This is a genomic window from Paracoccus marinaquae (genome assembly GCF_018860165.1).
Lineage (GTDB): Bacteria > Pseudomonadota > Alphaproteobacteria > Rhodobacterales > Rhodobacteraceae > Paracoccus > Paracoccus marinaquae.
Map to the genome: position 1 here is coordinate 1 of NZ_JAHKNG010000009.1, position 112,951 is coordinate 112,951.

At 67.0% G+C, this 112,951-nt stretch carries 101 protein-coding genes, 3 tRNA genes and 1 pseudogene (1 of these 105 cut by a window edge); 55 read left to right on the top strand and 50 right to left on the bottom strand.

Annotated elements, in window-relative coordinates; all coding sequences use genetic code 11:
* Together KNW02_RS07085 and KNW02_RS07090 are read right to left on the bottom strand one after the other, a co-directional pair.
* Positions 1-121 (bottom strand): annotated as a pseudogene (locus KNW02_RS07085) (IS5/IS1182 family transposase); the annotation flags it as partial.
* A gap of 139 nt (positions 122-260) precedes the next feature.
* Positions 261-335, bottom strand: a tRNA-Thr gene (locus KNW02_RS07090).
* Between the two features lie 134 nt (positions 336-469).
* On the opposite strand from KNW02_RS07090, the gene KNW02_RS07095 reads away from it, so the two are divergent.
* From KNW02_RS07095 to KNW02_RS07120, 6 genes are all read left to right on the top strand, one after another.
* Positions 470-640 (top strand): hypothetical protein, encoded by a 171-nt coding sequence (locus KNW02_RS07095; RefSeq protein WP_216032569.1) that lies wholly within the window; start codon positions 470-472, stop codon positions 638-640.
* Positions 641-1,912, top strand: coding sequence for a UDP-N-acetylglucosamine 1-carboxyvinyltransferase (gene murA / locus KNW02_RS07100; protein ID WP_216032570.1), 1,272 nt, complete (start codon positions 641-643; stop codon positions 1,910-1,912).
* A gap of 3 nt (positions 1,913-1,915) precedes the next feature.
* The gene (locus tag KNW02_RS07105) at positions 1,916-2,392 is read left to right on the top strand and encodes a DUF2948 family protein (protein WP_216032571.1); all 477 of its coding nucleotides are present in this window, start codon (positions 1,916-1,918) and stop codon (positions 2,390-2,392) included.
* 128 nt (positions 2,393-2,520) lie between these two features.
* Positions 2,521-3,834: a histidinol dehydrogenase gene (gene hisD / locus KNW02_RS07110; protein WP_216032572.1), complete on the top strand. Its 1,314-nt coding sequence runs from the start codon at positions 2,521-2,523 to the stop codon at positions 3,832-3,834.
* Complete coding sequence (locus tag KNW02_RS07115; RefSeq protein WP_216032573.1) at positions 3,831-4,310, top strand: UPF0262 family protein; 480 nt, start codon at positions 3,831-3,833, stop codon at positions 4,308-4,310. The genes hisD and KNW02_RS07115 overlap by 4 nt, the downstream gene beginning before the upstream one ends.
* A gap of 4 nt (positions 4,311-4,314) precedes the next feature.
* Positions 4,315-4,782 (top strand): arsenate-mycothiol transferase ArsC, encoded by a 468-nt coding sequence (locus tag KNW02_RS07120; RefSeq protein WP_216032574.1) that lies wholly within the window; start codon positions 4,315-4,317, stop codon positions 4,780-4,782.
* Positions 4,783-4,828: 46 nt separating this feature from the next.
* On the opposite strand, the gene KNW02_RS07125 is transcribed toward KNW02_RS07120, so the two are convergent.
* Positions 4,829-5,059: a DUF1127 domain-containing protein gene (locus tag KNW02_RS07125; protein ID WP_216032575.1), complete on the bottom strand. Its 231-nt coding sequence runs from the start codon at positions 5,057-5,059 to the stop codon at positions 4,829-4,831.
* 137 nt (positions 5,060-5,196) lie between these two features.
* Here KNW02_RS07125 and KNW02_RS07130 point away from each other — a divergent pair, with 137 nt between their 5' ends.
* Positions 5,197-6,066, top strand: coding sequence for a LysR family transcriptional regulator (locus KNW02_RS07130; protein WP_216032576.1), 870 nt, complete (start codon positions 5,197-5,199; stop codon positions 6,064-6,066).
* Here KNW02_RS07130 and edd read toward each other — a convergent pair whose 3' ends face one another.
* Positions 6,067-7,869 carry a phosphogluconate dehydratase gene (gene edd / locus KNW02_RS07135; protein ID WP_216032577.1) on the bottom strand — a complete coding sequence of 601 codons (1,803 nt, stop codon included), beginning with the start codon at positions 7,867-7,869 and terminating at the stop codon, positions 6,067-6,069.
* Between the two features lie 228 nt (positions 7,870-8,097).
* Between edd and KNW02_RS07140 the strand changes: the two genes are divergently transcribed.
* The 5 genes from KNW02_RS07140 to pgi are packed head-to-tail and all read left to right on the top strand — an operon-like array spanning position 8,098 to position 13,641.
* Positions 8,098-9,294 (top strand): RSP_2647 family RNA methyltransferase, encoded by a 1,197-nt coding sequence (locus tag KNW02_RS07140; protein WP_216032578.1) that lies wholly within the window; start codon positions 8,098-8,100, stop codon positions 9,292-9,294.
* Positions 9,291-9,830 (top strand): RSP_2648 family PIN domain-containing protein, encoded by a 540-nt coding sequence (locus tag KNW02_RS07145; protein ID WP_216032579.1) that lies wholly within the window; start codon positions 9,291-9,293, stop codon positions 9,828-9,830. The genes KNW02_RS07140 and KNW02_RS07145 overlap by 4 nt, the downstream gene beginning before the upstream one ends.
* Before the next feature lie 60 nt (positions 9,831-9,890).
* Positions 9,891-11,342 carry a glucose-6-phosphate dehydrogenase gene (zwf, locus tag KNW02_RS07150; RefSeq protein WP_216032580.1) on the top strand — a complete coding sequence of 484 codons (1,452 nt, stop codon included), beginning with the start codon at positions 9,891-9,893 and terminating at the stop codon, positions 11,340-11,342.
* A gap of 2 nt (positions 11,343-11,344) precedes the next feature.
* Positions 11,345-12,016, top strand: a complete 672-nt coding sequence (gene pgl, locus KNW02_RS07155) for a 6-phosphogluconolactonase (protein ID WP_216032664.1) — start codon at positions 11,345-11,347, stop codon at positions 12,014-12,016.
* Positions 12,017-12,030: 14 nt separating this feature from the next.
* The gene (gene pgi, locus KNW02_RS07160) at positions 12,031-13,641 is read left to right on the top strand and encodes a glucose-6-phosphate isomerase (RefSeq protein WP_216032581.1); all 1,611 of its coding nucleotides are present in this window, start codon (positions 12,031-12,033) and stop codon (positions 13,639-13,641) included.
* A 37-nt stretch (positions 13,642-13,678) separates the two neighbouring features.
* Here the strand turns inward: pgi and tsaA are convergent, their stop codons facing one another.
* Both tsaA and KNW02_RS07170 read right to left on the bottom strand, forming a co-directional pair.
* A complete protein-coding gene (gene tsaA, locus KNW02_RS07165; RefSeq protein ID WP_216032582.1) occupies positions 13,679-14,134 on the bottom strand; it encodes a tRNA (N6-threonylcarbamoyladenosine(37)-N6)-methyltransferase TrmO in 456 nt (151 codons plus the stop codon).
* Positions 14,127-14,336 carry a TOBE domain-containing protein gene (locus KNW02_RS07170; RefSeq protein WP_216032583.1) on the bottom strand — a complete coding sequence of 70 codons (210 nt, stop codon included), beginning with the start codon at positions 14,334-14,336 and terminating at the stop codon, positions 14,127-14,129. The genes tsaA and KNW02_RS07170 overlap by 8 nt, the downstream gene beginning before the upstream one ends.
* 262 nt (positions 14,337-14,598) lie before the next feature.
* Here KNW02_RS07170 and KNW02_RS07175 point away from each other — a divergent pair, with 262 nt between their 5' ends.
* The gene (locus KNW02_RS07175; RefSeq protein WP_216032584.1) at positions 14,599-16,500 is read left to right on the top strand and encodes an AfsR/SARP family transcriptional regulator; all 1,902 of its coding nucleotides are present in this window, start codon (positions 14,599-14,601) and stop codon (positions 16,498-16,500) included.
* Here KNW02_RS07175 and KNW02_RS07180 read toward each other — a convergent pair.
* The 5 genes from KNW02_RS07180 to phaC all read right to left on the bottom strand — a co-directional run bounded on the left by KNW02_RS07180 (position 16,497) and on the right by phaC (position 22,207).
* Positions 16,497-17,219, bottom strand: coding sequence for a hypothetical protein (locus tag KNW02_RS07180; protein ID WP_216032585.1), 723 nt, complete (start codon positions 17,217-17,219; stop codon positions 16,497-16,499). The two genes, KNW02_RS07175 and KNW02_RS07180, sit on opposite strands and share 4 nt — an antisense overlap.
* 4 nt (positions 17,220-17,223) lie before the next feature.
* Positions 17,224-18,654: a peroxidase family protein gene (locus tag KNW02_RS07185; RefSeq protein ID WP_216032586.1), complete on the bottom strand. Its 1,431-nt coding sequence runs from the start codon at positions 18,652-18,654 to the stop codon at positions 17,224-17,226.
* 20 nt (positions 18,655-18,674) lie between these two features.
* A complete protein-coding gene (locus KNW02_RS07190; protein ID WP_216032587.1) occupies positions 18,675-19,568 on the bottom strand; it encodes a YcaO-like family protein in 894 nt (297 codons plus the stop codon).
* A 97-nt stretch (positions 19,569-19,665) separates the two neighbouring features.
* Positions 19,666-20,211 carry a GNAT family N-acetyltransferase gene (locus KNW02_RS07195; protein ID WP_216032588.1) on the bottom strand — a complete coding sequence of 182 codons (546 nt, stop codon included), beginning with the start codon at positions 20,209-20,211 and terminating at the stop codon, positions 19,666-19,668.
* A gap of 244 nt (positions 20,212-20,455) precedes the next feature.
* Positions 20,456-22,207, bottom strand: coding sequence for a class I poly(R)-hydroxyalkanoic acid synthase (phaC, locus tag KNW02_RS07200; protein WP_216032589.1), 1,752 nt, complete (start codon positions 22,205-22,207; stop codon positions 20,456-20,458).
* A gap of 342 nt (positions 22,208-22,549) precedes the next feature.
* Between phaC and bluB the strand changes: the two genes are divergently transcribed.
* Positions 22,550-23,173 carry a 5,6-dimethylbenzimidazole synthase gene (bluB, locus tag KNW02_RS07205; RefSeq protein ID WP_216032590.1) on the top strand — a complete coding sequence of 208 codons (624 nt, stop codon included), beginning with the start codon at positions 22,550-22,552 and terminating at the stop codon, positions 23,171-23,173.
* 4 nt (positions 23,174-23,177) lie between these two features.
* On the opposite strand, the gene nadC is transcribed toward bluB, so the two are convergent.
* The 11 genes from nadC to KNW02_RS07260 form a co-directional block, all read right to left on the bottom strand.
* Complete coding sequence (gene nadC / locus KNW02_RS07210) at positions 23,178-24,029, bottom strand: carboxylating nicotinate-nucleotide diphosphorylase (protein WP_216032591.1); 852 nt, start codon at positions 24,027-24,029, stop codon at positions 23,178-23,180.
* A complete protein-coding gene (locus KNW02_RS07215) occupies positions 24,026-25,585 on the bottom strand; it encodes an L-aspartate oxidase (RefSeq protein WP_216032592.1) in 1,560 nt (519 codons plus the stop codon). The genes nadC and KNW02_RS07215 overlap by 4 nt, the downstream gene beginning before the upstream one ends.
* A 13-nt stretch (positions 25,586-25,598) precedes the next feature.
* A complete protein-coding gene (nadA, locus tag KNW02_RS07220; protein ID WP_216032593.1) occupies positions 25,599-26,651 on the bottom strand; it encodes a quinolinate synthase NadA in 1,053 nt (350 codons plus the stop codon).
* Between the two features lie 150 nt (positions 26,652-26,801).
* Complete coding sequence (gene opgC, locus KNW02_RS07225; protein WP_216032594.1) at positions 26,802-27,926, bottom strand: OpgC domain-containing protein; 1,125 nt, start codon at positions 27,924-27,926, stop codon at positions 26,802-26,804.
* Between the two features lie 30 nt (positions 27,927-27,956).
* Complete coding sequence (gene mdoH, locus KNW02_RS07230; RefSeq protein ID WP_216032595.1) at positions 27,957-30,047, bottom strand: glucans biosynthesis glucosyltransferase MdoH; 2,091 nt, start codon at positions 30,045-30,047, stop codon at positions 27,957-27,959.
* Positions 30,044-31,612, bottom strand: a complete 1,569-nt coding sequence (locus tag KNW02_RS07235; RefSeq protein WP_216032596.1) for an OpgD/OpgG family glucan biosynthesis protein — start codon at positions 31,610-31,612, stop codon at positions 30,044-30,046. Before KNW02_RS07235 ends, mdoH begins: the two co-directional genes overlap by 4 nt.
* Before the next feature lie 144 nt (positions 31,613-31,756).
* The gene (ptsP, locus tag KNW02_RS07240; RefSeq protein WP_216032597.1) at positions 31,757-34,003 is read right to left on the bottom strand and encodes a phosphoenolpyruvate--protein phosphotransferase; all 2,247 of its coding nucleotides are present in this window, start codon (positions 34,001-34,003) and stop codon (positions 31,757-31,759) included.
* A 71-nt stretch (positions 34,004-34,074) separates the two neighbouring features.
* Positions 34,075-35,331 carry an aspartate kinase gene (locus KNW02_RS07245; protein WP_216032598.1) on the bottom strand — a complete coding sequence of 419 codons (1,257 nt, stop codon included), beginning with the start codon at positions 35,329-35,331 and terminating at the stop codon, positions 34,075-34,077.
* Between the two features lie 159 nt (positions 35,332-35,490).
* On the bottom strand, positions 35,491-35,919 hold the full coding sequence (locus tag KNW02_RS07250) for a DUF1178 family protein (RefSeq protein ID WP_216032599.1): 429 nt from the start codon (positions 35,917-35,919) through the stop codon (positions 35,491-35,493).
* Positions 35,916-37,148 (bottom strand): 3-deoxy-D-manno-octulosonic acid transferase, encoded by a 1,233-nt coding sequence (locus KNW02_RS07255; RefSeq protein ID WP_216032600.1) that lies wholly within the window; start codon positions 37,146-37,148, stop codon positions 35,916-35,918. Before KNW02_RS07255 ends, KNW02_RS07250 begins: the two co-directional genes overlap by 4 nt.
* A 175-nt stretch (positions 37,149-37,323) precedes the next feature.
* Entirely contained in the window at positions 37,324-37,707 is a 384-nt protein-coding gene (locus KNW02_RS07260; RefSeq protein ID WP_216032601.1) for a hypothetical protein, read from the bottom strand.
* 195 nt (positions 37,708-37,902) lie between these two features.
* On the opposite strand from KNW02_RS07260, the gene KNW02_RS07265 reads away from it, so the two are divergent.
* Positions 37,903-38,091 carry a hypothetical protein gene (locus KNW02_RS07265; protein WP_216032602.1) on the top strand — a complete coding sequence of 63 codons (189 nt, stop codon included), beginning with the start codon at positions 37,903-37,905 and terminating at the stop codon, positions 38,089-38,091.
* Positions 38,092-38,126: 35 nt separating this feature from the next.
* Here KNW02_RS07265 and KNW02_RS07270 read toward each other — a convergent pair whose 3' ends face one another.
* The 4 genes from KNW02_RS07270 to KNW02_RS07285 form a co-directional block, all read right to left on the bottom strand.
* Positions 38,127-39,305, bottom strand: coding sequence for a dipeptidase (locus tag KNW02_RS07270; protein ID WP_216032603.1), 1,179 nt, complete (start codon positions 39,303-39,305; stop codon positions 38,127-38,129).
* 118 nt (positions 39,306-39,423) lie between these two features.
* Positions 39,424-41,238, bottom strand: coding sequence for a M3 family oligoendopeptidase (locus tag KNW02_RS07275; RefSeq protein WP_216032604.1), 1,815 nt, complete (start codon positions 41,236-41,238; stop codon positions 39,424-39,426).
* 117 nt (positions 41,239-41,355) lie between these two features.
* Entirely contained in the window at positions 41,356-42,162 is an 807-nt protein-coding gene (locus tag KNW02_RS07280; protein ID WP_216032605.1) for a GNAT family N-acetyltransferase, read from the bottom strand.
* A gap of 16 nt (positions 42,163-42,178) precedes the next feature.
* Entirely contained in the window at positions 42,179-42,907 is a 729-nt protein-coding gene (locus tag KNW02_RS07285) for a DUF72 domain-containing protein (RefSeq protein ID WP_216032606.1), read from the bottom strand.
* Positions 42,908-43,074: 167 nt separating this feature from the next.
* Between KNW02_RS07285 and KNW02_RS07290 the strand changes: the two genes are divergently transcribed.
* Positions 43,075-43,149, top strand: a tRNA-Thr gene (locus tag KNW02_RS07290).
* 193 nt (positions 43,150-43,342) lie between these two features.
* Here the strand turns inward: KNW02_RS07290 and KNW02_RS07295 are convergent.
* A tRNA-Cys gene (locus KNW02_RS07295) sits at positions 43,343-43,416 on the bottom strand.
* Positions 43,417-43,542: 126 nt separating this feature from the next.
* On the opposite strand from KNW02_RS07295, the gene KNW02_RS07300 reads away from it, so the two are divergent.
* The 3 genes from KNW02_RS07300 to KNW02_RS07310 are packed head-to-tail and all read left to right on the top strand — an operon-like array spanning position 43,543 to position 46,918.
* Positions 43,543-44,196: a protein-L-isoaspartate O-methyltransferase family protein gene (locus KNW02_RS07300; RefSeq protein ID WP_216032607.1), complete on the top strand. Its 654-nt coding sequence runs from the start codon at positions 43,543-43,545 to the stop codon at positions 44,194-44,196.
* An 11-nt stretch (positions 44,197-44,207) separates the two neighbouring features.
* The gene (locus KNW02_RS07305; RefSeq protein ID WP_252733532.1) at positions 44,208-45,581 is read left to right on the top strand and encodes a TolC family outer membrane protein; all 1,374 of its coding nucleotides are present in this window, start codon (positions 44,208-44,210) and stop codon (positions 45,579-45,581) included.
* A 23-nt stretch (positions 45,582-45,604) separates the two neighbouring features.
* Positions 45,605-46,918, top strand: coding sequence for a hypothetical protein (locus KNW02_RS07310; protein WP_216032609.1), 1,314 nt, complete (start codon positions 45,605-45,607; stop codon positions 46,916-46,918).
* Positions 46,919-47,001: 83 nt separating this feature from the next.
* Here the strand turns inward: KNW02_RS07310 and KNW02_RS07315 are convergent, their stop codons facing one another.
* From KNW02_RS07315 to surE, 3 genes are read right to left on the bottom strand one after another with little or no spacing between them, the layout of a single operon-like run.
* A complete protein-coding gene (locus KNW02_RS07315; protein WP_216032610.1) occupies positions 47,002-48,156 on the bottom strand; it encodes a M23 family metallopeptidase in 1,155 nt (384 codons plus the stop codon).
* Positions 48,157-48,192: 36 nt separating this feature from the next.
* Positions 48,193-48,855 carry a protein-L-isoaspartate(D-aspartate) O-methyltransferase gene (locus KNW02_RS07320; RefSeq protein ID WP_216032611.1) on the bottom strand — a complete coding sequence of 221 codons (663 nt, stop codon included), beginning with the start codon at positions 48,853-48,855 and terminating at the stop codon, positions 48,193-48,195.
* Positions 48,855-49,688 (bottom strand): 5'/3'-nucleotidase SurE, encoded by an 834-nt coding sequence (surE, locus tag KNW02_RS07325; protein ID WP_216032612.1) that lies wholly within the window; start codon positions 49,686-49,688, stop codon positions 48,855-48,857. The genes KNW02_RS07320 and surE overlap by 1 nt, the downstream gene beginning before the upstream one ends.
* A gap of 172 nt (positions 49,689-49,860) precedes the next feature.
* Here surE and KNW02_RS07330 point away from each other — a divergent pair, with 172 nt between their 5' ends.
* Both KNW02_RS07330 and KNW02_RS07335 read left to right on the top strand, forming a co-directional pair.
* Positions 49,861-50,775 (top strand): sulfite exporter TauE/SafE family protein, encoded by a 915-nt coding sequence (locus KNW02_RS07330; RefSeq protein ID WP_216032613.1) that lies wholly within the window; start codon positions 49,861-49,863, stop codon positions 50,773-50,775.
* Positions 50,775-51,653: a TIGR02186 family protein gene (locus KNW02_RS07335; protein WP_252733534.1), complete on the top strand. Its 879-nt coding sequence runs from the start codon at positions 50,775-50,777 to the stop codon at positions 51,651-51,653. The genes KNW02_RS07330 and KNW02_RS07335 overlap by 1 nt, the downstream gene beginning before the upstream one ends.
* A gap of 91 nt (positions 51,654-51,744) precedes the next feature.
* Here KNW02_RS07335 and iscR read toward each other — a convergent pair whose 3' ends face one another.
* Positions 51,745-52,203, bottom strand: coding sequence for a Fe-S cluster assembly transcriptional regulator IscR (iscR, locus tag KNW02_RS07340; RefSeq protein WP_216032614.1), 459 nt, complete (start codon positions 52,201-52,203; stop codon positions 51,745-51,747).
* 165 nt (positions 52,204-52,368) lie between these two features.
* On the opposite strand from iscR, the gene KNW02_RS07345 reads away from it, so the two are divergent.
* Positions 52,369-53,031: an alpha/beta hydrolase gene (locus KNW02_RS07345; RefSeq protein WP_216032615.1), complete on the top strand. Its 663-nt coding sequence runs from the start codon at positions 52,369-52,371 to the stop codon at positions 53,029-53,031.
* Positions 53,032-53,035: 4 nt separating this feature from the next.
* Positions 53,036-54,166, top strand: coding sequence for an HD domain-containing protein (locus KNW02_RS07350; RefSeq protein WP_216032616.1), 1,131 nt, complete (start codon positions 53,036-53,038; stop codon positions 54,164-54,166).
* Between the two features lie 18 nt (positions 54,167-54,184).
* Here KNW02_RS07350 and KNW02_RS21205 read toward each other — a convergent pair whose 3' ends face one another.
* A complete protein-coding gene (locus KNW02_RS21205) occupies positions 54,185-55,351 on the bottom strand; it encodes a Hint domain-containing protein (RefSeq protein ID WP_348524694.1) in 1,167 nt (388 codons plus the stop codon).
* A gap of 208 nt (positions 55,352-55,559) precedes the next feature.
* Between KNW02_RS21205 and KNW02_RS07360 the strand changes: the two genes are divergently transcribed.
* From KNW02_RS07360 to KNW02_RS07375, 4 genes are all read left to right on the top strand, one after another.
* Entirely contained in the window at positions 55,560-56,771 is a 1,212-nt protein-coding gene (locus KNW02_RS07360; RefSeq protein ID WP_216032617.1) for an NADP-dependent isocitrate dehydrogenase, read from the top strand.
* Between the two features lie 146 nt (positions 56,772-56,917).
* A complete protein-coding gene (purQ, locus tag KNW02_RS07365; protein WP_216032618.1) occupies positions 56,918-57,586 on the top strand; it encodes a phosphoribosylformylglycinamidine synthase subunit PurQ in 669 nt (222 codons plus the stop codon).
* Between the two features lie 182 nt (positions 57,587-57,768).
* Complete coding sequence (locus tag KNW02_RS07370; protein ID WP_216032667.1) at positions 57,769-59,445, top strand: sensor histidine kinase; 1,677 nt, start codon at positions 57,769-57,771, stop codon at positions 59,443-59,445.
* 19 nt (positions 59,446-59,464) lie between these two features.
* Positions 59,465-60,790 carry a sigma-54-dependent transcriptional regulator gene (locus tag KNW02_RS07375; RefSeq protein WP_216032619.1) on the top strand — a complete coding sequence of 442 codons (1,326 nt, stop codon included), beginning with the start codon at positions 59,465-59,467 and terminating at the stop codon, positions 60,788-60,790.
* A gap of 103 nt (positions 60,791-60,893) precedes the next feature.
* Here the strand turns inward: KNW02_RS07375 and KNW02_RS07380 are convergent, their stop codons facing one another.
* The 15 genes from KNW02_RS07380 to mdh form a co-directional block, all read right to left on the bottom strand.
* The gene (locus KNW02_RS07380) at positions 60,894-61,289 is read right to left on the bottom strand and encodes a transglycosylase SLT domain-containing protein (protein ID WP_489146121.1); all 396 of its coding nucleotides are present in this window, start codon (positions 61,287-61,289) and stop codon (positions 60,894-60,896) included.
* A 124-nt stretch (positions 61,290-61,413) separates the two neighbouring features.
* On the bottom strand, positions 61,414-62,808 hold the full coding sequence (lpdA, locus tag KNW02_RS07385; RefSeq protein ID WP_216032620.1) for a dihydrolipoyl dehydrogenase: 1,395 nt from the start codon (positions 62,806-62,808) through the stop codon (positions 61,414-61,416).
* 64 nt (positions 62,809-62,872) lie between these two features.
* Positions 62,873-63,262: an MAPEG family protein gene (locus KNW02_RS07390; RefSeq protein ID WP_216032669.1), complete on the bottom strand. Its 390-nt coding sequence runs from the start codon at positions 63,260-63,262 to the stop codon at positions 62,873-62,875.
* A 2-nt stretch (positions 63,263-63,264) separates the two neighbouring features.
* Entirely contained in the window at positions 63,265-63,519 is a 255-nt protein-coding gene (locus tag KNW02_RS07395; protein WP_216032621.1) for a hypothetical protein, read from the bottom strand.
* 529 nt (positions 63,520-64,048) lie between these two features.
* Complete coding sequence (gene odhB, locus KNW02_RS07400) at positions 64,049-65,596, bottom strand: 2-oxoglutarate dehydrogenase complex dihydrolipoyllysine-residue succinyltransferase (RefSeq protein ID WP_216032622.1); 1,548 nt, start codon at positions 65,594-65,596, stop codon at positions 64,049-64,051.
* Between the two features lie 4 nt (positions 65,597-65,600).
* A complete protein-coding gene (locus KNW02_RS07405; protein ID WP_216032623.1) occupies positions 65,601-68,567 on the bottom strand; it encodes a 2-oxoglutarate dehydrogenase E1 component in 2,967 nt (988 codons plus the stop codon).
* A 49-nt stretch (positions 68,568-68,616) separates the two neighbouring features.
* Positions 68,617-69,093, bottom strand: coding sequence for a hypothetical protein (locus tag KNW02_RS07410; RefSeq protein WP_216032624.1), 477 nt, complete (start codon positions 69,091-69,093; stop codon positions 68,617-68,619).
* A 61-nt stretch (positions 69,094-69,154) separates the two neighbouring features.
* Entirely contained in the window at positions 69,155-69,556 is a 402-nt protein-coding gene (locus KNW02_RS07415) for a hypothetical protein (protein ID WP_216032625.1), read from the bottom strand.
* A gap of 75 nt (positions 69,557-69,631) precedes the next feature.
* Positions 69,632-69,973, bottom strand: coding sequence for a hypothetical protein (locus KNW02_RS07420; protein WP_216032626.1), 342 nt, complete (start codon positions 69,971-69,973; stop codon positions 69,632-69,634).
* A gap of 65 nt (positions 69,974-70,038) precedes the next feature.
* Entirely contained in the window at positions 70,039-70,923 is an 885-nt protein-coding gene (sucD, locus tag KNW02_RS07425) for a succinate--CoA ligase subunit alpha (protein WP_216032627.1), read from the bottom strand.
* 15 nt (positions 70,924-70,938) lie between these two features.
* Entirely contained in the window at positions 70,939-71,403 is a 465-nt protein-coding gene (locus tag KNW02_RS07430) for a hypothetical protein (protein ID WP_216032628.1), read from the bottom strand.
* A 63-nt stretch (positions 71,404-71,466) separates the two neighbouring features.
* Positions 71,467-71,970, bottom strand: a complete 504-nt coding sequence (locus KNW02_RS07435) for a hypothetical protein (protein ID WP_216032629.1) — start codon at positions 71,968-71,970, stop codon at positions 71,467-71,469.
* 93 nt (positions 71,971-72,063) lie between these two features.
* A complete protein-coding gene (locus tag KNW02_RS07440) occupies positions 72,064-72,633 on the bottom strand; it encodes a hypothetical protein (protein ID WP_216032630.1) in 570 nt (189 codons plus the stop codon).
* Between the two features lie 4 nt (positions 72,634-72,637).
* Entirely contained in the window at positions 72,638-73,831 is a 1,194-nt protein-coding gene (sucC, locus tag KNW02_RS07445; RefSeq protein ID WP_216032631.1) for an ADP-forming succinate--CoA ligase subunit beta, read from the bottom strand.
* 372 nt (positions 73,832-74,203) lie between these two features.
* The gene (mdh, locus tag KNW02_RS07450; RefSeq protein WP_216032632.1) at positions 74,204-75,166 is read right to left on the bottom strand and encodes a malate dehydrogenase; all 963 of its coding nucleotides are present in this window, start codon (positions 75,164-75,166) and stop codon (positions 74,204-74,206) included.
* Positions 75,167-75,318: 152 nt separating this feature from the next.
* Between mdh and KNW02_RS07455 the strand changes: the two genes are divergently transcribed.
* From KNW02_RS07455 to KNW02_RS07560, 22 genes are all read left to right on the top strand, one after another.
* Positions 75,319-76,071, top strand: coding sequence for a sulfite exporter TauE/SafE family protein (locus tag KNW02_RS07455; protein WP_252733536.1), 753 nt, complete (start codon positions 75,319-75,321; stop codon positions 76,069-76,071).
* An 80-nt stretch (positions 76,072-76,151) separates the two neighbouring features.
* Positions 76,152-77,003 (top strand): HpcH/HpaI aldolase/citrate lyase family protein, encoded by an 852-nt coding sequence (locus KNW02_RS07460; RefSeq protein ID WP_216032633.1) that lies wholly within the window; start codon positions 76,152-76,154, stop codon positions 77,001-77,003.
* A gap of 42 nt (positions 77,004-77,045) precedes the next feature.
* A complete protein-coding gene (locus tag KNW02_RS07465; protein WP_216032634.1) occupies positions 77,046-77,594 on the top strand; it encodes an NnrU family protein in 549 nt (182 codons plus the stop codon).
* Position 77,595: 1 nt separating this feature from the next.
* Positions 77,596-77,802, top strand: a complete 207-nt coding sequence (locus KNW02_RS07470; RefSeq protein ID WP_216032635.1) for a DUF1737 domain-containing protein — start codon at positions 77,596-77,598, stop codon at positions 77,800-77,802.
* The gene (locus tag KNW02_RS07475; RefSeq protein WP_216032636.1) at positions 77,799-78,833 is read left to right on the top strand and encodes a MaoC family dehydratase; all 1,035 of its coding nucleotides are present in this window, start codon (positions 77,799-77,801) and stop codon (positions 78,831-78,833) included. Before KNW02_RS07470 ends, KNW02_RS07475 begins: the two co-directional genes overlap by 4 nt.
* 141 nt (positions 78,834-78,974) lie before the next feature.
* Positions 78,975-79,391: a VOC family protein gene (locus tag KNW02_RS07480; protein WP_216032637.1), complete on the top strand. Its 417-nt coding sequence runs from the start codon at positions 78,975-78,977 to the stop codon at positions 79,389-79,391.
* Positions 79,392-79,687: 296 nt separating this feature from the next.
* Positions 79,688-80,080: a succinate dehydrogenase, cytochrome b556 subunit gene (sdhC, locus tag KNW02_RS07485; RefSeq protein WP_216032638.1), complete on the top strand. Its 393-nt coding sequence runs from the start codon at positions 79,688-79,690 to the stop codon at positions 80,078-80,080.
* Between the two features lie 14 nt (positions 80,081-80,094).
* On the top strand, positions 80,095-80,481 hold the full coding sequence (locus KNW02_RS07490) for a succinate dehydrogenase, hydrophobic membrane anchor protein (RefSeq protein ID WP_216032639.1): 387 nt from the start codon (positions 80,095-80,097) through the stop codon (positions 80,479-80,481).
* 7 nt (positions 80,482-80,488) lie between these two features.
* The gene (gene sdhA / locus KNW02_RS07495; RefSeq protein ID WP_216032640.1) at positions 80,489-82,291 is read left to right on the top strand and encodes a succinate dehydrogenase flavoprotein subunit; all 1,803 of its coding nucleotides are present in this window, start codon (positions 80,489-80,491) and stop codon (positions 82,289-82,291) included.
* Positions 82,291-82,653, top strand: a complete 363-nt coding sequence (locus KNW02_RS07500) for a hypothetical protein (protein WP_252733537.1) — start codon at positions 82,291-82,293, stop codon at positions 82,651-82,653. Before sdhA ends, KNW02_RS07500 begins: the two co-directional genes overlap by 1 nt.
* Before the next feature lie 4 nt (positions 82,654-82,657).
* Positions 82,658-82,978: a hypothetical protein gene (locus KNW02_RS07505; protein ID WP_216032641.1), complete on the top strand. Its 321-nt coding sequence runs from the start codon at positions 82,658-82,660 to the stop codon at positions 82,976-82,978.
* A 3-nt stretch (positions 82,979-82,981) separates the two neighbouring features.
* Positions 82,982-83,824, top strand: a complete 843-nt coding sequence (locus tag KNW02_RS07510; protein ID WP_216032642.1) for a hypothetical protein — start codon at positions 82,982-82,984, stop codon at positions 83,822-83,824.
* 12 nt (positions 83,825-83,836) lie between these two features.
* Positions 83,837-84,616: a succinate dehydrogenase iron-sulfur subunit gene (locus KNW02_RS07515; RefSeq protein WP_216032643.1), complete on the top strand. Its 780-nt coding sequence runs from the start codon at positions 83,837-83,839 to the stop codon at positions 84,614-84,616.
* Between the two features lie 440 nt (positions 84,617-85,056).
* Positions 85,057-91,461 (top strand): type I polyketide synthase, encoded by a 6,405-nt coding sequence (locus KNW02_RS07520; protein ID WP_216032644.1) that lies wholly within the window; start codon positions 85,057-85,059, stop codon positions 91,459-91,461.
* 3 nt (positions 91,462-91,464) lie between these two features.
* Entirely contained in the window at positions 91,465-92,472 is a 1,008-nt protein-coding gene (locus KNW02_RS07525) for a glycosyltransferase family 2 protein (RefSeq protein ID WP_216032645.1), read from the top strand.
* A complete protein-coding gene (locus KNW02_RS07530) occupies positions 92,469-97,031 on the top strand; it encodes a MupA/Atu3671 family FMN-dependent luciferase-like monooxygenase (RefSeq protein WP_216032646.1) in 4,563 nt (1,520 codons plus the stop codon). Before KNW02_RS07525 ends, KNW02_RS07530 begins: the two co-directional genes overlap by 4 nt.
* A gap of 3 nt (positions 97,032-97,034) precedes the next feature.
* Positions 97,035-97,694, top strand: a complete 660-nt coding sequence (locus KNW02_RS07535; protein ID WP_216032647.1) for a 4'-phosphopantetheinyl transferase family protein — start codon at positions 97,035-97,037, stop codon at positions 97,692-97,694.
* Positions 97,695-97,718: 24 nt separating this feature from the next.
* Positions 97,719-98,690, top strand: a complete 972-nt coding sequence (locus KNW02_RS07540; protein ID WP_252733538.1) for a hypothetical protein — start codon at positions 97,719-97,721, stop codon at positions 98,688-98,690.
* Complete coding sequence (locus KNW02_RS07545; RefSeq protein WP_216032648.1) at positions 98,687-101,209, top strand: hypothetical protein; 2,523 nt, start codon at positions 98,687-98,689, stop codon at positions 101,207-101,209. The genes KNW02_RS07540 and KNW02_RS07545 overlap by 4 nt, the downstream gene beginning before the upstream one ends.
* The gene (locus tag KNW02_RS07550; RefSeq protein WP_216032649.1) at positions 101,206-102,051 is read left to right on the top strand and encodes a glycosyltransferase family 2 protein; all 846 of its coding nucleotides are present in this window, start codon (positions 101,206-101,208) and stop codon (positions 102,049-102,051) included. Before KNW02_RS07545 ends, KNW02_RS07550 begins: the two co-directional genes overlap by 4 nt.
* Before the next feature lie 96 nt (positions 102,052-102,147).
* A complete protein-coding gene (locus KNW02_RS07555) occupies positions 102,148-103,368 on the top strand; it encodes a glycosyltransferase family 4 protein (protein ID WP_216032650.1) in 1,221 nt (406 codons plus the stop codon).
* Complete coding sequence (locus KNW02_RS07560) at positions 103,365-104,705, top strand: oligosaccharide flippase family protein (protein WP_216032651.1); 1,341 nt, start codon at positions 103,365-103,367, stop codon at positions 104,703-104,705. Before KNW02_RS07555 ends, KNW02_RS07560 begins: the two co-directional genes overlap by 4 nt.
* 15 nt (positions 104,706-104,720) lie before the next feature.
* Here KNW02_RS07560 and KNW02_RS07565 read toward each other — a convergent pair whose 3' ends face one another.
* Positions 104,721-105,047 (bottom strand): DUF1330 domain-containing protein, encoded by a 327-nt coding sequence (locus tag KNW02_RS07565; RefSeq protein ID WP_216032652.1) that lies wholly within the window; start codon positions 105,045-105,047, stop codon positions 104,721-104,723.
* A gap of 135 nt (positions 105,048-105,182) precedes the next feature.
* On the opposite strand from KNW02_RS07565, the gene KNW02_RS07570 reads away from it, so the two are divergent.
* From KNW02_RS07570 to KNW02_RS07590, 5 genes are all read left to right on the top strand, one after another.
* Positions 105,183-105,704: a hypothetical protein gene (locus tag KNW02_RS07570; RefSeq protein ID WP_216032653.1), complete on the top strand. Its 522-nt coding sequence runs from the start codon at positions 105,183-105,185 to the stop codon at positions 105,702-105,704.
* 3 nt (positions 105,705-105,707) lie between these two features.
* Positions 105,708-106,151 carry a methyltransferase family protein gene (locus KNW02_RS07575; protein ID WP_216032654.1) on the top strand — a complete coding sequence of 148 codons (444 nt, stop codon included), beginning with the start codon at positions 105,708-105,710 and terminating at the stop codon, positions 106,149-106,151.
* Positions 106,152-106,238: 87 nt separating this feature from the next.
* Positions 106,239-107,528, top strand: a complete 1,290-nt coding sequence (locus tag KNW02_RS07580) for a homoserine dehydrogenase (protein ID WP_216032655.1) — start codon at positions 106,239-106,241, stop codon at positions 107,526-107,528.
* Between the two features lie 188 nt (positions 107,529-107,716).
* The gene (locus KNW02_RS07585) at positions 107,717-108,838 is read left to right on the top strand and encodes a glycosyltransferase (RefSeq protein WP_216032656.1); all 1,122 of its coding nucleotides are present in this window, start codon (positions 107,717-107,719) and stop codon (positions 108,836-108,838) included.
* A complete protein-coding gene (locus KNW02_RS07590; protein ID WP_216032657.1) occupies positions 108,835-110,376 on the top strand; it encodes a glycosyltransferase family protein in 1,542 nt (513 codons plus the stop codon). Before KNW02_RS07585 ends, KNW02_RS07590 begins: the two co-directional genes overlap by 4 nt.
* A gap of 45 nt (positions 110,377-110,421) precedes the next feature.
* Here KNW02_RS07590 and KNW02_RS07595 read toward each other — a convergent pair whose 3' ends face one another.
* Together KNW02_RS07595 and KNW02_RS07600 are read right to left on the bottom strand one after the other, a co-directional pair.
* The gene (locus tag KNW02_RS07595; protein WP_216032658.1) at positions 110,422-110,967 is read right to left on the bottom strand and encodes a DUF924 family protein; all 546 of its coding nucleotides are present in this window, start codon (positions 110,965-110,967) and stop codon (positions 110,422-110,424) included.
* Positions 110,968-110,980: 13 nt separating this feature from the next.
* Complete coding sequence (locus KNW02_RS07600) at positions 110,981-111,913, bottom strand: pirin family protein (protein WP_216032659.1); 933 nt, start codon at positions 111,911-111,913, stop codon at positions 110,981-110,983.
* A 158-nt stretch (positions 111,914-112,071) separates the two neighbouring features.
* Between KNW02_RS07600 and KNW02_RS07605 the strand changes: the two genes are divergently transcribed.
* A protein-coding gene (locus tag KNW02_RS07605; RefSeq protein ID WP_216032660.1) for a VOC family protein crosses the window boundary here: on the top strand, positions 112,072-112,951 show its 5' portion. 647 nt of this gene lie beyond the right edge of the window; the window shows 880 of its 1,527 coding nt (coding positions 1-880); it begins with the start codon at positions 112,072-112,074; the stop codon falls past the right edge of the window.

Below are 112,951 nucleotides of genomic sequence, written 5' to 3' on the forward strand. Positions count from 1 at the left end.
TGGGGGCGAGCCACACCATATCCTTGTCGAGCCAGATCAGCAGCGACCCGCGCCGTTTCAGCGCTTCGTTGTAGGATTTCCAGTTCGTCGTGCGGTAACGGGCGGGCTCGGGCTTGCTCATGTCGAGATTCTTAACCTACCGGATTCGCAGTGTGAATCCTTCCAGCGCCGAGCTCTGCAACAACGCCCATGCCCTGTATCAATGGGGCAGGTCACAGCCCTGAGAAATCAGGAAGTTCATGCAAATCAACCATGAGGGATGGTGCTGCGAGAGAGGATTGAACTCTCGACCTCTCCCTTACCAAGGGAGTGCTCTACCACTGAGCTACCGCAGCGCCGTGTGAGGGGCGTTTAGACAATGGCGGCGGCTCACGCAAGGGGGAAGGGGTGAAATTTCCGTCGGGTCGATGACCGGGGGCGAAGGCCCGGCATGCTGGACTGTCGCCTCTCGCGGCGGTAACAGGTCGGGATGGACGATCGCCAGCAGGACAAGCCGGGGCAAGGGGAAACGCGCGAGGACAGGCTGCGGGCCGCCCTGCGCGCGAATCTGCAGCGTCGCAAGGCACAGGCGCGGGTGCGTGCCGGGCGGTCGGATCAGGAAAACGAGACGGGCAGCGAAACAGGCGGAGACGACAGCTAGATGGATCAGATCATCGTTCAGGGGAACGGAACGCTGAAGGGCGAGATACCGATCGCGGGCGCGAAGAACGCCTGTCTGACCCTGATGCCGGCCACGCTGCTGACCGACCAGCCGCTGACCCTGACCAATGCGCCGCGGCTCTCGGATATCCGCACCATGACCGCGCTTCTGCAAAGCCTGGGCGCCGAGGTGGCCAGCCTGCAGGACGGGCAGGTTCTGGCCCTGTCGAGCCATGATCTGACCAGTCACCGCGCCGATTACGAGATCGTGCGCAGGATGCGTGCCTCGATCCTCGTTCTGGGGCCGATGCTGGCGCGGGACGGCCGGGCCGAGGTCTCGCTGCCCGGCGGCTGCGCCATCGGCGCGCGGCCGGTGGACCTGCATCTGAAGGCTTTCGAGGCGATGGGGGCCGAACTGGACCTGCGCGACGGCTATGTCCATGCCAGGGCGCCGGCCGGCGGGTTGAAGGGGGCGGTGGTCGATTTCCCGCTGGTCTCGGTCGGGGCGACCGAGAATGCGCTGATGGCGGCGACGCTGGCGCGCGGAACGACGGTCCTGAAGAATGCCGCGCGCGAGCCCGAGATCGTCGATCTGGCCCGCTGCCTGCGGGCGATGGGCGCGCAGATCGAGGGCGAGGGCACCGGCACGATCACCGTCCAGGGCGTCGACAGCCTGCACGGCGCGACCCATCCGGTCGTCACCGACCGGATCGAGCTGGGCACCTATATGCTGGCGCCGGCGATGTGCGGCGGCGAGGTCGAGTGCCTCGGCGGCAGGATCGAGCTGCTGTCCGCCTTCTGCGAAAAGCTGGACGAGGCCGGGATCAGCGTCGAGGAAACCCCGCGCGGGCTGAAGGTGGCGCGAAAGAACGGCCGGGTGCGGGCGGTGAACGTCACCACCGAGCCTTTCCCCGGATTCCCGACCGATCTACAGGCCCAGTTCATGGCGCTGATGTGCCTGGCCGAGGGCACCAGCGTGCTGGAAGAGACCATCTTCGAGAACCGCTTCATGCACGCGCCCGAACTGGCGCGGATGGGCGCCCATATCGAGGTGCATGGCGGCCACGCCACCGTCACCGGGGTCGAGCAGTTGCGCGGCGCGCCGGTCATGGCGACCGACCTGCGGGCCTCGGTCAGCCTGATCCTGGCCGGCATGGCGGCCGAGGGGCAGACCACGGTCAGCCGGGTCTATCACCTCGATCGCGGATACGAGCATGTCGTGCGCAAGTTGCGCGGCGTCGGTGCGCATATCGAGCGCGTGAAGGAGGGGTAAGCCATGGCCGAGGACGCCCGTTTCTCTGACGCCGATCCCGGCCCGCTGTCGCTGCGGGCCGAGGATGAGGGCGATCTGCGGATCGTCTCGACACTGGTGCAGGATGCGATCCTGCCCGCCTCGGAGATCAGCTATGACGCGAAGGGGCGGCGTCTGGCGCTGTTGCTCAACCGGTTCCGCTGGGAGGATGCGGAACGGGCGCGCGCCGAGGGCCGCGAATACGAGCGGGTGCGGGCGCTGCTGGTCGTGAACGACGTGATGGCGCTGCATGGCGACGGGATCGACCGCGACGCGGACACCGTGCTGGAACTGCTGGCCCTGGCATGGCAGCCGGGCGCTGACGGGACCGGCCGGCTGTCGCTGGATTTCGCGGGCGACGGGACGCTGACGGCCGATGTCGAATGCATCAATCTGGACCTGCGCGACGTGACGCGGCCCTATCGCGCCGTCTCGGGCAAGGCACCGAGCCATCCCGATTAGGGGCAGGGGCGCGCTTGCCCCTGCGGGCGGGCGCGGCCTTCCGGTCCTGCCACCTCTTGCCCTCTGGACGCGCCGGCTTGAGGCAGGCCGGGCTTGCGGCTAACAAGGCGCAACTGCAGGGGAAGAACATGCCGGTCACGCTGAACACATCCGATGCCGATTTCGAGGCCGGCTTTGCCGCCATGCTGTCGGCCAAGCGCGAGGATTCGACCGATGTGAACGAGGTCGTGGCCGGGATCATCGCCGATGTCCGGGCGCGTGGCGATGCCGCGCTGTGCGAGCTGACCGCGCGTTTCGACCGGCTGGATCTGTCGCCGGACCGGCTGCGGTTCTCGGCGGACGAGATCGCGGCCGAGGTGGCGCGGGTTCCGGACGAGGATCGCGCCGCGCTGACGCTGGCGGCCGAACGGATCCGCGCCTATCACGCCCGGCAGATGCCCGAGGATGCCAGCTGGACCGATCCCGAGGGCGCGACGCTTGGCTGGCGCTGGACGCCGGTTTCGGCGGCCGGGCTTTATGTGCCGGGCGGGCAGGCGGCCTATCCCTCCTCGGTGCTGATGAACGCCATTCCCGCCCGCGTGGCCGGGGTCGGGCGGCTGGTGATCTGCGTGCCGACGCCGGGCGGTGTGATCAATCCGCTGGTGTTGCTGGCCGCGCAACTGTCCGGCGTGGACGAGATCTATCGCATCGGCGGGGCGCAGGCAGTGGCCGCCATGGCCTATGGCACCGCCAGCATCGCGCCGGTGGACAAGATCACCGGGCCGGGCAATGCCTATGTCGCGGCGGCCAAGCGGCAGGTCTTCGGGCGCGTCGGCATCGACATGATCGCCGGGCCGTCGGAGGTTCTGGTGATCGCCGAGGGGGCACAGAACCCCGACTGGCTGGCCTGGGACCTGCTGGCGCAGGCCGAGCATGACGCCGACGCGCAGTCGATCCTGATCACCACCGATCCGGGGCTGGGCCATGCCGTGGCCGGCGCCGTCGATCGCATCCTGCCCAGGCTTCCCCGGGCCGCGATCGCCGGCGCCAGCTGGCGCGATTACGGCACCATCATCACCGCCCGCGATCTCGACGAGGCGGCGCGGCTCTCGAACCGCATCGCGCCCGAGCATCTTGAGCTTTGCGTCGATGATCCCGAGGCGCTGGCCGCGAAATGCGTGCATGCCGGGGCGATCTTCCTCGGCGCGCATACGCCCGAGGCGGTGGGCGACTATGTCAGCGGGCCGAACCATGTGCTGCCGACGGCGCGCTCGGCCCGGTTTTCCTCGGGGCTGTCGGTGATGGATTTCCTGAAGCGCACGACCATGGCACGGCTCAGCCCCGGCGCGCTGGCCGCCATCGGGCCGGCAGCGATCCGGCTGGCCGCATCCGAGGGCTTGCAGGCGCATGGCGCTTCGGTGCAGGCTCGGCTGGCACAGCTGAACGAAAGGATGGCTGAATGAGCAGGCTGATCCGGATCGAGATCGATGATTCTGCCATTCCGCCCGCGACGCCGGAGATGGAGCAGGAGCGCCGGGTGGCGGTGTTCGATCTGATCGAGGATAACAGCTTTGCCGTGCCGGGGCGCGATGGCCAGCCAGCGCAGGACGGCCCCTTCGTGCTGGACCTCGCCGTTCGCGAGGGACGGCTGGTCTTCGACCTGAATACCGAAGCGGATGAAAAGGTGGCCGAGTTTCACCTGTCACTGGGGCCGTTCCGGCAGGTGGTGAAGGATTATTTCCAGATTTGCGAAAGCTATTTCGATGCGGTGAAGAAGCTGCCGCCGGCCCAGATCGAGGCCATCGACATGGCCCGCCGCGGTATCCACAACGAGGGCGCCCGCACCCTGCAGGAGCGGTTGGAGGGCAAGGCCGATCTGGATATCGACACGGCGCGGCGGCTGTTCACGCTGATCTGCGCGCTGCTTCCGCAAGGGTAGGGCGATGCCGCAGGACAAGATCCCCCATTCGGTCCTGTTCTGCTGCGATCACAACGCAATCCGTTCGCCCATGGCCGAAGGCATGATGAAGAAATTCTTCGGCCGGTCCGCCTATGTGCAATCCGCCGGCGTCAAGAACGACATGGAGATCGACGGCTTTGCCGTCACCGTCTGCGATGAGATCGGGGTGCCATTGTCGAATCACCGTACCCGCAGCTTCGAGGAGATGCAGGACTGGGGCGACGATCTGGGCGGCTTCGACCTGATCGTGGCGCTGTCTCCGGCCAGCCAGCGTCTGGCGCTGGAACTGACGCGGCTCTACCATCTCGAGATCGAATACTGGCCGATCATGGACCCCTCCGGTCTGGCCGAGGGGCGCGAGGCCAAGCTGGCGATGTATCGCCAGACGCGGGATCAGATCCAGACCCGGATGATTGCGAGGTTCGGCGCGCCCCCCGAGGACGAGGGCTGAGAGGCGCGCCTGTGGGCGTGGGCCGGTGTCATCTGCGGGCCGCTGGTCAGCCGCGATACCAGTGCAGCGGCGCATCCCATGCGGGACGGCGCATTTCCTCATCGACCTCGGCGCGGGTCAGGCCGATATCCTGCAACTGGCTGTCGCTCAGCCGGTCGAGCGCGATGGTCTTCTGGCGGCGGTCGAACAGGGTCAGAAGCTGTTCCAGCCATGCCGGCCGCGGGATGATGCCACGTCCGGTGACGACGCGCAGCAGGGCGGTTGAACGTTGTGCCATAATACACCTCCGGCATCATGAATGATCAAGGATTTTGATTTATTCTGCCGTTCTGCAGCAGATGGTTGATGATTACGCCAGCATGTTGTATTTGTACAATGAATGATTTTGATCTGATACATCACGAAGGTTGAACGATGAGAAATCTGGATATCGCCACGCTGCGGTCGCTTCAGGCGGTCGCCGAATATGGTGCGGTGACCCGTGCGGCCGAGGCGCTGAACATGACCCAAAGCGCGCTGTCGATGCAGGTCAAGCGGCTGGAAGAGGTGTTCGACCGGCCGCTTCTGGAAAAGCAGGGCAGGGGGGTGATGCTGACCGATTTCGCCCATCTGCTGCTGACCGAAAGTCGCAAGCTGGTGGCGCAGAACGACGCCATCATCGCCCGTTTCACCGGCGTCCAGCCCGATTGCCGGCTGCGTGTGGGGCTGACGACCGACTGGCCGACACTGCATTTCACCCAGGCCGTGCGGCGCTTTCGCGAGGCCCATCCCAATGTCGAGATGGTGCTGACCGACGGGGTCAGCGTCGATCTGCGCAAGCAGTTCGAGCGTGATGAACTGGACGTGATCCTGACCACCGAGGCAGCCTGCGGGCCGGATGGCACGACGCTGATGCATATCCCGCTGATCTGGGTCGGGGCGAATGCCGGGATGGCGTGGCAGCAGCGCCCCCTGCGGCTGACGAACGGGCTGTGGTGCGCCTTCCTGAAACTGGCGATCACCGCGCTGGACCGGGCGGGAATCGCCTGGGAACATGCCTCGGGCGTCGGCGGCTGCGAGCGTAATCACATGCTGACGGCGGCCGATCAGGGCGTGAACATCGTGCTGAAATCCTTCACCCGCGAGGGGCTGGAAGAGATCGAGCATGGCGGCACGCTGCCGCCCCTGCCGCCCGCCAGCCTCAACATGTACCTGACCCGTGGCAAGGTCAGCGCCATGGCCGGCGAGTTCGGCGGCTACCTTCGCCGTGCGGTGCGCGAAGAGGCGGAAGAACGCGCGGCCTGATCAGACCACGCAGGCCGCCCCCTCGGTCGCGGGGCCGGCATGGGTGCGGAAGAAGGCGAACATCTCGCGCCCCATGCCCTCGCTGCTGGTCGATGGGTCGAAGGCGGCCGGGCGGCGGGTCTCGAAATCCTCGGCCAGGCAGTCGATCGTGCCCATCGTCGCATCCATGCGGATTAGGTCGCCGTCGCGGACCCGCGCCAGCGGCCCGCCGGTCGAGGCCTCCGGCGAGATGTGGATCGCCGCCGGCACCTTGCCGGATGCGCCCGACATGCGGCCATCGGTGACCAGCGCCACCTTCAACCCGCGATCCTGCAGCACCGCCAGCGTCGGCGTCAGCGAATGCAATTCGGGCATGCCGTTGGCGCGCGGTCCCTGAAAGCGGACGACGACGATGGTATCCTCGGTGAACTCGCCGGCCTTGAAGGCGGCCTTGACCTGTTCCTGATCGGAAAAGACCCGGGCTCTGGCCTCGATCACATGGCGTTCCTCGGCCACGGCGCTGACCTTGATGACGCCCCGGCCCAGATTGCCCTCGAGCTGTTTCAGCCCGCCGGTCCTGGCGAAGGGATCGCTGGCCGGGCGCAGGATCTTGTCGTTCAGGGTGTCGCGGGCACCTTCCTCCCAGCGGACGCGGGCACCGTCCAGCTTCGGCTCGACGGTATAGCCGCCAAGGCCGGTGCCGTTGATGGTCCTGACATCCTCATGCAGCAACCCGGCCTCCAGCAACTGCCCGATCATGTAGCCGATGCCGCCGGCGGCGTGGAAATGGTTCACATCGGCCAGCCCGTTCGGATAGACCCGCGCCATCAGCGGCACGGCCTCGGAAATATCGTGGAAATCCTCGATGTCGATCAGGACGCCCGCGGCCCGTGCCATGGCCGGGATGTGCATGACCAGATTGGTCGAGCCGCCCGTTGCCATCAGCCCGACCATGCCGTTGACAAAGGCTTTCTCGTCAAGGATCTCGCCCGCCGGCAGATAGTCGTTGCCCAGCCGGGTGATCGCGGCGGCGCGTTCCACCCCGGCCACGGTCAGCGCCTCGCGCAGCGGCGTGTTCGGGTTCACGAAGCTGGACCCCGGCAGGTGCAGCCCCATGAATTCCATCAGCATCTGGTTGGAATTGGCGGTGCCGTAGAAGGTGCAGGTGCCGGGCGAGTGATAGGAGGCCATCTCGGCCGCCATCAGCGCATCGCGCCCGACCTCACCCGCCGCGAATTGCTGGCGGACCTTCGATTTCTCGTCATTCGGCAGGCCCGAGGGCATCGGCCCGGCGGGGATGAAGACCGCAGGGACATGGCCGAACGTGGCCGCGGCGATGACCAGTCCCGGCACGATCTTGTCGCAGACGCCGAGGTAGAGTGCCGCGTCGAAACAGTCATGCGACAGGGCGACGCCCGCCGCCAGCGCGATCACGTCGCGCGAAAACAGCGACAGTTCCATCCCGGCGCGGCCCTGCGTGACCCCGTCGCACATGGCCGGAACGCCGCCCGCCACCTGCACCGTCGCCCCCGCCGCGTGACCCGCGCGGCGGATGAGGTCGGGGAAACGCTCATAGGGCTGATGCGCCGACAGCATGTCGTTATAGGCGGTGACGATGCCCAGATTGGGCTTGCGCGTCGTCGCCATGTCGTCCTTGTCCGCCATCGCCGCATAGGCATGGGCCTGGTTGCCGCAGCTGAGATGGGCACGGCGCGGCCCTTCCTCGGCGGCTTTGGCGATCTTGCCGAGATAGGCGCTGCGCACGGGTTCCGAGCGCTGGCGGATACGGTCGGTGACGCGGTCAATGGTGGCGTGAAGGGTCATGGTGCCTCCTCTGGCTTCGCCCGGACTATATACTGTTAGCGATAACGTAGCAACCTGTGCTGTGCGGGTTCGCAGGGACTTCGCGGCCCCCGGCATTTGTCCCGTCGATGCGCGCGGATTTCGCGTCTTCGGGGAACATGCGCGCAGAAAGGATGCGCCCGGGCGGGCGGCCTTGTCGCTTGTGCAGGTCGGGAACCCGTGTCAGATCGGCAGTGAAAGGAATCCTGCATGACCGAACTGCCCGTCATTCGCCTTCGTCCGAAATCGAAACCACAGGCGATCCGCCACGGCTTCCCTTGGGTCTTTGCCGATGAGGCGGTTCTGGATCGCCGGACCCGCGCGCTGCCGCCCGGTGGATTCGCCGTGCTTGAGGATGCGGACCGGCGGCCGATGGCGCTGGTCACGGTGAACGCCGCCTCGAAGATCGTCGCACGGGTGATGGATGCCGATCCGGCGGCCCGAATCGACCGGGGCTGGCTGGGCGGGCGGATCAAGCGGGCGCTGGCATTGCGCGCCCGGCTCTACGACACCCCCTTCTACCGGCTGGTTCATGCCGAGGCCGACGGATTGCCCGGCCTGGTCATCGACCGTTTCGGAGAGGTGGCGGTGATCCAGCCCAATGCCGCCTGGGCCGATGCGATGGCGGCCGAGATCGCCGCCGCGCTGGCCGAGGTTGCGGGCCTGTCCACGGTGATCCTGAACGGGCAGGGGCGCGCGCGCGGGCTGGAGGGGCTGGACGAGCGGATGGAGGTGCTGCTTGGCCAGGCGCCCGAGGCGCCGCTGCCGGTGGCGATGAACGGCGCCACCTATCTGGCCGACCTGATGGGTGGGCAGAAGACCGGGCTGTTCTACGACCAGCGCCCGAATCACGCCTTCGCGCAGCGACTGGCGAAGGGAGCGGCGGTGCTGGACGTGTTCAGCCATGTCGGCGGCTTCGGCCTCGCCGCACTGGCCGCAGGCGCCGAGCGGGCGACCTGTGTCGATGGCAGCGCCGCGGCGCTGGAGCTTGCGGCGGGTGGCGCGCGGGCCATGGGCATGGCCGAGCGGCTGGACTGCGTGCAATCCGATGCCTTCAAGGCGATGGAGCAGATGGCCGAAGACGGCCGGCGCTTTGATCTGGTGGTCTGCGACCCGCCCGCCTTTGCACCCTCGAAACCCGCGCTGGAGGCGGGGTTGCGCGCCTATGAGAGGGTGGCGAAACTGGCCGCGCCGCTGGTGGCGCCGGGCGGTTTTCTGGTGCTGTGCAGTTGCAGCCATGCCGCCGATCTGGCCCAGTTCCGCAATGTCAGCGCCCGTGGCATCGGACGCGGCGGCCGACGCGGCGTGCTGATCCACAGCGGTCAGACAGGCCCCGACCATCCGGTGCTGCCGCAACTGGCGGAGACCGGCTATCTCAAGGCGCTGTTCTTCCGGCTGGACGGATGAGGGCCGTCCTTGACGCGAATGTGCTGTTTCCGACGATCCTGCGCGAGATCCTGACGGATGTGGCGGCGGCGGGCCTGTATCAGCCGCTGTGGTCGGCGCGTATCCTTGCCGAATGGCGCCATGCCGCCGCCCGGCTTGGCCCCGAGCACGAGGCTGTCGCCGGGGCCGAGGCGGCGCTGCTGGTGAACCGGTTTCCCGGTGCAGCGATGCCCGATGCGGGGATGCGGGCGATAGATCTGGACTTTCCCGATCCGGCCGATCGTCATGTGGTCGAGGCGGCACTGGCCGGCGGGGCCTCACTGGTCGTCACCGCGAATCTGCGCGATTTCCCCCAGTCCCTGATGCAGCGTCTTGGCCTGCGGGCGATCCATCCCGACGCCTTCCTGCTTGATCTGTACCGGCGCACGCCGGATCCGGTGGCCCTTGCCGTGCAGGCCGCGCGCGACAAGGCGGCGCGGATCGGCGGCGAGATGACTGTGGCCGAAATGCTGAAACGCAGCCGGCTGCCGCGTCTGGCCCGCGCATTGAAAGCTTGATCCGAGTTGCTGTTAACGCTAACAAGCGATATGGCGGATGCCGGCGGTAAGGAGGGCAGCATGGTTTCTCGTGTCATTCCGGTCGATGATTTCGATCTGGTGATTTTCGGTGCAACCGGCGATCTGGCGCATCGCAAGATCCTGCCGGGCCTGTTCCGGCGCTTTGTCGCGGGCCAGATCCCCGCGACCTCGCGAATCATCGGGGCGGCGCGGACCGAACAGGACGACCATGCCTTCCGGGACGAGGCCGCAAGGGCCATTTCCGAATTTGCCGGGGTCAAGGCGAACGATCCGCGCCTGGCCCAGTTTCTGGATCTGCTGGGCTATGTCGCCATCGACGCCCGGGGCGAGGGCGGCTGGACGGACCTGAAGGCCCGGGTTCGCGATGGCGCGGTGCAGGCATTCTATTTCTCGGTCGCCCCGGCGCTGTTCGGCGATATTGCCGAGCGCCTGGCCAACTTTGGCATCGTCGATTCCCGCAGCCGCATCGTCGTCGAAAAGCCCTTTGGCCGCGACCTCGATTCGGCGCGGGCGCTGAACGCCACCCTGGCCCGCCATTTCGACGAGCATCAGATCTACCGGATCGATCACTATCTGGGCAAGGAAACGGTCCAGAACCTGATGGCCGTGCGCTTTGCCAATATCCTGTTCGAGCCCCTGTGGAACGCGCAGTTCATCGACCATGTGCAGATCACCGTGGCCGAGACCGTCGGCGTCGCCGGGCGCGGCAGCTATTACGACAAGTCGGGCGCCATCCGGGACATGGTGCAGAACCACATGATGCAGCTTCTGTGCCTGATCGCGATGGAGCCGCCCTATCACTTCGACCCCGATGCCGTGCGCGACGAGAAACTGAAGGTGATCCGCGCGCTTGAGCCGCTCGAACCCGGGGACATCGTGCGCGGCCAGTATCAGGCCGACGGCAGGGAGCCGGGTTATCTGGACGATTCCGAGAATCCCGAATCGCGCACCGAAAGCTATGTCGCCATGAAGGTACGCATCTCGAACTGGCGCTGGCAGGGCACCCCCTTCTATCTGCGCACCGGCAAGAAACTGCGGGCGCGCACCAGCGAGATCGCCATCACCTTCAAGGAGCCGCCGCATTCGATCTTCGAGGATGCCGGTGCGCCCAAGGCCAACGAACTTGTCATCCGCCTGCAACCCAATGAGGGTATGAACCTGAAGGTGATGATCAAGGAGCCGGGGCCGGGCGGCATGCGGCTGGTGCAGGTGCCGCTGGACATGTCCTTTGCCGATGCCCTGGGCACCGATGGGTCGGACATGCCGGATGCCTATGAGCGCCTGATCATGGATGTGATCCGCGGCAACCAGACCCTGTTCATGCGCGGCGACGAGGTCGAGGCCGCCTGGGCCTGGACCGACCCGATCATCGACGCGTGGGAGGACAGCAAGCGCCTTCCGGAACCCTATGATGCGGGCTCTTCGGGTCCCGAAGAGGCCCTGCGCCTGATGCATCGCGACAACCGGCGCTGGAGGGAGATCAGGGCATGAGCATGGACTTTGTCGAATACCCGGACCGCGAACTGCTGGCCCTGTCGCTGGCCGACCGGCTGGCCTCGCAACTGGCCCAGCACCTGCGCGGGCATGAGAGTGCCAGCCTCTGCGTGCCCGGCGGGACCACGCCGATTCCGGTTTTCGAGACGTTCAGCGGGGCGGATATCGACTGGGACCGGGTGACGGTTTTTCTTGGCGACGAACGCTGGGTCGATGGCGAGCACAAGCGGTCCAACGGCCGGCTTCTGCGGCGGCATCTGCTGAAGGATCGCGCGGCGGCGGCGAATTACATCGACCTCTATACCGGGGATGCGCAACCCGAGGAGGCGGTGGCGGCGCTGACCGGGGCGCTGACACCGCATCTGCCGATCACCGTGACCCTGCTGGGCATGGGCAATGACATGCACACCGCCAGCCTGTTTCCGGGCGCCGACCGTCTGGCCGAGGCGCTGGCCGGTGATGCCCCCTTGCTGATGCCGGTCCGGGCCGAAGGCGCGGATGAGCCGCGCATCACCCTGACCCGTCCAGCCCTGGCAGGGGCCATCCATATCCATCTGCTGATCATGGGGCCGGAAAAGCGCGAGGCGCTGGAACGGGCGCAGAAGCTTTCGCCGGAAGAGGCGCCGATCCGGGCCTTTCTGGATGCCGCCACCGTGCATTGGGCCGAATAGCAAGGACATCCGTCATGACCGATATCTGGACCCGCCTGAAATCGCATCGGCAGGCGCAGGGAGAGTTGCGCATCACCGATCTGTTCGACGCCGATCCGGCGCGCGCCGAGGCGTTCAGCACCAGCGCCGACGATCTGGTTTTCGACTGGTCGAAGACGGTGATCGACGCCGGCGCGCGCGACCTGCTGCTGGATCTTGCGCGCGGCGCAGAGGTCGAGGCCCGCCGCGAGGCGATGTTCTCGGGCGCCCGGATCAATGAGACCGAGGGCCGCGCGGTGCTGCATACGGCGCTGCGCAACCTTGCCGGCAGCGTGACCGTCGATGGGCAGGACGTTCTGCCCGCGGTGCGCGAAACCCATGCCCGCATGGCCGATTTCGCGCGCCAGGTCCGCTCGGGTGCCTATCGGGGGCAGGGCGGTCCGATCACGGATGTGGTCAATATCGGCATCGGCGGCTCGGATCTCGGTCCCTATATGGCGGTGCTGGCGCTGGCCCCCTTTCATGACGGGCCGCGGACGCACTTCGTCAGCAATGTGGATGGCGCCGATATTGCCGACACGCTGAAGGGGCTGGATCCGGCGACGACGCTGGTGATCGTGGCCTCGAAGACCTTCACCACCATCGAGACGATGACCAACGCGACGACCGCGCGGAACTGGATGGCCGGGACGGTGACCGATCCCGCGGCGCAATTCGCCGCACTTTCCTCGGCCGTGGACCGGACGGCCGCGTTCGGCATCGACGGCTCGCGCGTCTTCGGGTTCGAGGATTGGGTCGGCGGGCGCTATTCCGTCTGGGGACCGATCGGGCTGTCGCTGATGCTGGCGATCGGCCCCGAGGATTTCGATGCGTTCCTGGCCGGAGGGGCGGCCATGGACGCGCATTTCCGCAACGCGCCGCTGGCCGAAAACCTGCCCGTCCTGCTGGCGCTGGTGGGCATCTGGCACCACCAGATCTGTGGTTATCCGACCCGCGCCGTGCTGCCCTATGACAACCGCCTGCTGCGCCTGCCGGCCTATCTGCAGCAGCTGGAGATGGAATCGAACGGCAAGCGCGTGGCAATGGATGGCAGCGATCTGGCCATGGTCTCGGGTCCGGTGGTCTGGGGTGAGCCGGGCACCAACGGCCAGCATGCCTTCTATCAGCTGATCCATCAGGGCACCACGCCGGTGCCCTGCGAGTTCATCCTCGCCGCCCGCGGCCACGAGCCCGACCTGGCCCATCATCACCTCCTTCTGGCGGCCAACTGCCTGGCGCAGTCCGAGGCGCTGATGCGTGGCCGCAGCCTGGACGAGGCCCGCGCGCTTATGGCCGCCAAGGGATTGCTGGGCGACGAACTCGACCGGCAGGCCCGTCATCGCGTGTTCCCCGGCAACCGTCCCTCGACCACATTGCTGATCCCGCAACTGACCCCCTTCACGCTGGGGCAGATCGTCGCGCTGTATGAACATCGCGTCTTTGTCGAAGGGGTGATTCTTGGCATCAACAGCTTCGATCAGTGGGGGGTCGAGCTGGGCAAGGAACTGGCGCTGAAGGTCGAGCCGCTGCTGCAAGGCGCGGACGCCCCGGGGCACGATCCCTCGACCGAGCGTCTGGCAGGACTGTTCCGGGCCATGCGCGGATAGGCGATGCGGCGCAGGGTGGTGGCCGCGCGAGCGCAGGTCAGCGCTCGCGCGCCGTCACCGGCTTGATGTCGAGCAGCGGGGTGCCGGCCACGCAGTCGAGTCCACGGACGACAAGTTCACGCCCCTTCACCTCCAGCAGCCTCACATCCGACAAGGCGATCGGATTGGGGCGCACCGGTGAACGAATGGCGAAGGTGCCGACGAGCTGATCGCTGAAACGCGGGTTCTGCAGGACCAGATCGCGCCGGGACAGGTGCATCCAGTAGAGGACCTGCAGCCATTCCAGCCCTTCGACCCCCTCCAGTGCCCGGTCCCAGGGAGGAAACAGCTCGATCCGGCAGGGCGGCCCGTCCTCGGCATTGCCCCGATTGGGGCAGTCCCGGCGTTCCGGCCAGGGCGTATGGATGCGCCCGATGAAACGCAGAAAGGCGTCCTGCCGTTCGGGTTCGGCGACGGCGATTTCCAGCGGGCGCAGGCTCGCGCCGTCAGTCATCGACACCGATCATCACATCCGTTGCCTTGATCACGGCGCTGGCCTGATCGCCGGTTTTCAGCCCCAGTTCGGCCACGGCTTCATTGGTGATGGATGCGGTCACGGTCGTGCCGCCGACATCCAGCCTGACATGGCTGGTCACGGCACCCTTCACGATCTCGACCACCGTGCCCCGAAGGACGTTCCTCGCGCTCATCTTCATGGTTCAACCTCAACCGGATGTGTTCCATCGGAAATATCTCTATTCGCTATGAGCCGGTCAACCGCGAAATGGCCTGCCGGCGCAGGGGATGCTGGCGGGCGCAGGCTGTCGCGAGGGGCCGGGGCGAGGCGAATTGTGGCCCGCCGAAAGCCCCGGGACGGGGGCGGCGGATTTCCGTCTCGGCCCCTCATCTGCGCAGGACAGGATTTGCAACTTCAGCCGCTTGGTGATCTATTGCAGCGGCAATTTGAACAGCGCTGACATGACCGGCAGATCAACCTCTTCCATCCTTCTGAAGACACTGGCTGCGGTGCGGCTGCGCAAGGCTCAGGCGCTGTTCCTGTTCCTCGCCGCCGACCCCAATGCCTTCCATCGCGCCGAGAAGGTGATCGACCTGTTCTGGCAGGAGACCGACCAGCAGCGCGCCGCTGCCTCGTACCGGCAGGTGATCCGGCATATCCGCCGCGACATGGAGGCGGATTGCGGCCTCAACCTGAAGACGGAAATCGGCCAGATCACGCTGGAAATCCTCGACAGGAAGACCCCGAAGGACGAGTTCCGCGAGACCATCCTGGCCGAACGCTGGGATGCCGCCGCGGCCGACAGGATGCGCGAATTCCTGAGCTATACGACACGGCTCGAAGGGATCAGCAACTCGTTCGACAGCTGGCTGGTGATCACCCGGTCGGTTCTGCTGCGGACCATCCGCGAGGCTCTGGATGAACGGCTTGCGAATGTGCAGTCCGCCCGCTTCGACGAGTTGCGCCGGCCGGCCGAACTTGCCCTCGAACTCGAGCCGTCGAACGAAACCGCGGTCCGGATCCTGATGACGCTGGACTGGCGCGGGGGGCATTCGACCCGCGCGATCGAGCGGTATGACATGCTCTACCGCTATCTCGACGAAGAGTTCGATCAGGAACCGGAGGCGGAAACCATCGAGCTTCTGGCGGCCGTCAAGCTCAACCCGGCGGGGAAATCGGCCCGCAACGATCTGACCAACCGCAGGCCCGAGGTCAGCATCTCGGTCAGCCTGCTGCCCTCGTCCGACGAAATCCCCGGCGAGATGCGCGGCTTCGGCACGGTCCTGTTCGCCGACCTGCGCATGCGGATGGGGCGTTTCCGCGAATGGCGCGTCCTCGACGAGGACAGCACCGAATCCTGCACCGTGAACGTCAAGCTGCGCCCCGTCTACGGGCTGGGACGGTATCAGCTTTATGTGGACGTGCAGCGGGTCGAGGACAGCCAGCTTCTGTGGTCCGAGGTCATCGACAGCCCCGAGACCGACTGGGAGGCCAAGGCGCGTCTGCTGCTGGCCAATCTGGCAAACGCGCTGTCGGTGGTGGTGTCGGACCGGTCGCTGTCCGATTCGGGGCTGGCGATCTATGACCGCTGGCTGAAGGCGCAGGCCCTGCTGGATTCCTGGTCGCCCGAGGCCGAACGCGCCGCGCTGTCCATGCTTGAGGACATCATCGCCGACACGCCCAAATTCGGGCCGGCCCATGCCGAACTGGCCGGGGCGCTGAATGTCCGCCATGTGCTGCAACCCGGCAGCACCCAGACCGAAGAGGTCAAGCAGCGGGCGCTGCACCACGCGATCATGGCGGTGTCCATCGACCCTTTGGACACCCGGGCGCATCGTGTCGTCGCCTGGTGCTATTGCCACAAGCGCGAATTCGGGCTGGCGGAATTTCACTTCGAGCAGGCCCTGAACCTCAATCGCAGCAACCCGCTGACGCTGGCCTCGTCGGCCCTGGGCTTCGCCTTTGCCGGCAATCTCGACCGGGCGGCCGCGCTGGTCGCGGAAACCCGTCGCAATTCAGCGGTGATGGAGCCTTTTCACATCATCTATCTGGCCGCAGCCGACTACCTTCTGGGAAACTATGCCTCGGCCGAAGAGCAATGCCGCCGCGGCACCGGGCTGATGCCAACCGTCGGCGGCTGGCACAGCCTGGCGTTGTGGAAACTGGGACGGCAGGACGACTCAGTGCGGCGGCTGCAGTCCTATTTCGACGAGATTCGCCCGAAATGGCAGGGCGACGCAGTTCCGGGCGACGCCGAAATCATCGACTGGTTCACATCCAGCTTTCCGCTGGGTGACGAAAAGGCGCTTGCGGACCTGCATCAGACCATCGCCAGCATCATGGCCGCGCGCGGCGCCGCCTAGCGGCACATGTTCGTCGCGTATATGCCGACCGAACGATAGAAGGCGCGCAGCGGGCTCTTCATGATCTCGTTCTTCACATCGTCTGCCGGGGCGCCGTTCGCGTCCCTGAAGATGCTGCGCTGCTGGACCGCGTCGATCACATGCGCTTCCAGCGCGTCCTGCAGCTGCTGCGTCCAGCCGGCCACGCCCTTGGCGGCGAATTCGCGGGCGATCTCGACGATCTCGGCCTTCAGGCTGGCCAGCATCAGCGCCTTGTCCAGCTCGTAGGACAGCGGGGGCCGGAACCCTTCCGCCTGTCCCGTCGCCTGAAGCAGCGCGTCGGTGATTTCCAGCGTCTGGTCCGAGGGCACGACAAGGATACGCGAGTTCTTGTCGACCCCGTTATGGCAACGGTCGCGGGTTTCGAATTCGATCCGGACGTCGGTGCCCTCAAGGATGTTGTCGCGGTCGGAATCGCTGAGGACCGCGCCGCCATCCTGAACCGAGAAATCCTGTACCATCAGCGCGTGCTTGATATGGTCCTGATAGCGGTCTAGCTCGTCCTCGCCCACGTTCTTTTCGCCGCGCTTGGACAGTTCGACCATCAGTTTGCCGATATATTCGACATTCAGCGGCTGCCCGTCCGCGCCCTTGTCCCTGTCGATGCTGCCGTCGCCATGCAGGTAATATTCCGCCTGATCGACTTCGCTGCCGACGATCACATATTTGCTGTCACTCATGAGATTATACCTCTCTGACCAGTTCGATGAGTTTCATCATGGTTGCGGGACGCGGCAGGTTGCCGGCCCCCTCTTGCTCGGGTGCCAGAACCACCCGGTCGATCGTGCCGGTGATCGAGGCGCGCAGCAGGGCGCTGCCAAAGGGGCCAAGCCCGCCCTTCTGGCCGTAAAGCTGCGCCTCGATCATGATCATCTGGAACAGGGGGCCCCATTCGATCATGTCTGCCGTGACATCGACCGGCGAATCGGGGTGGCGGGCGCGGAACTCGGTGGCCAGGGCCAGCGGTGCCAGCCGGGTGGGCCAGGGCGCGGGCAAAAGCGCCAGCGCGGCCTCGATCTTGGCGTTGCCGGGTCGCAATGGCCGGGCCTCGGCGGCAGCCGAATTGTCCAGCGCGATCACCGCCGCGGCCGTGGTGGGTGCGCGCAATTCGGGCGCGACGCTGGCCGAGAGGCCGGTCATCGGCCCGCCCGGCTTCAGCCCGAAGAACAGCGGCCAGTCGATGTTCCAGTCGCTTTCCGCCTCGCTGACATCGAAGCCGGATTTCAGCAGATCGGCGAGGTTGTGCATCCCCTGCCGGCCCAGATCATAGGCGGCCAGCGGCATCGCGTGGAAGGCACGGAACAGGCCGTGCAGCAGCGTCACCTCGTCCAGACGCCATTCGGGGGGCAGATCGTCCTCGGCCATGGCGGCGATCTCGGGATGCAGGAAACGCGCCAGGATGTCGTCGCGGATGATCCCGTGCCAGACGCGCACGGAATGGGCGCGCGCCATCGCATAGGCCTCGAAAGGCTTGCGCCCCGAAGCAAGCAGCCTGCGCGCGCAGAGATTGTGGAACTGCATCCAGGCCACCGCAAGCTCGTGCAGCATCAGCGTGTCGCGGTTGCGTTCGTCGTAAAGCGCCCGGATCGGGCGGTTGTCGGCCTGCGACATCGGGTCGTGGCTGCCGCGATAGACCCGCGCCAGCCGGGCGCCCGGGGTCAGCCGGAACAGCATCGTGTCCGGATCATAGACATGCGACAGCATCATCGGCCCCGAGCCGTAGACGGTTTCCAGCGTCAGCGGATTGTCGATCAGGTTGTACCGGCGTGGCCCGAGGACCGAGACGGCACCGATGACATTGCCGCGGGTCACATGCGGGACGCTGGACAGCGGCACGCTGCTGCCCATGTCATGCCCCATCAACTGGCCGAGATAGGTATAGCCCGACGGGATATGTGCGGTGGCCTGCAGAGATGTCTTCCGCCATGCATGGTTTGACCGCAGCAGGATTTCGGGCGGCAGCCGATCCCTGACCCCGGCGTCATCTGCCGCCGCCCCGGCTGCACGGGGCGTTGCGGCGCCGCGCGGGGCGGGTCGCGGCGCGGGACTGACCGGCACGGGGCCACAGCCGAACCGGCAATCCTGCAGGTCGTCGAAGTCCGGTTCCTCAGGCATGCTGGTCCTCCTATGCGCCCCTAGATGAAGGGCGTGCTGCTTTGGGCGCCGGGTTGAGTGTGCGGCAGAAGTGGCCTGCACATCCAGACATTTATTGGCCCGTCCGGTGGGGTTATGCTGCGAATCTCGATCTCTGAGCCGAACCAGTCGCGGGTATTCTGAAAGTCGGTCTGGTGCTGAGCGGCGGCAGGCGACGGACCTTCGCCCGCCGGCAGCAGATGCGGGCAGTTGCGGGCATAGGTGGCAATCTTCTCGCGCAGCGCGCCGAGGGAATCGCTCAGCCCGACCGTGCGGCTGGCAAGAAGCTCCATCAGGTTCATCTCCATCAGGAACAGCTCGCGCAGGGCCTTGCGAGCGGCGGAAACCGGGTCGGGATCGGCTCCGAAGCCCAGCAGCATGTCCTGTCCTTCGGGGCTCATGCTGCGGCAGATCATGACCTGCGGGCAACCGGGCGCGGTGTCGACCTGCCACCAGTCGGTGCGCCGCTTCAGGGCCGCGCCCTGCCGCGCCTCATGAAGGAAACCGGTCAGTCCCGCCTCGTCAAGCCAAGCTTCGGGCAGGGCCAGCGCGGGCAGCCGGCCGTGCCACCAGGACATCACCGCGTAACGCTCGAACGCCTCCAGAATGGCACCGTCGCGCGCCCGGTCGGCTTCGACATGCGCGGCCAGCCCGATCCGGGCGGTGTCGACGGCCTGTCCGCCCTGCCCAAGCGCCGCAAGAGCATGCAGTTCCGCCGTCTCGCCGAGGCAGCGCTGAAACGCGGTTTCGCGGTCGCGGCCGGCGCCGCTGGCGGTCTTGCCGGCAGAGGTCAGGGCCTGCAGAATGAAAATCTTCGGAGCAAAAAAACTTTCACGCCAGTCATATCTCTGCCAATACGCCAGCAGATCATTTGGCTCGCGCTGTAATTCGTTCATGGCACGCCCGCGGTGAAAATGTCGTGAGACGCTAGCAAGCCGATGTGATTTTTCTGTGATCGAGCGGGTTCCCCGGCCTCAGCCCCTGCCTTGGCCGTCAGGCGGGGCGGCGGGGCTTTTCCGCCACCGTCACCACGCCCTCGAGAACGCCCGGTGCCGCGATCGTCTTGGCGCCGAGGTCGCGGGCCAGCGCGCGCATGCGCTGGTTTCCATGCACATACAGCATCCGCACGGTTCCGATCCCGGTGCGCCGGGCGGCAAGAATCAGGGCCAATGTCAGCATCTTGCCGATGCCCATATGCTGATAGGGCTTCTCGACCGAGATCGACAACTCGCCCTCGTCGGTGCCCTCCAGCGGCACCAGTTCGCCCACGCCGCGCAGGGTGCCGTCGACGAAGGCGCCGAAAACCCAGGCGTGGTTCCAGTCGAGACCCCGCGAATAGGCGATCACGGCCTTGTCGCTGATCGCGCTGTGAAACCGGGCGCGGCGATCCTCGGCCGACAGGCGCAGCAGATGCGCCGTGTGCAGCCGGCGGTCACGCGCGGTCAGGCCACGCAGGCGCAGCTTGCCCAGATGTGCGGGCGACAGATCGGTGCCATGCGGTGGGCCGTCGGCGTGACGGCTGAGATAGTGCAGGTGCATCGTCTCGTCCTTTCGCGATCACATGCGAGCCCGGCCATCCGGCGTTCATCCGGATTGCTGCAGCGCAGAACAAAGCTGGCGACGACAGCGATTCCTGTCAATGGTGACCCAAGGTCCCTGAGGTGTGGCCCAAAGGCCGCACCCCGGATCCTGGCCCGGATCTTGGCCCGGATCTTGGGTCGTGATCGTTCCGCCGCGGCGGCAGGCTGCCCAAGGGCGGACAGCCGGCCGCGGCGGTCAGGTATCAGTCGGCGCGGACATAGCTGCCGGGGGCGGGTTCGATGGCCTTCAGCTTGCCCTTGCCCGGCTGATAGGCGGGCACCTGCTCGCCGTCGCCATGGCTCTCGATCCATGCCGACCAGTGCGGCCACCACGAGCCTTCGTGCTTCTCGGCGCCGGCCAGCCATTCATGGGGATTGGCCGGGTAATCCGCGCGCGTCCAGTAGCCGTATTTCGGCCGCTTGCCCGGCGGGTTGATGACGCCCGCGATATGGCCCGAACCGCCCAGAACGAAGGTGGTGTTCCCGCCCAGAAGCCCGGTCGTGGGATAGATCGAGTTCCAGGGCGCGATGTGATCCTCTTTCGTGGCCAGCACATAGAAGGGGATGTCGATCTTGCTGATATCGATCGGGGTGCCGTCCAGCGTCAGATGGCCCGGCTTGCGCAACCCGTTCTCGATATAGATCTTTTCCAGATACCACAGCAGCATCGCCGCCGGCAGCCGGGTGCTGTCGCTGTTCCAGTAGAGCAGATCGAAGGCCGGCGGCTTGCGGCCCATCAGGTAGTTCATCACATGGAAGGACCAGATCAGGTCGTTCTCGCGGATCATCGAGAACATGTCCTGCAGGTGATGGTTTTCCAGGTAACCCTTCTCGGCCATATGCTCGCGCAGCACCGTCAGCCGGTCGCGGTCGATGAACACGCCGATCTCGCCGACATCGGTGAAATCGACCATCGTGGCCAGCGTCGTCGCGGTCTTGATCCGGCGGTCGCCCTTGGCCGCCATGAAGGCCAGCGTGGCGGTGACCAGGATCCCGCCGATGCAGAAGCCGAGAATGTCGAACTCGCTCTCACCGGTCGCCTTTCCGGCAACGTCCAGCGCCTCCAGCGGCCCGAGGCGCATGTAGTCCTCGAAGCTCATCTCGGCATGGTCCTTGCTGGGATTGACCCAGGAGATCAGGAAGACGCTGTGCCCCTGTTCCAGCATGTAGCGGACGAGGCTGTTTTCCGGCTTCATGTCGAAGATGTAGTATTTGTTGATCCAGGGCGGCACGAAGATCAGCGGGCGCTTGTGCTGGGTCGGGGTCAGCGGGGCATAGTGGATCAGCTGCATCAGGTCGTTCTGCCAGATCACCTGACCCGGCGTGGTGGCCAGATCACGGCCGACCTCGAAGGCCTCGCGGTCGGTCATGTTGATGTCCAGCCGGCCCTCGCCGCGTTCCAGATCGTCCAGCAGGTTGCGGAACCCGTCCAGCAGGCTGCGCCCCTCGGTCTCGAGGAAACGGTCCCGCGCGGCCGGGTTCAGGGCCAGATAGTTGCTGGGGGACAGCGCGCTGAGCAATTGCCGGGTGTAGAAACGCACCCGCAGACTGTCCTTGTCGCCTTCGGGCAGCGAATCCAGAAGCCGTTCGGCCGAGTGCTCGATGGCCAGATGCACATCGCGCAACCCGCGGCTGAGGGGATCGGTGTTCCAGCGCCCGTCGCGGAACCGGCGGTCCTTGCTGTCCTCACCCTTGCCCGACCAGGCCCCGAGCCAGGCCCGAGAACTGTCCTTCCAGAGATCCATCTGGAACTCCAGCATCGCCCAGGGGTTCCGCGCCAGTTCCACCCCGGCCCGCGCATAGGCATTGGCCACCGTCTTTGCATCGACGATCGAGAAATCCTTGCCGGATGCCTTGGCCACGGCGGTGGCCTGCCTGCGCCGGCCCAGTTCCCGCGCCCGATCCATCAGGTTGACGAATTCCGTGGTCTGTTCAGCGATTGTCGTCTGGTCCATGTGCTCTCCCCCCCAAGCGTTGGTACCGATGCCGGCTGTCGCCCGGCCACGATTGCCTGCCTTCCGGCTGCAATCCTGCACGAAGCGGCCTCACCACCGACTGCAATGGTATCACCGAGATCCTGCGTCGGATGCAAGGCGCGGGCGGGCGAATATCGTCGCGGCGCCCCGAAAACCGGCTTTCACCCTCGCATGATAGCAATCTCAGCCCTTCGGTGCCATCGCGCTGCTGTCGCCAGCATTTGCCTGAACCGCCGGGAAATGCGAGGGTTAGCGATACCTGCCTCTGTCTTGTGCCGCTGGCGCGATTCTGGAAGCGGGATGACCTGACGGAGAGCGGGCGTGCAGTTTGACGAAAGCGAGATCGAGCGGCTGCTGACGCTGATGCGCTGGCGGCGCGACGTGCGGCATTTCCGCACCGACCCGGTGCCCGAGACGGCCATCGCGCGGCTGCGCGAGGCGATGACGCTGGCGCCCTCGGTCGGCAATGCGCGGCCCTGGCGGGTGATCCGGGTCGAGGATCCGGCGATCCGCGCCGCCGTGCGTGAAGATTTCGCCCGCTGCAATGCCGAGGCTGCCCGGCGTTATCAGGGCGGTCAGCGCGATGCCTATGCGGCGCTGAAACTGGCCGGGCTTGAGGCGGCGCCGGTGCAGCTGGCGGTGTTCTGCGAGGGTGAGCCCGTGCAGGGCCACGGGCTTGGCCGGCAGACCATGCCCGAGACGCTGGCGCAATCGGCGGCGATGGCGGTCTTTGCCATGTGGCTGGCGGCGCGGGCGCAGAATCTGGGGTTGGGCATGGTCTCGATCCTCGATCCGGCGCGGATCGAGGCGCTGCTGGAGGTGCCGCCCGACTGGCGCTTTGTCGCCTGGCTGTGCATCGGCTGGCCGGAATTTCAGGACGACACGCCGCTGCTGCATCGCAGCGGCTGGCAGGAAAACGACGAAAGCGGCTGGCAGACGCGCTGAAGCGTCAGAAATCCAGCCCCAGATCCAGCGTCCGCGCCGAATGGGTCAGCGCCCCGGACGAGATGTAATCGACCCCGGTCGCCGCGACCTCGGCGATCCGGTCGAGCCGCATGTTGCCCGAGGCTTCCAGCACCACCCGGCCCCTTGCCATGCCGACCGCCTCGCGCAGCGTGGGCGTGTCCATATTGTCCAGTAGCACCACATCGGCGCCGCCTTCCGCCAGCACTTCGGCCAGCTGGTCCAGGCGATCGACCTCGATCTCGACCCGCATCATGTGCGAGGCGCGCGCCTTCACCGCCTGCAGCACCGGGCGGATGCCCCCGGCGGCGGCGATGTGGTTGTCCTTGATGAGAATCGCATCCGACAGCGAAAAGCGATGGGCGAAGCCGCCGCCATGCAGCACCGCCTGTTTCTCGACCAGCCGCAGGCCGGGCGTGGTCTTGCGGGTGCAGGTGATGCGCGTCGCGGTGCCCGCGGTCTCGGCCACGAAGGCGGCGGCCAGGGTGGCGATCCCGCACAGGCGGCCGGCGAAGTTCAGCGCCACCCGCTCGGCCGAAAGGATCGAGGCGGCCTCGCCCGCGATCTCGGCCAGCACATCGCCCGGCTCGAAGCCTGCGCCGTCATCGCGCAGGATGCGCATCTCAAGCGCCGGATCGATCAGGCGGAAGGCGATCCGGGCCAGCTGCATCCCCGAGGCGATGCCGGCCTCGCGCGCGCGGATGCGGGCGGCATAGCGGGTGCCGGCGGGAATCACCGTGCGGGTGGTGATGTCGCCATTGGTTCCCAGATCCTCGATCAGCGCGGCGCGGACCAGCGGTTCAAGGATCATCTCGGGCAGTGGGGGCAGGGCGGTCATGTCACCTCCGGGTGCAGCGCGTCGCGGATCGCCCGCGCCTCGTCCAGCGTCATGCGGCTGCGGCGGGCCGTCGGGGCCGGATCGGGGAAATCCGACCGGAAATGGGCGCCACGGCTTTCCTCGCGGGTCAGCGCGGCGGCGCAGATCAGGGTGGCGGTGGCACTCATGTTCAGCAGCGTCTCGCAATCGGGCTGGGCGGCCTCGACGGTGGCGATTTCGGCCAGCGCGCGGCGCAGCCCGCCGGCGTCGCGAACCACGCCCGCGCCATCGGTCATGGCCCGGCGCAGACGCGCCACCAGCGCCGGGTCGGGCAGGGGCGCGGGCGGCAGGTCCGGCAGGGTCAGCGGCGGCGCGTCGGCCAAGGGACCAAGCGCCGCCCCAATGCCGAGGGCGCAGATGCGGGCGAAGACCAGCGCCTCCAGCAACCCGTTCGAGGCCAGCCGGTTGGCGCCATGCAGCCCGGTCGATGAGGCCTCGCCCGCGACCCACAGCCCGGCAAGGCTGGCGCGGCCCCGGGCATCCACGGCGACGCCGCCCATATGGTAATGCGCGGCAGCCGCGACCGGGATCGGCTGACTGGCCGGATCGATGCCGGCGCGCGCGCAGGCGGCGGCAACGGCGGGAAATTCGCTCAGGATGCGCGGCCCGAGGCAGGCGCGCGTGTCCAGGACCGGCCGCAGCCCGGCCTGGCTCTGCGCATAGACCGCGCGGGCGACGACATCGCGCGGGGCCAGTTCGGCATCGGGATGGATCGCCAGCATGAACCGCTCGTCCCGGCGGTTCACGAGATGCGCGCCCTCGCCGCGCAGGGCTTCCGTGGCCAGCGGCGCCGGATCCTCGCCGCAATCGATGGCGGTGGGGTGGAACTGCACGAATTCGGCATCGGCAATCACCGCGCCCGCGCGCGCCGCCATGCCGATCACCTGCCCGCGGATACGCGGCGGATTGGTGGTCACGGCGTAAAGCCCGCCCGAGCCGCCACCGGCCAGCAGCACCGCGGGCGCGGTGATCGTCACCGGCTGCGATCCCTCGGCGCGGGCGATGCGGATGCCGGTTACCCGGCCCGCCCCGGTCACGAGGCCGGTCGCGATCCTCCCCTCCAGCACCTGCACCGACGGGGTGTCGCGGACGGCGGCGATCAGGGCGCGCATGATCTCGGCCCCGGCCTGATCGCCCTTGACGCGCACCACGCGGGCAATGCTGTGCGCCGCCTCGCGCGACATCACATAGCCACCCTCGGGGGTGCGGTCGAAGGGGGTGCCGAGCGTGGTCAGATCGAGGATATGGGCGCGGGCCTCATCGGTGACCAGCTGCGCGATGCCGGCATCGACCGTGCCGGCACCGGCGCGCACCGTGTCATCGGCATGGGCATCGGCGCTGTCCCGCGGGTCCATGGCCGCCGCCACCCCGCCCTGCGCCCAGGCCGAGCTTGCGCCCTGACCCAGCGGCTCGGGCGAGATCATCAGCACCGGGCGCGGGGCCAGTTTCAGCGCGGCATAAAGCGCGGCCAGACCCGCGCCGACGATGACGACGCGATCGGTTGCGATTTCGGTCATGCGGGATCCGGCCTCAGGCCGCCAGTCGGCGCGACAGGTCGATCATCCGCTGCACCGCGACGCGCGCGCGCGCGGCGATCTCGGGATCGACCTCGACCACGCCACTCATCGTGTGCAGCGACCACAGCACCTTTTCCAGCGTGATCTTCTTCATGTAGGGGCACATGTTGCACGGCCCCAGAAATTCGACCTCGGGATGCGCATCCGAGATGTTCGCGGCCATCGAGCATTCGGTGACCAGCATGGCCTGCGCCGGGCGCTCGCGCCCAACCCAGTCGAGGATGCCGGCGGTCGAGCCGGCGAAATCCGCCTCGGCCACGACATCGGGCGGGCATTCGGGATGGGCGATGATCTTCAGATCGGGATGCCAGCCGCGGAAATCGCGCAGGTCCTGGGCGGTGAACTTCTCATGCACGATGCAGCGCCCGTCCCACCAGACGATGCGCTTGTGCGGCACCTGCTTTGCCACGTTCTGCGCCAGATACTTGTCGGGCGTCATGATGACCGTGTCGCCCTCCATCGCGGCGACGATCTGGGCCGCGTTGGCCGAGGTGCAGCAGATATCGGATGCGGCCTTCACCTCGGCGGTGGTGTTGACATAGCTGACCACCGGCGCGCCGGGATATCGCGCCCGCATCTCGGCAATGCCCTCGGCGGTGATGCTTTCGGCCAGCGAGCAGCCGGCCTCCATGTCGGGCATCAGCACGGTCTTCGCGGGATTCAGGATCTTCGAGGTCTCGGCCATGAAATGCACGCCGCATTGCACGATCACATCGGCCTTGACCTTGGTGGCCTCGATGGCCAGCGCTAGACTGTCGCCGACCACGTCCGAGATGCCGTGATAGATCTGCGGCGTCATGTAGTTATGCGCCAGGACCGCGGCATTGCGTTCCTTCTTCAGCCGGTTGATGGCGGCGACATAGGGGGCGGCCACGGCCCAGTCGGGAAACGGCACCACGCGGTCCATGCGGGCATGGATGTCGGACATGCTTTCGGCAAGCTCGATCGAGGGTGCCAGATCGTAATGGGCTTCCAGCTCCGAACGGATGGCCGTCAGGTCAAGCAATATGGTCTCCTCCCTACGCGTGCCGGGCGGCACGATACCCGATGCTATCTGGGTCGCGCAGGCTTAGCGTGAAAGCCGCGACGGGGCTAGTTAACGGAAACTTGACCTTGGGGCAATCGCTGTCGGGGGCCATTGGCAAGTTTCCAGCGCCTAGCCGGCGGGTGGCGCCTTGCGGGCCTTCTGGCGCGGGGCGCCATAGGCCAGCCAGATGGCCGACAGCCACCACAGCGTCAGGATCGCCCACAGATCGACGGCCAGCCGGCGCAGCACGCCCTGATCCGCGGGGTTCATCTGGAAGGCATCGCCGATCACCGACAGCAGCACGCAGGCGATGAAGGACCACAGCCCGCCGCGCCCGATCTGTTGCATCCCGACGCCCAGCCGCGAGGCGGCCAGCCGTTCCATGATGCCGGCCAGCGGCACCGCAACCAGCCAGCTTGCGGCCATGATCGCCAGATAGCGGGTGCCGTCGAGGTGCCATTTGTCGATGCTGCCATAGATCAGCTTCAGCGCGTTGCGCAGCGGCAGGGCCGGCTCGCCGAATTTCGAGGCGATGACGATGGTGGCGCCGAACAGGAAGACGACGGTCGAGGCGATGGTGATCAGCCGGGCGTGGCGCATCAGCACCGGCATGAACTGCTGCCGGAACAGGCCCATGGCGACGCCGGAGAAGAACAGCATCTGCCAGCCGAAGGGGTTGAACAGCAGCCCGCCCGCATTGTGATTCGGGATCAGCGGGTTCAGCACCGGCGCAAACCACCACAGCGCCAGCGATCCGAGCGCGAAGCTGAAGGGAAAGCGCAGCAGCAGCGGCACCAGCAGCGGCGCCGAGGCCAGCAGGATCACATAGACCGCCAGCACGTCCAGGAGGTTCGGCTGCAGCCACATCAGCGCCAGCGTGCCCAGATAGCCCCAGGGGTTGTCGATCACCCATTCGGCATACTGGTTCCAGATGGCGGTATGCTGCAGCCCCAGGGCCAGCAGCCCCGCCGACAGCAGCGCCATGACGATGCCGCCCAGTACCAGCGCCCGCCAGACCTCGAAGGCGCGCCGGGCGAAACGCCATTGCGCGGCCCGCCGCCCCTCCTTGCGTTCGACGCCCAGCCAGACGAGGCCGACCAGAAAACCCGACAGCAGCACGAACAGTTCGGCCGCATCGAAGATCGAGAAATTCGCCAGCGTGAAGTTGCGCAGGGGCGAGATCGGCATGTGGTCCAGCATGATGCAGATCAGCGCATAGCCGCGCAGCATGTCGAGGGCGATCAGACGTTTCATGAGATCCGTTAACCTGTCGGCGCTGGCGGCTCAACCGGGAAGCCGGCTCCAGCGTTCCAGAAGGGTGGCGTCCGAGACCAGCGCCTGGGTCTCGTCGCGGGTCAGGAAGTGCAGCGCCTCGGCGCGGCTGGTGGCATGGGCGATCTTGGCCTCGGCGGTGATTCGCGGCATCCGCTGCGGGGTCGGCAGATCGCCCGGCGGCTCGAGCAGGGCGATATGGCGCGCGCGCGCCGCGGCATCGCGGCCCAGATGCAGGATCGCCTCGGCCCCGCGCATCGGGCGGGGCAGCGCGCGGCTGGCGGCGCTGGCCTCGGACAGGATCGGCGGCGTGGCGCGTTCCTCGGGCGTGACCAGCAGCCCGCGCATCCGTGCCCAGCGGCCGAATACCGGGCTGGCGGAATAGCGCGAGGTCAGGGGCGACAGGATCAGCCCGGCCAGAATCGGCGACAGCCAGATCAGTTGCGGCGGCGAAAACTGCGCCAGCACGACCAGCGTGCCGAGGCCCAGCGTCACATGCGGCCAGTGCCGCGCGATCACCACCCCCCAGCCGGGCATCGAGCCGGCCCGCACCTGCGCCTTCCAGCCACTGTCGCGGCCGCGCAGGATCTCGTAGATCTGCCGGGTCTGGATCAGCATCTGCACCGGCGCGATCAGGGCCGACAGCACGATCTCGAACAGGGCGCTGGTGAAGATGCGCACCGGCCCGCCGGAATTGCGCGCCAGCGGCCGCAGCCAGGCGCGGACGGTGGCGATCAGCTTGGGCAGCAGCAGCAGAGCCATGGCGGCGATGAACAGCCACAGCATGCGGCGGGCGTCGAAGACCGGCCAGTCGGGGAACAACTGGTAGGAATTCGGGAAATATTCTGGCGTCGACAGGAGCACGGTGGCCGACAGGACCAGACCGACAAGGATCAGCATCAGCCAGATCGGACTCATCAGAAAGCCGAGGATGCCGATGGCGAAATGCACCCGGGTGATGGCCCGGGCGCCGCGCATGCCGAACAGCCGCCCGTGCTGCAGGTTGCCCTGCGCCCAGCGGCGTTCGCGCGCCGCCATGTCCAGCAGCGTCGGCGGGCAGCCCTCATAGCTGCCGCGCAGGTCGTGATCCAGCCGCACCTTCCAGCCGCGCCGGCCAAGCGCGGCCGCCTCGACGAAATCATGGCTGAGGATGGTGCCGCCGAAGGGCGGACGCCCGGGCAGGCGCGGCAGGCCGCAGGCCTCGGCGAAGGCCGGGATACGCAGGATCGCGTTGTGGCCCCAGTAATTTCCGGTATCGCCCGACCAGGCGGCGACGCCGCGGGCGATCATCGGGCCATAGACCCGGCCCGCGAACTGGGTCAGCCGGGCAAAGATCGTCTCGCCGCCGACCAGCACCGGCATGGTCTGGATCAGCGCCAGATCGGGATCGGCATTCATCCGCGCCGACAGTTCGCGGATCGTTGCCCCGCTCATCACGCTATCGGCGTCCAGCACCACCATCTGGTCATAGCGCCCGCCCCAGCGGCGGATGAATTCGGCCAGATTGCCGGACTTCCGATCCTCGTTGCTGCGTCGCCGCCGATACCAGATCGGCAGGGGCGAGGTCTCGCGGGCGGCGGCGACAGTCAGCGTCTCGTTCACTGCCGTGGCCGGATCCGTGGTGTCGGACAGCACGAAGATCTCGGCCCGCTGGCCCAGCCCCTCGCGCAGAAGATCATGGGCCAGCGCGGTCAGCAGGCCGATGCTTTTCGAGGCGTTCTCGTGATAGATCGGCATGACCACGGCAAGGCGCGCCTCGTTCGGCCCTGCGGGCGTCTTCGGTTGCGGTGCCAGCAGCCCGGCCAGCAGCGAACAGAAGGAAAAGCCCACCCAGGCGAAGGTCGGCACGAACAGCACCAGAAGGGCGAACTGCATCGGCGTCGGGCGATCGCCGAAGGCCGCCAGCATCTGCGTATAGCCGATCACGGCCAGCGCGGCGGTGCCGCCGAAGGCAATCAGCCGGGCCAGCCAGACCCGCCATCGCTGATGGTGATGCGGCTGGCGGCGCTGCGGGCGCAGGTAAAAATCCTGCACCGGCATCTTCAGCGGCGCCTCGGGCGGAACCGCCGCAAGGCCGGGGACCGGGTGCGGGCTGTCGGTCATGCGGTCCAGCGGGTCAGCCAGGTTTCGCTGAGCGCAAGACCGTTGCCGTCGGTCAGCCGCGCCTGCAGGTCGGCCAGCGTCGCGTCGCCCGGCTCGAATTCGAAGGCGAGGCGCAGCACGTTCTGGTCGGGCAGGGGCTTCAGATAGGCATGGACGATCCGGCCGGCCGAGGTCGTGACGGTGGATGCGGGCAATTCCGCGGAAAACAGCGACAGGTCGAAATCGACGATGAAGCTGCGGGTGGTGGCGACGTTGATCGACCGGCCCGAACGCACCTGCCGCACCTTCGCCAATGGCACGTCGGTGGGCGGCAGCTGCGCGAAGCTGAGCCGATAGCGGAACTCGTGCCGCTGACCCTTGGCCATCGGGGCCGTGGGCAGCCAGTAGCTGACGATATTGTCGTTGAACTCGTTCTCGACCGGGATCTCGATCAGCCGTACCTCGCCTTCGCCCCAGTCGCCCTCGGGCTCGATCCAGGCCGAGGGGCGCAGATCGTACTGCGCCTCGGCGTCCTGATAATCGGTGAAGCTGCGGTTGCGCTGGATCAGGCCGAAGCCCCGCGGGTCATTGTCCACGAATGAGGAAATCTGCAGGTTCCGGTGCGAGGCGAGGCTGCGCCACAGCGCCTGGCCGGCACCGGTATGCATCTGCAGCCCGTCGCTGTCATGGACAGCGGGGCGGTAGTCGTCGACATTGCGCCGGCTGCCCGGGCCGAACCAGAACATCGAGGTCAGCGGCGCGATGCCCGTATATTGCAACTCGACGCGCGGGAAGATGGCGACGCGGCTGCGGATCATGGTCACCGCGCCGGGACGGACATCGAACTGGAAGGCGGCGGTGGTGGACTTGCTGTCGAGGATCGCATGAATGCGGATCGCCTCGGCCCCCTCCTTCGGGACATGGACCCAGAAATCGGTGAACAGCGGGAATTCCTCGCCGTCGGGACTGCCGGTCTTGATCGCAAGCCCGCGCGCCGAAAGGCCATAGAGCGTGCCGCGGGCCACCGCGCGGAAATAGCTGGCGCCCTGGAAGACCAGAAATTCGTCCATCACGCCCGGCCGGTTCAGCTGGGTGCGCAGCCGAAAGCCCGACCAGCCCATCTCACCCTTTGTTTCCAGATCGGCGCCATTCGGGAATTGCGAGGGGTCGAATTCCAGCAGTGCCGGATCGAATTCCAGCTTTTCGGGCCGGCCGTCGCGCACGATACTGATCTGGACCGGCTCATAGAAAATGGCGCCGGGCGGCAGCAGGTCCATGCTGAAGCGATCATTCTCGCTCAGCGGATCGCGGTCGCGTCGAAAGCGGATCCCGCGATACTGGTCATAGTTCAGATCGGCGAAGCTGCCGACCTGATCGGCCACCGGCTGCTTGTAGACCTGATCCGCCCGCTCGGCCGCAAGTGCCGCGACCTCTTCGAAACCGAAAGCGGCCCGGATCGGGGATGACAGATTTTCCGGCTCGGTTTCCAGTTGCTCCGGCGTGGTCTGAGCCTGAACCGGAATTGCGGCGAACGAGCCGCCGGCGGCCAAGGCAGTGGCGGCATTGAGGAAATGACGACGCTTCATATCAGGAGAGTGCTGCCCAAAAACTTGTTTACTATAGAGGTTCTGCCGCGATGCAGCAAGAAGCTTGGGCGGCGCGGACAGGTGGATGGCGGTCGATATTGCCGCGCCATTCCGCATCCTTCGGCGCTTTTGCGCCGATGCCGACTATTGCCGGGCCAGCCATTCGGTGACCGGGCGGCGCAGGTTGGTCAGCCCGCTGGCCTGCGCCTCGTCGATGACCTTGCGCAGATCGGCGATCGAGACCCGGCGGATCAGATGCTTGACCGGGCCGATCGAGGCCGGGCGCATCGACAGCCGCCGGATGCCGAGGGCGGCGAAGGTCAACGCCTCGATCGGCCGGCCGGCATCCTCGCCGCAGAAGGACAGCGGCACCCGCGCGTCCTCGCAGCGGCCGACGATCTGGCGCAGCAGCGACAGGAACGAGGTGTTCATGGTGTCATAGCGGCGGCGCACACGCTCGTTCTCGCGGTCGGCGGCAAAGAAGAACTGCTTCAGGTCATTGCCGCCGATCGAGATGAAGTCGCACATCTCGAAGAACTTCTTCGGCGCGAAGGCCAGCGACGGGGTCTCCAGCATCGCGCCCACCCGGATATCGCTGGGCATCTCGTGGCCCAGCCGCTGTTCGCGCGACAGTTCCTGCATCAGGATGCGATATGCGGCCTCGTATTCGCCCATATCCGCGATGAAGGGGAACATGACGTGAAGCGGCCGGCCGACCGAGGCGCGGATCAGCGCCTGCAACTGCATGCGCAGCACGCCGCGCTTGTCCAGCCCGACGCGGATCGCCCGCCAGCCCATCGCCGGGTTCGGCTCGTCCTGCGGCTTCATGTAGGGCAGCACCTTGTCCGAGCCGATATCCAGCGTGCGGAACATCACCGGCTTGCCCTTGGCCTGATCCATGACATGGCGATAGAGATCGGCCAGTTCGCCGCGGCGCGGGACATGGCGGCGGATCAGGAATTGCAGCTCGGTGCGGAACAGGCCGACGCCCTCGGCGCCCGATCCCTCAAGCGATGGCAGATCGGCCATCAGCCCGGCATTCATGTAAAGCTGGATCGTGGTGCCGCAGGTGCCGGTGGCGGGCAGGTTGCGCAGGCTGGCATAGCGGTTCTGCGCCTCGGCCTGCATCGCCATCTTGTCGCGGAACGCCGCGGCCACGGTTTCTTCCGGGCGCAGATGCACGATGCCCTGATCGCCATCGACCAGGATCGGGTCGCCGTTCAGCGCCTCGGCGGTGATACGCTCGGCATGGATGACCAGCGGTATCGCCAGCGCGCGGGCAACGATGGCGGCGTGGCTGCCGACCGAGCCTTCCTCCAGCACCACGCCCTTCAGCCGCCGGCCATATTCCAGCAGTTCGGCCGGGCCGATATTGCGGGCCACAAGGATCGGGTTGTCGGGCATCTCGGCTCCGGTGTTGCTGCCCTGTCCGGTCAGGATCCGCAACAGCCGGTTCGACAGGTCGTTCAGGTCGTGCAGCCGGTCGCGAAGGTAGGGATCGGCGGCCATTTCCAGCCGGGCACGGGCGGTGGACTGTTCCTTCTCAACCGCGGCCTCGGCCGAGAGGCCAAGCCGGATATCCTCGGACATGCGGCTCAGCCAGCCGCGCGAATGCGCGAACATCCGATAGGTTTCCAGCACCGCCGCATGTTCGCCGTCGCCATCCATGTCGACAGCGGCCATCATCGTGTCGACCGTCTGGCGCAGCCGCGCGACGCCCTCCTCAAGCCGGCCGAGTTCGGTGTCCGGGTCGTCGCCGACCGGATTGGCCACCACCACCCGCGCCTCGTGCAGCCAGACCCGCCCCTCGGCCGATCCTTCCTGCCCGGTCGCGCCGCGGATCATCAGCGGGAAATGGTGAACCAGCGGCAGGCTGTCGGTCTGGCTGCCCTGGAAGGCGCCCAGTTCGGTCATCTCGGCCAGCACCATGGCGACGACCTCGAGCCCGTAAAGCTCGTCCTCGCTGAACTGCCGCGCATCGCGGGACTGCACGACCAGCACCCCCAGGCGTTCGCCGACGCGCTGGATCGGGACGCCGAGAAAGCTGGGAAACACCTCTTCGCCGGTTTCGGGCATGAAGCGGAAGCCCGGCTCGGCCGGGGCGTTCGCGGTGTTCACATGCCGGCCCGAGCGGGCCACCCGGCCGACCAGACCCTCGCCCAGCCGCAGCCGGGTCTGGTGGACCGATTCGGCCCGCAACCCCTCGGTCGCGCAGAGTTCCAGCGTTTCGGGATCGCGGAACAGGTAGATCGAACAGACCTCGGTTCCCATCGAATCGGCGATGTGATGGGTGATCTGATCAAGCCGGTCCTGACCGCCGCCGGGGGCCGCCAATATTCCCTTCAGCCGCTGCAGCAGCTTGCGCGAGTCACTGTCCTTGCGGTCTTGCATCGCGTGCCTGCCTCTGCTGTCGCGATGGCCCCGCGGGCCTTGCTGTGCCGGGTTCTTCGCCGGGCCCGCTTTCAGGCCTCGTCGAGGTCAAAGGCATCATGCAGCGCCTGCACCGCCAGTTCCATATACTTCCGGTCGATCAGCACCGAGATCTTGATCTCGCTGGTGGCGATGACCTTGATGTTGATGTTTTCATCAGCCAGCGCCTTGAACATCCGCGCCGCGACGCCGGTATGGCTGCGCATGCCGATCCCGACCACGCTGACCTTGGCGACTTCGGTATCCACGATCAACTCGTCATAGGCGATGCGGCCGGCGGCCTTGGATTCTTCCATGGCCTTCTTGGCGCGCTCGACCTGGTTGATCGGCACCGAGAAGGTCATGTCGGTGACCGAGCCGAGGTGATCCTCGTAGTCCTTTTCCGAGATATTCTGGACGATCATGTCCACGTTCACGCCGGCATCCGCCAGGGGGGCGAAGATCGAGGCCGAGATGCCGGGCCGGTCCTCGACCGTGACCAGGGTGATCTTGGCCTCTTCGCGTGAATAGGCGACGCCGTTGACGACTTTCGATTCCATGATTTCTCCCTCATCGCAGACCAGCGTGCCCGAGTTCTCGTCGGTGTCCTCGAACGAGGACAGAACGCGCAGCCGCACCTTGTTGCGCATCGCCAACTCGACCGAGCGGGTCTGCAGAACCTTCGCGCCGAGGCTGGCCAGTTCCAGCATTTCCTCGAAGGCGATCTTGTGCAGCTTGCGCGCCTTCGAGGTGATCCGTGGATCGGTGGTATAGATGCCGTCCACGTCGGTATAGATGTCGCAGCGCTCGGCCTCGAAGGCGGCGGCGAAGGCGACGGCTGTGGTGTCCGAGCCGCCGCGTCCCAGCGTGGTGATGCGCCCGTCCGGTCCGATCCCCTGAAAGCCCGCGACCACCGCGACCTTGAAGCCCTCGGCGAATTTCTGGTCGAGGTTGGCCCGCGGAATGTCGGTGAAGCGGGCGGCGGAATGGGCGTCGGTGGTATGGATCGGCACCTGCCAGCCCTGCCAGCTGCGCGCCGGCACGCCCAGCTCCTGCAGCGTCAGCGCCATCAGCCCGGCGGTCACGTTCTCGCCCGAGCTGACCACCGCGTCATATTCGCGCGCGTCGAACAGCGGCGAGGTCTGCTCGACCCAGCCGACCAGTTCGTTGGTCTTGCCCGACATGGCGCTGACGATGACGATGACGTCATAGCCGCGCTCGACCTCGCGCTGCACCTTCGTCGCGGCATTCTTGATCCGATCAAGATCGGCCACGGATGTACCGCCGAATTTCATCACCAGAAGCGGCATGGCGGGCCTCCAGACTTGGATTTGTGTCGGCGCGGCTTTTATGGGGGGCGGGGCGAAAGGGCAAGGGGCTTTGCCCGTGCCAGCCCCCTGAAATGGCGGGTCTGGTCACCCCATCAGCGGTGAGGGCGAGGATCGCTTTCGCGGGCAGCGGGGCAGGGGTCAGTTGGCCTTCTGGCGCGGGACGAAGGGCAGCGGGGCGACCGGCACCCCGTCCTCGACCAGCTTTCTGGCGTCATCGGCGCGGGCCTCGCCATGGATCGCGCGATGCGGGCTGCGGCCCTCGTGAATCGCGCGGGCCTCGTCGGCGAAACGCAGGCCGACATAGTCCGAATTCGTCTCGATATGGTGGCGCAATTCGGCCAGCGCGGCCTCGGCCGGTGATTGCGGTTCGGACAGGCGGGGCGCATCGGCGGCTGCCGGCGTCTCTTTCGGGACTGCCGGTGCCATCAGCGCCTTCTCGACGCTGGTCGAGCCGCATTGCGCACAGGCGATCTGCCCTGCGGCCCGCATCGTCTCGAACCCTTCGGACGAGCGGAACCAGCCGTCGAAATCGTGCCGATGTTCGCAGCGCAAATTATAGCGGATCATGACGAATCCCTTGTCATCATCCCGTCTATATCGGGTTCGGAGGGCGCAATCGCAAGGCTGCGGAGATGCGCCACCAGTGCGGCCGGATCGCCCGCCCGCTGCTCCAGCAGATGCCTCGCCGCCGAACCCATGCGCCGGGCCGCGGCGGGAGCGCCGGTCAGGTTGGCGATCTCGGTGGCAAGCGATTCGGCCGTGACTTCGCGCGCTGCGTCGGCGGCACCCAGGGCCGCGTAGGCATCGGTGAAATTGCCGACATGCGGCCCGTGCAGGATCGCGCAGCGATGGGCGGCGGGCTCCCATGGCGTGTGGCCGCCCCGGTCGGTCAGCGAGCCGCCGACCAGGCAGAGGCCGGCTTGCCGGTACCAGATCTCCATCTCGCCCAGGGTATCGGCCAGCAGCAGCGGGCCGCCGGCTGCGCCTTCGGAGCGCCGTGCCGCCGTCAGGCCCTGCGCGGCGATCAGCGCGGCCACCTCGTCACCGCGCCGGGGGTGCCGGATCGCCAGAATCAGCCGCAGGTCGGCATGGATCCGCCGGGCGGCAAGCCAGGCCTCGAGGATCATCGCCTCCTCGCCCTCATGCGTCGAGGCGGCCAGCAATGTCAGGTCGCGGGCGGCGCTGTCGGGCGATGGCCGGACTTGCGCCGGGGTCAGCAGCTTGAGGTCCAGCCGTGGCAGGATCGCCGCCTCGGGCAGGCCCAACTGGCGAAGCCGCGCCTCGCTGTAGGGGTCCTGCGCGGACAGTGCGGAGATGCGCCGCAGCATCGGCCCGATCACGCCGGGCAGCCGCGCCCAGAGCGAGGCCGAGCGTTGCGACATCCGGGCCCCGATCATCGCCTGACGGATGCCGCGTTCGGCCAGCAGGCGCGAGCGCAGCGGCCAGAACTCGTTTTCCATCGTCAGTTGCAGGCGCGGTTGCACGGCATCCAGAAACCGCCGCAGCGCGCCCGGCATGTCCAGCGGCGCAAGCCGCGCGGGCAGGCCCCAGCCAAGCGCCATGTCGCGCCCGGTTTCACTGTTCGCGGTGACCATGACGCTTTGATCGGCGGCCAATGCCTCGATCACCGGGCGGGCCGAGGTCAGTTCCCCGACCGAGGCGCCATGCACCCACAGATCGGCCCGCGCCGGGGCAGGGCCGCTGACCAGCCGTTCGCGCAGGCTCTCCGAGCCACCCAGCCGCGCCCGGACCCGCAGCGCGGCTTCGGCCAGGCCGGTGGTCGCGGCGTAGATCATCGGGCTACTCCTGAAGCGAGGCGGGGCCATGCGGGACGGCGCCCAACCGTCCTAGGGGGCGCAGCCGCGCCTGTAAACGTGCTTTCCGTCTGGAATATCCGTGCCTTGCCGGCCCTGCGGCCCCGTCGCAGCCAAGGCCGGCCGTCGGGTCGCATCATCCGGGGATGGCCCTCGTTCAATCCCACCACAGGCGAATGGGCGGGCGGCAGAAGTTTCCGACAGCCATTCCGACAGGAATGGACCCGTCCCGCGGACCCGAGCCGAAATGGGACAGACCCGCGCCTTCGGCCTTCTGCGCCGGATCGAGCGTGAAGAGGATCCCCTCCGCCGCCTTGCGCGGCTTTGGCGATGCCCGCCAGATCCGGGTCTTGCCCGGCAGTTTCATGACCCGCTCGGCGAAATCGCCGGCGGCGCACCAGTAATCGGTGTCCTGTCGCGGGGAATCAAAGGGCACCGCGATCTCGGTGGGGCCGACCTGCATGGCCGTCATGCCGTTCTGTGCCGTGAAGGCCGCCGCCGGAAGCGGCAAGAGTAGCGGGACAAGGAAACATACTCGCATCGCAAGCTCCTCTGCATCCGTCACAGGGTCGCGCCGGCGGTCGCGCTTGGCAAGCCCGGAACGATCGCCCCGGCGTTTTCGCGGGTGGTGCCGCCCGAGTGACGCCGCCGGGCGAGATTTCGGTTTGATCGAAATCAATGACACATTCGCAGGAATGCATATCATCCGTGCCGATCGACCGGACGGAGGTGTTCGATGCAGCGTCTTTTCATGCTCTTGCTGACCATTGCCATGGGCACCATGGCCGGGATCGGGGTGATCGTCGTTCTGGTCCTGGGCCATGTCGGTCTCTGGCCGATCCTGATCGGCGCGGGAACCGGCGCGATCCTGGCAGTCCCGGTCAGCTGGATGATCGCCCGCCGGATGATCGCGGGCGAGGGCTGACGCCCGCGCCGACACCGCGACGCGGGGATCCGGGGTCAGTCTCCGGGCAGGGCCTCGGACAGGTAGCGCATCATGTTGCCGCCCATCACCTTGGCGATCTGCGCCTCGTTCAACCCCGCATCCATCAGCGCCTGGGTCAGCGCCGCCAGATTGGCCGCATCGAAGGGCGCATCGACCGAGCCGTCATAGTCCGAGCCAAGCGCCACCTGATCCTCGCCCAGCAGATCGACGGCGGCCCGGATCGCGCCGGCGATATCGGCCGGTGTCCCGCCGCAGACCACGTCGGACCAGTAGCCGATCCCGACCAGCCCGCCCTTGCCCGCAATCGCCTGCATCTGCTGATCGGGCAGGTTCCGCGGCGTGTCGCAATGCGAGCGGATGCCGGTATGGGACAGGATCGGTCTGGTACCCTCGATGGCCAGAACCTCATCGACCATCTGCGGCGAGGCATGGGCCAGATCGATGATCATGTCCTTCGCGATCATCGCCTCGACCATCTGCCGCCCGAAGGCGCTGAGCCCGGCGCCCGTCCCGCCCTCGCCGTGCAGGCTGCCGCCCAGTTCATTGTCGAAGAAATGGGTCAGCCCCATGATCCGGAAGCCGGCGTCGAACAGCACCTCCAGATTGCCCGGGTCGCCCTCCAGCGGATGGCTGCCCTCGGAACCCAGGATCGCGCCCAGCACCTGCTGGCCGCCGGCCCGCGCCTCCAGCACCGCGGCCAGATCGGCGCGCGTGCGGATCACCCGCAGCCGGTCGGAATCGCGCGCCGCCATGTTGCGCAGCGCCCGCGCCTGCACCAGTGCGCGTTCCTTCAGCGAGAACCACGATTCGACCGGCCGCAACTGGCCGATGAACAGGGGCGTGATATTGTCGGGCGCCGCAGCGCTGTTCTGGTCATAGTTCTGGCCGCGCGGGCTTTTGGTCACGGTGGTAAAGACCTGCACCGCGACATTGCCTTCCAGCAGGCGCGGAACGTCGGTATGGCCGCGATTGCCGCGTTCAAGCAGGTCCCGGTCCCACAGCAGCGGGTCGGCATGCAGATCCCCGATCACCAGCCGCTGATGCAGGGTGCGCGCCTCGGCGCTGACCGGCCAGCCCTCGTCGGGCATGCGCAGCGGGTTCAGCGCACGTTCGACATATCCCGGCGCCAGCGCGAAAAACGCGACAGCCCCCGCGATCAGCACCACAATCAGAATCAACAGAATGCGCTTCATCCTCCGCCTTTCTGCCGCAGCATAGCGCCCGTCTGTCACAGGGCGATGAAAAACCGGGCTTCTTTACCGCTGAAATGCCCGCGACGGGTGCCGCCGCGGGGCGAGGGCGAGGCGGCCCCTATTCCAGCGCCTCCAGCTGATCGATCAGCCCCTCGATCATCGCCAGCCCCTTGTCCCAGAAGGCCGGGTCCGAGGCATCCAGCCCGAAGGGCGCCAGCAACTCCTTGTGGTGCTTCGATCCGCCCGCCGCCAGCAGGTCGAAATATTTCGACTGGAAATCCGGCAGCCCGTCCTCGTAGGCGGCATAAAGCGCGTTCACCAGACCGTCGCCGAAGGCATAGGCGTAGACGTAGAAGGGCGAATGCACGAAATGCGGCACATAGGTCCAGAAGGTCTCATAGCCCGGCATGAACTCGAAGACCGGCCCAAGGCTTTCGGCCTGCACGCTCATCCACAGCGCGTTGATGTCGTCGGGGGTCAGCTCGCCTTCGGCGCGGGCGGCATGCAGCTTGCATTCGAAATCGTAGAAGGCGATCTGGCGCACGACCGTGTTGATCATGTCCTCGACCTTGCCGGCCAGCAGCGCCTTTTTCTGCACCGGGTCGGTGGTCTCGGCCAGAAGCGCGCGGAAGGTCAGCATCTCGCCGAAGACCGAGGCTGTCTCGGCCAGGGTCAGCGGCGTCGAGGCCAGCAGTTCCCCCTGCGCGGCCGCCAGCCGCTGATGCACGCCATGGCCCAGTTCATGCGCCAGCGTCATCACGTCGCGCGGCTTGCCGAGGTAGTTCAGCAGCACATAGGGATGCACCGTCACCACCGTCGGATGGGCGAAGGCACCCGGCGCCTTGCCCGGTGTCACCGCGGCGTCGATCCAGCCCTTGTCGAAGAACGGCCGGGCGAGATCGGCCAGTTTCGGCGCGAAGCCGGCATAGGCGTTCAGGACCGTCTGCCGCGCCTCGTCCCAGCCGATGGTCCGGGGCGTCTCGGTCGGCAGCGGCGCGTTGCGGTCCCAGACCTGCAGCTTGTCCAGCCCCAGCCATCGGGCCTTCAGCGCGTAATAGCGATGCGACAGCCGCGGATAGGCCGCGGTGACGGCGTTGCGCAGCGCCTCGACCACCTCGGGTTCGACATGGTTCGACAGGTGCCGGCCATGCTGCGGCGTGGGCATCTTGCGCCACTTGTCCTCGACGGCCTTTTCCTTGGCCAAGGTGTTGTGGATGCGCGAGAACAGCTTGACGTTCCTGCGAAATACCTGCGCCAGCGCCCGCGCGCCGGCCTCGCGCCGGGCCCGGTCATGATCGGTCAGCAGGTTCAGCGTCGCCTCGAGGCCCAGCGTCTCGCCGTCCAGGTCGAATTCCAGCGCCGCGGTGGTTTCGTCGAAGAGGCGATTCCAGGCGGCGGCCCCGACGACCGAGTTGTCGTGCAGGAACTGCTCCAGCTCGTCGGACAGCTGATGCGGGCGCATGGCGCGCATCCGGTCGAAGACCGGCTTGTAGCGGGCAGGACCGTCGGGCGCGGCGAAGACCGCGGCATAGGTTTCATCGGGCACGCGGTTGAACTCGAGGCTGAAGAACACCAGTGGCGTGGTGATATCCGTGATCCGGGCCTGCAGATCGCCCAGCATCTTGGCGCGGCCGGCATCGGTGGTGTCCTGATAATAGCGCAGCCCGGCATAGGACATGATCCGCCCGGCGGTGATGTCGATCCGCTCATAGGCTTCGATGCAGGCCAGCATGGCGGCCGGCTCCAGTTCGGCCAGCCGGCCCTGATGGCGGGCGGCGAAATCCTTCACCTCGCGGTCCAGCCGTTCGAGATCGGCCTTGAGTTCGGCGGATTCGGGACCGGGATAGAGATCGGTCAGATCCCATTCGGGAAGATTGCCGAAGGGGCGGCCCTTCACTGCCTCGGCGGCATCGAATGTCGGTTGTCCTGCCATCTGGGGTCCTTTCTGATCTGCTCTAGATGTGGACCGCAGGCGGCGGAACCGCAAGCCTTGGCCCGGCGGCAGCGCGCCCGATGGCGGGCTGACCGGAAATGCCGGACCCGATGGCGGTCAGAGCGCGGCGAAGGCCGGGGCGTGGCGGATGGTGCAGCCCTGGGGCAGATCGCCTAGGGTTTGCAGGCAGGGGCCGGCATAGACCGAGTCGAGATCGGCGGGTGCAAAGCCGAAGCGCCCGTAATAGGCCGGATCGCCCAGCACGACGATCGGAAGCCCGCCGGATCGGGCGATCGCGTCGCGGATCAGCGCGCTGCCGATGCCGAGGCGCTGCGCCCTGGGCGTGACCGCGACCGGCGCCAACGCCAGGGCAGGGCGGTCGCCCCCGATCGGCGACAGCGCGACATGGCCGAGGATGGTTCCGGCCGCATGGGCGACAAGCGACAGGCTGAGATCGCCCTGATCGCGCAACAGCCGGACCAGCCGGGCCTCATCCGGCCCCTCGAAGGCCGCCTGCAGCAGGGCGTCGATGGCGGCGTGGTCGGTCGCGGTCTCGGCGCGGATCGCGGGCAGGATGTCGTGCTGGTGGAAATCCCGGGTGATCGCGCCGCTGGCCTGACCCCAGAGGCTGTTTCCGGTGCGGGCCTTGTGTGCGGCGAAGGCATCTTCATCGGTGAACAGTTCTGCAAGGTTCCAGATCAGCGGATCGTCGTCCTGCCGGATGTCGAAATGCAGGCAACCCGGCTCGGCCCGGCTGAGTTCGACGTGATCGGGCAGCAGTGACAACGCGGTCATCATCTGCGCGGCGTCGGTGCAGATCAGCCGCCCGTTGAGGGCAATCATCGGTCGGGCGAGGGGGATCGCTGTCCCGCCCGGCGCGCAACCGTCCTGGCGGGGGTGATGATGTCCGCAGGCGCAGCTCATACAGGTGTTCCTTTCTTCAGGACAGGCGCTCGATCAGGGCCAGGGCCGCCGCGGGATTGCGCGGCTTTTCGCCCGAGATGACATAGAGATAAAGGTCGCGCCCTCTGGCGATCTCGCGGGCCTGCCGGGCCCAATCGTCCAGCGCGGCATCGGGATAGCCTTGCGGCAGGTCTGTCGTGCCCATCAGCCGCAGATAGGCGAAATCGGCGGTGTCCAGGTCGATCTCGGGAAATTTTCCGTCGCAGGCCCGGATCAGGGCGATATTGCGGTCGCGGCAAAGGGTCGCGGCGGTGTCGCAGGCAAAGCTGGCGTGCCGGGCCTCGATCGCGTGGCGCAGCGGCAGGCCGTCATGGCTGTCGGGCAGCAGGGTCAGGAAGGCCCCGAAATCCGCGGTGTCGAATGCCTTGGTTTCGGCGAACTGCCAGTTGATCGGCCCCAGCTTGGCCGCCAGCCGGGTGACGCCGGAGTCCAGAAACCGCGCGATGCTGTCCCCGGCCTCGGCGAGGACGCGGCGGTTGGTGGCGAAACGCGGCCCCTTGACCGCGAAGACGAAGTCGTCGGGGGTTTCGTCGTGCCATTTCTGAAAGCTCACGGGCTTCTGGCTGCCGTAATAGGTGGCGTTGATCTCGATCGAACTCAGCGCGCGGCTGGCATATTCCAGTTCGCGCCGCTGCGGCAGGCCCTCGGGATAGAAGACCCCGCGCCAGGGGGCAAAATTCCAGCCGCCGATACCGATGCGGATCATCGGACCCCTCCCGTTCTGCGCCATGACCGGCACCCATCTATCGGGTCGCCGCACGGGTATCGTCAAGTCGGACAATGGGCGGGAATGACGCGAACCCCACCGGCCCGACCGGACCGGCAAGACGGGTTGCCGCGCGCCCTCCGCGCGTGATAAACAACCGCGGCGTCGCCCCTATAGCACAGCGGTAGTGCAGCGGTTTTGTAAACCGAAGGTCGGGAGTTCAAATCTCTCTGGGGGCACCATTTCTTCCTATTCCGCCGATGAAATTCCCGGACATTTTGAAGATAAGGCTGGATTTTAATCCTGCAGGCCGGGTGCGGCAATATGCCGGAGGCTTGCGTGAAAACGCCTTCAAGCCCTAATGAACATGGTGGAAATCCGATTTCGCGATGGCCGGCCTGAAGCGGAGACAAGTCGCCATGCCATTGAATTCATTGGAGGTGGGTACCGGAATCGAACCGGTCTTCACGGATTTGCAATCCGGTGCGTAACCTCTCCGCCAACCCACCGCCGAACAGAGTAAACACCGCATAATGGATTGCCGCGCGCCATGCAAGACGGGAACGACCGGCGTTGCCTAGTGCAGGAAATCGTGGCATTAAGTTGAAAAAGCAGGTCGAGCAGAGGTTCCCGACATGACCGAATTCGCCGCAAGCCGAACCATGATGGTTGACACTCAGGTTCGACCGAACGACGTCTTCAAGTTTCCGATCATCGAGGCGATGCTGTCCATCCCGCGCGAGGAATTCGTGCCGCCGTCGCGCCGCAATGTCGCCTATACGGGCGAGAATATCGAGATCGGCGGCGGTCGCGTTCTGCTTGAGCCGCGGACCCTGGCCAAGATGGTCGATGTACTGGATGTGAAGCCCGAGGATCTGGTTCTGGATCTGGCCTGCGGCTATGGCTATTCCTCGGCGGTTCTGGCGCGGCTGGCCGAGGCCGTCGTCGCCATCGAGGATAACGAGGAAATGGCCGGTGAGGCCGAACGGCGGCTGGCCGAGGCGGGCGTCTTCAACGCCGCGGTTCTGACCGGGCCGCTGTCCGAGGGGGCGCCGAAGCAGGGACCTTACGATGCGATCCTGATCGGCGGCGGCGTCGAAGAGGTGCCGGCGACGCTTCTTGACCAGTTGAAGGAGGAAGGGCGGATCGTCGCGCTGTTCCTCGAGGGCAGGCTGGGCGTGGTGCGTTTGGGGCACCGCCTGAACGGCCGGGTGACCTGGCGGTATGCCTTCAATGCCCATGCGCCGCTGTTGCAGGGATTTGGCCGGGCGCGGGGGTTCTCGCTATGAGGGGCGCGCGCATGTTCCGTCTGGCTGCCGGTGCGGCCCTCATGCTGTCGGTGGCGCTGCCGGCGGCGGCCGATTCGCTGGCCGACACGATGGTCGCGGCCTATCGTCATTCAGCGTTGATCGAGAAGAACCGTGCCGTGTTGCGCGCCGCGGATGAGGATGTGGCCAACGCGGTGGCGCAGCTGCGCCCGATCCTGCAATGGGCGCTGGAATATTCGGTCGAGCATACCGAGGGCCGGGACACCGTTCGCTCCGGTTCGCTGTCGCTTGGGGCCGAGATGGTCCTCTATGACTGGGGGCGTTCGCAAATCGCGATCGATGCGGCCAAGGAACAGGTGCTTGCCACCCGCGAGGCGCTGGTCGGGGTCGAACAGGACATCTTGCTTGCCGCGGCAAGTTCCTATTTCGGAATCCTGCAGGCGCAGGAACAGGTTGCGCTGCAACTGAACTCGGTCGAGGTGCTGGAGCGGGTGCGGCAGGCGGCCCAGGACCGTTTCGATGTCGGTGAACTGACCCGCACCGATGTGTCGCTGGCCGATGCGCAACTGGCCGCGACGCGGGCCACATTGGCCACCGCCGAGGGTGACCTGCAGATCGCGCGCGAGAATTACCTGGCGGTGACCGGGCGCAGGGCCGGTTCGCTGGATCGCCCGCCGCCCTTGCCGCAACGGCCGGCATCGGTCGACGCCGCGCGGGCCGTCGCGCAGAAGACGCATCCGCTGATTCTTCAGGCACAGCGTCAGGCGGCGGTAAGCGAACTGGGAGTTGCCGCGGCGGCGGCCGAGCGGCGGCCGTCGCTGACCGCCAATGCCGGGCTGGGGATCGGTCGCAGCCCGGACGGGGGCGGACAATACGACAACCGGATCGGGGCATCGGCCAGTCTTGAGCTTGCGCAGCCGCTTTATACCGGCGGGCGCCTGTCCTCGGCCTATCGCAAGTCGATGGCGCTGCGCGATGACGCCCGTTCCAGCCTGCTGAACGCCTCGCGGCAGATCAGCCTCGAGGTTGGCGAGGTCTGGGCGAATATCGATGTCGCGCGGGCGCAGATCGGCGCGATCGACACGCGGATCGTCGCGGCGCAACAGGCCTATGACGGGGTGCGCGAAGAGGCTTTGCTGGGCGCGCGGACCACGCTGGACGTGCTGGATGCCGAACAGTCGCTGCTTGAGGCGCGGGCCGAGAAGATCGTGGCCCAGTCCAATCTCCAGTTAGCACATTATCAACTTCTGGCTGCTATGGGTTTGCTGACGGTAGAACACCTGAAGCTTGGGATTCCGACCTATGACCCATCGCAATACTACAATGCCGTGCGCGACGCGCCCTATACCAGCACCCAGGGGGAAAGCCTCGATCGCGTTCTGCGCGCGATCGGCAGGGGCAACTGACCCCTCCGCCAAGGGGGTGCGTCATGGCTGAGCCCCGTCCGCAGCAGGGCGCCGCGCGGCTGTCCGAAGATATCGGCGACGTACTGGGCGCGATCCGTCGGCTGCTTGCCGAGGATGATGCCTTCATCCCGGTCCGCGACGACGACCATTCCGAGGCCAGAGATACGGATATCGGCAGCTTCCTGGCCAACCGCCATGGCGGCAATGCATCGCTGGCCCGGCGGCTGGTTGCCTCCGGCAGCGAAGGCGCCGTGACCGATCGTCAGCCCCCCCGGGTGTTACCGCCCAGTGCTGCGGTTGACCCGGATGCCGATGTCTGGCCTCTGGGAGGGCGGGGCAATGCCGCCGACGCGTCCCGTCCCCGTCTGGCGGTGGCGCCAGAGCCGGCTGGTTTCACGCCCGGGCAGCCGCGAATTCAGCGGCACGATACGGAAAGCGACCAGAAGGCGGCAGGTGATCAGCCGCAGGTGCCAGTGCTGCAGAACGGGTTGGCGCGGTCGCTTTCGGAACGGATCGGAGGCAAGTCCGCGGACAGGCCGGCCCAACAGTCAGCCCCGCCCGAGCGGATCGATTTCCGTCCGGTCAGTGCCGAGACGCGCCGATCCCAGCCATGGCTGCAGATCCCGACGAGAGGGGGCGATGACACCCGGCTGCGCCTCGATGCGGCGCGCCGCGTGGTCACGACGATGGCCGCCGCGCCCGGTTCCGGATCGGAAGGGCAGGGCGGCATTCGGCCTGAGCCGCCCCTTTCGCGACCGGATCTTCGCGCGACTGCACCGGCGCAGATGTCGCGGGAAGGTGTCGTCGCGACAGCCTCGCCCGATTGCGTGGAGGATTTTGCCGAGGCCCTTGATTGGAAGGCGCGGATGCGGCCCGTTCTCGAGGAACCCTCCGCCTGCTTGGCAAACACTGCTGTCACCGCGATGGGGATGCCTCGGGCCAAGCCGGCGGAACCGGCCGGTGGCGATGCCATTGGCCGCGCGCCCACAGCGCCCGGCGCGGATCCGGCGGGACTGGCGCCTCTGGCGCCGCTCGCCTCACCGTCCGGGGAGGCCGAGGGGTTCGCCGACGTGATCGCCGCCCTGGACCGTTCCGGATCCGAGGGCGATATGGCCACCCCGACAGGGCGTTCGGAGGCGGATCATCCGCCCTTGGTCCATGACACGATCACCGGTTTGTCGCCGGAGGCCGAGGAGCAGAGCATCCGTGACCTTCTTCGCGAGATGATCCGGGAGGAACTTCACGGCGAATTGGGTGAACGCTTCTCGCGCAACCTTCGGGCGGTGATCCGCCGCGAAGTGGCGGCGGCCATCGACGATCAGCTCGAGCGGTTCTGAAACGACCTGACGGCCCCGGTTCCGATGGATCGGGGTCGGGGCATATCGTTCAAGGCCGGATGGAACCCGGGCGGCCGGGACGGTCAGCGCAGATACTTCTCGGGATCGACGCTGTCAAAGCCCTGGCGGACCTCGAAATGAACGAAGCCGCTATTGCCCGCCGTCCCGATCTTCTGCCCTGCCGAGACCTGTTCGCCCTTCGCGACGCTCAGCTCGTCAAGGCCGGTATAGACCGTCATCAGGTTGCCGCTGTGGCGCACGACCACGATCGGAACCCCCGATGTGTCGCGGGTGATGGCCGCGACCGTGCCGCTGGCGCCCGCGCCGACCGGTGTGCCGACGGGTGCGGAAATGTCGATGCCCTCGTTGCGGCCCTTTTCATAGACCCGGATGATCGCGCCCGGGACCGGCATCTGGAAGCGACCGCCGGATGAGGCCGCGGTTCGGGTCGAGCCGAGGTCGGTGCTGGGCGGGGTGGGCGCCGGTTCGGCGGCGGGCCGCGTATCCTCCTTCGGCAACGGCTGGGCCGCCGAGGGCGGGCGCGGCGTCGGGCTGCCGCTGCCGGGCGCGGTGGTGACATTGGCCGGCGCCGGTGCCGCCTGACCCGCGACCGGGATCATCAACCGCTGGCCGGTCCTGATGCTCATGTTGGCGGGCAGGCCGTTCCACGATGCCAGATCCTGCACGCTGATGCCGTATTTGCGCGAAATCGACCAGGCCGTCTCGCCCGCCACGACGACATGTTGGCGGGGCTGCGCCGTGGCCGGCGTCTCGGCTGCCGCGGCGGCGGGGCTGCGCCCGGGCACCTCGGGTTTCGCGGCGCCCTGACCGGCGAACGGGTCGGTGACGAGGCCGGTGGTGCTGGTAGTGCCGCCCGTTGCGGGCGTTCCGGCGACCACGCGCCGCGGCAGGACCAGAACCGCGCCCTGCTGCAGCTTTGCATCCGGCGCCAGCGCGTTGTGGCGGGCCAGTTCATCGGCACCCAGCCCCAGCCGGGCGGCCATGCTGGCCGGCGTGTCGTCCTTGCCGGCGACGGCGACCTGGTAGTCCGGGAAGCTGATCACCCCGCGATCGTCCGGCAGCGGGCGCGGCGCGGCCTGGGCCGCAGCCTCGGCCGTGCTCAGCGCGCCGGGCATCCAGCGGCGCAGGTCCGGATCGAAGCTGCCGTTCTGGCCGCATGAGGCCAACAGCCCAAGCACGGCGCATGCGCCGGCGAGATGCAAGACTTTACTGCTCATTCTGTCGTCCTCAACCTGCTTTCGCCCGGTCCGGGGTCATGTCTGTCCCAACCCCTCGACCAGCGGCACGAAGCGTACCTGCCGCAACTCGTCATAGTCGAAACCGGTCTCGGATCGGGTGACGCGGATCAATGTCTGCACGGCATCCGACTGTCCGACCGGCACCACCATGATACCGCCGATCTTCAACTGTGCCAACAGTGGCCCCGGCGGATCCTCGGCCGCGGCGGTCACAAGGATGCGGTCGAAGGGCGCCTGGTCGGGCAGCCCGCGCGAACCATCGGCGACCTGCGCGGTGATGTTCGAGATGCCGAGGTCGTGGAAGATCGCCTCGGCCTCCTGCACCAGCCGGCGATGACGATCGACCGTATAGACCCGGCGGCACAGCGCCGACAGCACCGCCGCCTGATAGCCCGAGCCGGTGCCCACCTCCAGCACCGTGTCGCGCGGGCCGGGGTTCAGCGCCTGCGTCATCAGTCCGACCACCGAGGGCTGGCTGATGGTCTGCCCGCAGGGGATCGGCAGCGGCGTATCCTCATAGGCGCGATCCGAGAACTGGCCACGCACGAACAGGCCCCGGTCGATCCGCTCCATCGCCTCCAGAACCCGTGGATCGGTCACCCCGCGCGAACGCAGCTGGAACAGGAAGCGCATCTTGCGCTCGGCCGGGTCTTCCGCGTCGTCCTCGGGATCGTTCATCAGGTTCCGCTGACCTCCTCCTTGTGGCGGTTCGCTCCGGGCTCGCCGTCCAGTGCCTGCGCCAGCCGCTCCAGCGAGAGATGGCAGGTCAGATCGGCGCGCATCGGCGTCACCGACACGAAACCGGCCATGTTCACCGCGACGTCGCTGCCCTCCCGCGCCGGGGCCAGCTGCGAGCCGCCCGAGACCCACATGAAGCGCCGGCCGTTCGGCGCCGTGAAGGGGACGGCCCCGAAGCGGGTTCCCTGACGGCGACCCTGCGGCGCCACCCGGACGCCCTTTACGGCAGAGGCAGGCACCGGCGGGAAGTTCACGTTGTAGAACAGCCGGAAATCCTCGTCCGAGGTCCAGTCGCCGTGATCCAGAAGCCGCCGGATGACCGCCGCGCCGTGCCGGCGGGCGGTTTCGAACGGGTCGGCCAGATCGGCGGTCTCGGGGCCCAGATATTGCGACAGGGCGATGGCGGGCAGGCCCTGAAGCGCGGCCTCCATGGCACCCCCGATGGTGCCCGAATACATCGCATTCTCGCCGGCATTGTTGCCGCGGTTCACCCCCGACAGCACCAGATCGGGCGGGGTCTCGGCCATCACATCGGCGACCGCGGCCAGCACGCAGTCGGCCGGGCTGCCCTCGGCGGCATAGCGCCGCTCGGCCAGGCGCGCGATCATGGTCGGATGGGTATAGCTGATGGAATGCGCGACGCCCGATTGCTCGAAGGCCGGTGCCACCGTCCAGACCTCGCCCCGCGGGCCGGCCAGTTCGGTGGCGATCTCGGCCAGCACCTCCAGCCCCGGCGCGTTGATCCCGTCGTCATTGGTGATGAGTATGCGCATTCCGGCCCCGCGCCACCTGCTGCCGCCCCCGCCATCCGCGAGCGCCCTGTTCCATCCCTTTGCTTAGCCTTGCGCCGGGTCCGCTTCAACCCGTTGATCGCCACGACGAAAGCGGTTTGACCTGCGATGTGGCCCGTTGCATCCTTCCGCTGTCTCAACCGGCGCGCGGCACATGCAGATCTATCTTCCCATCGCAGAAGTCTCGGTCAATGCCTTCGTTCTGACGGGGCTTGGCGGGCTGGTCGGTCTGATGAGCGGGCTGTTCGGCGTCGGCGGCGGGTTCCTGATCACGCCGCTGCTGTTCTTCATCGGCATTCCGCCTCCGATCGCGGTGGCGACGGGGGCCAATCAGGTCGTCGCCTCCTCAGTCAGCGGTGTTCTGGCGCATGTCAAGCGCAAGACGGTGGATTTCCGCATGGGCGGGGTCCTGCTGGCGGGCGGTCTGGTCGGGTCGTGGCTGGGCGTCTGGGTCTTCACCATCCTGCAGACCATCGGTCAGGTCGATCTGGTGGTGCAGTTGTGCTATGTGGTGTTTCTGGGCCTGATCGGGGCGATGATGCTGCACGAAAGCATCGTCGCGCTGCGCCGGTCCAAGAACCCCACCTATCGCAAGCGCCTGCATCAGCATAACTGGGTCCATCGCTGGCCGGTGAAGATGAAGTTCCGCGCCTCGGGCCTTTATATCAGCGTCTTTCCCCCGCTGATGGTCGGCGTCGCTGTCGGGATTCTGGCCGCGATCATGGGGGTCGGGGGCGGCTTCATCATGGTGCCGGCGATGATCTATCTCTTGGGGATGCCGACCAAGGTGGTCGTCGGCACCTCGCTGTTCCAGATCACCTTCGTTACTGCCTTCACGACGTTGATGCATGCGGTCAGCTACAACACCGTCGATGTCATGCTGGCGGTGCTGCTGATCGTCGGCGGCGTGATCGGCGCGCAGGTCGGCACAACATTGGGCGCGAAGCTCAGGGCCGAGCAACTGCGCATCCTGCTGGCCCTGCTGGTGCTGCTGGTCTGCGGCAAGCTGGCGCTGGACCTGTTTCTGACCCCGGACGAGCTTTACTCGATCCGCACGGGGGCCAACTGATGCGTGGGGCGTGGACCCTCGCGCTGTGCCTGTCGCTGGCCGCGCCGGCCGCGATGGCGCAGGCGCCCGGCTCGACCGTGCCGCCGGCGCCGGCGGGAAGTGATTTCCCGGTCTATCCTCATCCCGACCAGCGTGGCGTGTCGAAAAGCGACGAGGCCAGGGTTCCCGCCGAGAAGGTCGTGGCCGGCCTGTCCAGCGATGCGGTGGCGATCACGGCCAGTTTCGACGGCTCGGACATCCTCATCTACGGCGCCGTCAAGCGCGAGACGCCGATTCCCGATGGCCCGCCCCTGCAGGTGATCATCACCGTCGAGGCCCCGGCCGAGGCGCTGACGATCTGGCGCAAGCAGCGCCGGGCCGGCATCTGGATCAATACCGATCGGGTCGATATCGGCGCCGCGCCGGGTTTTTACGCCGTCGCCACCAGCGGGCCGCTGGACCGGATCCTGCTGCCGGAATGGGACAGCCGCTATCGCATCTCGTTGCCGCTGGCGCTGCGGGCCTTTGGCGGCGCGCAGAGCGTCGAGGACACGGTGCCCTATACCGAGGCGCTGATCCGGCTGCGCGAGCAGAACGGGCTTTATCGCCTCGAGGAAGGCAGTGTGAAGCTGGTCGACCAGACCCTGTTCCGCGCCGATGTCAGCCTGCCGGCCAACCTGATCGAGGGCGACTACAAGACCCGGATCTTTCTGCTGCGCAATGGCGAGGTTGTCGATGTCTATCGCGCGCCGATCGAGGTCAGGAAGGTGGGGGTCGAACGCTGGCTCTATCGCCTGGCCTTCGACCAGCCGCTGCTCTACGGGCTGATGTCGCTGGCCGTCGCGGTGGTGGCGGGCTGGGGCGCCTCGACCGCCTTTCGCAAGCTGCGCCGGGCATGACCCGGGTGGCCCGTGCCGCACCGGGCATCCTCAGCGGGCGTTGCGACCGATGGCGACTGTGCCTCGCGGGCAACGGGTGGCCCGACGGCCGCTAATCATCCACCACGTTCAGGATCTGCGGCAGGGCCGGGCAGGGCAGAAGCTGGTTCTTTGCCACATCGGCCAGCGAATGGTTGTGCAGGAAGACATAGACATGGGCCGACAGGCTTTCCCACAGCCGGTTGGACAGGGTCTGGGCGCGCGAGCCCGAAATGCCGCCCGAGGCGCCGGCGCCGACATGCATGGCGCTGACGGTTTCATCCACCGCTTCCAGCACCTCGGCCACGCGGATCGTCTCGGGCGCGCGGGCGAGGCGATAGCCGCCGCCCGGTCCGCGCACCGATTCCACAAGGCCGGCGCGGCGCAGGCGGACGAAAAGCTGCTCCAGATAGGGCAGCGAGATATCCTGGCGGCGCGAGATCTCGGCCAGCGAGGTCAGGTCGTCGCCTTTGGCGATGGCCAGGTCGGTCAGCGCGATGATCGCGTAGCGGCCCTTGGTTGACAGTTTCATCGCGTGATCCTCCATGATGGCTGGCGCCCGCATTGACGGGTGGCGCGCGGCTGCGCTATGCCGCCCAAGCCCGTTTCTTGCGCAATCGACGCTGGCTTCCCAGATAGCTGGTCTAGAAGCCGGACGCCGAGGCGTCAAGGAACCACCAAGTTGTGAAGGACGACGATGCCAGAGCTGATTTTTCCCGGTCCCGAAGGCCGTCTTGAAGGCCGTTACCACCCGCAGGCGGGCAAGCCCGACGCTCCCATCGCCATCGTCCTGCATCCGCATCCGCAATATGGCGGAACGATGAACAACCGGGTGGTCTATAACCTGCATTACGCCTTCCACCAGATGGGCTTCACCGTGATGCGGTTCAATTTCCGCGGCGTGGGCCGCAGCCAGGGCGAGTTCGACCAGGGCATCGGCGAGCTGTCGGACGCGGCCTCGGCGCTGGACTACCTGCAGGCGATGAACCCGAATTCCAAGCATTGCTGGGTCGCCGGCTTCAGCTTTGGCGCCTGGATCGGGATGCAGCTGCTGATGCGCCGCCCCGAGATCACCGGCTTCATCAGCGTGGCGCCGCCGGCGAACATGTATGATTTCAGCTTCCTCGCGCCCTGTCCCTCGTCGGGGCTGATCGTGAATGGCACCTCGGACCGGGTGGCGCCGCCGAAGGACACGCATGGTTTGGTGGGCAAGCTGCGCGAGCAGAAGGGCATCACCATCACCCATGAAGAGATCGAGGGCGCGGATCACTTCTTCCGCGACGACGAGGCGCATATGAAGCCGATGATCGATCTGGTCCAGGCCTATGTGCGGCGGCGCCTGACCGAAACCACGCGCTGAAGGCATGTCAGAGCGGATCGCCCGGCAGATCGGCTTCCTGTGCGAGGCGGACCGGCTGAAATCGATCGATCGCGCAAATGTGCTGATGGATCTGTCGCGGTCCGAGAACAGCGCCGAGCACAGCTGGCATGTGGCGCTTTTCGCGATGGTCTTCGGGGCTTCGGACCGGGCCATCGCGATGCTGCTGATCCATGATCTGGTCGAGATCGACGTGGGCGATCAGCCGATCCATCTGGGCCACGACGCAGCCGCGCTGGCCGAGGCCGAGGCGCGGGCGGCCGCGCGGATCTTCGGGCTGTCACCGGATGGCCCAAGCCTGCTGGCGATGTGGCGCGAATTCGAGGCCCATGGCAGCCCCGATGCGGTGATGGCCAAGCGGATGGATCACGGCCAGCCGCTGTTTCAGGTCTTGCTGGCGCCCGAACCGCGGCCCGATCATGTCGGGATCGTGCGCGACAATCTGGACGGCGGGCGCGCAGCCCGGCTGCACCGTGAATGGCCCGAGGCGATGGCGGCGGCGCGGGCGATGCTGGCCGGGGGCGCGGCGGGCGCGGATGATCTGGGCCGGCGGCTGCGCTTTCTGGCCGAGGCCGACGGGCTGAAATCGGTCTATCGGGCGAATACGCTGATCGACGGCTCGCGTCACGAGAACAGCGGAGAACATAGCTGGCATCTGGCGCTCTATGCGCTGGCGCTGTCCGATCTGGCCGGGCCGGGCGTCCGGATCGGGCGGGTAATCCGCATGCTGCTGATCCATGATCTGGTCGAAATCGATGTGGGGGACGTACCGCTTCATTCTGCCGCGGGTCAGGCACATGGCTCGGCCGAAGTTCAGGCGGCCGAGGCCGCGGCGGCGCGGCGGATCTTCGGCTTGCTGCCGGCAGGGCAGAGCCGCGCCTTCCTGTCGCTGTGGCAGGAATTCGAGGCTGCCGCCTCGCCCGATGCGATCTTTGCCAAGGCGCTCGACCGCTGTCAGCCGGCGGTGCAGAACCTGCGCTCGGGCGGGGTCGGATGGCGCGACTATGGCGTCAGCTTCGCCGATATCGAACATCGGGTGGGGCGCAAGGTCGCGCTCGGCGCCCCGGCCCTGTGGGCGTGGCTGCGACCCGAGGTCGCAGCCTTCCTGTCCGATTGAGCCTGTCGCCGCCCCGTCTCAGTTCGCCAGCGGCTGTTGATTGGTGGCATGGCGGCGGGCCAGTTGCCGTGCGCGCCGGCCGGCGGCGAGGGGACGGGCCGTGTCGACGGCCGCAGGATCGTCACGCAGTTGCGGGAACAGGGTGAAGACCTCTTCGGCCGCTTCGCCCAGTGCCTCGATGGTCTGCGGGCCGGGATAAAGCGATTCGGTTTCGGCGCCGTTGGACATCAGCACCTCGTGCCGGTCGAACAGCAGATGCACATAGCTGACACCTTGGGCGTCGGTCAGTTCCTCGATCCCCGGCACCTCGGTCAACTGGCGCGCCGCGACCAGCAGTTCGGGGGCGTTGAACATACGCTGCGCGATCTGCGAGCGGACCAGAATGCGGTGCTGGGGCGAGACGGTCAGATCCCGGTCGGGCCGGTTCGGGCCAAGCGCATTGGCCAGGATGCGGATCGGCCGCAGCCGGGGACTGGCGGCCAGTTCCGAGGCCGAGAGGCTGCGCAGCCCGCGCCAGCGAACCGGCTGGAAGCCATGGTCACGGGTCCAGACCAGGTCGCCGACCTCCAGATCCTCGACCTTGCGTTCGCCCGCCTCGGTCAGGATCATGGTGCCGGCGGCGAAACAGGGAACGAAGGACGACTGATCGTACAGCTCGGTCGATGTCCGCGAGAAATAGGTGTCGTAATCGGCCTCATCGGTCGACATGGTGATGCTGACGATCGGATAGGTGGTCAGCGCCGCAATCTCATCGGGCGCGGCCGCCGACGCGGGCGGCGGCATCATGAAGGCGTTGCCGGAAACGTCCTGAAAGATCCGCACGGTCGTGTAGATGGTATCGGTCGAGCCATCCGGCAGCAGGCGCGTCACCGCGACATTGCTGACCACGATCGCGCTGTCGATCTCGTTTTCGTGGAACTCACCGTTCAGCGTGTAGGAGACGGTTTCCTGCGTGCCGGCGGCGTTGTTGTGCTGGATCGAGCCGTTTGCGTCGTCGTCGTTCATGGTGACCGCGGTCACCCGTCCGTAAAGGGGCGCACCCGCACTGCCGGCCGTCTGGCCGTTGATCTGGTCGTAGGCACGCTCGGCATCGTATTCCGGAAAGGTGAAGCCGAGGAAGGAAAAGGTCTCTTGCGCGTCAACGTCGGGATAGCTCCCGAGATGGATCATGTCATAGGTCGGCACGGTGAACCCTCTTCCTTGTAAGCCACATTGATGCCGGCATGTCCGGCACCCTGTCCATTCATAGAGTCCTTCATCATTGAAATAAATATGTTCTGTCCGTTTGCGGAGCGGCTACGAAAATTCGGCATACAGTCGCATACAATCTTTCCTTTTCGATGCAAAGCCGCTATAGCCCGCTCAGCAGCAAACCAACGCCAAGGGGGCCAGCATGTCTAAGATCAAGGTAGAGAACCCCGTCGTCGAGCTCGACGGCGACGAGATGACCCGGATCATCTGGGATTTCATCAAGCAGAAGCTGATCCTGCCCTACCTGGACATCGATCTGAAATACTACGATCTGGGCATCGAAGAGCGTGACCGCACCGACGACCAGATCACCGTCGATGCCGCCGAGGCGATCAAGCAGCATGGCGTCGGTGTGAAATGCGCCACCATCACCCCCGATGAGGCCCGGGTCGAGGAATTCGGCCTCAAGAAGATGTGGCGCAGCCCCAACGGCACGATCCGCAACATCCTTGGCGGCGTCATCTTCCGCGAGCCGATCATCTGCAAGAACGTGCCGCGCCTGGTGCCGGGCTGGACCCAGCCGATCATCGTTGGCCGCCACGCCTTCGGTGACCAGTATCGTGCCACCGACTTCCGCTTCCCCGGCAAGGGCAAGCTGACCATCAGGTTCGTCGGCGAGGATGGCGAGACCATCGAGCATGAGGTCTTCGATGCCCCGTCCTCGGGCGTCACCATGGCGATGTACAACCTTGACGAGTCGATCCGCGATTTCGCCCGCGCCAGCATGAATTACGGTCTGAACCGCGGCTATCCGGTTTACCTCTCGACCAAGAACACCATCCTCAAGGCCTATGATGGCCGCTTCAAGGACCTGTTCCAGGAGGTTTACGAGGCCGAGTTCGAGGACCAGTTCAAGAAGGCCGGCATCCATTACGAGCATCGCCTGATCGACGACATGGTCGCCTCGGCGCTGAAATGGTCGGGCGGCTATGTCTGGGCCTGCAAGAACTATGACGGCGACGTGCAGTCCGACACCGTCGCGCAGGGCTTCGGCAGCCTTGGCCTGATGACCTCGGTCCTGATGACGCCGGACGGGAAGATCGTGGAATCGGAAGCCGCGCATGGCACCGTGACCCGCCATTACCGCGAGCATCAGAAGGGCAATGCGACCTCGACCAACTCGATCGCCTCGATCTTCGCCTGGACCGGCGGCCTGAAACACCGCGCCAAGCTGGACGGCAACGATGCGCTGAGGACCTTTGCCGAGACGCTGGAAAAAGTCACCGTGCAGGCCGTGGAAGACGGCTTCATGACCAAGGATCTGGCGCTGCTGGTCGGGCCGGACCAGAAGTGGCTGACCACCATGGGCTATCTGGAAAAGGTGGACGAATATCTGAACAAGGCACTGGCCTGAGCCATCGTCCGTTCTGAAAAAGGGGGCCGCGCGGGGATCCGCGCGGCCTTTCCATGGCTGGCGCCGCCACGCGGCCCCCGCGGGATGCTTCCATGCGCCGGCTCATTGCGCTATCAGTCGCGCAGCATATTTCGCAGGATTCGCCCATGAAAGCCGCTGTCATCACCTTTCCCGGATCGAATTGCGACCGTGATCTGGCCCTTGCGCTCGGGCAGGCGGGGGCCGAGGTCAGCCGCGTCTGGCACAAGGACGAGGCGCTGCCCGCGGGCACCGATCTGGTCGCCGTGCCGGGCGGGTTTTCCTATGGCGATTATCTGCGCTGCGGCGCCATCGCCGCGCATTCGCCCATTGCCGGGGCGCTGCGCGGCCATGCGGCGAAGGGCGGCTATGTCCTCGGCATCTGCAACGGCTTTCAGGTCCTGACCGAACTGGGCCTGCTGCCCGGCGCGCTGATGCGCAATCAGGGCCTGACCTTCATCTGCAGACCCGCGATGCTGCAGGTGGTGACGGCTGACAGCAACTTTACCCGCGGTTACGCAGTGGGTCAGCAGATCCGCGTGCCGGTCGCGCATCACGACGGCAATTACCAGATCGGCGCCGAGGGGCTGGCGCAGTTGCGCGATCAGGAGCGCATCGCCTTTACCTATGCGCCCGGACTCAATGGCTCGGTCGCCGATATCGCCGGGGTGCTGTCGGAGAACCGCCGGGTGCTGGGCATGATGCCGCATCCCGAACGCGCGGCCGATCCGGCGCTTGGCGGAACTGACGGGGCGGCGCTTTTTTCGGGCCTGGTCCGGGGCCTTCAGCACGCGTGACTTGAGCGCAGGCGATTTGAGGCATAAATTGCGTCAGTTAGCGATTTCGCCGGATTGACGTGGTGACCAGGGATCGGAAGGCAAAGGACGATGCGCCCGGCTGGGCCGGTGGAGGCGCCGAGCAGCCGGCCAATCCCTGGTGGCTGCGCGCGGCCATCGGGCTGATCTTCCTGACCGCGCTGATGGTGATCTGGACCACCAATGCCTGGTTGACCGCGCGTTTCGCCGAAAATACCAGGGTCCGGGCCGATCTGCGGCTGGCGCTTTATACCGGCAACCTGAAATCCGAACTGGACCGCAACGAGGTCGTGCCGCTGCTGCTGGCGCGCGATCCGGCGCTGATCGGGGCGCTGAACGGCAATGATTTCTCGACCACGTCGGCCAGGCTGATCGCCGCGCAGAAGGAGATCGGGGCCGCCTCGCTGCGGCTGCTGGATGCCTCGGGCCGCACCGTGGCCTCGACCGACCGCTATCAGATCGGCACCAACAACGCCGCGGCGCCCTATTTCGTCGAGGCCCTGCGATCGCGCGATACGGTCTTTACCGTCTCGACCACCGAGACCGGCGCCTATGAGTTCAATCATTCGCGGTCCATTGTCGCGGATGGCAAGACCCTGGGCGTGATCGTCGTCGGCGCCGATCTGACACGGCTGGAGCGGTCCTGGGCGGGGATCGCCGATGCGGTGGTGGTCACCGACAGCGAGGGCACCATCATCCTTGCGACCGAGTCGCGCTGGCGCGGGCTGGCCCTGCCGGATGCGCTGGAGGTGCGCTCGGCCCCCTCGGCGATCCAGCGCGCCTTCCAGGTGACCGCCGACTGGACCTCGCCGCCGGCCGACGCCTATCTGCGCGGCCGGGCGGTGATGCGCAGCGAAGCGCGGATCCAGTTCCGCGGCTGGAAGATGATCAGCTTTACCACCTATGCCTCGACGCGCGAGCGGGTGAATGCGGTCCTGGCGCTGGAAATCATGGGCTTCGCGATCCTGCTGGCACTGGCCTTCTGGCTGTTGTCGCGCCGCGCCCGGCTGCAATCGGCGGCCTATATGCGCGAATCCGCCGATCTTCGGGCGCTGAACGCGCGGCTGCGGCGCGAGATCGCCGAGCGTGAGCGGGTGCAGAAGGAACTGCGCGTGGCCGAGCAGACGGTTCAGCAAAGCTCGAAACTGGCGGCACTGGGCGAGATGTCGGCCGGGGTCAGCCATGAGCTGAACCAGCCGCTGGCGGCGATGAAGACCTATCTGGCCGGCGCAAGGCTGCTGTTGCAGCGCGGCCGCAGCGAGGAGGCCCTGTCCTCGTTCCAGCGCATCGACGACCTGATCGATCGCATGGGCGGGATCACGCGGCAGCTGAAATCCTATGCCCGCAAGGGCGGCGACGCGGTCGAGCCGATCGATCTGCGCGCCGCCGTCAGCAGCGCCCTGACCATGATGGAGCCGCAACTGCGCGCAGGCACCATCCGCATCACCCGCAACGTGCCGCGCGAGAGGGTCATGGTGCTGGCCGACCGGATCCGGCTTGAGCAGGTGATCATCAACCTGCTGCGCAACGCCTTCGACGCGGTCAAGGACCGGCGCGATGCGCGGGTCGAGATCACCGTCGAAAGCGGCGCTCACGCCTATGTGTCCGTTCGCGACAACGGACCGGGTGTATCGGATCTGGAAAAACTGTTTGAACCCTTCTGGACGACCAAGAAACCCGGTGAGGGCACCGGTCTGGGTCTGGCGATCTCCTCCACCATCGTGGCAGATTTCGGAGGACGCCTGACCGCGCATAACGAAACCGGGGGAGGGGCCGTGTTCCAGGTCGAACTGCCCCTGCATCGGCCGGGCGAACCCCGCAGGGCGCTGGCCGCCGAATGACGACGAGAGAGGAAAGCAGATGTCCCGCAAGTTGAAGATCGCGATTGTCGATGACGAACCGGATATGCGGGAATCGATCAGCCAGTGGCTGGTCCTGTCCGGCTTCGAGACCGAAACCTATGCCAGCGCGGAAGATGCGCTGAAGGTGATCGGTGCCGACTGGCCCGGCGTGGTGGTCTCCGACATCCGCATGCCCGGCATGGACGGGATCGCCTTCCTGAAACGGCTGATGGGGCTGGATTCGGGGCTGCCGGTGATCCTGATCACCGGGCATGGCGACGTGCCGATGGCGGTCGAGGCGATGCGGATCGGCGCCATGGATTTCATGGAAAAGCCCTTCAACCCCGACAAGATGACGGCGCTGGCCAAGAAGGCCACGCAGGCCCGGCGCATGACGCTGGACAACCGCGCCCTGCGCCGCGATCTCAGCGAGGGCCAGCAGGTCATGTCCAAGCTGATCGGCTCGAGCCCGGTGATGGACCGGCTGCGCGAGGATATCCTCGATCTGGGCCAGGCGGACGGTCATGTGCTGATCGACGGCGAGACCGGCACCGGCAAGACGCTGGTCGCCCATGCGCTGCATGCCGTGGGGCCGCGCGCCTCGAAGAAATTCGTGCCGATCTCCTGCGCGGCCTATAATGACGAGGCGCTGACGGCGCGGCTGTTCGGGCCGATGGAGGACGGCCTGCCCGCCGTCGAGGAGGCGCGGGGCGGCACCCTCTGCCTCGAGGATGTCGAGGCCCTGTCCGAGCCCCTCCAGGCCCGGCTTCTGGCCTTCATCAGCGAACAGGGCAGCCCGGCCGAAACGCGGATCATCGCCATCTCGAACGCCCGGGCCGAGGGTCGCAAGGCCGAGGATTCGCTTCGTCCCGACCTGTTCTACCGCCTCTCGGCGCTGAAGATCGCGCTGCCGCCCCTGCGCGCGCGCGGCGAGGATATCCTGCAGCTGTTCACCCGCATGACCGAGCAGTTCTCGGAGGAATATGGCTGCGAGCCGCCGCAGGTTTCGGCGCAGGAGGCGGCCCAGCTTCTGCAGGCGCCGTGGCCCGGCAATATCCGCCAGCTGATCAATGTGGCCGAACGCGCGGTGCTGCAGAACCGCCGCGGCTCGGGCAGCATCGCCTCGCTGCTGATGGCGGATGGCGACGACAACCAGCAGGCCACCACGACCGAGGGCAAGCCGCTGAAGGAATATGTCGAAAGCTTCGAGAAGATGCTGATCGACAACACCATGCGCCGCCACAAGGGCAGCATCGCCAGCGTCATGGAGGAACTGTGCCTGCCGCGCAGGACGCTGAACGAGAAGATGGCGAAATACGGGTTGCAACGCAGCGACTACCTGTAGCCACCGCCGTTCTACACGGCCCGGCCGACAAGAAGACCGCGCCGGCCCTCTGGCCGGCGCGATGCCGTCTTCGATCCCGCAAGATCCCGTGACCCCGCGCGGGTCAGCTGCGCAGGCCGGTCAGTTTCAGCAATCCCTTGCGCTTGGCCTCGTAGTAATAGCCGCGCGCATACCACATGACCGTGTCGTCGGGATCGCCATCGGCCACCAGCCATGCCCCGTAGAGGTATTTCACGCCGTAGCGCAGGTTGGTATCGGCATCCAGGAGGCCGGAGGCCGGGCCGCGATAGCCCATGGTGCGCGCGGTCTGCGGCAGGATCTGCATCAGCCCGTAATAGGGACCGTTGCGCGCCTCGGGGCGATGGCTCGATTCCCGGATCACCACCCGCTGCACCAGTTCCGCCGGCACCCCGTAATGCCGCGCCCAGAAATTGATGCGTGAGCGCAGATAGGGCGTCTCGTTCGGATAGAGCCCGTCGGCCTGCAGGCCCGGCGGCATCCGCCCGGAACCGCCGCCACTGCCGCAGGCGGCCAGCGCCAGGACGCCCAGCAGCAGCGCCCGGCGTCCCGTCCGTGCGGCGCAGGGGCCGTGGGCGCGCGGGGGCAGCGCCCCCGCCATGCCGTCAGACATGGATGGCCCCGTCGCCGCAGGCCAGCGCCGCCTCGCGCACCGCTTCGGAGGTGGTCGGGTGGGCGTGGCAGGTCAGGGCCAGATCCTCGGCCGAGGCGCCGAATTCCATCGCCACGCAGACCTCGTGGATCATCTCGCCGGCATTCGGGCCGACGATATGGCAGCCGAGGATGCGGTCGGTCCCGGCATCGACGATCAGCTTGACGAAGCCCTCGGACTGGAACATGGCCTTGGCGCGGGCATTGCCCATGAAGGGGAACTTGCCGATCTTCACCTTGCGACCAGCCTGTTTCGCCGCCTCTTCGGTCAGGCCGACATTGGCGACCTCGGGGGCGGTGTAGATGACCCCGGGGATGACGTCATAGTTCACGTGACCGGCCTTGCCGGCGATCACCTCGGCCGCGGCCATGCCCTCGTCCTCGGCCTTGTGGGCCAGCATCGGGCCGGGCACGCAGTCGCCGATGGCGTAGATGCCGCCGACATTCGTGGCCCAGTGCCTGTCGATCCTGACGAAGCCGCGCTCGGTCATCTCGACGCCCAGCTTGTCGAGGCCCAGGCCATCGACCACCGGGCGGCGGCCGGTGGCGACCAGCACGCAATCGGCCTCGAGCACATGCTCGCTGTCGTCCTTTTTCAGCGCATAGGTCAGCTTGGCCTTGGTCTTGGTCGCGGTGGCGCCCTTGACCGCGGCGCCGAGGATGAATTTCAGCCCCTGCTTGGCCAGGATCTTCTGGAACTGCTTCTGCACCTCGCCATCCATGCCCGGGGTGATCGCGTCCAGATATTCGACCACCGTCACATCCGTGCCGAGGCGCGCATAGACCGAACCCAGTTCAAGCCCGATGACGCCGGCGCCGATCACCACCATGGATTTAGGAATCTTCGGCAGGGTCAGCGCGCCGGTCGAATCGACGATGACGCCGGCGGCGTTATCGACCTCGACGCCCTTCAATTCGCTGGGGGCGGAACCCGTGGCAATGACGATGTTCTTCGTCTCGTGCAGCGTATCGCCGACCTTGACCTTGCCCGGCGCCTCGATGCTGGCCCAGCCCTTCAGCCAGTCGATCTTGTTCTTCTTGAACAGGAATTCGATGCCCTTGGTATTGGTGCCGACGGTCTCGGCCTTGTAGTCCTGCATCTTCGACCAGTCGACCTTCACCTTGGCGCCGGTCAGGCCCATGCGGTCGAAATTCGCATGCGTCTCATGCAGCATGTGGCTGGCATGCAGCAGCGCCTTCGACGGGATGCAGCCCACGTTCAGGCAGGTGCCGCCGAGGGTCTCGCGGCCCTCGACGCAGGCGACCTTCAGGCCCAGCTGGGCCGCGCGGATGGCGCAGACATAGCCGCCGGGACCGGCGCCGATCACGATCAGGTCATAGGTGGACATGATTTACTCCTTCTTGTCCCTCGGGCCGGCACGGAAAACGCGCCGTCATTGCAGATGCCGCGGCTCAGAACAGCGCGGCCAGTAACATCACCATGGTGGCGCCGAAACCGGCGGCCCAGATCATCGAGCGCCCCGGCACCCAACCCAGCAGATAGGCCGGGATATAGAGGATCCGCGCGGCCAGATAGAGCCAGGCGCAGGCGGCGGTCAGGGCGTTGCTTTGGTTGCCGAGCGTGACCACCAGAACGGCGAGGGTGAAGAGGATCAGACCCTCGAAATGGTTGTTCAGCGCGCGCTGCATCCTGCCGACGACACCGGCCGGGACCAGCGGCGTGTCGCGCGGGCCCATGGTGGCGCGCGGGCCAAGCTGGCGCGTGGCGGCGACGGAATAGGCGCAGAACTGCAGGCCCTGCAGCAGCCCGGCCAGCGCCAGAGCGGTCAGTTCGGGCGTCATCATCAGGCGGTTTCCACGACATGGAAGCTGGTCGCGGTGACGCCGGCCTGGCTGTTGAAGGCGCCGGCCCCGCCGTCCAGATAGGCGCGCGCCGCCTGCGCGTCGCCGATGCTGAACAGCGCCCAGGCGCTGGTCCCGCTTTCGCGCCACAATTGCAGCAAAGACAGGCTGTTATGGGCGCGATCCTCGGCATCGGCATCGAAGGCGGCCTTGAAGCCCGCATAGTCCTTGACGGTGTAATGGGCGATCAGTTGCATGCGACATGTCCTGCCATGGCGGCGCGGATAGACCGGCGATCCGCGCCGGTGATTTCGTAAAGCCCGCGCCGGGCCGGCCTATTCCGGGTGCCGCGGGCAAGATCCATAGGGCCAGACAACGCCGCAACCGGGGCCGGGGTTGCCGCAGGCCCGGCGATCCGGTGACGGCGCCTCATGCCGGCCGCAGGGTGTTGCGCAACGGCGGCGTGCGTTGCGTGTCGCGCAGCGCCGCCGTGCGGCACCCGGAACGCCAGCATTTGCCGGGTTTTGGCCCGCACAGCGCGTCCACCGGAGGCGCACAGGGCCTGCACAGGCTGTACACAGCTTGCGGGCGTTGCGCGTGGAAAGCGTTTACCAGATGGCGTTTCACGGGGGGCGGCATTGCCGGTGAGGGTCAGGAGAACCACCAACGCGCCGCTGTCGAGCCTGACGGGCGTCCGAAGGGCAAGCGAACCAAGGTCGCTGGTTGCCTGCACTCCGGCCTTGTCATGCTCCATCGGCACATCGTCGCGATGGTTCTCTGCCTGCATTACAGGTCCATCAGCAGCCGGCGCGGATCCTCCAGTGCCTCCTTGACGCGGACGAGGAAGGTCACGGCACCCTTGCCGTCGACGATGCGGTGGTCGTAGCTGAGCGCCAGATACATCATCGGGCGGATCACGATCTGGCCGCCGACGACCATCGGGCGGTCCTGGATCTTGTGCATCCCGAGGATCCCCGATTGCGGCGGGTTCAGGATCGGGCTGGACATCAGCGAGCCATAGACGCCGCCGTTCGAGATGGTGAAGGTGCCGCCCTGCATCTCGGCCATGGTCAGCTTGCCGTCGCGGCCCTTCACGCCCAGATCGCCGATCTCCTTCTCGATCTCGGCGAAGGACTTGCGGTCGGCGTTGCGCACCACCGGCACGACCAGCCCCTGCGGCGTGCCGACGGCCACGCCCATATGCACGAAGTTCTTGTAGACGACATCGGTGCCGTCGATCTCGGCATTGACCTCGGGCACCTCCTTCAGCGCGTGGCAGCAGGCCTTCACGAAGAAGGACATGAAGCCCAGCTTGACCTTGTGCTTCTTTTCGAAGGCGTCCTTGTATTCGCTGCGAAGCTGCATGATCCCCGACATGTCGGCTTCGTTATAGGTGGTCAGGATCGCGGCGGTGTTCTGCGCGTCCTTCAGGCGCCGGGCGATGGTCTGGCGCAGGCGGGTCATCTTCACCCGTTCCTCGCGCGCCGCGTCATCGGCGGAACTGGGCGCGCGCGGCGCCTGGGCCGGGGCGGCGGGGGCGGCGGCCGGTCTGGGCGCCTGGGCGGCGCGGGCCACGTCCTCCTTCATCGCCCGGCCGTCGCGGCCGGTGCCGGTGACCTGATCGCGGCTGACGCCCTGTTCGGCCATGGCCTTCTTCGCCGAGGGCGCATCCTCGACATCGCGGCGCAGGCTGACGTCCCCGGGGCCGGCATCGGCCGCGCGTTCCGAGGCGGCGGCGGGCTGGGCCGGGGTGGCCGCGCCGGCCGCGCCTTCGGTGACGATCGCGAGTTTCGCCTTGGCGTCCACGGTCGCGCCTTCCTCGGCGAGGATCTCGGCCAGCACGCCGGCCGCGGGGCTGGGCACCTCGACCGAGACCTTGTCGGTCTCGAGCTCGCACAGCATCTCGTCCTGCGCGACCTGATCGCCGACCTTCTTGAACCAGGTGGCGACGGTCGCCTCGGTCACGCTTTCGCCAAGCGCGGGCACCATGACGTCAACGGATTTGCCGCTCATCTTCTTCTGTCCTTCCGGGGTCTTTTCGGCCTTGTCCTGGGCCTTCGGTTGTTGCTTGGCGGCGCCTGCCGAGGCGGCGCTGCCGGTCTCGTCGATCTGCGCCAGCAGGGCATCGGGGCCGACGGTCTCGCCCTCGGCCGCGACGATCTCGGCCAGCACGCCGGCCGCCGGGCTGGGCACCTCGACCGTCACCTTGTCGGTTTCCAACTCGCACAGCATTTCATCGACCGCGACGGCATCGCCCGGCTTCTTGAACCAGGTGGCGATGGTCGCCTCGGTGACGGATTCACCCAGGGCGGGCACGCGGACTTCGGTGGTCATCGGGTCATCCTTCGATATCGAGCGCTTCGTTCACCAGCGCGTCCTGCTCGGCCTTGTGGCGCGAGGCAAGGCCGGTGGCGGGCGACGCGGCGGCGTTGCGGCCGACATAGCGGGCGCGGCGATGCTTGGAGCCGAGCCGTTCCAGCACCCATTCCAGATAGGGATCGACAAAGGTCCAGCCGCCCTGGTTGCGCGGTTCCTCCTGGCACCAGACCACCTCGGCCTGCGGGAAGCGGCCCAGTTCCTTCACCATCGCCTGCGCCGGGAAGGGATAGAACTGTTCCAGCCGCAGCAGGTAGACATCGTTGACCCCGGCCTCGTCGCGGGCCTTCAGCAGGTCGTAATAGACCTTGCCCGACGAGATCACGACCCGGCGGATTTTGCTGTCATCGGCCAGTTTGGTCGGCGAGTTGCCGCGTTCGGCATCGTCCCAGAGGATCCGGTGGAAGGTCGAGCCGGTCTGGAATTCCTCGGCCCTGCTGACCGCCAGCGGATGGCGCAGCAGCGATTTCGGCGTCACCAGCACCAAGGGCTTGCGGAAGCCGCGATGCATCTGCCGGCGCAGGATGTGGAAATAGTTCGCCGACGTGGTGCAGTTGGCGACGATCCAGTTATCCTCGGCGCACATCTGCAGGAAGCGTTCCAGCCGGGCCGAGCTGTGTTCGGGGCCCTGACCCTCGAAGCCATGCGGCAGCAGCATGACGAGGCCGGACATGCGCAGCCATTTCTTCTCGCCCGAGGAGATGAACTGGTCGAACATGATCTGCGCGCCATTGGCGAAATCGCCGAACTGCGCCTCCCACATCACCAGGCTGTTCGGTTCGGCCAGCGAATAGCCGTATTCGAAGCCCAGCACCGCATATTCCGACAGCATCGAGTCGATGACCTCGTAGCGGGCCTGACCCTCGGCGATGTTGTTCAGAGGGTAATAGCGATCCTCGGTCTTCTGGTCGACGAAGGCCGAATGGCGCTGGCTGAAGGTGCCCCGCGTGCTGTCCTGGCCGGCCAGGCGGACGCCATGGCCCTCGACCAGCAGCGAGCCGAAGGCCAGCGCCTCGCCGGTGGCCCAGTCGAAACCCTCGCCGGAATCGAACATCTGCGACTTGGCGGCCAGCAGCCGGCCGACGGTCTTGTGCAGGCTGAAGCCGTCGGGGGCGGTGGACAGCGCGCGGCCGATCCGGGTCATCGTCTCGGGCGGAATGCCGGTCGCGCCGGCGACATATTCGGCGCCCTCACGCTCGAAGCCCGACCATTTGCCGTCGAGCCAGTCGGCCTTGTTCGGCTTGTAGTTCTTGCCGATCTCGAACTCTTCGTTCAGATGCGCCTGGAAGGCGGCCTTCATGTCCTCGATCTCGCCTTCGGGGATCAGCCCGTCCTTGACCAGCCGGTCGGTGTAAAGCTGCAGCGTCGTCTTGTGCGATTTGATCTGCGTGTACATCTGCGGGTTGGTGAACATCGGCTCGTCGCCTTCGTTGTGACCGAAGCGGCGATAGCAGAAGATGTCGAGGACCACGTCCTTGTGGAATTTCTGCCGGAACTCGATCGCGACGCGGGCGGCGTGGACCACCGCCTCGGGGTCGTCGCCGTTGACGTGGAAGATCGGCGCCTCGACCATCAGCGCGATATCGGTCGGATAGGGCGAGGTGCGGCTGAAATGCGGCGCCGTGGTGAAGCCGATCTGGTTGTTCACCACGATATGGATGGTGCCGCCGGTCTTGTGGCCGCGGATGCCCGACAGCTGCAGGCATTCGGCCACCACGCCCTGCCCGGCGAAGGCCGCGTCGCCATGCAGAAGGATCGGCAGGACCGCGGTGCGATCGACCGAATCGCCGATCTGGTCGCCCTTGGCCCTGGCCTTGCCCAGCACCACCGGGTTCACCGCCTCGAGATGCGAGGGGTTGGCGGTCAGCGACAGGTGCACGGTGTTGCCGTCGAATTCGCGGTCGGAACTGGCGCCGAGGTGGTATTTCACGTCGCCCGAGCCGTCCACGTCCTCGGGCTTGAAGCTGCCGCCCTGGAATTCGTGGAAGATCGCCCGGTAGGGCTTGGACAGGACATTGGCCAGCACCGAGAGGCGGCCGCGATGCGGCATGCCGACGACGATGTCCTGCACCCCGAGGGCGCCGCCGCGCTTGATGATCTGTTCCATCGCCGGGATCAGCGCCTCGCCGCCATCAAGGCCGAAACGCTTGGTGCCCATGTATTTCACATGCAGGAACTTCTCGAAGCCCTCGGCCTCGACCAGCTTGTTCAGGATCGCGCGGCGGCCCTCCTGGGTGAAGGCGATCTCCTTGCCGTAGCCCTCGATCCGTTCCTTCAGCCAGGCGGCTTCATCGGGGTTCGAGATATGCATGTATTGCAGCGCGAAGGTGCCGCAATAGGTGCGCTTCATCAGTTCCGCGATCTGCCGGATGGTGGCGATCTCGAGGCCGAGCACGTTGTCGATGAAGATCGGCCGGTCCAGATCGTCGGGACCGAAGCCATAGGTCGCGGCCTTCAGCTCGCCATGATCGGGCACGTCGCGCAGCCCCAGCGGGTCCAGATCGGCATGCAGATGGCCGCGGATCCGGTAGGCGCGGATCAGCATCAGCGCGCGGATCGAATCCAGCACCGCCTGGCGCATCTGGTCCTCGGTCAGGCCGACGCCCCTGGCCTCGGCCTTGGCGGCGATCTTCTTCATCGCCGCCTCGGCCTCGGGCTCGCCGGCCATCGGCCATTCGCCGGTCAGCGCGGCGGTGGTGTCATCCGCGGGCATCGGCGGCCAGTCGGCGCGCGCCCAGCTTGCCCCCTTGGCCTCGCGGACCGCATCGGCCTCGGCATCGCCAAGGCCGCGGAAGAAGCCGTCCCACGCCTGATCGACGGCCGCGGGGTTTTTGGCCCACTGCCCGTAAAGCTGTTCGACATAGGCCGCGTTATGGCCCTGAAGGAAGGAAGAGTCGTGGAAATCGGCGTTCTTGGGGTGTTCGGTCATCGGTCTACGCGTCCCTGACGCTGTGGCTGGGATGTGAGGGGGTGGGGGCTCATGCGGCGGCGCCGCATTTGACGATCATGATCTGGACGCCGGGCATGGCGCTGCCGGCGCCCGGCGAATTGGTGCGGCTGCTGGCAACGCCGGTGTCGCCGCAAAGCCGGCCCGGCACGCCATTGACGCTGGCCGGTTCGGTCTGGGCCGGGCGGAACAGCACGGTATAGCCCGAGCCCGCGTCACCGCTGACCGCAACCACGGCGGCCTGGCGCATGCCGGTGCGGCCATCGACGGCCCCCGAGAAGGTCGGCGCGGCCGGCACCTCGGGCAGCGTGGGGGCCGTCGGCGCGGTCGTGGCCGGGGCATAGGGGCTGGTGATCGCCGCCGCCGGCGTCCGCGGCGCGGGCGCGATCATGGCCGAGGGCGGGGCGACCATGCAGCCCGCCAGCACAAGGACGGCGAGAACCGGCGCGGCGGCGCACGGGCCGGCGAAAGCCGGGCGCGGGCGGGTGGTCGGAGAATGGCCAGTCATGTGAAACCCCTCGGGCAAAGGACGTGATGCGGGCGGTTGATCTGATGGTCTCATCCCGGCCTCACACACAGTAGATGTCGATGATGGCGGCGCCGGGATCGGCATAGGGCTCGATCCGGGGCACCTGTTCGATGCGCCCGGGCCGGCGACGCTCGAGCCCGCAAAGGGCGCGGGCCGCGTCCTGATCGGCATTCGCGGGCGCGCGGGCGGGATGGTAGATCAGCCGCCAGCCGAAGTCGCGGCGGGCCACCGTGCGCACGGCGTCCGGGGGCAGGGCGCTGGCGACGTGCAGATCGGTGCGCGCCGGGATGCCGCCGGGCAGCATGTCCTCGGTCATCCGGTCGCCGCAGGCAGCGAGGGCCAGCAGCGCCGCGAGCGACAGCGGCGCAGCCGACGAACCGCCGCATGCCGGGCGCATCGCCGCGTTGCGTCCTGATCCTGGCTCGGGCTCCTGTCTGTCCACGTCCTGCCTCGCGCGGTGGGTTGCCGGGGGTGACCGGTGCCGATCCTCGGACGGGCGGCACCGGCTGTCAAATCGTCAGTCGCAGGTCACCGCGATCTCGGCCAGACCTTCGGTCAGGCCGGAATCGGGCAGAGCCTCGCCGCCGGCGGCGAAGACGCTCTTGTCGGTGAAGGCGCAGATCTTCGCCGGGGCGGCGGCGACCTGTTCCGGGGTCACGTCGGCCACGCGATAGATGACCGAATATTCGTTTTCCATGCGCGAGGCCGCGACGATGGCGGTGCCCGGCATGCCGGTTGCCGCGTTCAGGGTCTCGGCCGGGACATCGGTGACCGTCACCAGATCGACTTCGGTTGCCGGTGTGCAGGCGGCCAGCAGCGCGGCGGCGGCGGCGATGGTCGGTACAAGTACGAACTTCATCTGACTCTCCTGTTGGTTATGCGTTGGACGGGCCGAACGTCTCGGCCCGCCCGGTGGTTTCACTGTCAGCCCTTGATGGCCTTCAGCACGGCCTCGCCGAGGCCCGCAGGGCTGTCGGCGACGACGATCCCGGCCTTCTTCATGGCCTCGATCTTGGATTCCGCATCACCCTTGCCGCCCGAGACGATGGCGCCGGCATGGCCCATGCGGCGGCCCGGAGGGGCAGTGCGGCCGGCGATGAAGCCGGCGGTGGGCTTCCACTTGCCCTTCTTCTTCTGGTCGGCGAGGAATTCGGCGGCCTCTTCCTCGGCCGAGCCGCCGATCTCGCCGATCATGATGATCGAGGTGGTCTCGTCGTCGTTCAGGAACATCTCCAGCACGTCGATATGCTCCATCCCCTTGATCGGGTCGCCGCCGATGCCCACGGCCGAGGACTGGCCGAGGCCCACGTCGCTGGTCTGCTTGACCGCCTCATAGGTCAGCGTGCCCGAGCGCGAGACGACGCCGACCGAGCCGCGCTGGAAGATCGAGCCCGGCATGATGCCGATCTTGCATTCGTCGGGCGTCATGATGCCGGGACAGTTCGGGCCGATCAGCCGCGACTTGCTGTCGACCAGCGCGCGCTTGACCCGCATCATGTCGAGGACCGGGATGCCTTCGGTGATCGCCACGATCAGCGGGATCTGGGCGTCGATGGCCTCGAGGATCGAATCCGCGGCGAAGGGCGGCGGCACATAGATCGCGGTCGCGTTGGCGCCGGTTTTCGCCACCGCCTCATGGACCGAGTTGAAGACCGGCAGGCCGATATGCTCGGTCCCGCCCTTGCCCGGCGTCACGCCGCCGACCATCTGCGTGCCATAGGCGATGGCCTGTTCGGTGTGGAAGGTGCCCTGCGAGCCGGTCAGCCCCTGGCAGATGACTTTGGTGGTCTTGTCGACGAGAATGGCCATGCTTTCGGCTCCTGCTTAGTTATGGGCGATGCGGAAGACCGCATCCGTCCCGTTTGTCCCGGATTCGATGGTGAAGGTTCCGCTGGTGGTATGGAGGGTGACCCGTTCGGGCGCGATGGCCGCGAAATGGCCGCCGGTCCTGTCGGCAAAGCCCTGGCCCAGCCGCTGCAATTCGGCCGGGGTGGCGGGGCTGGCCCCGGCGACGGTGAGGGCGCAGCTGCGGCCCTCGACGATCTCGGGGCGGGCCGCGGGCAGCGCCGGGGCTTCCCCGGCCGCACGCAGGGCCGCGAGGATCGTGGCCTCGTGCAGGTCGGGGGCCTCGGCGACGCAGACCGCGTCGAAGAGTTGCAGCGCCGGATTGGTGCCGCCCGTGGGCGCCCCGGTCGTCCCGGCCGTGCAACCCGCCAGCGCCGCCAGTACCAGCGCGGGGGCCAGTGCCGGGCGGATCGCACCGGTTCGGGTTGGGGTCAGACTGGCCATCGGCCGCTCCTTGCAGTCGTGTCGGGGCGCGCGGGCGGGGCCGGTGTGGCCCGCCCGCGCGGGTTACATGTTCAGGATCATCGACGAGGTGCCGTTGTCGACACATTCGCCGCTGTTTCCCGCCGCCGAATAGTGGATCCAGATCAGCCGCTGCGGGGCAAAGACGTTCAGCCCGTCGCAGGGGCCGCGCCGGCCCTCGGGCGTGCCGTTCTCGGAGGTCGACTTGTAGCCGAAGACCGCACGCGCCAGCCCCAGCCCGATGCCGCGCGCCAGATCGAGCGGCACCTGTCCGGACTGGATCATGCAATAGGTCTCGCCATTGCCGGGCACCGCGACGCCATCGACGCCCGCGCCCGAGAAGTCGTAGGAGCCCGCGTCCATCCCCGGCGAGACGCTGAACCCGGCCTTCTTCAGCGCCGGGACCAGACTGTCGGGCGCGCCGTAATTCACCATGCAGGCCTGAGCGGCGGCCTGCATCGCGCGGGCGGCAGGCGACAGGTTCTGCGCCAGCGCCGGAACCGGGGTCAGTGCCACCAGAAGGGCGGCAAGGAAATTGCACGTCTTCATTTCACTTCTCCCTCTGTTCGCGCGCGGACCCTTGCCAGCGCGGTTGCCGGCAAGCGACAAGTGCGCGCGCACTGTATTCTTGAGGCCTGCCGGTCATTGATCGGCTCCCGGCTTCTGTATGGTCCGCTCTCCATCCACTTCCAGATGCTCGGGTCCGATATTGACGCTGACCAACGACCCTTCGGGCACGGCATCGCCGGTAAGAACGTAGCGCCAGAAGCTCAGTCCCGACATCACATGCCCGGGCGGCTCATCGGGAAGCCGGACTTCCCCCCCACCCGATATCTCGAGGTCGTCACGCGCTTGGACGAAAGCCAGGAAATCCTTGGCCATGGTCTCGCCCGCATCGCCGTCACCGGCGTAAAAGCCGGTGAGACATGCGCGAGTTTCGGTACGTTCGGTCGAAATGATGGTCACGTTCTCGGCCGCATTCATGTCGCGGGGCAGAACCACGCGGACAACCCCATCGTCCGATTCAGCGACGAAACGACTGCCCGCAGGGTCCTGGTCGAGAAGCGCGGAATAGGCTTCCGGATCGCTCAGCGCTGGAATGCACCGGCTTTCGAACATTTCGAAGGCGTCGGTGATGCCAGCCGTGTGGTTCTGGGCAAAAAGTGGAGTCGCGATGACGCCGGTCAGCAACAAGGCGAAGGGTCCACGCATGATCCTAGCCCTTCACCGCCTTCACGATCTTTTCCGCGCCGTCCTTCAGGTCGTCGGCGGCGATCACGTTCAGGCCGCTTTCGTTGATGATCTTCTTGCCCAGATCGACATTGGTGCCTTCCAGACGCACGACCAGCGGGACCTGCAGGCCGACCTCCTTCACCGCCGCGACGATGCCCTCGGCGATGATGTCGCAGCGCATGATGCCGCCGAAGATGTTCACGAGGATGCCCTTGACGTTCGGATCCGAGGTGATGATCTTGAACGCCTCGGTCACCTTCTCCTTGCTGGCGCCGCCGCCCACGTCGAGGAAGTTCGCCGGCTCGGCGCCGTAAAGCTTGATGATGTCCATGGTCGCCATCGCAAGGCCCGCGCCGTTGACCATGCAGCCGATCTCGCCATCCAGCGCGATGTAGTTCAGGTCGAACTTCGAGGCGGCCAGTTCCTTCGGATCTTCCTCGGTCTCGTCGCGCAGGGCGAGGATGTCGGGCTGGCGATAGAGGGCGTTGTTGTCGAAGCCCATCTTCGCATCGAGGCATTTCAGGTTGCCGTCGGTGGTGACGATCAGCGGGTTGATCTCGAGCATCTCCATGTCACGCTCGATGAACATGCGATAGAGGTTCTTGATCAGCGCCACGCATTGCTTGATCTGTTGACCTTCCAGCCCGAGGGCGAAGGCCACGCGGCGGCCGTGGAAATCCGACAGGCCCGAGGCCGGATCGACGCTGAAGCTGACGATCTTCTCGGGGGTCGAGGCGGCGACTTCCTCGATATCCATGCCGCCCTCGGTCGAGGCGACGAAACTGACGCGCGAGGTGCCGCGATCGACCAGCAGCGCCAGATACAATTCGCGCGAGATGTCGCTGCCATCCTCGATATAGATGCGGTTGACCTGCTTGCCCGAGGGGCCGGTCTGATGCGTGACCAGCGTGCGGCCCAGCATCTGGCGGGTCAGTTCCTCGGCCTCGGCCACGGATTTGGCCAGGCGCACACCGCCCTTTTCACCGGCGGCGGCTTCCTTGAAGCTGCCCTTGCCGCGACCGCCGGCATGGATCTGCGCCTTCACGACCCAGAGCGGGCCGTCCATCTCGCCCGCGGCCGATTTCGCCTCGTCGGCCTTCATCACCACGCGGCCATCGCTGACCGGGGCACCGTATTGACGCAGCAGGGCCTTGGCCTGGTATTCGTGGATATTCATCTCGATCCCCTCGTTCGGTTCGGCAGATTGGGCGGGTAGTGGCACAGACGGCCGCCCCCGCGAAGCGATATTCCCTGAAATACAACAAAACGGGCCGGAACGCGCCATATGTGATCACGGCTGGAATGGGTGTGATCACGAAAGCCCCGGCGCTGCGTCGCGGCATCGCGATTCGTCCCCGGCGCCGGCCCCTGCGCCGATCCCGGCGCGGCCCTGCGACCCGGCCGGCCGCGCCCGGCCGCCCGCCGTTCATCGGGCAGGGCTGCGGCGGGGCGGGGCAGGGCGGCAGGACGGCGGTGCATCACGGACCCGGAACGGAAAACGGCGCGCCCAGAATGGCGCGCCGCATCCAAAGTCTCAAGACCCGTTCGGTCAGGCGAGGTTGCTGTCGATGCCCTTGCAGGCCGCGACCAGACCCTTCACCGCATCGACCGACTTGTCGAACATCGCCTGTTCGTCCTTGTCCAGCTTGATGTCGATGACCTTCTCGACCCCGCCGGCGCCGATCACGGTCGGCACGCCGACATACATGCCCTTCAGCCCGTAGGCGCCGTCCACATAGGCGGCGCAGGGCAGGACCCGCTTCTGGTCCTTGAGATAGGCCTCGGCCATCTCGATGGCGCTGGTCGCGGGCGCATAGAAGGCGCTGCCGGTCTTCAGCAGGCCGACGATCTCGGCGCCGCCGTCGCGGGTGCGCTGGACGATGGTGTCCAGCTGCTCCTGCGTGGTCCAGCCCATCTTGACCAGATCGGGCAGCGGAATGCCGGCCACGGTCGAATAGCGCGCCAGCGGCACCATGGTGTCGCCATGCCCGCCCAGCACGAAGGCGGTCACGTCCTTCATCGACACGCCGAATTCGAGGCTGAGGAAGTGGCGGAAGCGGGCCGAATCCAGAACCCCGGCCATGCCGCAAATCTTGGCATGGGGCATACCGCTGAACTCGCGCAGCGCCCAGACCATCGCGTCCAGCGGGTTGGTGATGCAGATGACGAAGGCGTCGGGCGCGTGCTTGGCGATGCCCTCGCCCACGGATTTCATGACCTTGAGGTTGATGCCCAGCAGGTCGTCGCGGCTCATCCCCGGCTTGCGGGCGATGCCGGCGGTGACGATGCAGACATCGGCGCCGGCGATATCGGCGTAATCATTGGTGCCCTTCAGGGTGGCGTCGAAGCCCTCGGAGGGGCCCGATTCGGCGATGTCCAGCGCCTTGCCCTGCGGCGTGCCCTCGGCGATGTCGAACAGGACGACATCGCCCAGTTCCTTCATCGCAGCCAGATGTGCCAGCGTGCCGCCGATCTGCCCCGCACCGATGAGTGCGATTTTGGGTCGGGCCATGGTTAACCTCCGATTGCTTGGATGGAATGTTGCGCGGTGGTTAAGCTGTCGCGCAAGAAATCGCAAGCCTGTGAGGCATGGCGCGGCGCTGATGGCCCTAACACTTGCCATTCGGGCCGACCGCGGGCAGGAAAGCGGGCAAAACCGGGGGCATGATGCTGCAACTGACGACCGAGGGCTGGATCCTCGCCGTGCTGGCCTCGATGGCGGTGGGCATGGCCAAGGGCGGGCTGGCGATGGTGGCGATCATTGCCGTGCCGATCCTGTCGCTGGTGATGTCGCCGGTGCAGGCGGCGGGGCTGCTGCTGCCGGTCTATGTCGCCTCGGATCTGGGCGGGCTGATCGCCTATCGGCACAATTTCGACCGCCGCGTGCTGGCGACCTCGCTGCCCGGTGCGATCGCCGGCATCGGGCTGGGCTGGGCCACGGCGCATATCGTGCCGGCGAAGGGGGTGACCCTGATCGTCGGGCTGATCGGGCTGGTCTTTGCGCTGAACGCGCTGATCCGGCCGGACCTGTCGGGCCAGCCGCGCCGGACCTCGGCCGTGCGGGGCAGCATCTGGGGCGGGTTGGCCGGCTATACCAGTTTCGTCAGCCATGCCGGCATGCCGCCCTATCAGGTCTATATCCAGCCGCTGCGCCTCAGCCCGCTGGTCTTCGCCGGCACGACCACCTGGTTCTTCGCCATCTGCAACTGGATCAAGCTGATTCCCTATGCCGCCCTGGGGCAGCTTTCGATGGCGAATCTGAAGGCGGCGGCGCTGCTGATCCCGGCGTCGCTGCTGTCGGTCTGGCTGGGGCTGTGGCTGGTGAAGGTCATCCCGCAGGTCCTGTTCTACAAGCTGATCACCTGGGGGCTGCTGCTGGTCTCGATCCGGCTGATCTGGCAGGTGGTTTCCAGCTGATGCCGCGCTGCGGCGAAAGCCCCTTGCCAAATCTGGCGCTGCGGGGCAGTTTCGCGCAAGAAAATTGCCCGGAGGTTGCCATGGCCCGCCCGTATCGGTCCGTTCTGTACATTCCCGCCGCCAATGCCCGCGCCATGGAAAAGGCGCAGGGGCTGGCCGCGGACGCGATCATCTTCGATCTGGAGGACGCGGTGGCCCCCGGTGAAAAGGCCGCGGCGCGCGATCAGCTGGCCGCGGCGCTGGCGAGAGATTACGGCGGGCGGGCGCGGATCGTGCGGATCAACGGGCTGGCCACGGAATGGGGCGAGGATGACGCCCGCGCCTGTGCCGGGGCAATGGCGGGCGGCGCCGATGCGGTGCTGATTCCCAAGGTCGATTCGGCCGCCGATCTGGACCGGGTGGCGGCGCTGGTGCCCGATCTTCCGCTCTGGGCGATGATGGAGACGCCCCTGGGCATGCTGAACGCGGGCCAGATCGCCGCCCATCCCCGGCTTGAGGGGATGGTGATGGGCACCAACGATCTGGCCAAGGAACTGAACAGCCGCTTCCGCCCCGACCGTTTGCCGATGCAGGCCGGGCTGGGGCTGTGCCTGCTGGCCGCCAAGGCGCATGGCAAGGTGATCGTGGACGGGGTCTTCAACGCCTTCAAGGACGAGGACGGGCTGCGCGCGGAATGCGAACAGGGCCGCGACATGGGCTTTGACGGCAAGACCCTGATCCACCCCGCGCAACTGGCGATCGCCAACGAAGCCTTCGCCCCGACCGAGGCCGAGATCGACCTTGCGCGCCGCCAGATCGCGGCGTTCGAGGCCGCGACGACCGAGGGCAAGGGCGTGGCGGTGGTCGATGGCAAGATTGTCGAGAACCTGCATGTCGAGACCGCCCGCAAGACGCTGGACCGCGCGGAGGCCATTGCCGCCATGGCCGGATAAGGGCAAAGTGAAGGGGATTCACATCAAGCGGAGGAAAGCCAGATGCTGATCCTGATACTGGGTGTGGCCCTGTGGTGGGCGGCGCATCTGTGGAAACGCGCCGCGCCGGGCCTGCGCGCGCAGTTCGGCGACAAGGGCAAGGGCTATGTCGCCGGGGCCCTGGCGCTGGCCCTGATCCTGATGATCTGGGGCTACAAGACCGCCGACGGCGCGGTCTGGTGGGGGCCATCGGCGGCGATGAAGGGCATCAACAATATCCTGGTGCTGATCGCCTTCTACCTGTTCGCCGCCGCCGGCATGAAGACCGGCATCACCCGCCGCATGCGCCATCCGCAACTGACCGGATTCGCGCTCTGGGCCTTTGCGCATCTTCTGCCCAACGGCGATCTGCCCAGCCTGATCCTGTTCGGCGGGCTGCTGGCCTGGTCGCTGGTCGAGATGGCGGCGATCAACCGCGCCCAGCCCGACTGGACCCCGCCGCCGCCGGTTCCGGCGCGGAAAGAGGCGATGGCCGCGGTCGGCGCGCTGCTGGTCTTTGGCGTCGTGGCGCTGATCCACGGCTGGCTGGGCTACAACCCGTTCGGAGCATGACATGACGACGATCTATCGCTGCATCACAGAGGACGACACCGTGCGCTTCTGCCACCGCGTCAGCGAGGCGCTGTCCAAGGGCTGGGCGCTGCATGGCAGCCCGGCGATGGCGCATGACCCGGTCACGGGCGTGATGCGGCTGGCACAGGCGGTCACGAAAGAGATCGAGGCCGACTATCACCCTGACATGAAACTGGGACAGCAATGACAAAGACCAATCCGGGCCGTTTCTTCGAGGATTACCGCGTCGGGCAGGTGATCCGCCATGCCGTGCCGCGCACCGTGGCCGAGGGGGAACGGGCGCTGTATCACGCCCTCTATCCCGCGCGCCACGCGCTCTATTCCAGCGACGAGTTCGCGGCCTCCTGCGGGCTGGAAAGCAGCCCGATGGACGACCTGATCGCCTTTCACATCGTATTCGGCAAGACGGTGCCGGATGTCAGCCTGAACGCGGTGGCCAATCTGGGCTATGCCGAGGGGCGCTGGCTGCGCCCGGTCTGGCCCGGCGACACGCTGCGTTCGGAATCCGAGGTGATCGGGCTGAAGCAGAACTCGAACGGCAAGTCGGGCGTGGTCTGGGTCCGCACCCGCGGGCTGAACCAGATGGACGAGCCGGTGCTGGACTATGTCCGCTGGGTGATGGTGCGCAAGCGCGATGAGGGCGCTCCGGCACCCGAGGCGGTGATTCCCGATCTGGCGGGCGCGGTGCCGGCGGCGGATCTGGTGTTGCCGGAAGACCTGAACTTTTCCGGCTACGACTTTGAACTTGCCGGTGAACCGCACCGCTGGGGCGATTACGAGGTGGGCGAGAAGATCGACCATGTCGATGGCGTCACCATCGAGGAGGCCGAGCATATGCTGGCCACCCGGCTGTGGCAGAACACCGCCAAGGTGCATTTCGACGCCACCAACCGCGAGGACGGCAAGCGGCTGATCTATGGCGGCCATGTCATCAGCATGGCCCGCGCGCTGAGCTTCAACGGGCTGGCCAATGCGCAGATGATCGTGGCGCTGAACGCGGGCGCGCATGCCAATCCCTGTTTCGCCGGCGACACGGTGCGGGCCTGGTCCGAGGTTCTGGACAAGGCCGAAACGGCGGCGCCGGGCGTCGGCGCGATCCGGCTGCGGCTGGTGGCGACCAAGGGCGACAGCGGTGCCTTCGCGCTGAAGGGCGCGGACGGGAAATACGCGCCCGAGGTGCTGCTGGATCTGGATTACTGGGCGCTGATGCCGGTCTGAGCCGGCGTCGTCGGGGCAGGGTCGCCGGAAGGGGGCGGACGTGCTTGCAGGAGCGTCCGGCGAAGGGCCGTCTGTCTGTCGGCCTTCGTCGCCGCAGGTGGCACATTGCCATAGCCGGGCTTTCGGAAAGGAACCCGCAGCATGATCGCCTATGTCACCGTCGGAGCCGATGATATCGCCCGCGCAAGACGGTTCTACTCGGCCTTCCTGCCCGCGCTTGGCTACCGGCTGGACGAGGTTCACGGGGATCTGAGTTACGCGCTGCCCGTGCGACCGGGCCAATCCCCCAATCTGCCGGAATTCTACGTCAAATCCCCCTTCGATGGGCAACCGGCCTCGGTTGGGAACGGTGCGATGATCGCCTTCGAGGCGCGCAGTCAGCAGCAGGTTCGCGACCTTCACGCCGCCGCGCTTGCCGCAGGCGGGTTTGACGAGGGCCGGCCGGGCTTTCGAGACGCGTACGGGCCGCATTTTTACGTCGGCTACCTCCGCGACCCCCAAGGCAACAAGATCGCGCTGTTCTCCAGCGATTCGAACGAGCCCGGGCGCGACGGATAGCGCGGGTTACACGGACGGCAAGGGCTTTCGCCGCGCTGAAGGGGATCGCCCGGCCTGCGCCTTCCCGGATCTTCCTGCGGGGTGGCGCTGTCCCGCGGCCTCCCTGCCGGCTGTGATCACAGGCGGCGGGTGCGTGATCACGATCAAGAAAAATGCAATGAAATCGGTTCCGGGGCTGGCATAATCGCGTGACAGTTGGCATCAATGCCGTCAGAAGCACCATCGATCGCCAGCCCGCGCGGCCAGCCTGCAGCCTGCGACGGGTCGAGCCAGAACCGACAAAGGAGGGCCGCCTCATGGCCGATGTCAACCGGGGTAACCGGCCGCTTTCCCCCCATCTTCAGGTCTACAAGCTGCCGGTCGCGGCGGTGACCTCGATCCTGACGCGGATCACCGGCCATGCGCTGGTCGCCGGCATCCTGCTGGTGGTCTGGTGGCTGGTCGGCGCGGTCAGCGGGCCGGGCGCCTTCGCCGCAGCCGACTGGGTGGTCCGGTCCTGGCTGGGCTTCCTGATCCTGGCGGGGTCGGCCTGGGCGCTGTGGTATCACACGCTGGCCGGGATCCGGCACCTGTTCTACGACGCCCTGATCGGGCTCGAGATCGAGTCGTCGCGGAAATCCTCATGGGCGGTCATCGTCGGCTCGGTCGTGCTGACGCTGTTCACCCTGATCCTGTTCTTCATCGGCTGAGCGAGGGAAAAGCCATGCGTTACATCACCCCCCGCAAGGCCGCGCAGGGACTGGGCCCGGCCCATAGCGGCACCAGCCATCACTGGGCCATGACCGTCAGCTCCTGCGCGCTGATCCTGCTGACACCCGCCTTCCTGCTGGTCATCGGCACCGCCATCGGCCTGCCGCGCGAGGCGGTCATCGCCTATTTCGGCCGGCCCTATCCGGGCCTCGTGACCGCGCTCTTCGTGATTGTCGGCATGATCCATTTCATCAAGGGCACGCGGATCATGATCGACGACTATTTCCAGGATACGGCCCGCAAAGTGGCGATCATCGTCTCGGTCATTTTCGGCTGGGGCGTGATCGCGGCCGCGGTCTTCGCGCTGGCGAAGATGGCCTTCATCACCGTTGCGATCTGAGGACACCATGGCTGCTTACGAAATCCATACGCATGATTACGACGTGGTCGTGGTGGGCGCCGGCGGTGCCGGGCTGCGGGCGACGCTTGGCATGGCCGAGCAGGGGCTGCGCACCGCCTGCGTGACCAAGGTGTTTCCGACCCGCTCGCATACCGTCGCTGCGCAGGGCGGGATCGCCGCCTCGCTGTCGAACATGGGGCCCGACAACTGGCAGTGGCACATGTATGACACCGTCAAGGGCTCGGACTGGCTAGGCGATACGGACGCCATGGAATACCTGGCGCGCGAGGCGCCGAAGGCGGTCTATGAACTGGAGCATTACGGCGTGCCGTTCAGCCGCACCGAGGAGGGCAAGATCTATCAGCGCCCCTTCGGCGGCCATACGACCGAATTCGGCGAAGGCCCCCCGGTGCAGCGCACCTGCGCCGCCGCCGACCGCACCGGCCACGCCATCCTGCACACGCTCTACGGCCAGTCGCTGAAGGAAAACGCCGAGTTCTTCATCGAATATTTCGCGCTGGACCTGATCATCACCGACGGCGCCTGCACCGGCGTCGTGGCATGGAAGCTGGATGACGGCACCATGCATGTCTTCAACGCCAAGATGGTCGTGCTGGCCACCGGCGGCTACGGCCGCGCCTATTTCAGCGCGACCAGCGCCCATACCTGCACCGGCGACGGCGGCGGCATGGTAGCCCGCGCGGGTCTGCCGCTTCAGGACATGGAATTCGTGCAGTTCCACCCGACCGGCATCTATGGCTCGGGCTGCCTGATCACCGAGGGCGCGCGCGGCGAGGGCGGTTACCTGACCAATTCCGAGGGTGAGCGCTTCATGGAGCGTTACGCGCCGACCTACAAGGATCTGGCCAGCCGCGACGTGGTCAGCCGCTGCATCACCATCGAGATCCGCGAGGGCCGCGGCGTGGGTGAGCAGAAGGACCACATGTATCTGAACCTGATGCACCTGCCGCCCGAGGCGCTGGCCGAACGGCTGCCGGGGATCAGCGAATCGGCCAAGATCTTTGCCGGCGTCGATGTCACCAAGCAGCCGATCCCGATCCTGCCGACGGTGCATTACAACATGGGCGGCATTCCCACCAACTATTGGGGCGAGGTGCTGAACCCGACCGAGGGCGATCCCGACGCGATCTTCCCCGGCCTGATGGCGGTGGGCGAGGCCGGCTGCGCCAGCGTTCACGGCGCGAATCGCCTGGGCTCGAACTCGCTGATCGACCTGGTGGTGTTCGGCCGCGCAGCGGCGATCCGGGCCGGGCAGGTGGTGGACCGCGAAAGCCCGGTGCCTGCGACCAATCAGGCGCAGGTGGACAAGGCGCTGGACCGGTTCGACGCGATCCGCAATGCCGATGGCGGCACCTCGACGGCCGAACTGCGCCTTGAGATGCAGAAGACCATGCAGGCCGATGCGGCCGTCTTCCGCACCGAGAAGTCGCTGGCCGAGGGCGTCGAGAAGATGACCGCCGTCGCCGCCAAGCTGGACGATCTGAAGGTCACCGATCGTGGGCTGATCTGGAATACCGACCTGATGGAAACGCTGGAACTGACCAACCTGATGCCCAACGCGCTGGCCACCATCGTCGGGGCCGAGGCACGCAAGGAAAGCCGCGGCGCCCATGCGCATGAGGACTTCCCCGAGCGGGATGACGCCAACTGGCGCAAGCATTCGCTTGCCTGGGTCGAGGGGAACAAGGTTAAACTTGCCTATCGCCCGGTCCATCTGGAGCCGCTGACGAAGGCCGAGGATGGCGGGATCGACCTGAAGAAGATTGCTCCGAAGAAAAGGGTTTACTGATGCGTTTCAATCTCTTTGCCGCCTGCGGGGCCGCTGCCCTGGTGCTGGCGGGCTGCGTGGCGCCATTGCCCACCGCCGGGCCGGTGCCGATCACGCCGGCGCCGACCACGCCGACCGTTCTGGATGAGGCCTCGCGTTCGCTGGCGCGTAGCGTCGTCAATTCCGAGATGCAGAAGCGCCTGCCGGGCGTGAATGTTGCGCCCTATACCGACTGCGTGATCAACAACGCCACCACGGCCGAACTGATCGACATCGCGCAGATGTCGCGTGCCGGGGCGACCGGTGCCGCCGACAGCGTAGCCGCCATCGTCTCGCGTCCGGCAACCACCCAGTGCATCGCCAGCGCGGCGCGTCCGGCCTGAACCGATGCGCGCGCAGGCAGCCCTCCTGACCGTGATCCCGCTGCTGGCCGCGCTTGCGGCCTGCGCGCCGGTCACGGTCGAGCAGGCCGAGGCAAGCTGCCAGCGCGATGCCGAGCGCAGCGCCTATCCGCGGGGCGAGCTCAGCGTGGGGGTGATGGGCGGCAGCGGAGGGGCATCGGTGCGGACCCGGGGCGAGATCGAGCTTGGTGTCTCGACCAACCCGTCCGGGCGCGACCCTTCGGACGAATTCAATCGCTGCGTGCTGCGCCGCTCGGGGGAAATGCCGACGCGGTCGCTGTATGATCTGCCGGGCTGGCGGGGCTAGGCGATGGCCGAGGCGGCACAGGCGAAGGCGGGGCGGCGGCTGATCGTGCATCTGGGGGTGCACAAGACCGGCAGCACCGCCATCCAGCGCCATCTGCATCGCAACGCCGCCGCCCTGGCCCGCCGGCTGATCCTGCGCACGCCGTGGCCAGACCAACCGATGCAGGCCTTGGGGCGCGCGGCGCAGCAGTTCAGCCTTGCCCCCGGCGGCGATACCAGAAAGGCCTTGCGGATTGCGCTGGAGGACGTGCTGGAGACGCTGCCTGCCAATGACCTGCCGGTGATCCTGAGCCATGAGAACCTTGCCGGCGCGCCTCCGGGCAAGGGGCAGGAGATCCGGCTCTATCCGGCCCTGCCGCGGATCGCCGAACTGATCCGGCAGACAGCCGGCGGTTTCGAGGTCGATTTCGTCATCTATACCCGCAGCATGGAGACATGGCGCGCCAGCCTCTGGGCCCAGATCGTGCGGAGCGAGGGTTACGCGGGCGCGCTGGCGGATTTTCTGACCGATACGGCGGATCTGCCCGGCTGGGACGACCTTGGCCACCGCATGGCTGAGGCCGTGGGGCAGGACCGGATCCGTTGCTTCCGGCTGGAGGATGAGGCGGAACATGCGCGTCCCGGCCGCCAGCTTCTGCGCCATGCCGGCCTCTCCGATGCCGAGATCGCGGCCCTGCCGCCGCTGGAAGGGGCGTCGAACGAACGACTGAGCCATGGCGCTACAGAATTTCTACGCCGTCTCAATGGCCTGTCTTTGAATCCTCATGCCCGGCGAAAGGTCGTCGATCTGGTCGCCAGCAATCAATTTCTGTTCACGGCCGATCAGCCGTCCGCAGGCACTCTCTGAAAGGAGCACCCAATGGTCCAGTTCACTTTGCCCAAGAACAGCCAGATCACGGTCGGCAAGACCTGGCCCAAGCCCGAGGGCGCGACCAATGTCCGCAAGTTCAAGATCTATCGCTGGGACCCGGATACGAGCGAGAACCCGCGGCTGGACACCTATTTCGTCGATCTGGACAAATGCGGGCCGATGGTTCTGGACGCGCTGATCAAGATCAAGAACGAGATCGACCCGACGCTCAGCTTCCGGCGGTCCTGCCGCGAGGGGATCTGCGGCTCCTGCGCGATGAATATCGGCGGCGGCAACCATCTGGCCTGTATCTGGGGCATCGACGAGGTCGAGGGCGACATCGCCATCTATCCGCTGCCGCATATGCCGGTGGTCAAGGATCTGGTGCCGGACCTGACGCATTTCTATGCCCAGCATGCCAGCGTGAACCCCTACCTCATCACCAAGTCGCCGACGCCGGGCAAGGAATGGAAGCAGTCGATCGAGGATCGCCGCAAGCTGGACGGGCTTTACGAATGCATCCTCTGCGCCTCCTGCTCGACCGCCTGTCCCAGCTACTGGTGGAACGGCGACCGTTATCTGGGGCCGGCCGCGCTGCTGCATGCCTATCGCTGGATCATCGACTCGCGCGACGAGGCGACGGGCGAGCGGCTGGACGATCTGGAGGATCCGTTCAAGCTGTATCGCTGCCACACGATCATGAACTGCACCAATACCTGTCCAAAGGGGCTGAACCCCGCGAAGGCGATCGCCGCCATCAAGCACATGATGGTGGACCGGATCGTCTGATCCCATCGGCCCGGCTGCGACCGGCGGGACAGGCGCGTCGGGGCAGGGCGGCCCCGGCGCGCGCTGCGCCGGCCGTGCCGGGGACGGTGCGCGTTAGCGACATCTTGACCACGATGTCGGAATCGTTCGAAAATTCCGTGCTTTCATGCTAGGTTGACCCGCGTCGACCGGTTATTGGGATGAAACGGCCTGTCCAAAGTGGCAGGTTCAATCGCAATGCATTGCGAATTAGCTGTTATGTCTGTGTGAAGATTGAATTGGTGCGTGGAAATGACGATCTCGGCAGCATTGGCTGCGACGAATTGCCGTCTGTCTAAAATACCGCGTTTTCAGGAGGTTCCTGCTGACGCAGATATTGCGACACCGGATAGACTGGCCCGGTCGAATCGGTATTCTGCCGCCATGACGACCTCACGGCATTTTTCGGATCGGACGGCGCGATGACTGGTCAGGACGCTTCGGCAACTCTTCCTGCGGGGGCTATTGCCGTGACCGGCATGGCGGCACATCTGCCGGGGGCGCCCGATGTGGCACAATACTGGGCCAATCTGCGCGACGGCATCGAATCCATCCGCAAGCTCAGCGTCGAGGAACTGACAGCCAATGGCGAAAGTCCGGCGCGGATGCGGCAGAAGAATTTTGTGCCCGTCGCCTCGATCTTGCAGGATTTCGAGAAATTCGATGCCGAGTTCTTCGGGCTTTCGCCCAAGGAAGCGGCGATCATGGATCCGCAGCACCGCCAGTTCCTCGAATGCGCCTGGGAGGCGCTGGAGGATGCCGGCCACACGCCCGAAGGATTCGATGGCCCGATCGGCGTCTTCGCCGGCTGCGGCATGGGCAGCTATTTCTATTTCAACGTCTGCTCGAACCCGGATCTGGTGCGCAATACCGGCATGTTCCTGTTGCGCCATACCGGCAATGACAAGGATTTCCTGTCGACCCGCGTCAGCCATATCTTCGACCTCAAGGGGCCGAGCCTGTCGATCCAGACCGCCTGCTCGACCTCGCTGGTGGCGATCCATCAGGCGGCGCAATCGCTGCTGAACGGCGAATGCGACATGGCCCTGGCCGGCGGCGTCACCATCGAGCTGCCGCATGGCCGCGGCTACCTGTTCGAGGAGGGCGAGATTCTGTCGCCCGACGGGCATTGCCACGCCTTCGACCATCGCGCCGAGGGCACCGTCTTCGGCTCGGGCGCGGGCTGCGTGGTGCTGCGGCGGCTGGAGGATGCGATTGCCGATGGCGATCACATCTGGGCGGTGGTGCGCGGCACGGCGGTCAACAATGACGGCGCGGCGAAGGCCGGCTATCTGGCACCCTCGGTCGAGGGGCAGGCGAAATGCGTGGCCGAGGCGCATGGCGTCGCGGGCGTCAGCGCCGATACCATCGGCTATGTCGAATGCCACGGCACCGGCACCTATCTGGGCGACCCGATCGAGGTCGCGGCGCTGACCCAGGCCTTCGAGGAAACCACGCAGGACAGGGGCTTCTGCGGCATCGGCAGCGTCAAGACCAATATCGGCCATACCGACACGGCCGCCGGCGTGGCCAGCCTGATCAAGGTCAGCATGGGGCTGCATCACGGCCAGATCCCGCCCTCGCTGGGCTATGAGGCGCCCAACCCGGCCATCGATTTCGCGCAGTCGCCCTTCAAGGTGAACGACCGGCTGAGCGACTGGCCGCGGCTGAAGGGCGCGCCGCGGCGCGCGGGTGTCAACAGCCTTGGCGTCGGCGGCACCAACGCCCATGCGATTGTCGAGGAGGCACCGGCCCGCGCGGCCTCGGAGGACAGCGACTGGCCGTTCCAGCTGCTGGTCCTGTCGGCGCGCAGCAAATCGGCGCTGGATCAGGCCAGCCGCAATCTTGCCGCCCATCTGCGCGCCCATCCCGAACAGCCGCTGGCCGATGTCGCCTGGACGCTGAAACAGGGCCGCCGCGCCTTCGAGCATCGCCGCATCGTCGTCGCCGGCGATCACGAGGATGCCGCCGCCAAGCTGGACGAGGGCGATCCACGCAAGATCTTTACCCATCAGGAATTGCCCGAACGCCCCGAGACGGTGTTCATGTTCCCGGGCGGCGGCGCGCAATATGCCGGCATGGCCCGCGATCTCTATGAAACCGAGCCGGTGTTCCGCGACTGGATGGACAAGGGGCTGGAACACCTCGCCCCCAGCCTCGACTATGACCTGCGCGCGCTGTGGCTGCCCGAAGATCACGCCCGGGCCGAGGCGGTCGAGCGGCTGAAGCGCCCCTCGGTGCAATTGCCGCTGATCATGATCACCGAATATGCGCTGGCGCAGCTGTGGATCAGCTGGGGCGTGCAGCCCGCCGCCCTGATCGGCCATTCCATGGGCGAGAATACCGCCGCCTGTCTGGCCGGGGTGCTGGGCTTCGAGGATTGCATCGGGCTGGTGCATCTGCGCGGCCAGCTGTTCGATACCATCGCGCCGGGCGGCATGCTGTCGGTGCCGCTGTCGGCCGAGGCGCTGAAGGCCTATTGGGCCGAGGATCTGGACATGGCCTCGGTCAATGCGCCGGATCTCTGCGTCGTCTCGGGGCCGCAGGCGGCGCTGGACGCATTGCAGGAACGGCTGGCGAAGGACGAGATCGAGGCGCAGCGCATCCAGATCGACATCGCCGCCCACAGCCGCATGCTGGAGCCGATCCTGACCCGTTTCGGCGATTACCTGCGCTCGATCAGCCTTGCCGCGCCGCGCCTGCCGGTGATCTCGAACCGGACCGGGCAGCCGCTGACCGCGGCCGAGGCGACCAGTCCCGATTACTGGGTCGCGCATCTGCGCAACACGGTGAATTTCGCCGAAGGGATCAGCCATCTGATGGCGCGCAAGTGCCGCGTCTATCTGGAGGTCGGGCCGGGCCGGGCGCTGTCCTCGCTGGTGCAGGCCAATGGCGTGCCGGCCAATCAGGTGATCCCGGCGCTGCGCCATCCCGATCAGCGGGTGCCCGACGACGAATTCTTCATCGCCACGCTGGGGCGGCTCTGGGCGGTGGGCGTGCCGGTGGACTGGACCCCGATCTGGGGCGAGGCGCGGCGCAACCGGGTGCCGCTGCCGACCTATCCCTTCCAGCGCGCCAGCTATTTCATCGAGCCGGGCCGGGCCGAGGCGGCGGCCGCGGAAGACTGGATCGAACGGGTCGAGGGCGTCGAGAACTGGGGCTGGCAGCCGCATTGGCGCCCGCGCGCGGCGGAAACCGAGGTCGAGGCGGACGAACTGGATCAGGCCGAGCCGCGCACATGGCTGGTCTTTGCCGACGAGGCCGGACTGGCGGGCCGCGCCATCGCCCGGCTGCGCGGGGTCGGGCATCGGGTGATCGAGGTCCGGGCGGGCGATATTTACGCGCGAACCGGCGAGGATGCCTATACCATCTCGCCCGAACGCGGACGCGAGGATTACGACAGGCTGATCCATGACCTGGTTGCCGCCGGGCTGGCGCCGCAGCGGATCGCGCATTTCTGGCTGGTGACGGCGGGTGAGACCTTCCGCCCCGGCTCCAGCTTCTTCCATCGCAATCAGGAACAGGGCTTCTACAGCCTGATGTTCCTGGCTCAGGCCATGGCCGAGGAGAACCTGCCGCGCCCGATCCACCTGCTGGCCGCCAGCAGCGGTGCGGTGCAGGTCCGCGCCGAGGCGCTGCCCTATCCCGAAAAGGCCACCATGGCCGGGCCGTTGCGGGTGATGCCGCGCGAATTGCCGGGCGTGACCTGCGCCGCGCTGGACCTGACCCTGCCCGAGGGGCGCCGCAACGATCCCGCATGGGAGGCGCTGACCGACCGCGTGCTGGAAGAGATGCTGGCCGATCCCGGCAATCGCAGCGCCGCCCTGCGTGGCGATCGCCGCTATGAGCTGGGCTGGCGGGCCTTGCCGCTGTCCGGGGCCACGACCGATCTGCCGCAGGGCGCGGTCTGCCTGTTGACCGGCGGGTTCGGCGGCATCGGCCTGACCGTGGCCGAGCGGCTGGCCCGCGATCTGGGCGCGAAGATCGCCCTTGTCGGCCGCCGCGCGCTGCCCGGCCGCGACCAGTGGGACCGCGTCCTGCGCGGCGCCGCGCCGAACGACCCCATCGCCGCCCGGATCCGTGGTGTGCAGCGGCTGGAACAGGCCGGGGCCGAGGTGATCTGCCTGACCGCCGATGTCTGCAACCTGCAGGAGATGCAGGCCGTGCGCGACGAAACCGTTGGCCGGTTCGGCCGCATCGACGCGGTGATCCATGGCGCGGGCGTGGTCGATGACGCGCCGATGCTGGTGAAAAGCCCGGCCAGCGTCGAGAATGTCTTTGCCCCCAAGGTTCACGGCACCGAGGTCCTGGACAAGGTCTTCCCCGACGGCTCGGTCGGGCGGATCGTGGTGTTCAGCTCGACCTCGACCGCGATCGCGCCGGCGGGGCAGGTGGATTACGTCGCCGCCAACGAATTCCTGAATGCCTGGGCCAGGTCGCGCGCCGGTGGCAGGACCGCGGTGACCGCGATCAACTGGGGCATCTGGGCCGAGGTCGGCATGGCCGCCGAGGCCTTCGCCACACCCGAGCCGGCGCCCGTCACCGATGTTGCCGCTCCGCTGCTGGACAAGGCCAGCTTCGATGCCGAGGGCAACCGCATCTTCACCGCCGAACTGACCACGCGGCACTGGCTTCTGGACGGGCACCGCACCCGGGACGGGCAGTCGCTGGTGCCCGGCACCGGCTATCTGGACCTGATCGCCCAGGCTCTGCGCACGCATGGCGAGGCGGGTGCATTCGAGATCCGCGACCTCTATTTCTTCCGTCCGCTGGCCGTCGATGACCATGCGGCGCGCGATCTGCGCCTGTCGCTGACCCGCAATGACGAAGGCTATGCGGTCCAGATCCGCAGCGACGCCATTGCCGATGGCCGCAAGGGATACGAGTTGAACGCGCAGGCCCAGATCGGCTTTGGCGCGGCGCCGGCCGGGCCGGTCGATCTGGCCGCCATCGCCGCGCGCTGCCCGCGCGAGGTCGAGGCCGATCCCAGGGGCCTTGTCAGCCCGCAGGAGGCGCATCTGCGGTTCGGCCCGCGCTGGCGCGTGCTGCGCCGCCGCGCCTATGGCGAGGGCGAGGGTCTGGCCGAACTGGCGCTGCCCGATGCCTTCCGGGCGGAACCCGCGCAGGGCTATCTGATCCACCCGGCGCTGATGGATCTGGCGACGGGCTGGGCGATGGGACTGATCGAGGGGTATCGGCCCGATCACCTCTGGGTGCCGGTCAGCTATGGCTCGGTCAGGGTGCATGCGCCACTGGGCGCCGAGATCCGCAGCTGGGTCCGCAACGCGGCCGAGAACCGCGCCGACAATCCCTTCGCGCGCTTTGACGTGACCCTGACCGACCCCGAGGGGCGGGTGCTGATCGAGATTTCCGGCTTTACCATCCACCGCCTTGACGGCGCCCTGGATTTCGCGGCGGCCACGGCCAAGCGCGACGTGATCTTCCCCGATGCCGGACAGGACGAGCGCAAGCTGTCGCCGGCCGAGGAACGGTTGCAGCACAACCTGTCGCAGGGCATCCGCCCCGAGGAAGGGGCCGAGGGGTTCCTGCGCGCGCTGGCCACCGGCAAGTCGCAGGTGGTGGTGTCGTCGATGCCGCTGCCGGCGCTGATCGAACAGGCCGGGCAGGGCGCCGAGGCGACCGAGGAGCGGCAGGGATTCGAGCGTCCGCAGCTTGACAGCGACTATGTCGAGCCGCGGAACGGGATCGAACGCACGCTGGTCGGTTTCTGGCAGGAATTGCTGGGCGTGGGCCAGGTCGGGGTCGAGGACAGCTTCTTCGATCTGGGTGGCCATTCGCTGATCGCGGTGCGGCTGTTCGCCATGATCCGCAAGACCTATTCGGTCGATTTCCCGATCTCGGTACTGTTCGAGGCGCCGACCATCGCCGCCTGCGCCGCGCTGATCGAGGATCGCATCGGTCCGCAGGACGCAGAGGCGGGCGAGGCGCCGAAGGCCAGGGCGCCGGCGCGGCGCTTCACCCATCTGGTGCCGATGCATCAGGGCGAAGGCGGACCGAAGCGGCCCTTCTTCCTGGTCGCCGGCATGTTCGGCAACGTGCTGAACCTGCGCCATCTGGCCCAGCTTCTGGGCGGCGACCGGCCCTTCTATGGCATGCAGGCGCGGGGGCTTTTCGGCGAGGATGAGCCGCACGATGATTTTGTCGATGCGGCAAGGGATTACATCGCCGAATTGAAGCAGGTTCAACCCGAAGGACCCTATCTTCTGGGCGGCTTTTCGGGTGGCGGCCTGATCGCCTGGGAAATGGCCCGCCAGCTTGAGGCCCAGGGCGACGAGGTGGCCCTGACGGTGCTGCTGGACACTCCGGTGCCGATGTTGCCGCATCCCGGTCGCAGGGACCGCGCGCTGATCAAGCTGGCAGAGTTGCGCGAAAAGGGTCCATCCTACCTGATCGAATGGTTGAAGGCCCGGGCCGACTGGAAGCGCCAGCAGAAACAGAAACGCGAGACTGCGACCCCCGAGGCTGCCAACCAGTTCCACAACAGTGCCATCGAAGCCGCCTTCCGCGCCTCTTTGCCGAAATTCGACATGCGCCCGCGCGACGGACAGGTGGTGCTGTTCCGCCCGCCGCTGGACCGGCGCTGGCAGGTTTCGGCGGGGCAATGGGTCAATTCGGCCAAGTTCTATGTCCATGAGGACAACGACCTGACCCAATATGCCCCGGCGCTGCAGGTGATCGAGGTGCCGGGCGACCATGACAGCATGGTGCTTGAGCCGAATGTCCGGGTGATGGCGGCGCGCATGCGCGAGGTCATCGCCGGGGCTGAAGCCCGGCTGAGGGCGCCAGTGGCACAGGCGGCGGAGTAGATCATGGCAAGCTTGCTCACCGTCATCCTGAACTGGCGCACCGCCGAGATGACGCTGCGCTCGGCCGAAGCCGCCGTGGCCGCGATGGCGGGGATCGAGGGCGCCATCGTCATCGTCGACAATGACAGCGGCGACGGATCCGAGGACCGGCTTCGCCGGGCGGTGGCGGACCGCGGCTGGGACCGGGTCCGGGTCATCCAGTCGGGCCGCAATGGCGGCTTCGGGGCCGGCAACAATGTGGGCATCCGCGCGGGCCTGCCGGACGGGCTGCGGCCGGATTATGTCTATCTGCTGAATTCCGATGCCTTTCCCGCCCCCGACGCGATCCGCATCCTTCTGGATCACCTCGAAGGCCATCCGCGGACCGGCATGGCCGGCAGCTATATCCACGGCACCGATGACGTGCCGCATGTGACCTGCTTTCGGTTCCACTCGATCGCCTCGGAATTCGAGGGTGCGGCGCAGACCGGGCCGATCTCGAAGCTTCTCAGCCACGCGATCATCCCGCAGCCCTTCCCGGCCAAACCGACGAAAATGGACTGGGTGGCCGGCGCCAGCCTGATGATGCGCCAGGACATGCTGGATCAGATCGGCCTCTTCGATGAGGCCTATTTCCTCTATTACGAGGAGACCGATCTCTGCCTGCGCGCGATCCGGGCCGGCTGGCAGACCGATTACATCCCGGCCAGCCGGGTCGCGCATGTCGGTTCGGCCTCGACCGGGATGAAGACCTGGACGCGCACGCCGGGTTACTGGTTCGACAGCCGCTGGCGCTATTTCCGCAAGAATCACGGGTTGGCCACCGCCGTCGCGGCGACCTTGGCGCAGCTTGCAGGGCTTGGCATCAACCGGCTGCGGGTGGCGCTTGGCAGCGCCCGGCGCAGCGGCTCGCCCGGCTATATGCGTGACCTTGCAGTCCATGATCTGCGGGCGCTGGTTCGCGGCATCGAACCGGCCTCCGAACATGCCCCGCTTTCCACAGTATCTTCCGTCACCGAGAGGACGACATGACGCAATCGGCCCTTTTCATCGGCAATGAATCGCTTCTGATCCAATGCGCGGGCCAGTGGCGCGACCGCGGGCACAGCGTCGCGGCCGTGCTGACCCGCGACCCGGCCATTCGCCACTGGGCCGAGGAGCAGGGCATCCGCGTCCTGCCGCATCCCGAGACGCGCGATCCGGGCGATCTGCACTATGACTGGCTGTTCAGCGTGGCGAACCTGTCGCTGGTGCCCCAGGCGCTGCTGGACCGGGCGGGCAGGGGGGCGGTCAACTTTCACGATGGCCCGCTGCCGCGCCGGGCAGGGCTGAACACCCCGGCCTGGGCGATCCTGCAGGGCGACGGACAGCACGGCATCACCTGGCACCTGATCGAGGGCGATATCGACGAGGGCGATATCCTTGAGCAGCGCCTGTTCGACATCGCGCCGGATGACACCACGCTGACGCTGAACACCCGCTGCTTCGAGGCCGCGATCGACAGTTTCAGCGCGGTGATCGGGCAGGTGGAAAGCGGGCTGAACCGGAAAGGGCAGGATCTGTCGCTGCGCGGTTACCACGCCCGCGCCGACCGGCCCGAGGCTGCCGGGGCGCTGGATTTCGGTGGCGCGCGCGAGGCCGCCTCGCGGCTGATCCGGGGGCTGGATCACGGCGATTACGCGAACCCGCTGGGGCTGGCGAAGTTCGAGGCTGACGGCCGGGTGATCGCGGTCCGCCATGTCGAGCCGGCCGAGGGTTACGGTGCGCCGGGCAGCGTCATCGCCGCCGATGCCGCCGGCGCCACGGTGATGTTCGCGGATGGGGCGTTGCGGCTGACGGGGCTGGCGGCGCTGGACGGGGCCGAGTTCGACCCGACCGGCCTGCAGGGCAAGACGTTGTCCGGCCCAGCCGACCGGGCGGCGCTGAGTGCGGCCATTGCCGCCGTTGCGCCGGGCGAAGGTTTCTGGCGCAGGGAATTGAAATCATTCGCATCAGCCGCAATTCCGCTGGCCAATCACGAACTCGGTCGCGGGGATTGGCAGAGTCTGCCGGTTCAGGGCGGTTCGGGCGACCTGCTGGCGGCTGCGGCGCTGCTGGCCTCGACGCTGGCGGGGGGCGAAGCGGTCGATCTGGCGCTGCACGATCCCTCGGCACCACGCGCGCCGGGCTATCTGTCGGGCTGGGTGCCGCTGCGCGCCGATCCCGGCCCGGCGGAGGATGCGGCGGGGCTGCGTGCGCGCATGGCCGAACGGCTGGCGCGTGCCCGCAGGCACCCGGCCTTCGCGCTGGACCTGCCGTTGCGCGATCCGGGCATCCAGCCCCTGCAGATGCCGCAGATCGGAGTCGCGGCGGCGGGCGATGCGCCGGTCACCGGCACCGTCCTGAGCCTCGCGCCCGAAAGCGGACGGCTGCATTATGACGCCTCGCGGCTGGATGCGGCCTCGGCGCAACTGCTGGCGGCGCGGCTGTCGCATCTGGCCGGCGCGGTTGCGGCCGGCGGTCGGCTGGCGGATATCCCGCCCATGCCCGAGGCCGAGCGCGAGCAGGTCGTCAACGGCTGGAACCGCACTGAAACCGCGTTTCCGGATATCTGCGTCCATCAGGCCTTCGAGGCGCAGGTCGCCCGTGCCCGGGGCGCGGTCGCGCTGACGGTCGAGGACCGTCACCTGACCTATGCCGACCTGAACGAACGCGCCAACCGCGCCGCCCATGTGCTGCGCGACATGGGCGTCGGCCCCGGCACGCTGGTCGGCATCCATACCGGGCGCAGCGAACATCTGCTGGTCGGGACGCTGGCGATCATGAAGGCGGGCGGGGCCTATGTGCCGCTGGACCCGGCCTATCCGGCCGAGCGCATCGCGCTTTATATCGAGGATAGCGGCTGCCCGGTGATCGTGACCGAGGCGGCGCTGTCGCAGGGCCTGCCCGCGCATGGGGCACAGCTTCTGGTGCTGGATCAGGACGCGCGGCTGGCCGGCGCGGCGGCGGGCAATCCCGACAGCGGCGTGACGACGGCGGATCTGGCCTATCTGATCTATACCTCGGGTTCGACCGGCCGGCCCAAGGGCGTGATGCTGGAACATCGCAACGTCGCCAATTTCTTCACCGGCATGGACGACCGCATCCGGCACGACCCGGCGGGGGTGTGGCTGGCGGTGACCTCGCTCTCCTTCGACATCTCGGTGCTGGAACTGTTCTACACGCTGGCGCGCGGCTTCCGCGTGGTGCTGATGGGCGATGCCGAACGGGCGCTGGTCTCGGGCGGGGCGGCGGTCAGCGACAAGCCGATGGATTTCAGCCTGTTCTACTGGGGCAACGACGACGGCGTGGGCCGCGAGAAATACCATCTGCTGCTGGAAGGCGCGAAATTCGCCGATGAGCATGGCTTCTGCGCCGTCTGGACGCCCGAGCGGCATTTCCACGCCTTCGGCGGCCCCTATCCGAACCCCTCGGTGACCGGCGCGGCGGTCGCGGCCGTGACCCGGAACCTCGAGGTGCGGGCCGGATCCTGCGTGGCACCGCTGCACCACCCGATCCGCATCGCCGAGGAATGGGCGGTGATCGACAACCTCACCAATGGCCGCACCGGCCTTGCCATCGCCTCGGGCTGGCATCCCGAGGATTTCGTGCTGCGCCCCGAGAACTCGCCGCCCGAGAACAAGCCGGCGATGTACAAGAGCATCGACATCCTGCGCCGGTTGTGGCGGGGCGAGAAGGTCGCCTTCCCGATGGCCGGCGGCAAGATGGTCGATGTGCTGACCCAGCCGCGCCCGGTCTCGGACGAACTGGGCATCTGGGTGACGACGGCGGGCAATCCGGCGACCTGGAAAGAGGCGGGGGAACTGGGCGCGCATGTGCTGACGCACCTCCTGGGCCAGTCCATCGACGAGGTGGCCGACAAGATCGGCATCTATCACAAGGCGCTGCGCGACAGCGGCCGCGATCCGTCGAAATACCGGGTCACGCTGATGCTGCACAGCTTCCTGGCGGCCGACCGCGAAACCGCGCGCGAGGTGGCCCGCCAGCCGATGAAGGATTACCTCGCGGCGGCCACCGCTCTGGTCAAGCAATATGCCTGGGCCTTCCCGGCCTTCAAGAAGCCCGAGGGCGTCACCAACCCGATGGAGATCGACCTCGGCGGGCTGACGGATGAGGAAAACGACGCCATCCTGGAATTCGCCTTCCACCGTTACTTCGAGGATTCCGGCCTCTTCGGAACCGTCGAGGAAATGCTGCCAAGAGTCGAACATCTGAAGGAAATCGGCGTAACTGAGATTGCCGCGCTGATCGATTACGGCATCCCGCGCGAACAGGTTCTGGAAGGGCTGCGCCCGCTGGCCGAACTGCTGGCGCGAACCAATGCCGGCACCGCGCCCGCGCATGACGATTTCTCGATTGCGGCGCAGATCCGCCGCCACGACGTCAGCCATCTGCAATGCACGCCCTCGATGGCGCGGATGATCGCCATGAATGACGATGCCCGCTCGGCACTTGGCAAGATCCGGCATCTGATGATCGGTGGCGAGGCGCTGTCGGGGTCGCTGGTCGCCGATCTGAACAAGGTCAGCCATGCCGGGATCGAGAACATGTATGGCCCGACCGAGACGACCATCTGGTCGACCACCGCGACCGCCGATGCCGCCGAGCCCGTAGTCAATATCGGCACGCCCATCGCCAATACCCAGGTCTATGTGCTGGACGAGGCGATGCAGCCGCTGCCGGTCGGCGCGCCGGGCGAGTTGTGGATCGGCGGGGCAGGGGTCGCGCGCGGCTATCACCAGCGCGCGGACCTGACCGATGAGCGCTTCCTCCCGAACCCGTTCCATCCGGGCCGGATGTATCGCACCGGCGACCTGGTGCGCTGGCGTGCCGATGGGCGGCTGGAATTCCTCGGCCGCGCCGATCATCAGGTGAAGATGCGCGGCTACCGGATCGAGCTGGGCGAGATCGAGGCCGTGGCCGAGGGGCTGGCCGGCGTGCGTCAGGCGGTCGTCGTGGCGCGCGAGGATGTGCCGGGCGACATGCGGCTGGTGGCTTATGTCACCGGCGACAGCTGGCTTGAGACCGGGGCGCTGAAGGATCATCTGGCGGCGGCGCTGCCGGCGCATATGGTGCCCGCCCATGTGGTCAAGCTGCCGGAATTCCCGCTGACGCCGAACCGCAAGGTCGATCGCAAGGCGCTGCCCGCGCCCGCCGATGCCTCCGCGCCGGCCTCGGCCGTGGCCTATGTGGCGCCCGCGGTCGGTGTGCAGGCGACCATCGCGCAGGTCTGGTCGCGGATCCTGAACCGTCCGCAGATCGGGGCCAAGGACAACTTCTTCGCGCTTGGCGGCCATTCGCTGCTGGCGGTGCAGGCCCATCGCGAAATCAGGCAGGCGCTTGGCGGCGGGGTGAAGCTGTCGATCACCGATATCTTCCAGTTCCCGACGCTTGAAGGGCTGGCGGGGCATCTTGGCGGCGCCGATGCGGCCAATAGTGGTGCCGAGCCCGCCCCGACCCTTTCCGGTGAGGGGGCCGAGGATCGTGCGGCGGCCCGCGCCAAGGCCATGTCCGACCGGCGTGCGCTGCGGGCCGGTCGCGGGCAGGGCTGAGACATGACCGGGCTGGTGCAGATGGCTGGCAGTCTTTTCCCCGACGGCGTCGGGGTGGGGCTTGTCACCATCGGCGCCGCCCCGCCTCTGTGGCCGGGCGAGGCACGGGCCGTCGCCGAGGCGGTCGCTCATCGTCAGGCGGAATTCGCCGCCGGGCGCGCCGCCGCCCGGCTTGCGCTGCTAGCCGCCGGACTGCCCGAGGCCGCCATTCCGGCCGGCGAGGATCGTGCGCCCCTCTGGCCCGAAGGCGTTGTCGGCAGCATCACCCATGGCGAGGACTGTGCCCTGGCGGTGGCGGCGCCGCAGGCGCTGGTGCAGGGGCTGGGTCTTGACGTCGAGCCCGATGCGCCGCTGCCCGATGACATTCTGTCCGAGATCTGCGACGGCGCGGAATGCGCCTGGATTGCCGGGCAGGTCGAGCCGCTCAGATGGGCGCGACTGATCTTTGTCGCCAAGGAGGCCGCGTTCAAGTGTCAGTACCCGCTCAGCCGGGCGATATTCGGCTTCGATGCCATGCATGTCACGGTCGATGCGGAATCCGGCGGGCTGATCGCCCGTTTCACCCGTGAAATTCCGCCATTCGCCGCAGGCAGCGCGCTTGAGGGGCGGTTCGTGCGGACCGCCGGGCTGATTCTGGCCGGTTTCAGCCGGACGGGGGCCTGAGTTGGCGTGCCGGGCGGGGTGCATATGAACCGGCGGCTGAGCCTACTTGGCGGTTTCGCGCTGCTGGGGCTGGTGTCGCTGGGTGCCGGGATGGCGGTCCGCCGCCGCCGGGCGCGGGTGCCCGAGCCCCTGCCGCAGATGCCCGCCGGGGAGTTTGCCGCGGCGCATGTGCCGCTGGCCGCGCCGCAGGGGCCGCTGCGCGTCTATCATCTGGGCCACAGCCTTGTCGGGCGCGACATGCCGGCGATGCTGGCCCAACTGGCGCCCGAGGGGCATGACTACGCGTCGCAACTGGGTTGGGGAACCTCGCTTCGGGCGCATTGGCTGGGGCCGGACGAGGTGGCGGGCTTCGCCGAGGAAAACGCCAGTCCCGCATTCCGACCCGTGCGCGAGGCGATCGGCAGCGGCGCGTATGACGCGCTGATCCTGACCGAGATGCTGGAACTGCGCGATGCCATAAAATGGCAGGGCAGCGGCAACTATCTGGCGGAATGGGCGCGTCTTGGCCGCCTCGCCCGACCCGATCTGCGGGTCTATCTCTATGAGACCTGGCATCAACTGGATGACAAGGCGGGCTGGCTTCAGCGGATCGACGGCGATGCCGTCTCGCTGTGGCAGGACGAGGTGATGCGCCGGGCGATGGCGGCCGAGGGCGTCGGCACCATCTACCGCATTCCCGGCGGCCCGGTATTGGCGGCCGTTGCCCGGGCCGCGGAGGCGGGCGAGTTGCCGGGCGTCAGCAGCCGCGAGGATCTGTTTGCGCGCACGCCCGAGGGAGCGGTGGACCCGATCCATGTCGGCGATCTGGGGAACTATGTCGTCGCCCTGACGCATTACGCGGTGCTGTATCAGCGCAGCCCCGAAGGGCTGCCGGCGCAGCTGACCCGCGCCGATGGCAGCCCGGCACAGGCTTTCGATCCAAGGGCGGCCGCCCGTGTGCAGCAACTGGTCTGGCAGTTTGTGTCCAGCGATCCGCTGACGGGGATCGGGCCATGATGGGATACGCCCTGCTGGCCGACATCCTGTTCATCGGCCTCGGGATGTTCAGCCCCGAGGTGCCGCAGATGGTGGAAGCCGCCGGGCGCATGCGCGGCGCCGATACCGTGGTCGACACGCGCGGGGCGCCGGAGGGGCCATTGGCCTATCACTGGATCAATGCCGCGGCGGGTCCGGGGGTGGATCCGCGTGCGGCGCTGGCGACCGGCAAGAACCATCAGGTGGTGATGACCGAGACCCTGCCGCTGACCGACAGTCTCGCCCGGCATCGCAGCGTCGAATATGCCGCCCAGTTTCGCAATCTCGCACTGCGCGGCAATCCGGAGACCGAGACCTATCTCTATGAGGGCTGGCCAGCCCTGACCGTGCTGGACCATGAGGCCTGGCGACGGCGCGTGGCAGCCGACGGTCTGGTCTGGCAGGCTTTTGTCGATGCGGTGAACGATCAGGCCAGAGGGGCCCCGGACGCCCCGCCGATGCAACTGATCCCGCTGGCGCAGGGGCTTCTGGCCCTGGACCGCGCGATCGAGGCCGGCGAGGTTCCGGGACTGGACGATCTGGATCAGCTGTTCAGCGACGATCGGCGGCTGAACAGCCGCGGCAACTACTTCGCGGCGATGCTGCTTCATGCCGCGCTGAGCGGCTCGGACCCCTCGGGCCTGCCGGTCTGGCTGGGCCGCAACCGCCCCGCGACTCTGGACGAGGCGGTGACCGAACCGATGGCCCAGGCGATGCAGCGGGTCGCCCTCAAGGTGGTTGTCTCCGCCTCCGGCGGCATTTCCGGCGATCGCGAAACGCTGCGGCGGGCGAGGATGCTGGTCCAGAACTCCATCTCCGATGACGGTGGCTGGTCGGGCTGGCAGGATCCGAACGAGTCGTACCTGACCGGGATCGAGCAGCGCGGGATCGGCTTCAACCTGTCGGGTGTCAGCGACTGGTCGGGCTCGCAACCGTTTCTTGACCTGTTCAAGACCGCAAGGCCGTGGCTCGGGCATCTGCCGGGACAGTGGGGCGGCTTCGAAGAGGCTGCGATGCGCGAAGGCGGCTATCTGGACGAATATGGCTGGCCCCTGCGGATGCCGCCCGAGGTGACCCATCTCAGTACGGTGATCCTGTCCGGAATGGACGCCCGGGCGATTTCGAGCGCGGGGCGCTATGTTCTGCGCTATCGCGGCAAGGGCCGGATCGAACTTGGCGGTGATCTGGCCCGGAACGTCACCTACGAGGACGGCCGCATCGGTTTCGACTTTACGCCCGGCGAAGGCAGCGTGTCGATCACGCTGCGCATCATCGATCCCGGGGATCCGATCCGGGAGATCAGCGTGGTCCGGCAGGACCGTCTGGCGCTGGCCGATTCCGGGCAGATCTTCGAGCCCGATTTTCTGGCCCGGCTTCGCGGGGCCGAGATCCTGCGCTTCATGGACTGGGGGCGCACCAACAACTCCAATCTCGTCACCGCCGGGGATCTGCCCTCGGTCGGCGACTATGTCTGGAGCACCGACCGGGGCGTTCCGCCGGAAGTGATGGTGGCGCTGGCCAACGAACTGGACCTCGACCCGTGGTTCACGATCCCGCATCTGGCCGATGACGATCTGGTGCGTGAATATGCAAGGCGTGTGCGTGACAATCTCGAACCCGGCCGCCGCGCATGGGTCGAGTTCTCGAACGAAATCTGGAACGGCTCTTTCGCCCAGAACCGATGGGCCGAGGAGATGGCGCAGGCCGCATGGGGTGTCAGCGGGGCGGCGAGGCAATACGGGGCCTGGCGGGCGGCGCAGGTGGCTGACATCTGGGCCGAGGAATTTGCCCCCTCGGCTGTCGGTCGTCTGGTTCGGGTGGTTGCAACCTTCACCGGCTGGCCGGGGAGCGAGGAGGACATGCTGAATGCGCCGGCCTGGAAGGCCGCCGATCCGGACGGCTGGAACCCACTGGCCAAGCATTTCGATGCCTATGCCGTGACCGGCTATTTCTACGCCAATCTCGAGGATCCCGATCGGCTTTCGCTGTTGCGCGAGGTCCTGGCGGAAAGCCGCGCCGATGCCGAGCGGCGGGCGGCGGCGAGCGGTCTGACGGGTGCGGCGGGCGAGGCCTTCGTCCGGCAGCATCGTTTCGATCAGGCGCTCGACAGCTGGGTTGCCGAGTTGCGCAATGGCGCCCTGAGCGGCAAGGCCGAAGGCTCGGTCGACTGGGTCGTCAGGGATCTGTTTCGCAAGCATCGCCGCGCCGCCGCCAGATACGATCTTGAACTGGTCATGTATGAGGGCGGCAGCCATGTCCTGACCCCGGATACCGAGCGGGACGATCAGGAACTGAACGACTTCATCTCGGTGCTGGACTATTCGTCGGGCATGGGCAACCTCTACCGGCGGCTGATCGCGGGCTGGAGGGAGGTCAGCGATCATCCCTTCAACTTCTACACGGCGATCGACCGCCCCTCCGGTTTCGGCAGCTGGGGCGTGCTGCGCTATCTGGATGACAGGAATCCCCGCTGGGATGCGGTTTCGGAGCCTGATGAATGAGTCCCCCCACAGCGCTGAGCGTGATCCTTCCGGCAAGCAATGAGGAAGCCTATCTGGGCGCCTGTCTCGGGGCGCTGCTGGCCGGCGATCCCGTGCCGGGCGGGGCCGAGGTGATCGTGGTGGCCAATGGCTGTCGCGACCGGACCGCCGAGATTGCGCGCGACCTTGCCGCGACGGCTGCCGATGCCGGCTGGCGGCTTCAGGTCATCGAGCGGGCCGAGGGTGACAAGATCGGGGCGCTGAATGCCGGCGATGCCGCCGCGACCGGTCCTGTCCGGGCCTATCTGGATGCCGATGTGACGGTCAGCCCGCCGCTGATGGCCGCATTGACGCGGGCGCTTCTGGCGGCGCCGGGGCCGGCCTATGCCAGTGGCCGGGCGGTGATCCCGCGCCCCGAAAGCGCGATCACCCGCGCCTATGCCCGGCTCTGGCAGCGGCTGCCCTTCGTCAGCAGCGTGGCGCCCGGCTATGGCCTGTTCGCGGTCAATGCGGCTGGCCGCGCCCGTTGGGGCACGTTTCCCCGGATCATTTCGGATGATACCTTCGTGCGGCTGCAATTCGCACCCGCGGAACGGATTGGCCTGCCCGCGACCTATGACTGGCCGATGGTCGAGGGATGGTCGCGGCTGGTCCGGGTCCGCCGCCGTCAGGATGCGGGTGTGGCCGAAATCGCCGGGCGCTGGCCCCATCTGCTGGAAAACGAGGGCAAGGCGCCGTTCGGGCCGGCAGCTGCGGCCCGGCTGGCACTGGGCGATCCGGTGGGATTCTCGGTCTATGCAGCGGTCTCCGTGGCGGTGCGCATGGGCCGTGGCCGTCCGGCCGGCTGGACGCGGGGGCGATGATGATGTGGGCAGGTTCAGCCGGTGACGGCTTGCACCTGCCCGTCGAACGCGGCAGGCGGGTTCGACCGCCGGTCGCGCCATGAAATGAGGTCGGACTTGCGTATCGGTTACCTGTTGAACACCTATCCCCAGCCCAGCGTCACCTTCATCCGCCGCGAGGTCCAGGCGCTTGAACGTCGGGGCGTCGAGGTCCATCGCTTCGCCATGCGCAGCGACCGTGCCGGACTGGTCGATCCCGCCGATATCGCCGAATACGGGCGCACGGAACTGGTGCTGGCGGCCGGCGGGCGACGGCTGCTGGCCGATACGCTGCGGCTGCTGCTGCGACGTCCGGCGGCGTTCAGGGGGGCGCTGGCCTCGGCCTGGCGCATGGGCGGACTATCCGCCCGCGGACGGCTGCGGCACCTGATCTATCTGGCCGAGGCGGCCCATGTGACCCGCCGCGCGGACGAACTGGGGCTGGAGCATCTGCACGCGCATTTCGGCACCAATCCGGCGGCCGTCGTGGCGCTGATCCGTCGTCTGGGCGGGCCGGGATACAGCTTCACGGTTCACGGCCCCGAGGAGTTCGACAGCCCGCAGGCGCTGAGCCTTGCCGAAAAGGTGGGCGGGGCGGATCTGACCGTGGCGATTTCCTCGCATGGCCGAAGCCAGCTGATGCGTTGGGCCGCCTATCGGGACTGGCCGCGCATCGCGGTGGTGCATTGCGGGATCGAGCCGGCCCGGTTTCCGGAGCCCGCGCCGATGCCGCCCGGTCCGCCCGACGGACCCCTGCGGCTGGTCTGCATCGGCCGTTTCGTCGAGCAGAAGGGCCAGTTGCTGCTGCCCGAGGCGATGGCCATTGCCCGCCGCAGGGGGGTGGATGTCCATCTGACGCTGGTCGGCGACGGCGCGATGCGGACCGAGATCGAGGCCGCAATCGCCGCGCATGGGGTCGGCGATGCGGTCAGCCTGACCGGCTGGCTGGACGAGGCCGGGGTGCGCCGGGCGCTGTCGGAAAGTCACGCGCTGGTCCTGCCCAGCTTTGCCGAGGGGCTGCCGATGGTGGTGATGGAGGCCATGGCCGGCGGTCGGGCCGTGATCGCCACCCATATCGCCGGCAATCCCGAACTGGTGGTGCCGGGGCAGACCGGCTGGCTGGTGCCGGCGGGGGATGTCGAAGCACTGGCCGAGGGGATACGCCTCGCGGCCTCAACTCCGGCCGAGACCCTGGTGCAAATGGGGCTGGCGGGGCGCGCGCGCGTGCTGCAGCGCCATGACATTGACCGCGAAGCCGCCCGGCTGGCCCGCCTGATCGAGGAAACGATACGCCGATGAGACGCGTGATGACCTATATGTCGGGCAGCAGCATCACCCAGCGGGTCCTGCGCGGATCGGCCATTTCCGGAATGGGCTATTTCCTCACCCAGGGGATCCGGCTGGCCAGCAACCTGATCCTGACCCGGCTTCTGTTTCCCGATGCCTTCGGCCTGATGGCACTGGTCACGATGTTCGTCCTCGGCGTGGTGATGATGTCCGATGTCGGGCTGACGCCCTCGATCATGCAGAGCAAGCGCGGCGACGATCCGAAATTCCTGAACACCGCCTGGTCGGTCAAGATGATGCTGCACGGCATGTATTTCGTCGTGATCTGCCTTCTGGCCTGGCCCGCGGCGCAATTCTACGAGGCGCCCGAACTGGTCCAGCTGATGCCCGCCGTCGGGCTGAGCCTGCTGATCGGGGGGCTGGTCTCACCCAATATCGAACATGCGCAGCGGCATATCCGGCTGGGAACCGTGACGCTGATCGAACTGGCCACCCAGGCGGCCTCGGTGGTCGCGATGGTGATATTCGCGCTGATCACCGGGTCGATCTGGGCCCTGGTGATCGGCCAGATCGTCGCCGCCGTGGTCAAGGTCCTGCTGACCCGGCACTATTTCAAGGGACCGGCGACGCGCTTCGAGATGGATCGCAGCGCGCTGCACGAACTGATCCATTTCGGCAAATGGATCACGCTCAGTTCCTTCTGTGGCTTCCTGCTGTCGCAGGGCGACAAGGCGGTGCTGGGCAAGTATCTCAGCCTTGAACAGCTGGGCGTCTACAATATCGGTTACTTTCTGGCGTCCTTTCCCATGGCGCTGGCCGAAAACATCGTCGGGCGCATGATCATCCCGGTCTATCGCGATACCCCGCCCTATGAATCGCCGCAGAATTTCAGCACCGTCAGACGGATGCGCATGGGGCTGTCGGCTCTGGTCATGTCGATGATCGCGGTGATGGCCGTGGGTGGGCCGTGGATCATCGACCTGCTCTATGACATCCGCTATCAGGAGGCGGGGCGGATCGTGTCGCTAATCGCCTGTGCCCAGGTGCCGGTGCTGCTGGGCATGACCTATCCGCAGGCGGCGCTGGCGGCGGGCGATTCGCGCAGCCCGTCGATGCTGAACATGCTGCGGGCCGGTGTGCAGATCACCGCCTTCCTGATCGGGGCCGAACTCGGCGGACTGACCGGTGCGATCATCGGCCAGATGGTTGCCGGTTGGATCCTGCATCTGTTCATCATCCGGCTTGCGATCCGGCACCGTGTCTGGGACCCGCTGCACGACATGCTGTTCGCGGGCCTCGGGGCACTGATCACCTTCGCCGGCCTGTCGCATCTGCTGATGGCCGGCTGAGCGCCGGCCGCAATTCTATCCCTTCGGCAGGTAGGGGATGCCACCGGCCAGATCGGTGTCGTCGATGATATGGAAATTGCTGATGCTGCCGGCCTTGCGGGCGGCGCTGAACGGCGCGTATTCGGGGTCATCGGCAAAGGCATGAACTGCCTCGCGCGAGGGAAATTCGATCAGCGCGATCAGGGTGTTGCCAAGCGGTTTTCCCTCGATGGTCTCGATATTGCCGCTGCGCGAGAGATAGCGCCCGCCATGTTTCGCCGCGATATCATGCACCCTGGCGGCATAGTCCGGCACCCAGGCATCATCCGTGACCGTGACATCCGCAATCAGATAGACCGGCATTCAGCGTCCTCCCCGCTTTGATGGCCATGCCTCAGCCTAGCCGGCGGCGGGGTGCCTGCCAACTCCGCCGTTCGGACCAGATCGCGCCGGGCGAGGGGGCAGACAGTCGGGCTGATCCGCGCTATGACGACGGGCATGAGCCTGCCGCGCGCGCCAGACCGACTTTCCGACGAGATGGCCTCGGCCATCGGCCATGCCGTGTCGGGCTTCGGCTTTCTGGAAGAGGCGCTGAAGCGCGCGATCTTTTCGCTGACCCGGCAGGGCCTGGGTGAGGACGCCGACGATGCCGCGCTGGAACGATGGCTGAGGCGCATGGAAGAGATCGCCGACGACACGCTTGGCACGCTGATCGACAGCTTCGCGGCGGTGATGAAACAGGCGCGGATCGAGGACCGTCATACCCTGGCGGAAACGCTGGACGCGATCCGGCTGCAGCGCAATCTGCTGTGCCATGCGTCATGGCGGCCGGGAAAGGAGCCGGGGTCCTGGCATCCCACCTTCATCAACACCCGGGGCGAGCGTTTCCCTGATGACATGAATACCGAGGATGTGCGCGCCATCCATGAAACGACGCTGAAGGCCGCGCGGCGGGTGGTGTCGATCATGCGCGCAACGGGAATCGACGGCGAATGGGCCGGGCATGAGACAGAGGAATAGCCGATGCGCGTGACGGCGGATTACCCGCCGATCTGGCTGGCGGGCTTTGCCGGGCTGGGCTGGCTGACCGGGCAGGTGCTGCCGCATGGGCCGGCCTGGCAACTGCCCGCCGGCTGGGCCGTGGTCGCGGCAGGGCTGGTGCTGATGGGTGTCGCGGCGCTGACCATGCGGCGCCACCGCACCACGCTGGACCCGTTCGGCCAGCCGCGCAACCTGGTCACCAGCGGCGTCTTTGCCCTGTCCCGCAACCCGATCTATCTGGGCGATGCCCTGATCCTCGCCGGGCTCTGCCTGATCTTCCGGGCGCCCTTCGCGGCGCTGCTGCTGGTCCCCGGCTTCGTCGCCGTGATCGGCACCCGCTTCATTGCGCGCGAAGAGCGGCTGCTTGCGCGTGACTTCCCGAAAGAATTCGCCGCCTACAGGTTGCGGACCCGCCGCTGGATCTGACCCCGGCCGGGGCCGCGCGTCTTTGCGCGTTGCAACCTTTGGTGCGGCGCGCTAACACCCCGCGTAACCGGAATACAAGAGGCTTTCATGTCGTCTCCTCTCCGCCTCGGCATTGCCGGGCTCGGCACCGTCGGGATCGGTGTCGTCAAGATCGTCCAGAAGCATGTCGACCTGCTGGCGCGGCGTTCGGGGCGCGACCTGGCCATTACCGCCATCAGCGCGCGCGACCGGATGAAGAACCGCGATGCCGACCTGTCCTCCTATCGCTGGGAGGCCGATCCGATGGCGGTGGCGACGGCCGATGACGTGGATGTCTATGTCGAACTGATCGGCGGCGATGACGGCATCGCCAGGGACAGCATCGAGGCGGCGCTGCGCGCGGGCAAGGACGTGGTCACGGCCAACAAGGCGCTGCTGGCGATGCACGGACAGGCGTTGGCCGAACTGGCCGAAAGCCTCGGCCGGGTGATCCGCTTCGAGGCGGCGGTGGCCGGTGGCATCCCGGTCATCAAGACGATGACGGAATCGCTTGCCGGCAATGACGTGACCCGGGTGATGGGCGTCATGAACGGCACCTGCAACTATATCCTGACCCGGATGGAAAGCGCCGGCCTGCCCTATGAGGCGGTGTTCGAGGAGGCGCGTCAGCTGGGCTATCTCGAGGCCGATCCGACCCTTGATGTCGGCGGCATCGATGCTGGGCACAAGCTGGCCATCCTGTCCGCGATCGCCTTCGGCACCCGGGTCGATTTCGGCGCGGTCGAGATCGAGGGGATCGAGCGGGTCAGCATCGACGACATCCGCCGGGCCGCCGATCTTGGCTATCGCATCAAGCTTCTGGGCGTCGCCCAGATGACCGCGCGCGGGCTTGAGCAGCGCATGTCGCCCTGTCTTGTACCGGCGGACAGCCCGCTGGGGCAGCTGAGCGGCGGCACCAACATGGTGGTGGTCGAGGGCGACAGCGTCGGCCAGATCGTGCTGCGCGGGGCAGGGGCCGGCGAAGGTCCGACCGCCAGTGCGGTCATGTCGGATATCGTAGAAATCGCCCGCGAGGTGCGGCTGCCGGTCTTCGGTCAGCCCGCGGCGCAGCTGACCCTGGCCCAGCCCGCCCGGACGGCGGTGCCGGCGGCCTATTACATGCGTCTGGAACTGCAGGACAAGCCGGGTGCGCTGGCCAAGGTGGCGACGGTGCTGGGGGATGCCGGCATCTCGATCGACCGGATGCGCCAATACGGGCATCACAGCGACAGCAGCGTGCCGGTCCTGGTGGTGACCCACAAGACCACGCCGGACGCCATCGACTATGCCATCGAGGCGCTGCCGCGGACCGGCGTTCTGGTCAGCGCCCCGGTCGAGTTGCGTATCGAGGAAGTCTGAAGCCCGATCCCGCCGTCAGGGGGTAAGCAGAGGTTTTTCGATGGCAGGATCGGAAAAGTTGAACTGTCAGCTTGAAACTGTAATCCCGCCGTGGCTATGTGCTGGTGTTGATTTAAGCCGATTTTGCCTGTGGATGGTTGCCGATGTCGTCTGAGATGCGTTCCGTTTCCGATTCTGGCCGAGACGCTGTGGACGGCGATCTCGCGCGGATTCAGGTCATATCGCCGATCTCGATCGTGGTTCCCACCTACAAGGAACGCGAAAACATCCCGCTGGTGATCGAGCGGGTCCGGCAGTTGCGAGAGCGTGACGGGCTGGACGCCGAATTGATCTTCATGGACGACATGAGCCGCGACGGCAGCATCGAGGCGGTGGAGGCAAGCGGTCACGACTGGGTGCGCATTGTCGAGCGGACCGAGGATCGCGGCCTCAGCCCTGCGGTGATCGATGGCTTTCGCAATGCCCGCAACCCGGTGCTGGTCTGCATGGACTGCGATCTCAGCCACCCGCCCGAGAAGATCCCGCAAATGGTCTATGCGTTGTCATCCGGCCAGCAATTCGTGATCGGATCGCGCTATGTGCCGGGCGGGTCGACGGATGACGACTGGGGTTTCTTCCGCTGGCTGAACAGCCGCGTGGCGACCCTGCTGGCACGTCCCCTGACCTCAGTGAAGGACCCCATGTCGGGCTTCTTCGCGCTGCGGCGCAAGGATTTCGACCGGGCGCAGGAACTCAATCCGGTCGGCTACAAGATTGCCTTGGAACTGATCGTGAAATGTGGCTTCGAGAACGTCGGCGAGGTGCCGATCCACTTTACCGACCGGATCCACGGCGAAAGCAAGCTGACCCTGCGCGAGCAGTTGAAATACATCAAGCACCTGCGGCGGCTCTATCTGTTCCGTTTCGCTAACGCGATGTATCTGCTGCAGTTCCTGGTCGTCGGCATGTCCGGCGTGGTGGTCAACATGGCGATGCTGACCCTGCTTCTGGCCCTGGGGGCCACGCCCAAACTGGCAATTGCCGGTGGTATCATCGTCAGCGTCGTCAGCAACTTCCTGCTGAACCGGCGATTTACCTTCAGCTATGCGCGTGATCGCAATCCGCTGGGGCAGTTCGCGGGCTTTGTCGGGGCATCGGCGATCGGCATGATCGTGAACTATGCCCTCTCGGTCTATCTGATCGAGAACGTCCTGCCTGAAACCAGATCCTCCATCTATATCGCTTCGCTGCTCGGGATCTCGGCCGGCATGCTGTTCAACTTTCTCGGCAACCGCTACGTCGTCTTCCGCAAGCGGTATATCCATAAATGACCCGGGGCCTGACCTCGGCCGGGATCCTCGCTCTCTTCGTCGCCGCCGCGATTGCCTTTGCGCGCGTCCAGTCGATCTGGATCGACGAAACCACCCAGCTTTCGGGGCTGGCGCTGCCCCCGGGCCAGCAACTGTCCTGGCTTCTGGGGCGGGACAACCCGATCCCCGGCGTTCCGCCCGACCGGATGCCTCCGCTGTCCTATTGGCTGGGCTCGCTCTGGGCCGGCCTCTTCGGTCTTGGCGAAAGCTCGATGCGCCTGTTCGGCATCACCATGCTGGCCGCCGGGGCGCCGGCGATCTATCTTGCAGGGCGCATGCTGGGCGGTGCGCGGGGCGGGGCGCTGGCCGTGCCCTTCGCCCTGGCCGCGATCTATCTGGCGCCCGGAACGCTGGTTCTGGCGGGTGAAATCCGGGCCTATCCGCTTTTTCTGGCCTTTGGCGCCTGGGCGGTCTGGGCCTATGTCGGTGCGCTGACGCGGCCCGGCACGGGATGGCTGGTGGCGCTGGCGCTGTTCTCGCTGCTGGCCGCCTATACGCATTTCTTCGGCGTGGTGATGGCCGCATTGCTGTGGCTGTCGCTGCTGATCGCGCGTTGGCTGCAGGGCGAGGCGATCCTGCCGGTGCTGGTCGGGGGCGTGGTCACGGCGCTGCTGTGCCTTGGGCTTGCGCCCTTCGTCCTTGCCGCGATGCAGGTGGGCGAGGGTTCGGCGGATGCCGCCGGACCCGGTCTGGCCGATCTGATCCGCGACCTCGCCCGACTGGCCTTCCGGCTACAACTGCACGGGGTCCATCTCTCGCACCCGCTGCTTGCGGGCACCGCTCTGCTTGGCGTGGCCGGTCTGCTGGTCCTGTCGCTGGCGGCGGGGTTCAGAAGCCGGTCGGATGATCCCGCGCGTGTGGGTCTGTTCCTGCTGTTGCCGGCGGTTCTGGCCTTCGTCATGCTGGGCCTGCTCAAGCTGACCGTCGGCAGCTTCGATGTCCTTGCCCCGCAATACAACAGCTGGATCATTCCGCTGGTCGTCCTCGCCCTTTCCATACCCCTGACGCTGCCGGGGATGCGCCCGATAGCGGTCGCCTTCGCGGCGCTGCTGATCGGCGCCAATCTGGTGGCAGACTGGACGCTGCTGCGCAATGCGGTCGCCTATACCCACGGCCCCGGCGAATGGGTGGCCGAGGCCATCGGATCGCCCGAGGATACGGTCGTGATCCATGACGCCAGTTCGAACTGGGGCACGTCCTATTTCCCGGTCTATTACCTGACCGGCGGCAAGGCGACGCAGATCCTGCGACAAGAGGGGCAACCGGACCGGCAGATCCTGGTGGATGGCATCCCCGAGGCCGAACCGGGTCTGGCCGAGCGGTTCCCGACGCGGCTCTTCGTGCGCTCACGCTCGCTCACCAGCAGCGAGATCGGGGCCCGGCTCGATGAGCCCGGCGATTGTGGTATCCCGCCGATGGAAACGGGCGAGCCGGCACCCGACTCCACCGTCTCGCGCTGTGCCTATGAATCGGCGACCATGTCCATCCAGCGCCGCTGAGCCTGTCCCGCCGAAGGCAGCGTGGCCACGGGCGGGGCAGGGGCCTCAGAAGCCGGAATGGGTTTCGAGAAACGCGGCCTCTTCGGGGCTGCTTTCGCGACCCAGAGCCGCATTGCGATGCGGAAAGCGGCCGAAGCGGGCGACAATGTCGCGGTGTTCGCGGGCAAAATGCAGCGAATGCGGGTTGCCAAGCGCCTCGTAGAGCCTGACCGAGCGGTCCTGATCCTCGGGATCCTCGCTGTGCATGAAGGGCAGGTAGAAGAACTGCCGCGCGGTCGCATCGACCTGCTTGTCATAGCCGCGGTCCAGCGCCTGCCGGGCCACCCTCAGCGCCAGATCGTTGCTTTCGAAGCTGCGCCCCGAGCCGCGGAACATGTTGCGCGGGCACTGGTCCAGCAGGATGCACAGCGCCAGCGCGTCCTCGGCGCTGTTCAGCCAGTGCGTCAGCCGGCCGGCATGGGCGGCCTCGTAGGTTTCGCCGAAGAAGCGGATGATCTGGTTGTCGATCTGGTCGGATTTCTCGAACCAGTAGGGGCGCATGGCATCGGAAAACCAGAAATCGCGGACATCCTGCGGGGATTTGCTGCTCATCGTTGCCTCCCTGTCACGGCAGCGGGATATGTTCGTTGCGGTCGCCCGTCGGCAAATCGAACAGGCCCTGACCCCATTGCTCGGCCCGCCATTGCCGTTTTGCCTCTTCGATCCGCTCGCGCGAGGAGGCGACGAAGTTCCACCAGATATGGCGCGGCCCGTTCATGGTCGCGCCGCCAAGCGCCATCAGCCGCGCGCCGCGATCGCCCGCCTGCACGGTGATCTCGTCGCCGGGGCGGAAGACCATCATCTGCCCCGCCTCGAATTCCTGCCCGGCGATGCGGACCGATCCTTCGGTGATGTAGAGGCCGCGATCCTCGTGATCCGAGGGCAGGGGAAAACGGGCGCGGGGGTTCAGCGTCACGTCCAGATAGAAGGTGTCGGTGTAAAGCGTCGCCGGCGCGGTCTCGCCATAGGCGCGGCCGAGGATCAGCCGCGCCTCGATGCCCTCGTCGCGGATCTCGGGCAGGGCATCCTGGCCGTGATGTTCGAAGATCGGGTCCATCTCCTCGCGATCCTCGGGCAGGGCGATCCAGGTCTGGATACCGAACAGGCTGTGCGGCCCCGTGCGGGCGGTGGTGCTGGTGCGTTCGGAATGGCTCACGCCCTTGCCCGCCACCATCCAGTTCAGCGCCCCCGGGGTGATGATCTGGTCGCTGCCGATGCTGTCGCGGTGGTGGAAATCGCCGCGATAGAGATAGGTGACGGTGCCCAGCCCGATATGCGGATGCGGGCGCACATCGACGCCCTGTCCGGTCAGGAACTCGGCCGGGCCGGCCTGATCGAAGAAGATGAACGGGCCGACCATCTGCCGTTTCGGCGCGGGCAGGGCGCGGCGGACCTCGAAATCGCCCAGGTCGCGGGCGCGGGGGATGATCAGGGTCTCGATGGCGTCGGCGCCGATCTCGTCGGGGCAGCCTGGCGCAAGGGCGGGGTTCCAGCTCATGGCAGTCCTCCTGTGTCTGGGCCGAGCATGGCCTTATTCGACGGGCGCGCCAAGGGCCGTGCCGTTCGGGAAACGCGAATGCCGGGTTGGGCGGGCCTTCGCTGGCGTAACGGGCCGGGCAGGGGCATCTTGGCGGCAGATCAGGGAAGGAATGTGCCATGACCAGCGGCATTCATCATGTGACGGCGATCACCCGCGACGTGCAGGCCAATGTCGATTTCTGGATGGGCTTCATCGGCCTCAGGCTGGTCAAGCAGACCGGCGGCTTCGAGGATGCCGAACAGTTGCATCTGTTCTACGGCAATGCCGCGGGCGATCCTGGCACACTGGTCACCTTTCTGGTCTGGCAGGACGGCGCGCCCGGTCGCGTCGGCCACGCTCAGGTGGCCGAGATCGCGCTGGCCATCCCCCGTGGCCGGATCGGCGACTGGCTGACCCGCGCCATGCAGCACCGCCTGCCGGTCGAGGGGCCGTCGCGCGAATTCGGCGCGCCCGTCCTGCGGCTGAAAGACCCGGATGGCATCATCGTCAAGCTGGTCGGCCTTGATCTGCCCGATAGCGGTTGGCCCGCCGCGCCGGCGCGGCTGCATGGCGTGACCATCTGGTCCGAGGCGCCCGAACAGACCGCCGCCTTCCTTGGCCGGTTCGGTTTCGATGCCGGGCCGGCCGAAGGTGGCGTGACGCGGCTGGTCTCGGACAGCGACGTGCTGGACATCCGCGATGCCACGGGCTTCGTGTCCGGCATTCCGGGCAGCGGCACCATCGATCATGTCGCGTTGCGGATACCCGACAGCGCCGCGATCGAGGCCCATCGCGCCGCGTTGGCAAGCCGCAATTCCAGTGACGTGACAGTCCATGACCGGAAATATTTCACCTCGCTCTATGTGCGCGAACCGGCCGGCACGCTGATCGAACTGGCCACCGACGGGCCGGGCATGGGCATCGACGAGACTCCGGATCACCTGGGCGAGACGCTGATGATCCCGCCGCATTTTGCCGACCGCGCCGCCGATCTGCGCGTGTCGCTGCCGCAATTCG

Excerpts from the sequence above, each read along its gene's own strand:
- KNW02_RS07490 (WP_216032639.1), top strand. The coding sequence starts at position 80,095 with ATGCGTTACATCACCCCCCGCAAGGCCGCGCAGGGACTGGGCCCGGCC.
- KNW02_RS07140 (WP_216032578.1), top strand. The coding sequence starts at position 8,098 with ATGACCGAACTGCCCGTCATTCGCCTTCGTCCGAAATCGAAACCACAG.
- KNW02_RS07310 (WP_216032609.1), top strand. The coding sequence starts at position 45,605 with ATGGCTGAGCCCCGTCCGCAGCAGGGCGCCGCGCGGCTGTCCGAAGAT.
- iscR (WP_216032614.1), bottom strand. The coding sequence starts at position 52,203 with ATGAAACTGTCAACCAAGGGCCGCTACGCGATCATCGCGCTGACCGAC.
- KNW02_RS07370 (WP_216032667.1), top strand. The coding sequence starts at position 57,769 with ATGGTGATCTGGACCACCAATGCCTGGTTGACCGCGCGTTTCGCCGAA.
- KNW02_RS07305 (WP_252733532.1), top strand. The coding sequence starts at position 44,208 with ATGTTCCGTCTGGCTGCCGGTGCGGCCCTCATGCTGTCGGTGGCGCTG.
- KNW02_RS07280 (WP_216032605.1), bottom strand. The coding sequence starts at position 42,162 with ATGAGCTGCGCCTGCGGACATCATCACCCCCGCCAGGACGGTTGCGCG.
- edd (WP_216032577.1), bottom strand. The coding sequence starts at position 7,869 with ATGACCCTTCACGCCACCATTGACCGCGTCACCGACCGTATCCGCCAG.
- KNW02_RS07390 (WP_216032669.1), bottom strand. The coding sequence starts at position 63,262 with ATGACGCCCGAACTGACCGCTCTGGCGCTGGCCGGGCTGCTGCAGGGC.
- KNW02_RS07215 (WP_216032592.1), bottom strand. The coding sequence starts at position 25,585 with ATGACCGAAATCGCAACCGATCGCGTCGTCATCGTCGGCGCGGGTCTG.
- ptsP (WP_216032597.1), bottom strand. The coding sequence starts at position 34,003 with ATGCAAGACCGCAAGGACAGTGACTCGCGCAAGCTGCTGCAGCGGCTG.
- KNW02_RS07570 (WP_216032653.1), top strand. The coding sequence starts at position 105,183 with ATGAGCCTGCCGCGCGCGCCAGACCGACTTTCCGACGAGATGGCCTCG.
- KNW02_RS07105 (WP_216032571.1), top strand. The coding sequence starts at position 1,916 with ATGGCCGAGGACGCCCGTTTCTCTGACGCCGATCCCGGCCCGCTGTCG.
- KNW02_RS07535 (WP_216032647.1), top strand. The coding sequence starts at position 97,035 with ATGACCGGGCTGGTGCAGATGGCTGGCAGTCTTTTCCCCGACGGCGTC.
- KNW02_RS07265 (WP_216032602.1), top strand. The coding sequence starts at position 37,903 with ATGCAGCGTCTTTTCATGCTCTTGCTGACCATTGCCATGGGCACCATG.
- nadC (WP_216032591.1), bottom strand. The coding sequence starts at position 24,029 with ATGACCGCCCTGCCCCCACTGCCCGAGATGATCCTTGAACCGCTGGTC.
- KNW02_RS07475 (WP_216032636.1), top strand. The coding sequence starts at position 77,799 with ATGACAAAGACCAATCCGGGCCGTTTCTTCGAGGATTACCGCGTCGGG.
- KNW02_RS07460 (WP_216032633.1), top strand. The coding sequence starts at position 76,152 with ATGGCCCGCCCGTATCGGTCCGTTCTGTACATTCCCGCCGCCAATGCC.
- surE (WP_216032612.1), bottom strand. The coding sequence starts at position 49,688 with ATGCGCATACTCATCACCAATGACGACGGGATCAACGCGCCGGGGCTG.
- odhB (WP_216032622.1), bottom strand. The coding sequence starts at position 65,596 with ATGACCACCGAAGTCCGCGTGCCCGCCCTGGGTGAATCCGTCACCGAG.
- KNW02_RS07320 (WP_216032611.1), bottom strand. The coding sequence starts at position 48,855 with ATGAACGATCCCGAGGACGACGCGGAAGACCCGGCCGAGCGCAAGATG.
- purQ (WP_216032618.1), top strand. The coding sequence starts at position 56,918 with ATGAAAGCCGCTGTCATCACCTTTCCCGGATCGAATTGCGACCGTGAT.
- KNW02_RS07180 (WP_216032585.1), bottom strand. The coding sequence starts at position 17,219 with ATGAGTGACAGCAAATATGTGATCGTCGGCAGCGAAGTCGATCAGGCG.
- KNW02_RS07530 (WP_216032646.1), top strand. The coding sequence starts at position 92,469 with ATGACGCAATCGGCCCTTTTCATCGGCAATGAATCGCTTCTGATCCAA.
- KNW02_RS07525 (WP_216032645.1), top strand. The coding sequence starts at position 91,465 with ATGGCAAGCTTGCTCACCGTCATCCTGAACTGGCGCACCGCCGAGATG.
- KNW02_RS07275 (WP_216032604.1), bottom strand. The coding sequence starts at position 41,238 with ATGGCAGGACAACCGACATTCGATGCCGCCGAGGCAGTGAAGGGCCGC.
- zwf (WP_216032580.1), top strand. The coding sequence starts at position 9,891 with ATGGTTTCTCGTGTCATTCCGGTCGATGATTTCGATCTGGTGATTTTC.
- KNW02_RS07565 (WP_216032652.1), bottom strand. The coding sequence starts at position 105,047 with ATGCCGGTCTATCTGATTGCGGATGTCACGGTCACGGATGATGCCTGG.
- KNW02_RS07095 (WP_216032569.1), top strand. The coding sequence starts at position 470 with ATGGACGATCGCCAGCAGGACAAGCCGGGGCAAGGGGAAACGCGCGAG.
- KNW02_RS07190 (WP_216032587.1), bottom strand. The coding sequence starts at position 19,568 with ATGAACGAATTACAGCGCGAGCCAAATGATCTGCTGGCGTATTGGCAG.
- KNW02_RS07285 (WP_216032606.1), bottom strand. The coding sequence starts at position 42,907 with ATGATCCGCATCGGTATCGGCGGCTGGAATTTTGCCCCCTGGCGCGGG.
- KNW02_RS07330 (WP_216032613.1), top strand. The coding sequence starts at position 49,861 with ATGCAGATCTATCTTCCCATCGCAGAAGTCTCGGTCAATGCCTTCGTT.
- KNW02_RS07175 (WP_216032584.1), top strand. The coding sequence starts at position 14,599 with ATGACCGGCAGATCAACCTCTTCCATCCTTCTGAAGACACTGGCTGCG.
- KNW02_RS07505 (WP_216032641.1), top strand. The coding sequence starts at position 82,658 with ATGCGCGCGCAGGCAGCCCTCCTGACCGTGATCCCGCTGCTGGCCGCG.
- KNW02_RS07510 (WP_216032642.1), top strand. The coding sequence starts at position 82,982 with ATGGCCGAGGCGGCACAGGCGAAGGCGGGGCGGCGGCTGATCGTGCAT.
- KNW02_RS07575 (WP_216032654.1), top strand. The coding sequence starts at position 105,708 with ATGCGCGTGACGGCGGATTACCCGCCGATCTGGCTGGCGGGCTTTGCC.
- pgl (WP_216032664.1), top strand. The coding sequence starts at position 11,345 with ATGGACTTTGTCGAATACCCGGACCGCGAACTGCTGGCCCTGTCGCTG.
- KNW02_RS07480 (WP_216032637.1), top strand. The coding sequence starts at position 78,975 with ATGATCGCCTATGTCACCGTCGGAGCCGATGATATCGCCCGCGCAAGA.
- KNW02_RS07170 (WP_216032583.1), bottom strand. The coding sequence starts at position 14,336 with ATGAAGATGAGCGCGAGGAACGTCCTTCGGGGCACGGTGGTCGAGATC.
- KNW02_RS07500 (WP_252733537.1), top strand. The coding sequence starts at position 82,291 with ATGCGTTTCAATCTCTTTGCCGCCTGCGGGGCCGCTGCCCTGGTGCTG.
- lpdA (WP_216032620.1), bottom strand. The coding sequence starts at position 62,808 with ATGTCCACCTATGACCTGATCGTGATCGGCGCCGGTCCCGGCGGCTAT.
- KNW02_RS07300 (WP_216032607.1), top strand. The coding sequence starts at position 43,543 with ATGACCGAATTCGCCGCAAGCCGAACCATGATGGTTGACACTCAGGTT.
- KNW02_RS07420 (WP_216032626.1), bottom strand. The coding sequence starts at position 69,973 with ATGAAGTTCGTACTTGTACCGACCATCGCCGCCGCCGCCGCGCTGCTG.
- KNW02_RS07255 (WP_216032600.1), bottom strand. The coding sequence starts at position 37,148 with ATGATCTACGCCGCGACCACCGGCCTGGCCGAAGCCGCGCTGCGGGTC.
- KNW02_RS07130 (WP_216032576.1), top strand. The coding sequence starts at position 5,197 with ATGAGAAATCTGGATATCGCCACGCTGCGGTCGCTTCAGGCGGTCGCC.
- phaC (WP_216032589.1), bottom strand. The coding sequence starts at position 22,207 with ATGGACCAGACGACAATCGCTGAACAGACCACGGAATTCGTCAACCTG.
- tsaA (WP_216032582.1), bottom strand. The coding sequence starts at position 14,134 with ATGACTGACGGCGCGAGCCTGCGCCCGCTGGAAATCGCCGTCGCCGAA.
- KNW02_RS07185 (WP_216032586.1), bottom strand. The coding sequence starts at position 18,654 with ATGCCTGAGGAACCGGACTTCGACGACCTGCAGGATTGCCGGTTCGGC.
- sucC (WP_216032631.1), bottom strand. The coding sequence starts at position 73,831 with ATGAATATCCACGAATACCAGGCCAAGGCCCTGCTGCGTCAATACGGT.
- murA (WP_216032570.1), top strand. The coding sequence starts at position 641 with ATGGATCAGATCATCGTTCAGGGGAACGGAACGCTGAAGGGCGAGATA.
- KNW02_RS07560 (WP_216032651.1), top strand. The coding sequence starts at position 103,365 with ATGAGACGCGTGATGACCTATATGTCGGGCAGCAGCATCACCCAGCGG.
- KNW02_RS07360 (WP_216032617.1), top strand. The coding sequence starts at position 55,560 with ATGTCTAAGATCAAGGTAGAGAACCCCGTCGTCGAGCTCGACGGCGAC.
- KNW02_RS07235 (WP_216032596.1), bottom strand. The coding sequence starts at position 31,612 with ATGAAGCGTCGTCATTTCCTCAATGCCGCCACTGCCTTGGCCGCCGGC.
- KNW02_RS07540 (WP_252733538.1), top strand. The coding sequence starts at position 97,719 with ATGAACCGGCGGCTGAGCCTACTTGGCGGTTTCGCGCTGCTGGGGCTG.
- KNW02_RS07260 (WP_216032601.1), bottom strand. The coding sequence starts at position 37,707 with ATGCGAGTATGTTTCCTTGTCCCGCTACTCTTGCCGCTTCCGGCGGCG.
- mdh (WP_216032632.1), bottom strand. The coding sequence starts at position 75,166 with ATGGCCCGACCCAAAATCGCACTCATCGGTGCGGGGCAGATCGGCGGC.
- KNW02_RS07455 (WP_252733536.1), top strand. The coding sequence starts at position 75,319 with ATGATGCTGCAACTGACGACCGAGGGCTGGATCCTCGCCGTGCTGGCC.
- KNW02_RS07195 (WP_216032588.1), bottom strand. The coding sequence starts at position 20,211 with ATGCACCTGCACTATCTCAGCCGTCACGCCGACGGCCCACCGCATGGC.
- mdoH (WP_216032595.1), bottom strand. The coding sequence starts at position 30,047 with ATGACCGACAGCCCGCACCCGGTCCCCGGCCTTGCGGCGGTTCCGCCC.
- KNW02_RS07270 (WP_216032603.1), bottom strand. The coding sequence starts at position 39,305 with ATGAAGCGCATTCTGTTGATTCTGATTGTGGTGCTGATCGCGGGGGCT.
- KNW02_RS07115 (WP_216032573.1), top strand. The coding sequence starts at position 3,831 with ATGAGCAGGCTGATCCGGATCGAGATCGATGATTCTGCCATTCCGCCC.
- KNW02_RS07600 (WP_216032659.1), bottom strand. The coding sequence starts at position 111,913 with ATGAGCTGGAACCCCGCCCTTGCGCCAGGCTGCCCCGACGAGATCGGC.
- KNW02_RS07395 (WP_216032621.1), bottom strand. The coding sequence starts at position 63,519 with ATGCAACTGATCGCCCATTACACCGTCAAGGACTATGCGGGCTTCAAG.
- KNW02_RS07435 (WP_216032629.1), bottom strand. The coding sequence starts at position 71,970 with ATGAAGACGTGCAATTTCCTTGCCGCCCTTCTGGTGGCACTGACCCCG.
- KNW02_RS07345 (WP_216032615.1), top strand. The coding sequence starts at position 52,369 with ATGCCAGAGCTGATTTTTCCCGGTCCCGAAGGCCGTCTTGAAGGCCGT.
- KNW02_RS07465 (WP_216032634.1), top strand. The coding sequence starts at position 77,046 with ATGCTGATCCTGATACTGGGTGTGGCCCTGTGGTGGGCGGCGCATCTG.
- KNW02_RS07470 (WP_216032635.1), top strand. The coding sequence starts at position 77,596 with ATGACGACGATCTATCGCTGCATCACAGAGGACGACACCGTGCGCTTC.
- KNW02_RS07380 (WP_489146121.1), bottom strand. The coding sequence starts at position 61,289 with ATGCCGCCGGGCCTGCAGGCCGACGGGCTCTATCCGAACGAGACGCCC.
- KNW02_RS07520 (WP_216032644.1), top strand. The coding sequence starts at position 85,057 with ATGACTGGTCAGGACGCTTCGGCAACTCTTCCTGCGGGGGCTATTGCC.
- KNW02_RS07375 (WP_216032619.1), top strand. The coding sequence starts at position 59,465 with ATGTCCCGCAAGTTGAAGATCGCGATTGTCGATGACGAACCGGATATG.
- sucD (WP_216032627.1), bottom strand. The coding sequence starts at position 70,923 with ATGGCCATTCTCGTCGACAAGACCACCAAAGTCATCTGCCAGGGGCTG.
- KNW02_RS07550 (WP_216032649.1), top strand. The coding sequence starts at position 101,206 with ATGAGTCCCCCCACAGCGCTGAGCGTGATCCTTCCGGCAAGCAATGAG.
- KNW02_RS07120 (WP_216032574.1), top strand. The coding sequence starts at position 4,315 with ATGCCGCAGGACAAGATCCCCCATTCGGTCCTGTTCTGCTGCGATCAC.
- KNW02_RS07245 (WP_216032598.1), bottom strand. The coding sequence starts at position 35,331 with ATGCCGCTTCTGGTGATGAAATTCGGCGGTACATCCGTGGCCGATCTT.
- KNW02_RS07125 (WP_216032575.1), bottom strand. The coding sequence starts at position 5,059 with ATGGCACAACGTTCAACCGCCCTGCTGCGCGTCGTCACCGGACGTGGC.
- KNW02_RS07350 (WP_216032616.1), top strand. The coding sequence starts at position 53,036 with ATGTCAGAGCGGATCGCCCGGCAGATCGGCTTCCTGTGCGAGGCGGAC.
- KNW02_RS07250 (WP_216032599.1), bottom strand. The coding sequence starts at position 35,919 with ATGATCCGCTATAATTTGCGCTGCGAACATCGGCACGATTTCGACGGC.
- KNW02_RS07315 (WP_216032610.1), bottom strand. The coding sequence starts at position 48,156 with ATGAGCAGTAAAGTCTTGCATCTCGCCGGCGCATGCGCCGTGCTTGGG.
- KNW02_RS07545 (WP_216032648.1), top strand. The coding sequence starts at position 98,687 with ATGATGGGATACGCCCTGCTGGCCGACATCCTGTTCATCGGCCTCGGG.
- KNW02_RS07590 (WP_216032657.1), top strand. The coding sequence starts at position 108,835 with ATGACCCGGGGCCTGACCTCGGCCGGGATCCTCGCTCTCTTCGTCGCC.
- KNW02_RS07595 (WP_216032658.1), bottom strand. The coding sequence starts at position 110,967 with ATGAGCAGCAAATCCCCGCAGGATGTCCGCGATTTCTGGTTTTCCGAT.
- KNW02_RS07515 (WP_216032643.1), top strand. The coding sequence starts at position 83,837 with ATGGTCCAGTTCACTTTGCCCAAGAACAGCCAGATCACGGTCGGCAAG.
- KNW02_RS07405 (WP_216032623.1), bottom strand. The coding sequence starts at position 68,567 with ATGACCGAACACCCCAAGAACGCCGATTTCCACGACTCTTCCTTCCTT.
- hisD (WP_216032572.1), top strand. The coding sequence starts at position 2,521 with ATGCCGGTCACGCTGAACACATCCGATGCCGATTTCGAGGCCGGCTTT.
- KNW02_RS07335 (WP_252733534.1), top strand. The coding sequence starts at position 50,775 with ATGCGTGGGGCGTGGACCCTCGCGCTGTGCCTGTCGCTGGCCGCGCCG.
- KNW02_RS07580 (WP_216032655.1), top strand. The coding sequence starts at position 106,239 with ATGTCGTCTCCTCTCCGCCTCGGCATTGCCGGGCTCGGCACCGTCGGG.
- KNW02_RS07410 (WP_216032624.1), bottom strand. The coding sequence starts at position 69,093 with ATGACTGGCCATTCTCCGACCACCCGCCCGCGCCCGGCTTTCGCCGGC.
- KNW02_RS07430 (WP_216032628.1), bottom strand. The coding sequence starts at position 71,403 with ATGGCCAGTCTGACCCCAACCCGAACCGGTGCGATCCGCCCGGCACTG.
- sdhC (WP_216032638.1), top strand. The coding sequence starts at position 79,688 with ATGGCCGATGTCAACCGGGGTAACCGGCCGCTTTCCCCCCATCTTCAG.
- opgC (WP_216032594.1), bottom strand. The coding sequence starts at position 27,926 with ATGAAACGTCTGATCGCCCTCGACATGCTGCGCGGCTATGCGCTGATC.
- KNW02_RS07145 (WP_216032579.1), top strand. The coding sequence starts at position 9,291 with ATGAGGGCCGTCCTTGACGCGAATGTGCTGTTTCCGACGATCCTGCGC.
- pgi (WP_216032581.1), top strand. The coding sequence starts at position 12,031 with ATGACCGATATCTGGACCCGCCTGAAATCGCATCGGCAGGCGCAGGGA.
- sdhA (WP_216032640.1), top strand. The coding sequence starts at position 80,489 with ATGGCTGCTTACGAAATCCATACGCATGATTACGACGTGGTCGTGGTG.
- KNW02_RS07440 (WP_216032630.1), bottom strand. The coding sequence starts at position 72,633 with ATGCGTGGACCCTTCGCCTTGTTGCTGACCGGCGTCATCGCGACTCCA.